102 protein-coding genes and 4 pseudogenes (1 of these 106 only partly in view) are annotated in these 114426 nt (G+C 71.8%); 67 read left to right on the forward strand and 39 right to left on the reverse strand.

Translation table 11 applies throughout. The features are described 5' to 3' along the window. Together ABZX30_RS08570 and ABZX30_RS08575 are read right to left on the reverse strand one after the other, a co-directional pair. A pseudogene (locus ABZX30_RS08570) lies at positions 1-262 on the reverse strand (DNA helicase RecD); the annotation flags it as partial. 248 nt (positions 263-510) lie between these two features. Next, positions 511-1494 carry an aldo/keto reductase gene (locus ABZX30_RS08575; RefSeq protein WP_355930516.1) on the reverse strand — a complete coding sequence of 328 codons (984 nt, stop codon included), beginning with the start codon at positions 1492-1494 and terminating at the stop codon, positions 511-513. A gap of 162 nt (positions 1495-1656) precedes the next feature. Between ABZX30_RS08575 and ABZX30_RS08580 the strand changes: the two genes are divergently transcribed. Further along, the gene (locus tag ABZX30_RS08580; protein ID WP_355930519.1) at positions 1657-2712 is read left to right on the forward strand and encodes an LLM class F420-dependent oxidoreductase; all 1056 of its coding nucleotides are present in this window, start codon (positions 1657-1659) and stop codon (positions 2710-2712) included. A gap of 204 nt (positions 2713-2916) precedes the next feature. Next, positions 2917-3705: a ferritin-like domain-containing protein gene (locus tag ABZX30_RS08585; RefSeq protein ID WP_355930522.1), complete on the forward strand. Its 789-nt coding sequence runs from the start codon at positions 2917-2919 to the stop codon at positions 3703-3705. 9 nt (positions 3706-3714) lie between these two features. On the opposite strand, the gene corA is transcribed toward ABZX30_RS08585, so the two are convergent. Beyond that, positions 3715-4713 (reverse strand): magnesium/cobalt transporter CorA, encoded by a 999-nt coding sequence (gene corA / locus ABZX30_RS08590; protein WP_355930525.1) that lies wholly within the window; start codon positions 4711-4713, stop codon positions 3715-3717. A gap of 62 nt (positions 4714-4775) precedes the next feature. Here corA and ABZX30_RS08595 point away from each other — a divergent pair, with 62 nt between their 5' ends. From ABZX30_RS08595 to mshC, 4 genes are all read left to right on the forward strand, one after another. Further along, complete coding sequence (locus ABZX30_RS08595) at positions 4776-5462, forward strand: histidine phosphatase family protein (RefSeq protein WP_355930528.1); 687 nt, start codon at positions 4776-4778, stop codon at positions 5460-5462. Between the two features lie 91 nt (positions 5463-5553). Beyond that, positions 5554-6144 carry a DUF3090 domain-containing protein gene (locus tag ABZX30_RS08600; RefSeq protein ID WP_355930531.1) on the forward strand — a complete coding sequence of 197 codons (591 nt, stop codon included), beginning with the start codon at positions 5554-5556 and terminating at the stop codon, positions 6142-6144. Next, positions 6108-6926 carry an SCO1664 family protein gene (locus ABZX30_RS08605; RefSeq protein ID WP_355930534.1) on the forward strand — a complete coding sequence of 273 codons (819 nt, stop codon included), beginning with the start codon at positions 6108-6110 and terminating at the stop codon, positions 6924-6926. Before ABZX30_RS08600 ends, ABZX30_RS08605 begins: the two co-directional genes overlap by 37 nt. Before the next feature lie 93 nt (positions 6927-7019). Continuing rightward, on the forward strand, positions 7020-8249 hold the full coding sequence (gene mshC / locus ABZX30_RS08610) for a cysteine--1-D-myo-inosityl 2-amino-2-deoxy-alpha-D-glucopyranoside ligase (RefSeq protein WP_355930536.1): 1230 nt from the start codon (positions 7020-7022) through the stop codon (positions 8247-8249). A gap of 81 nt (positions 8250-8330) precedes the next feature. Here mshC and ABZX30_RS08615 read toward each other — a convergent pair whose 3' ends face one another. From ABZX30_RS08615 to ABZX30_RS08640, 6 genes are all read right to left on the reverse strand, one after another. Continuing rightward, positions 8331-9311 (reverse strand): PAC2 family protein, encoded by a 981-nt coding sequence (locus tag ABZX30_RS08615; RefSeq protein WP_355930539.1) that lies wholly within the window; start codon positions 9309-9311, stop codon positions 8331-8333. A 135-nt stretch (positions 9312-9446) separates the two neighbouring features. Continuing rightward, positions 9447-10118: a FadR/GntR family transcriptional regulator gene (locus tag ABZX30_RS08620; protein WP_355930541.1), complete on the reverse strand. Its 672-nt coding sequence runs from the start codon at positions 10116-10118 to the stop codon at positions 9447-9449. Between the two features lie 192 nt (positions 10119-10310). Beyond that, positions 10311-11927: a glycerol-3-phosphate dehydrogenase/oxidase gene (locus tag ABZX30_RS08625; RefSeq protein ID WP_355930544.1), complete on the reverse strand. Its 1617-nt coding sequence runs from the start codon at positions 11925-11927 to the stop codon at positions 10311-10313. A 48-nt stretch (positions 11928-11975) separates the two neighbouring features. Then, entirely contained in the window at positions 11976-13514 is a 1539-nt protein-coding gene (gene glpK / locus ABZX30_RS08630) for a glycerol kinase GlpK (RefSeq protein ID WP_355930545.1), read from the reverse strand. 92 nt (positions 13515-13606) lie between these two features. Beyond that, a complete protein-coding gene (locus ABZX30_RS08635; protein WP_355930546.1) occupies positions 13607-14401 on the reverse strand; it encodes an MIP/aquaporin family protein in 795 nt (264 codons plus the stop codon). A 354-nt stretch (positions 14402-14755) separates the two neighbouring features. Continuing rightward, positions 14756-15520, reverse strand: a complete 765-nt coding sequence (locus ABZX30_RS08640) for an IclR family transcriptional regulator (RefSeq protein WP_355930549.1) — start codon at positions 15518-15520, stop codon at positions 14756-14758. A 295-nt stretch (positions 15521-15815) separates the two neighbouring features. Here ABZX30_RS08640 and metH point away from each other — a divergent pair, with 295 nt between their 5' ends. The 3 genes from metH (at position 15816) to ABZX30_RS08655 (ending at position 22218) form a co-directional block, all read left to right on the forward strand. Continuing rightward, positions 15816-19331, forward strand: coding sequence for a methionine synthase (gene metH, locus ABZX30_RS08645; protein ID WP_355930552.1), 3516 nt, complete (start codon positions 15816-15818; stop codon positions 19329-19331). A gap of 150 nt (positions 19332-19481) precedes the next feature. Next, entirely contained in the window at positions 19482-20183 is a 702-nt protein-coding gene (locus ABZX30_RS08650; RefSeq protein WP_355930555.1) for an HAD family phosphatase, read from the forward strand. A gap of 430 nt (positions 20184-20613) precedes the next feature. Next, positions 20614-22218, forward strand: coding sequence for an ABC transporter substrate-binding protein (locus ABZX30_RS08655; protein WP_355930557.1), 1605 nt, complete (start codon positions 20614-20616; stop codon positions 22216-22218). A gap of 90 nt (positions 22219-22308) precedes the next feature. Here the strand turns inward: ABZX30_RS08655 and ABZX30_RS08660 are convergent, their stop codons facing one another. Next, positions 22309-22980 carry a response regulator transcription factor gene (locus ABZX30_RS08660; RefSeq protein ID WP_355930560.1) on the reverse strand — a complete coding sequence of 224 codons (672 nt, stop codon included), beginning with the start codon at positions 22978-22980 and terminating at the stop codon, positions 22309-22311. 14 nt (positions 22981-22994) lie between these two features. Further along, entirely contained in the window at positions 22995-23990 is a 996-nt protein-coding gene (locus ABZX30_RS08665) for a RecB family exonuclease (RefSeq protein WP_355930561.1), read from the reverse strand. Positions 23991-24175: 185 nt separating this feature from the next. Here ABZX30_RS08665 and ABZX30_RS08670 point away from each other — a divergent pair, with 185 nt between their 5' ends. The 3 genes from ABZX30_RS08670 to ABZX30_RS08680 all read left to right on the forward strand — a co-directional run bounded on the left by ABZX30_RS08670 (position 24176) and on the right by ABZX30_RS08680 (position 27608). Then, on the forward strand, positions 24176-25831 hold the full coding sequence (locus ABZX30_RS08670) for a site-2 protease family protein (RefSeq protein WP_355930563.1): 1656 nt from the start codon (positions 24176-24178) through the stop codon (positions 25829-25831). A gap of 43 nt (positions 25832-25874) precedes the next feature. Next, positions 25875-26777: a tRNA (adenine-N1)-methyltransferase gene (locus ABZX30_RS08675; protein ID WP_355930565.1), complete on the forward strand. Its 903-nt coding sequence runs from the start codon at positions 25875-25877 to the stop codon at positions 26775-26777. Between the two features lie 249 nt (positions 26778-27026). Next, complete coding sequence (locus tag ABZX30_RS08680; protein WP_355930566.1) at positions 27027-27608, forward strand: hypothetical protein; 582 nt, start codon at positions 27027-27029, stop codon at positions 27606-27608. 64 nt (positions 27609-27672) lie between these two features. Here the strand turns inward: ABZX30_RS08680 and ABZX30_RS08685 are convergent, their stop codons facing one another. Beyond that, entirely contained in the window at positions 27673-27978 is a 306-nt protein-coding gene (locus ABZX30_RS08685; protein WP_355930569.1) for a ferredoxin, read from the reverse strand. Positions 27979-28221: 243 nt separating this feature from the next. Here ABZX30_RS08685 and arc point away from each other — a divergent pair, with 243 nt between their 5' ends. From arc to prcA, 6 genes are all read left to right on the forward strand, one after another. After that, positions 28222-29988, forward strand: a complete 1767-nt coding sequence (gene arc / locus ABZX30_RS08690) for a proteasome ATPase (protein ID WP_355930570.1) — start codon at positions 28222-28224, stop codon at positions 29986-29988. Positions 29989-30221: 233 nt separating this feature from the next. Beyond that, the gene (gene dop / locus ABZX30_RS08695) at positions 30222-31733 is read left to right on the forward strand and encodes a depupylase/deamidase Dop (protein WP_355930572.1); all 1512 of its coding nucleotides are present in this window, start codon (positions 30222-30224) and stop codon (positions 31731-31733) included. A gap of 199 nt (positions 31734-31932) precedes the next feature. Then, on the forward strand, positions 31933-32151 hold the full coding sequence (locus ABZX30_RS08700; RefSeq protein ID WP_355930574.1) for a ubiquitin-like protein Pup: 219 nt from the start codon (positions 31933-31935) through the stop codon (positions 32149-32151). 76 nt (positions 32152-32227) lie between these two features. Beyond that, positions 32228-32791: an endonuclease VII domain-containing protein gene (locus ABZX30_RS08705; protein ID WP_355930784.1), complete on the forward strand. Its 564-nt coding sequence runs from the start codon at positions 32228-32230 to the stop codon at positions 32789-32791. Next, on the forward strand, positions 32743-33588 hold the full coding sequence (gene prcB, locus ABZX30_RS08710; protein ID WP_355930576.1) for a proteasome subunit beta: 846 nt from the start codon (positions 32743-32745) through the stop codon (positions 33586-33588). The genes ABZX30_RS08705 and prcB overlap by 49 nt, the downstream gene beginning before the upstream one ends. Before the next feature lie 59 nt (positions 33589-33647). Further along, complete coding sequence (gene prcA, locus ABZX30_RS08715; RefSeq protein WP_355930578.1) at positions 33648-34394, forward strand: proteasome subunit alpha; 747 nt, start codon at positions 33648-33650, stop codon at positions 34392-34394. A 54-nt stretch (positions 34395-34448) separates the two neighbouring features. Here prcA and ABZX30_RS08720 read toward each other — a convergent pair whose 3' ends face one another. Then, positions 34449-35516, reverse strand: a complete 1068-nt coding sequence (locus tag ABZX30_RS08720; RefSeq protein WP_355930581.1) for a LacI family DNA-binding transcriptional regulator — start codon at positions 35514-35516, stop codon at positions 34449-34451. A gap of 161 nt (positions 35517-35677) precedes the next feature. On the opposite strand from ABZX30_RS08720, the gene ABZX30_RS08725 reads away from it, so the two are divergent. The 11 genes from ABZX30_RS08725 (at position 35678) to ABZX30_RS08775 (ending at position 47115) form a co-directional block, all read left to right on the forward strand. Beyond that, positions 35678-36937 (forward strand): MFS transporter, encoded by a 1260-nt coding sequence (locus tag ABZX30_RS08725; RefSeq protein ID WP_355930584.1) that lies wholly within the window; start codon positions 35678-35680, stop codon positions 36935-36937. A gap of 9 nt (positions 36938-36946) precedes the next feature. Next, complete coding sequence (gene pafA, locus ABZX30_RS08730) at positions 36947-38308, forward strand: Pup--protein ligase (RefSeq protein ID WP_059125684.1); 1362 nt, start codon at positions 36947-36949, stop codon at positions 38306-38308. Positions 38309-38466: 158 nt separating this feature from the next. Then, the gene (locus ABZX30_RS08735; protein WP_355930585.1) at positions 38467-39471 is read left to right on the forward strand and encodes an FKBP-type peptidyl-prolyl cis-trans isomerase; all 1005 of its coding nucleotides are present in this window, start codon (positions 38467-38469) and stop codon (positions 39469-39471) included. A 92-nt stretch (positions 39472-39563) separates the two neighbouring features. Continuing rightward, positions 39564-39944, forward strand: a complete 381-nt coding sequence (locus tag ABZX30_RS08740; protein WP_355930588.1) for an FKBP-type peptidyl-prolyl cis-trans isomerase — start codon at positions 39564-39566, stop codon at positions 39942-39944. Positions 39945-40072: 128 nt separating this feature from the next. Further along, positions 40073-41074 carry a WYL domain-containing protein gene (locus ABZX30_RS08745; protein WP_355930590.1) on the forward strand — a complete coding sequence of 334 codons (1002 nt, stop codon included), beginning with the start codon at positions 40073-40075 and terminating at the stop codon, positions 41072-41074. 19 nt (positions 41075-41093) lie between these two features. After that, positions 41094-42083, forward strand: a complete 990-nt coding sequence (locus tag ABZX30_RS08750) for a WYL domain-containing protein (protein WP_355930592.1) — start codon at positions 41094-41096, stop codon at positions 42081-42083. A 102-nt stretch (positions 42084-42185) separates the two neighbouring features. Next, a complete protein-coding gene (locus ABZX30_RS08755) occupies positions 42186-42479 on the forward strand; it encodes a hypothetical protein (RefSeq protein ID WP_355930594.1) in 294 nt (97 codons plus the stop codon). A 10-nt stretch (positions 42480-42489) separates the two neighbouring features. Then, positions 42490-42684, forward strand: coding sequence for a hypothetical protein (locus ABZX30_RS08760; RefSeq protein ID WP_355930597.1), 195 nt, complete (start codon positions 42490-42492; stop codon positions 42682-42684). A gap of 260 nt (positions 42685-42944) precedes the next feature. Next, complete coding sequence (gene tatA, locus ABZX30_RS08765; RefSeq protein ID WP_355930599.1) at positions 42945-43223, forward strand: Sec-independent protein translocase subunit TatA; 279 nt, start codon at positions 42945-42947, stop codon at positions 43221-43223. Positions 43224-43270: 47 nt separating this feature from the next. After that, positions 43271-44218 carry a twin-arginine translocase subunit TatC gene (gene tatC / locus ABZX30_RS08770; protein ID WP_355930602.1) on the forward strand — a complete coding sequence of 316 codons (948 nt, stop codon included), beginning with the start codon at positions 43271-43273 and terminating at the stop codon, positions 44216-44218. Between the two features lie 44 nt (positions 44219-44262). After that, positions 44263-47115: a DEAD/DEAH box helicase gene (locus ABZX30_RS08775; protein ID WP_355930605.1), complete on the forward strand. Its 2853-nt coding sequence runs from the start codon at positions 44263-44265 to the stop codon at positions 47113-47115. A gap of 59 nt (positions 47116-47174) precedes the next feature. Here ABZX30_RS08775 and atzF read toward each other — a convergent pair whose 3' ends face one another. The 4 genes from atzF to ABZX30_RS08795 are packed head-to-tail and all read right to left on the reverse strand — an operon-like array spanning position 47175 to position 53865. Continuing rightward, positions 47175-48899, reverse strand: coding sequence for an allophanate hydrolase (gene atzF / locus ABZX30_RS08780; protein WP_355930608.1), 1725 nt, complete (start codon positions 48897-48899; stop codon positions 47175-47177). Between the two features lie 15 nt (positions 48900-48914). Further along, positions 48915-52430 carry a 5-oxoprolinase/urea amidolyase family protein gene (locus ABZX30_RS08785; RefSeq protein WP_355930610.1) on the reverse strand — a complete coding sequence of 1172 codons (3516 nt, stop codon included), beginning with the start codon at positions 52428-52430 and terminating at the stop codon, positions 48915-48917. Next, positions 52427-53044, reverse strand: a complete 618-nt coding sequence (locus ABZX30_RS08790) for an urea amidolyase associated protein UAAP2 (protein ID WP_355930612.1) — start codon at positions 53042-53044, stop codon at positions 52427-52429. The genes ABZX30_RS08785 and ABZX30_RS08790 overlap by 4 nt, the downstream gene beginning before the upstream one ends. Continuing rightward, a complete protein-coding gene (locus ABZX30_RS08795; protein ID WP_355930613.1) occupies positions 53041-53865 on the reverse strand; it encodes an urea amidolyase associated protein UAAP1 in 825 nt (274 codons plus the stop codon). The genes ABZX30_RS08790 and ABZX30_RS08795 overlap by 4 nt, the downstream gene beginning before the upstream one ends. A 173-nt stretch (positions 53866-54038) precedes the next feature. On the opposite strand from ABZX30_RS08795, the gene ABZX30_RS08800 reads away from it, so the two are divergent. From ABZX30_RS08800 to ABZX30_RS08825, 6 genes are all read left to right on the forward strand, one after another. Beyond that, positions 54039-54665: a helix-turn-helix domain-containing protein gene (locus ABZX30_RS08800; RefSeq protein WP_355930615.1), complete on the forward strand. Its 627-nt coding sequence runs from the start codon at positions 54039-54041 to the stop codon at positions 54663-54665. A 321-nt stretch (positions 54666-54986) separates the two neighbouring features. Beyond that, a complete protein-coding gene (locus ABZX30_RS08805) occupies positions 54987-56612 on the forward strand; it encodes an ATP-binding protein (protein WP_355930617.1) in 1626 nt (541 codons plus the stop codon). Beyond that, on the forward strand, positions 56609-57016 hold the full coding sequence (locus ABZX30_RS08810) for a roadblock/LC7 domain-containing protein (RefSeq protein ID WP_355930619.1): 408 nt from the start codon (positions 56609-56611) through the stop codon (positions 57014-57016). The genes ABZX30_RS08805 and ABZX30_RS08810 overlap by 4 nt, the downstream gene beginning before the upstream one ends. Next, on the forward strand, positions 57013-57423 hold the full coding sequence (locus ABZX30_RS08815; protein WP_355930622.1) for a DUF742 domain-containing protein: 411 nt from the start codon (positions 57013-57015) through the stop codon (positions 57421-57423). Before ABZX30_RS08810 ends, ABZX30_RS08815 begins: the two co-directional genes overlap by 4 nt. Further along, positions 57404-58024 carry an ATP/GTP-binding protein gene (locus ABZX30_RS08820; protein ID WP_355930625.1) on the forward strand — a complete coding sequence of 207 codons (621 nt, stop codon included), beginning with the start codon at positions 57404-57406 and terminating at the stop codon, positions 58022-58024. The genes ABZX30_RS08815 and ABZX30_RS08820 overlap by 20 nt, the downstream gene beginning before the upstream one ends. Positions 58025-58109: 85 nt before the next feature. After that, on the forward strand, positions 58110-59597 hold the full coding sequence (locus ABZX30_RS08825; RefSeq protein ID WP_355930627.1) for a cytochrome P450: 1488 nt from the start codon (positions 58110-58112) through the stop codon (positions 59595-59597). Between the two features lie 39 nt (positions 59598-59636). Here ABZX30_RS08825 and ABZX30_RS08830 read toward each other — a convergent pair whose 3' ends face one another. The 4 genes from ABZX30_RS08830 to ABZX30_RS08845 all read right to left on the reverse strand — a co-directional run bounded on the left by ABZX30_RS08830 (position 59637) and on the right by ABZX30_RS08845 (position 64265). Further along, positions 59637-60590, reverse strand: a complete 954-nt coding sequence (locus ABZX30_RS08830; protein ID WP_355930629.1) for an RluA family pseudouridine synthase — start codon at positions 60588-60590, stop codon at positions 59637-59639. 17 nt (positions 60591-60607) lie between these two features. Further along, entirely contained in the window at positions 60608-62173 is a 1566-nt protein-coding gene (locus ABZX30_RS08835) for an amino acid permease (protein WP_355930631.1), read from the reverse strand. A 190-nt stretch (positions 62174-62363) separates the two neighbouring features. Beyond that, positions 62364-63209 (reverse strand): siderophore-interacting protein, encoded by an 846-nt coding sequence (locus ABZX30_RS08840; protein ID WP_355930634.1) that lies wholly within the window; start codon positions 63207-63209, stop codon positions 62364-62366. Between the two features lie 126 nt (positions 63210-63335). Then, entirely contained in the window at positions 63336-64265 is a 930-nt protein-coding gene (locus ABZX30_RS08845) for a 5'-3' exonuclease (RefSeq protein ID WP_355930786.1), read from the reverse strand. Positions 64266-64708: 443 nt separating this feature from the next. Between ABZX30_RS08845 and ABZX30_RS08850 the strand changes: the two genes are divergently transcribed. The 4 genes and pseudogenes from ABZX30_RS08850 to ABZX30_RS08865 all read left to right on the forward strand — a co-directional run. Then, the gene (locus ABZX30_RS08850) at positions 64709-65278 is read left to right on the forward strand and encodes an XRE family transcriptional regulator (protein WP_355930636.1); all 570 of its coding nucleotides are present in this window, start codon (positions 64709-64711) and stop codon (positions 65276-65278) included. Positions 65279-65288: 10 nt separating this feature from the next. After that, a pseudogene (locus tag ABZX30_RS08855) lies at positions 65289-65621 on the forward strand (helical backbone metal receptor); the annotation flags it as partial. Positions 65622-65700: 79 nt separating this feature from the next. Further along, positions 65701-66651 (forward strand): LysR family transcriptional regulator, encoded by a 951-nt coding sequence (locus ABZX30_RS08860; RefSeq protein WP_355930638.1) that lies wholly within the window; start codon positions 65701-65703, stop codon positions 66649-66651. Positions 66652-66882: 231 nt separating this feature from the next. Beyond that, positions 66883-67236 (forward strand): annotated as a pseudogene (locus ABZX30_RS08865) (aminoglycoside phosphotransferase family protein); the annotation flags it as partial. Between the two features lie 90 nt (positions 67237-67326). Here the strand turns inward: ABZX30_RS08865 and ABZX30_RS08870 are convergent. Together ABZX30_RS08870 and ABZX30_RS08875 are read right to left on the reverse strand one after the other, a co-directional pair. Next, the gene (locus ABZX30_RS08870) at positions 67327-68034 is read right to left on the reverse strand and encodes a gamma-glutamyl-gamma-aminobutyrate hydrolase family protein (RefSeq protein WP_355930639.1); all 708 of its coding nucleotides are present in this window, start codon (positions 68032-68034) and stop codon (positions 67327-67329) included. A gap of 57 nt (positions 68035-68091) precedes the next feature. Next, a complete protein-coding gene (locus ABZX30_RS08875; RefSeq protein ID WP_355930640.1) occupies positions 68092-68826 on the reverse strand; it encodes an FCD domain-containing protein in 735 nt (244 codons plus the stop codon). 107 nt (positions 68827-68933) lie between these two features. Here ABZX30_RS08875 and ABZX30_RS08880 point away from each other — a divergent pair, with 107 nt between their 5' ends. Genes ABZX30_RS08880 through ABZX30_RS08890 form a run of 3 tightly spaced genes read left to right on the forward strand, consistent with a single transcriptional unit; the run spans position 68934 to position 72458 of the window. Then, entirely contained in the window at positions 68934-70292 is a 1359-nt protein-coding gene (locus ABZX30_RS08880; protein ID WP_355930643.1) for a glutamine synthetase family protein, read from the forward strand. 11 nt (positions 70293-70303) lie between these two features. Further along, complete coding sequence (locus ABZX30_RS08885) at positions 70304-71668, forward strand: aldehyde dehydrogenase family protein (protein ID WP_355930646.1); 1365 nt, start codon at positions 70304-70306, stop codon at positions 71666-71668. Between the two features lie 7 nt (positions 71669-71675). After that, positions 71676-72458, forward strand: a complete 783-nt coding sequence (locus ABZX30_RS08890) for a 3-oxoacyl-ACP reductase (protein ID WP_355930647.1) — start codon at positions 71676-71678, stop codon at positions 72456-72458. Positions 72459-72496: 38 nt separating this feature from the next. Here ABZX30_RS08890 and ABZX30_RS08895 read toward each other — a convergent pair whose 3' ends face one another. Then, on the reverse strand, positions 72497-73699 hold the full coding sequence (locus ABZX30_RS08895) for an amino acid deaminase/aldolase (protein ID WP_355930650.1): 1203 nt from the start codon (positions 73697-73699) through the stop codon (positions 72497-72499). Between the two features lie 759 nt (positions 73700-74458). Here ABZX30_RS08895 and ABZX30_RS08900 point away from each other — a divergent pair. Together ABZX30_RS08900 and mycP are read left to right on the forward strand one after the other, a co-directional pair. Continuing rightward, positions 74459-75754 carry a hypothetical protein gene (locus ABZX30_RS08900; protein WP_355930652.1) on the forward strand — a complete coding sequence of 432 codons (1296 nt, stop codon included), beginning with the start codon at positions 74459-74461 and terminating at the stop codon, positions 75752-75754. After that, complete coding sequence (gene mycP / locus ABZX30_RS08905) at positions 75751-76926, forward strand: type VII secretion-associated serine protease mycosin (RefSeq protein ID WP_355930654.1); 1176 nt, start codon at positions 75751-75753, stop codon at positions 76924-76926. Before ABZX30_RS08900 ends, mycP begins: the two co-directional genes overlap by 4 nt. Positions 76927-76940: 14 nt before the next feature. Here mycP and ABZX30_RS08910 read toward each other — a convergent pair whose 3' ends face one another. After that, positions 76941-77936: a serine hydrolase gene (locus ABZX30_RS08910; protein ID WP_355930656.1), complete on the reverse strand. Its 996-nt coding sequence runs from the start codon at positions 77934-77936 to the stop codon at positions 76941-76943. A gap of 149 nt (positions 77937-78085) precedes the next feature. Here ABZX30_RS08910 and ABZX30_RS08915 point away from each other — a divergent pair, with 149 nt between their 5' ends. Further along, a complete protein-coding gene (locus tag ABZX30_RS08915; protein WP_355930658.1) occupies positions 78086-78814 on the forward strand; it encodes an SseB family protein in 729 nt (242 codons plus the stop codon). Positions 78815-78818: 4 nt separating this feature from the next. Here ABZX30_RS08915 and ABZX30_RS08920 read toward each other — a convergent pair whose 3' ends face one another. Then, positions 78819-79187, reverse strand: a complete 369-nt coding sequence (locus ABZX30_RS08920) for a DUF1844 domain-containing protein (RefSeq protein WP_355930659.1) — start codon at positions 79185-79187, stop codon at positions 78819-78821. Between the two features lie 369 nt (positions 79188-79556). Here ABZX30_RS08920 and infC point away from each other — a divergent pair, with 369 nt between their 5' ends. From infC to ABZX30_RS08970, 10 genes are all read left to right on the forward strand, one after another. Continuing rightward, a complete protein-coding gene (gene infC, locus ABZX30_RS08925; protein WP_355930788.1) occupies positions 79557-80219 on the forward strand; it encodes a translation initiation factor IF-3 in 663 nt (220 codons plus the stop codon). Positions 80220-80331: 112 nt separating this feature from the next. Then, positions 80332-80526, forward strand: a complete 195-nt coding sequence (gene rpmI, locus ABZX30_RS08930) for a 50S ribosomal protein L35 (protein WP_004933563.1) — start codon at positions 80332-80334, stop codon at positions 80524-80526. Positions 80527-80624: 98 nt separating this feature from the next. Next, positions 80625-81008 carry a 50S ribosomal protein L20 gene (rplT, locus tag ABZX30_RS08935; RefSeq protein ID WP_003989074.1) on the forward strand — a complete coding sequence of 128 codons (384 nt, stop codon included), beginning with the start codon at positions 80625-80627 and terminating at the stop codon, positions 81006-81008. Between the two features lie 120 nt (positions 81009-81128). Then, the gene (locus ABZX30_RS08940) at positions 81129-81983 is read left to right on the forward strand and encodes an RNA methyltransferase (RefSeq protein WP_355930663.1); all 855 of its coding nucleotides are present in this window, start codon (positions 81129-81131) and stop codon (positions 81981-81983) included. Positions 81984-82033: 50 nt separating this feature from the next. Further along, positions 82034-83203 carry an ATP-binding protein gene (locus tag ABZX30_RS08945; RefSeq protein WP_355930665.1) on the forward strand — a complete coding sequence of 390 codons (1170 nt, stop codon included), beginning with the start codon at positions 82034-82036 and terminating at the stop codon, positions 83201-83203. 175 nt (positions 83204-83378) lie between these two features. After that, the gene (gene pheS / locus ABZX30_RS08950; RefSeq protein WP_355930668.1) at positions 83379-84500 is read left to right on the forward strand and encodes a phenylalanine--tRNA ligase subunit alpha; all 1122 of its coding nucleotides are present in this window, start codon (positions 83379-83381) and stop codon (positions 84498-84500) included. After that, positions 84500-87022 (forward strand): phenylalanine--tRNA ligase subunit beta, encoded by a 2523-nt coding sequence (gene pheT, locus ABZX30_RS08955; protein ID WP_355930671.1) that lies wholly within the window; start codon positions 84500-84502, stop codon positions 87020-87022. Before pheS ends, pheT begins: the two co-directional genes overlap by 1 nt. A gap of 196 nt (positions 87023-87218) precedes the next feature. Next, the gene (locus ABZX30_RS08960; protein WP_355930674.1) at positions 87219-88343 is read left to right on the forward strand and encodes a PP2C family protein-serine/threonine phosphatase; all 1125 of its coding nucleotides are present in this window, start codon (positions 87219-87221) and stop codon (positions 88341-88343) included. A gap of 123 nt (positions 88344-88466) precedes the next feature. Continuing rightward, entirely contained in the window at positions 88467-89807 is a 1341-nt protein-coding gene (locus ABZX30_RS08965) for a transcriptional regulator (RefSeq protein WP_355930677.1), read from the forward strand. Positions 89808-89864: 57 nt separating this feature from the next. Then, complete coding sequence (locus tag ABZX30_RS08970) at positions 89865-90434, forward strand: NUDIX hydrolase (RefSeq protein ID WP_355930680.1); 570 nt, start codon at positions 89865-89867, stop codon at positions 90432-90434. 52 nt (positions 90435-90486) lie between these two features. Here ABZX30_RS08970 and ABZX30_RS08975 read toward each other — a convergent pair whose 3' ends face one another. Next, positions 90487-90744 (reverse strand): hypothetical protein, encoded by a 258-nt coding sequence (locus ABZX30_RS08975; RefSeq protein WP_355930682.1) that lies wholly within the window; start codon positions 90742-90744, stop codon positions 90487-90489. Between the two features lie 193 nt (positions 90745-90937). Then, on the reverse strand, positions 90938-91810 hold the full coding sequence (locus ABZX30_RS08980; RefSeq protein WP_355930685.1) for a 3-hydroxybutyryl-CoA dehydrogenase: 873 nt from the start codon (positions 91808-91810) through the stop codon (positions 90938-90940). Positions 91811-91986: 176 nt separating this feature from the next. Here ABZX30_RS08980 and ABZX30_RS08985 point away from each other — a divergent pair, with 176 nt between their 5' ends. Further along, entirely contained in the window at positions 91987-93210 is a 1224-nt protein-coding gene (locus ABZX30_RS08985) for a family 10 glycosylhydrolase (RefSeq protein ID WP_355930688.1), read from the forward strand. A gap of 4 nt (positions 93211-93214) precedes the next feature. Here the strand turns inward: ABZX30_RS08985 and ABZX30_RS08990 are convergent, their stop codons facing one another. Then, complete coding sequence (locus ABZX30_RS08990; RefSeq protein WP_355930691.1) at positions 93215-93421, reverse strand: DUF1918 domain-containing protein; 207 nt, start codon at positions 93419-93421, stop codon at positions 93215-93217. A gap of 13 nt (positions 93422-93434) precedes the next feature. Continuing rightward, positions 93435-94355 (reverse strand): DMT family transporter, encoded by a 921-nt coding sequence (locus ABZX30_RS08995; protein WP_355930693.1) that lies wholly within the window; start codon positions 94353-94355, stop codon positions 93435-93437. Here ABZX30_RS08995 and ABZX30_RS09000 point away from each other — a divergent pair. The 3 genes from ABZX30_RS09000 (at position 94354) to ABZX30_RS09010 (ending at position 96997) form a co-directional block, all read left to right on the forward strand. Then, complete coding sequence (locus ABZX30_RS09000; protein WP_355930696.1) at positions 94354-95817, forward strand: PLP-dependent aminotransferase family protein; 1464 nt, start codon at positions 94354-94356, stop codon at positions 95815-95817. The genes ABZX30_RS08995 and ABZX30_RS09000 overlap by 2 nt on opposite strands. Before the next feature lie 75 nt (positions 95818-95892). After that, a complete protein-coding gene (locus ABZX30_RS09005; RefSeq protein WP_355930699.1) occupies positions 95893-96351 on the forward strand; it encodes a GNAT family N-acetyltransferase in 459 nt (152 codons plus the stop codon). 52 nt (positions 96352-96403) lie between these two features. After that, positions 96404-96997, forward strand: a complete 594-nt coding sequence (locus ABZX30_RS09010) for a histidine phosphatase family protein (protein ID WP_355930701.1) — start codon at positions 96404-96406, stop codon at positions 96995-96997. Between the two features lie 21 nt (positions 96998-97018). Here the strand turns inward: ABZX30_RS09010 and ABZX30_RS09015 are convergent, their stop codons facing one another. Then, a complete protein-coding gene (locus tag ABZX30_RS09015; RefSeq protein WP_355930704.1) occupies positions 97019-97465 on the reverse strand; it encodes a DUF6314 family protein in 447 nt (148 codons plus the stop codon). Between the two features lie 137 nt (positions 97466-97602). Here ABZX30_RS09015 and ABZX30_RS09020 point away from each other — a divergent pair, with 137 nt between their 5' ends. The 6 genes from ABZX30_RS09020 to ABZX30_RS09045 all read left to right on the forward strand — a co-directional run bounded on the left by ABZX30_RS09020 (position 97603) and on the right by ABZX30_RS09045 (position 105030). Next, positions 97603-100086 (forward strand): alpha-L-arabinofuranosidase C-terminal domain-containing protein, encoded by a 2484-nt coding sequence (locus ABZX30_RS09020; protein ID WP_355930706.1) that lies wholly within the window; start codon positions 97603-97605, stop codon positions 100084-100086. A 119-nt stretch (positions 100087-100205) separates the two neighbouring features. Further along, positions 100206-101234: an N-acetyl-gamma-glutamyl-phosphate reductase gene (gene argC, locus ABZX30_RS09025; RefSeq protein ID WP_355930709.1), complete on the forward strand. Its 1029-nt coding sequence runs from the start codon at positions 100206-100208 to the stop codon at positions 101232-101234. Beyond that, entirely contained in the window at positions 101231-102382 is a 1152-nt protein-coding gene (gene argJ / locus ABZX30_RS09030; protein WP_355930712.1) for a bifunctional glutamate N-acetyltransferase/amino-acid acetyltransferase ArgJ, read from the forward strand. The genes argC and argJ overlap by 4 nt, the downstream gene beginning before the upstream one ends. After that, positions 102379-103290 (forward strand): acetylglutamate kinase, encoded by a 912-nt coding sequence (gene argB, locus ABZX30_RS09035; RefSeq protein WP_355930714.1) that lies wholly within the window; start codon positions 102379-102381, stop codon positions 103288-103290. Before argJ ends, argB begins: the two co-directional genes overlap by 4 nt. Continuing rightward, the gene (locus tag ABZX30_RS09040; protein WP_355930717.1) at positions 103287-104483 is read left to right on the forward strand and encodes an acetylornithine transaminase; all 1197 of its coding nucleotides are present in this window, start codon (positions 103287-103289) and stop codon (positions 104481-104483) included. The genes argB and ABZX30_RS09040 overlap by 4 nt, the downstream gene beginning before the upstream one ends. 7 nt (positions 104484-104490) lie before the next feature. Further along, on the forward strand, positions 104491-105030 hold the full coding sequence (locus tag ABZX30_RS09045; protein WP_355930720.1) for an arginine repressor: 540 nt from the start codon (positions 104491-104493) through the stop codon (positions 105028-105030). 213 nt (positions 105031-105243) lie between these two features. On the opposite strand, the gene ABZX30_RS09050 is transcribed toward ABZX30_RS09045, so the two are convergent. The 5 genes from ABZX30_RS09050 to ABZX30_RS09070 form a co-directional block, all read right to left on the reverse strand. Continuing rightward, positions 105244-106035, reverse strand: a complete 792-nt coding sequence (locus tag ABZX30_RS09050; protein ID WP_355930791.1) for an FAD:protein FMN transferase — start codon at positions 106033-106035, stop codon at positions 105244-105246. Positions 106036-106039: 4 nt separating this feature from the next. Further along, a complete protein-coding gene (locus ABZX30_RS09055; RefSeq protein WP_355930723.1) occupies positions 106040-107143 on the reverse strand; it encodes an FMN-binding protein in 1104 nt (367 codons plus the stop codon). A gap of 50 nt (positions 107144-107193) precedes the next feature. Further along, positions 107194-108576 carry a ferredoxin reductase family protein gene (locus ABZX30_RS09060; RefSeq protein ID WP_355930725.1) on the reverse strand — a complete coding sequence of 461 codons (1383 nt, stop codon included), beginning with the start codon at positions 108574-108576 and terminating at the stop codon, positions 107194-107196. A 61-nt stretch (positions 108577-108637) separates the two neighbouring features. Continuing rightward, positions 108638-109180, reverse strand: a complete 543-nt coding sequence (locus ABZX30_RS09065; protein ID WP_355930727.1) for an FMN-binding protein — start codon at positions 109178-109180, stop codon at positions 108638-108640. Positions 109181-109193: 13 nt separating this feature from the next. Further along, the gene (locus tag ABZX30_RS09070; protein ID WP_355930728.1) at positions 109194-110546 is read right to left on the reverse strand and encodes a ferric reductase-like transmembrane domain-containing protein; all 1353 of its coding nucleotides are present in this window, start codon (positions 110544-110546) and stop codon (positions 109194-109196) included. A gap of 150 nt (positions 110547-110696) precedes the next feature. Between ABZX30_RS09070 and ABZX30_RS09075 the strand changes: the two genes are divergently transcribed. Both ABZX30_RS09075 and ABZX30_RS09080 read left to right on the forward strand, forming a co-directional pair. After that, positions 110697-111437, forward strand: a complete 741-nt coding sequence (locus ABZX30_RS09075) for a response regulator transcription factor (protein WP_355930731.1) — start codon at positions 110697-110699, stop codon at positions 111435-111437. After that, positions 111434-112909: a HAMP domain-containing sensor histidine kinase gene (locus ABZX30_RS09080; RefSeq protein ID WP_355930733.1), complete on the forward strand. Its 1476-nt coding sequence runs from the start codon at positions 111434-111436 to the stop codon at positions 112907-112909. The genes ABZX30_RS09075 and ABZX30_RS09080 overlap by 4 nt, the downstream gene beginning before the upstream one ends. Here ABZX30_RS09080 and ABZX30_RS09085 read toward each other — a convergent pair. From ABZX30_RS09085 to ABZX30_RS09095, 3 genes and pseudogenes are all read right to left on the reverse strand, one after another. After that, positions 112896-113368, reverse strand: a pseudogene (locus tag ABZX30_RS09085) (hypothetical protein). The gene ABZX30_RS09080 and the pseudogene ABZX30_RS09085 overlap by 14 nt on opposite strands. A 3-nt stretch (positions 113369-113371) precedes the next feature. Further along, positions 113372-113959 (reverse strand): pyridoxamine 5'-phosphate oxidase family protein, encoded by a 588-nt coding sequence (locus ABZX30_RS09090; RefSeq protein ID WP_355930736.1) that lies wholly within the window; start codon positions 113957-113959, stop codon positions 113372-113374. Between the two features lie 107 nt (positions 113960-114066). Further along, positions 114067-114426 carry the final stretch of a hypothetical protein gene (locus tag ABZX30_RS09095; RefSeq protein WP_355930738.1) on the reverse strand. 519 nt of this gene lie beyond the right edge of the window, so 360 of the gene's 879 nt are visible here — the last part of the coding sequence; the start codon falls outside the window, past its right edge; the stop codon is at positions 114067-114069.

Consider the following 114426-nt stretch of genomic DNA (forward strand, 5'->3'; position numbering starts at 1 on the left):
GCTCCGCGGCCGGCCGCCGTCGCGCCGGCGCCGGCTCGCCGAACACGGTGGCCGCGGGCCTGTCTCCGCCCTCCACCGCCCGTACGGCCGCCAGCAGCTCGGCGGCCTTCCCGCTGAGCTTGGCCCCGCCGGCGACCGGTCCCGCCTTCTCGGCCTTCCGCCGCTCGATCCGCTCCCGCTCGACCCGTTGCGCCGCCAGTTCGGCCTCCGCCTCGGAGACCTGGGACGCGGCCTCCTCGGCGCCCCCGGCATCCCCAGCCACTTCGCCTTCCCCGGCGCCCCCCGCGCCCCCGGTATCCCCAGCCACTTCGCCTTCCCCGGCGCCCCCGGCGTCCTCGGCCGGCTCACCCGCGTCCCGTGCGCCGGTATCGGAGGCGTGGGCCTCCTGGGCCGGGCCGCCTGTCTCTTCGGCTCCTTGGCCGGCCCCGGTCCCGCCCGACGTGCTGTCCGGGTCGCTTCCGGTGTCTCCTGCCGATCCGTCGGAGACCCCCGTGGTCTCCGGGTCCGTGCTCACAGCGTGCTCCAGTCGTGATCGGGATAGCGGTGCACGGGCGCCGACACGTCGTCGAGCGCCCGGCAGATCTCGTCAGGAAGAGTAAGGGCCTCCACTGACAACGCCGCGGTGAGCTGCTGCGCGGTGCGCGCGCCGACGATCGGGGCGGCCACGCCGGGCCGGTCGCGGACCCAGGCGAGGGCGACCTGGAGCGGGGTCACCGCCAGCCCGTCCGCCGCCGTCGTCACCGCCTCCACGATGCGGGTCGCCGTGTCGTCGAGGTACGGCGCGACGAACGGCCCCAGGTGCTCCGAGGCACCCCGCGAGTCCGCCGGGGTGGAGTTCCGGTACTTCCCCGTCAACACGCCGCGCCCGAGCGGGGAGGACGGCAGCAGCCCCACACCGAGGTCGAGCGCGGCCGGCAGCAGTTCGCGCTCGACCCCGCGCTGGAGCAGTGAGTACTCCATCTGGGTGGCCGCCAGCCGGGTCCGCGTCCCCGGTGCCGCGAGCTGCCAGGTCGCCGCCTTCGCCAGCTGCCAGCCGCAGAAGTTGGAGACGCCCGCATAACGGGCACGCCCACTGCTCACCGCCAGGTCCAGAGCCTGGAGCGTCTCCTCCAGCGGGGTGTCCGGGTCGTAGGCGTGGACGTGCCACAGGTCGACGTGGTCCGTGCCGAGGCGGGCCAGGGAGGCGTCGAGGGCGGCGAGCAGGTGACCGCGCGAGCCGTCGAAACGGCGGTCCGGGTCGGGTACGCTCCCCGCCTTCGTCGAGATGATCAGGTCCCGGCGCGGCACCAGCCCTTCCATGAGCTGCCCGAGCAGATACTCGGCCTCCCCGGCGCCGTAGACGTCCGCGGTGTCGACGAGGGTCCCGCCCGCCTCCCAGAACGCCTTCAGCATGTCCGCGGCGTCGTGCTCGTCGGTGTCCCGGCCCCAGGTGAGGGTGCCCAGCCCGATCCGGGACACGCGCAGGCCGGTACGGCCCAGATGCCTCTGCTCCATGCTGGCCGAGATTACTGGCCAGAACTGGTGCCGTGGGGGCCTGTGGATAACCGATTTCCCCTCGGTCGGGGCCCGCGGGCACCCCGTGCCGCCCCATCGTCCGCCCACCCGCGCTAGGGTCGCCCCCACAGGAACGTTACTCATGGGTAAGGGGAGTCGGCCATGCAGCTCGGGATCAACCTCGGCTACTGGGGCGCGGGAATGGACGCGGACAATCTGGCCGTGGCGCAGGAGGCCGACCGGCTCGGCTATGCCGTCTGCTGGGCAGCCGAGGCCTACGGCTCCGACGCGGCCACCGTGCTCTCCTGGGTCGCCGCGCAGACCGAACGCATCGACGTGGGGTCCGCCATCTTCCAGATCCCGGCCCGCCAGCCCGCGATGACCGCGATGACCGCCGCGACGCTCGACTCGCTCTCCGGCGGCCGCTTCCGGCTCGGCCTCGGCGTCTCCGGGCCGCAGGTCTCCGAAGGCTGGTACGGCGTCAAGTTCGACAAGCCGCTGGCGCGGACCCGCGAGTACGTGGAGATCGTACGGAAGGCGATGACCCGCGAGCGGCTGACGTACGAGGGCGAGCACTGGACCCTGCCGCTGCCCGGCGGACCGGGCAAGCCGATCAAGCTGACCGTGCACCCGCAGCGCGAGCACATCCCGCTGTACATCGCCGCCATCGGGCCGAAGAACCTCGAGCAGACCGGAGAGATCGCCGACGGGGCGCTGCTGATCTTCCCGTCCGCCGATCACCTCGAGGAGACCACGATCACGTACCTGCGTGCGGGCCGGGAGAAGGCGGGCAGGACCCTCGACGGCTTCGACGTCTGCCCGACCCTGCCGCTCGCCGTCGGCGAGGACAAGGACGTGCCCCGGCTCGCGGACGTCTTCCGCCCCTACACCGCCCTGTACGTCGGCGGGATGGGCAGCGCGCAGCAGAACTTCTACAACCAGCTCGCGCAGCGCATGGGATACGAGAAGGAGGCCGCCGAGATCCAGGAGAAGTACCTGTCCGGGGACAAGCAGGGCGCCGCGGCGGCGATCCCGCACGACCTCATCGACAGGACCACCCTGCTGGGCTCCGTCGACCGCATCGCCGAACGGATGCAGGCCTACGCCGCCGCCGGCGTGACCACGCTCAGCCTCGCCCCGGCGGGATTCACCCTGGAGGAACGACTCGCCTCCCTGCGCGCCGGCAGCGAGGCCCTGGAACGCGCCGGACTCGCGTAGCGATTTCCCGCGGCCGTGGTGGGGGCTCGGGGTCGTCCCCGCCACGGCCGTCACGAGGAACAACGCGCCCGGGCCCGCGCGGTTACGCTCCCGCCGCGACCCCGATGCTCCTCCTACCGGCCCAGCCGGCCGCCGCAGCTGTTGCGGCACCCGCGATGCCGCAATTGACTCGTTCTCTGCGGAGACCTGCGGAAAGGTGCCCTCATGCTTTCGGCGAAGCGTGTGTTCCAGGAGATCCTCGACGACGACCGCTCCTTCCGGCTCTTCTGCTCCATCGCCGCCGGCGGTGAGGCGCAGGGCGGCTGGGAGAACGGACGGATCGCCGCGCTCGTCCCCGAGGGGGAACAGGCGCTCGCTCCCAAGATCGCACGGCACGGCGCGGACGAGGACAAGCACGGGCGGATCTTCGACGCCCTCCTGCGCAAGCGCGGCCTGCGACCGGTCCCCGTCCCGCCCGAGACCGACTACACCATGCTCCTGGAACGGCGCGGCATCGGCCTCGCCCACGACACGCTCCGGGGAGACGAACCGCTGAGCGTGCCGGACATCATCGTCTACCTGGCGCACAGCCGGGTCACCGAACAGCGCGCCGCCGAGCAGATGCACCTGCTCCGCAGGTACTTCGCCGACCACCCGGAGATCGGCAAGGCCGTCAGCATGATCTCCCGCGACGAGGACGACCACCTCGCCTACACCCACGAGGAGCTGCTGCGCTTCGCGGCCTCCGGATACGGCCGGCTGATCCAGCGCACCCTGCGCGCGTGCGCGCTCGCCGAGATCCGCGTCCACCGGGACGTCAGCCTCGCCGTCATGGCCCACATGGGCCGCATCCTCGGCTGGTCCAGGGCCAGGCGGGCGGTGCTCGCCGCGGGCGTCCGCGTCGCGTACCTCTACGAGCGCGCCGCGGGCTGGCGGCGCATGGTGTCCCTGCGCATGCCCGAGCGCCGCAACCCCCTCGGCGGTCCCGCGACCACCGCCCCGGAGTTCGCCTGAGGCCCCCGGTCACAGCCAGCCGCGCCGCTTGAACAGGCCGTACAGCAGGACTTCCAGAACGGCCATCACCAGGATCACCACCGGGTACGACCACAGCCAGTGCAGCTCGGGCATGTGGTCGAAGTTCATGCCGTAGACCCCCGCGATCATCGTGGGGACCGCCGCCATCGCCGCCCACGCCGAGATCTTCCGCATGTCGTCGTTCTGCCGGACGCCGGTCTGCGCCAGATGGGCCGACAGGATGTCCGAGACCAGCCGGTCCAGGCCCTCCACCGACTCGTTCACCCGCGTGAGGTGGTCCTGCACGTCCCGGAAGAAGGGCCGGGCCCTGTCGTCCACGAAGGGCACCCCGGCCGCGCCCGCCGGGCCGCCGCCGGCCAGCCGCGTCATCGGCAGGGCCAGCGGGCCGGTCGCCCGGCGGAACTCCAGCACCTGACGCTTGAAGGTGTAGATCCGGGAGGCGGTGTTGCGCGAGCCGCCCCGTTCCGGCGAGAACACCTCGGCCTCCAGCTCCTCCAGGTCGGTCTGCAGCTCGGTCGCCACCTCCAGGTAGTGGTCCACGGTGGCGTCGGAGATGGCGTACAGCACCGAGGTCGGCCCCTTCTCCAGCAGCTCCGGCTCCTTCTCCAGCCGGCGCCGCACGGCCGCCAGCGGCGAACCCTCGCCGTGCCGGACGGTCACCACGAAACCGTCCCCGACGAAGATCATCACTTCGCCGCTGGAGACGGCGTCGCTCTCCGGCTCGTAGACGACCGGCTTGAGCACCATGAAGAGCGAGTCGTCGTACACCTCCAGCTTGGGCCGCTGATGGGCGTTCAGGGCGTCCTCGACGGCCAGCGGATGCAGGCCGAACTCCTCGGTCACCCGGTCGAACTCCTTCTCCGACGGCTCGTGCAGCCCGATCCAGACGAACCCGTGAGCCGCCCGCGCCACCGCCAGCGCGTCGGACAGGTCCTCCGGTCCTTCACTGCGGTGCCCGTCCCGGTAGATGGCACAGTCGACGATCAAGAACCCCAACCTCCTGTCACCCGCACCCCGCGCAGCAGCCGCGTGCGCCTACGCTGGTCCGCATGCCCACGCTGATCCTCGTAAGGCACGGACGTTCCACCGCCAACACCGCCGGACTCCTCGCCGGCTGGACGCCCGGCGTCGCCCTGGACGAGCGCGGCGCCGCGCAGGCCGCCGCGCTGCCCGGACGACTCGACGGGCTTCCCCTCTGCGAGATCGTCACCAGCCCGCTGCAGCGCTGCCAGGAGACCGTACAGCCCCTGCTGGACGCCCGGCCCGGGCTGCGCCCGCACACCGACGAGCGGATCGGGGAGTGCCACTACGGCGACTGGTCCGGCCGCAAGCTCGCCGAGCTCAAGGACGAGCCGCTGATGGAGGTGGTGCAGGCGCATCCGTCGGCGGCCGCGTTCCCCGGCGGCGAGTCCATGCGCGCGATGCAGACCCGCGCGGCCGAGGCCGTACGGGAGTGGAACGCGCGCGTGGAGCGCGACCACGGCGCCGACGCCGTGTACCTCATGTGCTCGCACGGCGACGTCATCAAGTCTCTCGTCGCGGACGCGCTCGGCCTGCATCTCGACCTCTTCCAGCGGATCTCCGTGGAACCGTGTTCCATCACCGCGATCCGTTACACCCGCCTCAGGCCGTTTCTCGTCCGGCTCGGAGACACCGGGGACTTCGCCTCCCTCGCGCCGCGCGAGGAACCTCCGGGGGATGACGCACCGGTGGGGGGCGGTGCGGGCGCACCGTGATCGTCGGGCGCAGTAGGGTGAAGCGTCGCGTTCGCACACACCCCCCTGCGCACCCTCCCGATTCGCACTCTCGATCCAATGGAGACAGGACGTGTCCCGTCAGGTGTTCCTCTACGACCCACCGGACCGCTTCGTGGCCGGCACGGTGGGGCTGCCCGGGCGCCGTACGTTCTTCCTCCAGGCCTCCGCCGGCCCCCGGGTGACCAGCGTGGCCCTGGAGAAGACCCAGGTCGCCGCGCTCGCCGAGCGCATGGACGAACTCCTCGACGAGGTCGTGCGCCGCAGCGGCGGCCAGGCCCCGGTCCCCGCGGTGGCCCCCTCCGAGGTCGCCGACACCGCCCCGCTGGAGACCCCCATCGAGGAGGAGTTCCGCGTCGGCACCATGGCGCTGGCCTGGGACGGCGAGGAACAGCGGATGATCGTCGAGGCCCAGGCCCTGGTGGAACTGGACGCCGACTCCGAGGAGGACCTCGCGGAGGCCGAGGAGCGGCTGCTCCAGGACGAGGAGAACGGCCCCCCGATGCTGCGGGTCCGGCTCACCGGCGCGCAGGCCAGGGCCTTCGCCAAGCGCGCCCTCGACGTCGTGAACGCCGGGCGGCCGCCGTGCCCGCTGTGCAGCCTCCCGCTCGACCCGGAAGGACACGTATGTCCGCGCCAGAACGGATACCGCCGCGGAGCGTGACCGGCACCGCCCTCCTGGCCGAGGGCGAGCTGACCGTACGCGGACGCATCCGCGACGCCTCCAACGCGGCCCTGTACTGCACGGTGGCCCTCGACGGCCAGGAGACCGCCTGCGTGTACAAGCCGGTCGCCGGGGAACGCCCGCTGTGGGACTTCCCCGACGGCACCCTCGCCGAGCGTGAGGTGGCGGCGTACGAGGTCTCCGAGGCGACCGGCTGGGGCCTCGTCCCGCCCACCGTGCTGCGCGAGGGACCCTACGGCGAAGGGATGGTCCAGCTGTGGGTGGACGCCGCCCCCGACGCCGAACTCCTCGCCCTGGTGGACGGCGAGGAGCCCGAACCGGGCTGGAAGGCCATCGGTTTCGCCGAGGTCGGCGAGGGACGGACCGCGCTGCTCGTGCACGCCGACGACGAGCGGCTGCGGCGCCTCGCCGTGCTGGACGCCGTGATCAACAACGCCGACCGCAAGGGCGGCCACCTGCTGCCCGCCCCCGACGGACGGCTGTTCGGGATCGACCACGGGGTCACCTTCAACGTGGAGAACAAGCTGCGGACGCTGCTGTGGGGCTGGGCGGGCGAGCCCCTCACCGCCGAAGCCGTCGGCGTCCTCAAGGGCCTCAAGGACGCCATGGCCGACGGCGGGACCCTGGGAGCCCGCCTGGCCGGGCTCGTCACGGCCGCCGAACTGGACGCCACGCGCGCGCGGGTCGACGCGTTGCTCACCTCCGGCAGGCACCCGGAGCCGAGCGGCGACTGGCCGGCGATTCCCTGGCCGCCGGTGTGAGCACACCGGGGACCGGAACGCAAGATCGCCTTTCCGGCCGTCCGGCCTGGTCCGGTTCGTTCAGGTCACTCGCGGGCGGTTAGGCTCATGTACATGCATGCCTGGCCCGCTTCCGAGGTCCCCGCCCTGCCCGGTCAGGGTCGCGACCTGAGGATCCACGACACCGCGACCGGTGGTCTCGTCACCCTTGACCCCGGTCCCGTCGCCCGTCTCTACGTCTGCGGCATCACCCCGTACGACGCCACGCACATGGGGCACGCGGCGACCTACAACGCGTTCGACCTGGTGCAACGCGTGTGGCTCGACACCAAGCGGCAGGTTCACTACGTCCAGAACGTCACCGACGTCGACGACCCGCTGCTGGAGCGGGCCGAGCGGGACGGCGTCGACTGGACCGCCCTCGCCGAGCAGGAGACGGCCCTCTTCCGCGAGGACATGACCGCGCTCAGGATGCTCCCGCCGCGGCACTACATAGGCGCCGTCGAGGCGATACCCGGCATCGTTCCGCTCGTGGAGCGGCTGCGCGACCTGGGCGCGGCCTACGACCTCGAGGGCGACATCTACTTCTCCGTCGAGGCCGACCCGCACTTCGGTGAGGTCTCGAACCTCGACGCCGAGGCCATGCGGCTGCTGTCCGCCGAGCGCGGCGGCGACCCCGACCGGCCCGGCAAGAAGAACCCGCTCGACCCGGTGCTGTGGCTGGCCGCCCGCGAGGGCGAGCCCAGCTGGGACGGCGGCTCGCTGGGCCGCGGCCGGCCCGGCTGGCACATCGAGTGCGTCGCCATCGCCCTGGACCACCTCGGCATGGGCTTCGACGTCCAGGGTGGCGGCTCCGACCTGGCCTTCCCGCACCACGAGATGGGCGCCTCGCACGCCCAGGTGCTCACCGGCGAGTTCCCCATGGCGAAGGCGTACGTCCACGCGGGCATGGTCGCCCTGGACGGCGAGAAGATGTCGAAGTCCAAGGGCAACCTGGTCTTCGTCTCCCAGCTGCGGCGCGACGGAGTCGACCCCGCCGCCATCCGGCTCGCCCTCCTCGCCCACCACTACCGTTCCGACTGGGAGTGGACCGGCCAGGTACTGGCGGACGCCCAGGCCCGGCTCGGCCGGTGGCGCGCCGCCGTGTCCCGGCCCGACGGACCGCCCGCCGAGACGCTCGTCGAGGAGATCCGGGAGGCCCTCGCCGGCGACCTCGACTCGCCGGCCGCCCTGGCCGCCGTCGACCGGTGGGCCGCGCTCCAGCAGGAGCGGGGCGGCACCGACACCGGCGCCCCCGGCGTCGTGACCCGGGCGGTGGACGCGCTGCTGGGCGTGGCCCTGTAGCCGGCCGGGCCGCCGGGCCGTCGCACGGCGAAGGGGCGGTACGCACCGTGCGTACCGCCCCTTGTGCGCTCTTTCCGCGCGTCAGTCCTCCGACGAGTCGTCGTCCTCGGTGTTCGGCTTGGGCGGCTTCGGCGGCCGGGTGCGGCCGCCGGGGTTGTCCCTCAGGTACGAGGAAGGCGACCCGTCCCCGCCGTCGGCCGTCGCGTGCCCGCCGGGCGGACTGACGTCCCGGCGCCGCAGATACCGCTCGAACTCACGGGCGATCGCCTCGCCCGACGCCTCCGGCAGCTCGGCGGTGTCCCGGGCCTCCTCCAGCGTCTGCACGTATTCGGCCACCTCGCTGTCCTCGGCGGCCAGCTGGTCCACGCCCACCTGCCAGGCACGCGCGTCCTCCGGCAGCTCACCCAGCGGGATGCGCAGGTCGAGCAGGTCCTCCAGACGGTTCAGCAGGGCCAGCGTCGCCTTAGGGTTGGGCGGCTGCGACACATAGTGCGGGACGGCCGCCCACAGCGACACCGCCGGGACACCGGCGTGCGTGCAGGCCTCCTGGAGAACACCGACGATCCCCGTCGGCCCCTCGTACTTGGTCTCCTCCAGGTCCATCCGGCGGGCCAGGTCCGCGTCGGAGGTGACCCCGCTGACCGGGACCGGACGCGTGTGCGGGGTGTCACCGAGCAGCGCGCCCAGGACGACCACCAGCTCCACACCCAGCTCGTGCGCGAAGCCCAGCAGCTCATTGCAGAACGAGCGCCAGCGCATGGAGGGTTCGATGCCGCGGACCAGCACCAGGTCGCGTGGCTTGTCCCCGCCGACCCGCACCACCGACAATCTTGTCGTCGGCCAGGTGATCTTGCGCACTCCGCCGTCCATGAACACCGTGGGCCGGTTCACCTGGAAGTCGTAGTAGTCCTCGGCGTCCAGCGCCGCGAACACCTCACCCTTCCACTCCCTCTCCAGATGCGCGACCGCGGTCGAGGCGGCGTCGCCGGCATCGTTCCAGCCCTCGAACGCGGCCACCATGACCGGGTCGATCAGCTCGGGAACCCCCTCGAGCTCGATCACCCAGCGCCTCCTTCCGACGTGCCCTCGCGTACGTCCCAACCTTACGGCGTCCGACGGGGGCGCCCGCAGCCCCCTTGCGCGGGGTGATGAACGGATCACTGCCCCGATCGGCGCCTTTGAACACCCCGGCCGGACTCACAGCGTGGACCGCAACCACTGCTCCACGCTCGCGATGTGCACCGTCGCCCAGGAGCGGGCCGCGTCCGCGTCCCGGTCCCGCAGGGCCGACAGGATCGCCCGGTGTTCGCGCAGCGTGTGGCCGACCGCGTCCTCCTGGGTCAGTCCACGCCAGATCCGGGCCCGGGTGGTCGGCCCCGACAGGCTGTCCAGGAGCGAGCACAGCACCGAGTTGCCCGAGCCGCGCACGATGCCCCGGTGGAACTCCAGGTCGCAGGCGACGAGTTCCTCCACCGAGGGCTCGGTGCCCAGGTCGTCCAACTGCGCGCTGAGCGCGTCCAGTTGCTGCTCGCTGATCCGCGAGGCGGCCATCGCCGTGGCGGCCGGCTCCAGGATCCGGCGCACCGCCAGGAACTCCAGGACCGTGTCGTCGCGGTGGAAGTCGACGACGAAACTCAGCGCCTCCAGCAGCAGTTGGGGATCCAGGCTGGTGACGTAGGTCCCGTCGCCCTGCCGCACGTCCAGGATCCGGATCAGCGACAGCGCCCGCACGGCCTCCCGCAGGGAGTTGCGCGACAGCCCCAGCTCGGCGGCGAGCTCGCTCTCCTTCGGCAACCGGTCGCCGGGCCGCAGCGCACCGGAGACGATCATTTCCTTGATCTTCTCGATCGCCTCGTCGGTGACCGCCATGGCGGGCCTCCCTGTCGCTCAGACCTCCGATGTGTCAGCACATTATGCGGGCGGACCCATCCGCTCCGGGGGCGCGGCGGACACCCGCGCGCGGGGCGGCTCCACCGGCGTGGAGCCGCCCCTGACGGTCCCGGCCCCGGTCGGGGAGGTAGCCGGGCTGCATCGAACACCGCGCACCGCTTCTGCCGCGGCCTACTTCTTGTCGAGCAGGTCCTGCACCTTCAGGCGCACCTCGTCCGTGGCCAGACCGCGGATCGTCAGCGTCGTACGGCGGCGCAGCACGTCGTCCGGCGTCTCGGCCCACTCGTGGTCGCGGGCGTAGACGACCTGCGCCCAGATCTCCGGGGCGTCCGGGTGGACGCGCTCGGCCAGCTCCGGATCGTCGTTGGCCAGCCGGGCGATGTCGAAGGCCAGCGAGCCGTAGTGGGTGGCCAGGTGCCTGGCGGTGTCGGCGGCCATGCGCGGGCCCGGCGCCGGGTGGTCCACCAGCAGGCGGTGGGCCACCGCGCGCGGGTTCGCCACACCCGGCAGCGGCAGCTTCTTCGGCAGGGAGGAGATCGGCTCGAAGTCGTCGCCCAGCGGCTGCCCCGGCAGCGCCTCCAGCTTGCGCATCACCGTACGGCCGATGTGCCGGAAGGTCGTCCACTTGCCGCCCGCGACGGACAGCATGCCACCCCTGCCCTCGGTGACGACGGTCTCGCGCTTCGCCTTCGCGGTGTCGCCCGGCCCGCCCGGCAGCACCCGCAGTCCGGCGAAGGCATAGGTGATCAGGTCACGGCTGAGCTGCTGGTCCCGGACGGAGAACGCAGCCTCGTCCAGGATCTGGGCTATGTCCTTGTCGTTGACCGCGACGTCCGCCGGGTCGCCCTCGTACTCCTCGTCGGTGGTGCCGAGCAGCAGCATGTCCTCCCAGGGGAGGGCGAAGGTGATGCGGTACTTGTCGATCGGCGTGGCGAGCGCGGCCTTCCAGGGGGAGGTGCGCTTGAGGACCAGGTGCGCGCCCTTCGACAGGCGGATGGACGGCGCCGCGTTCGGGTCCTCCATCCTGCGCAGGTGGTCGACCCACGGGCCGGTCGCGTTCAGCACGAGGCGGGCGTTGACGCCGAACTCGTCACCGGAGACGCGGTCGCGCAGCTCGGCGCCCGTCACCCGGCCCCTGGTGAAACGCAGGCCGGTGACCTCGGCGTGGTTGAGGACGGCCGCGCCCGCGTCGACGGCCGCGCGGACCGTCATCAGCGCCATGCGGGAGTCGTTCATCTGGTCGTCGCCGTACACGGCCACGGCCTTGAGGTTCTCGGTGCGCAGCTCGGGCACGTCCTGCGCGGCCTTCGACGGGCTCAGCAGGTGGCCGACGCCGTCACCGAAGGCGGAGAGCGCGGAGTAGGCGAACACGCCCGCGCCGAGCTTCGCCGCGCCGTGCGGCCCGCCCTTGTACACGGGGAGGTAGAAGGTGAGCGGGTTCGCCAGGTGGGGGGCCACCTGGCGGGAGACCGCACGGCGCTCGAAGTGGTTCTCCGCCACCAGCTTCACCGCACCGGTCTGCAGGTAGCGCAGACCGCCGTGGAGCAGCTTGGAGGAGGCGGAGGAGGTGGCGCCGGCGAAGTCGCCGGCGTCGACCAGTGCCACCCTGAGGCCGGACTGCGCGGCGTGCCAGGCGGTGGAGATGCCCAGGATGCCGCCGCCGATCACGAGAAGGTCGTACGACGCCTTGGAGAGCTGCTCCCTGGTCTCGGCGCGGCTCGGGAGGGAGCCGGAGGCCGGGTGCGTCCCCAGGGCAGGTACGGACTGCAGGGTGGACTGACTGGTCATTTCGGGTACTTACTCCTCGTCAGAACTGTCCGAGCTGTCGTGAACCGCTCAGCTCTCGTCCTCGATCCAGCCCATGGTCCGGTCGACGGCCTTGAGCCAGTTCTTGTACTCACGGTCGCGGGTGTCCGCGTCCATCTGGGGGGTCCACTCGGCGGCCCGACGCCAGTTGGCGCGCAGTTCGTCCGTGCTGGACCAGAAGCCGACGGCCAGGCCGGCGGCGTAGGCGGCGCCGAGGCAGGTGGTCTCGGCCACCATCGGGCGCACCACCGGTGCGTCCAGGACGTCGGCGAGGGTCTGCATCAGCAGGTTGTTGGAGGTCATGCCGCCGTCGACCTTCAGGGCCACCAGCTCGTCGCCGGAGTCCTTGACCATGGCGTCGGCGATCTCGCGGGTCTGCCAGGCGGTCGCCTCCAGGACCGCGCGGGCGAGGTGCGCCTTGGTGACGTACCGGGTCAGGCCGGCGATCACACCGCGGGCGTCGGAGCGCCAGTGCGGGGCGAACAGGCCGGAGAAGGCCGGTACGAAGTAGGCGCCGCCGTTGTCCTCGACCGAGAGCGCGAGCGTCTCGATCTCGGCCGCGGTGGAGATCAGGCCCATCTGGTCGCGCATCCACTGCACCAGCGAGCCGGTGACGGCGATCGAGCCCTCCAGCGCGTACACGGTCGGCTGGTCGCCGATCTTGTAGCCGACCGTGGTCAGCAGGCCCGCATAGGAGTTGATGATCTTGTCACCGGTGTTCATCACCATGAAGGTGCCGGTGCCGTAGGTGGACTTGGTCTCGCCCTCGGAGAAGCAGGTCTGGCCGAACAGGGCCGCCTGCTGGTCGCCGAGCGCGGAGGCGACCGGGATGCCGCCGAGGAGGTCGCCGAGTCTGCCGCCGGTCACCTCGCCGTAGACCTCGGCGGAGGAGCGGATCTCCGGCAGGATCTGCAGCGGCACGCCGATGGACTCGGCGATCCTCGGGTCCCACTGCATCGTGTGCAGGTTCATGAGAAGCGTGCGGGAGGCGTTGGTGACGTCGGTGACGTGCTTTCCTCCGTCGACACCGCCGGTCAGGTTCCAGATGACCCAGGAGTCCATGGTGCCGAAGAGGATGTCGCCCGCCTCGGCGCGCTCCTTGAGGCCCTCGACGTTGTCGAGCAGCCAGCGGGCCTTGGGACCGGCGAAGTACGAGGCCAGCGGCAGGCCGGTCTCGCGGCGGAAGCGGTCCTGGCCGACGTTGCGGCCGAGTTCCCGGCACAGGGCGTCGGTGCGGGTGTCCTGCCAGACGATCGCGTTGTGTACGGGCTCACCGGTGTTCTTGTCCCACAGCACGGTGGTCTCGCGCTGGTTGGTGATCCCGATGGCCTTGATGTCGTCCCGGGTGATGCCGGCCTTCTGGACGGCTCCGGCGACGACCTCCTGGACGTTGGTCCAGATCTCGTTCGCGTCGTGCTCGACCCAGCCCGGCTTCGGGAAGATCTGCTCGTGCTCCTTCTGGTCGACGGAGACGATGCGGCCGTCCCGGTCGAAGACGATGCAGCGCGAGGAGGTCGTGCCCTGGTCGATGGCGGCGATGAACGGGCCTGCGGTGTGAGCGTCGGTCACTGTGTGCTCCTGAGGAATCCGTGGTTGAGGGGCGTTACGTACGGCGCGTGCTCGTCGGCCGTGCCGGGTCGCCGGTGAGCGGCCCGTACTCGTCAGGCGAAGGCGACGTTGTAGATGCCTGCGGCGATCGCGCCGCCGATCAGCGGACCGACCACCGGGATCCAGGCGTAGCCCCAGTCGGAACCGCCCTTGTTGGGCAGGGGCAGGAGGGCGTGCACGATGCGCGGACCGAGGTCACGGGCGGGGTTGATCGCGTAGCCCGTGGGTCCGCCGAGGGACAGGCCGATGGAGACGACCACCAGCGCGGTGATCAGCGCGCCCAGGGTGCCCAGGCCGTTGCCCTTGTCGTTCAGGCCCTGCGTGAGGACGGCGAGTACCAGCACGACGGTGCCGATGATCTCCGTGGCGAGGTTCTGCACCGCGTTCCGGATCTCCGGACCGGTGGAGAAGACGCCCAGGACCGGGCCGGCGCCCTGCTCCTGAGCTTCGACGGCCTTGGCCGCCGTGGCCTGCGCGCCCGGACCGCCGACGATCTCCTTGTCGGTGAGGTGCGCGCGGAACTGCCCGTAGTAGGCCACCCAGACCAGCGTCGCGCCGATCATGGCGCCGAGCAGCTGACCGCCCCAGTAGGTGGGGAGGTTGCTGAAGTCCTTGTCCTTGATCGCGAGTGCGAGGGTCACGGCCGGGTTCAGGTGGGCGCCGGAAAGCGGCGCCGAGGTGTAGACGGCCGTCAGAACGGCGAAACCCCACCCGAAGGTGATGGCGAGCCAACCGGCGTTACGGGCCTTCGAGGCCTTCAGCGTCACAGCGGCGCACACGCCACCGCCGAGCAGGATGAGTATGGCGGTACCGATGGTCTCGCCGATGAAGATGTCGGAGCTGGACAACCGCGACTCCTTTGTCCTTCGTCCAGGGAAGCCGAACCCCGGGTCCCTCCGGGGGTTCAGCGCCCTCAGGGGTGAGAGCGATGCCGGCCCTTGGCGTTGTCACACTCTAGCGCGTATTGCCGGTAGGTGTTCGACAATGCCGACCGATGGACGGGAGTCTTGCTTCAGCCTCAGGCGCGCGTCAAGAGTTCTGTTATCGAAAATGCGATCGTTATTGATCGCTGTGGGTTATCTGTCTACGGGCGCGGGAAGCGCGGGTACGCCTGTTATGTCCCCTTCAGGGTAGGGCGACGGCCGGAACGCCGCCCGGCGTTCCGGTTCGTATCTCCTCGTCCGTCCCTCGCCCGGATGCCCTCAGAACCGCCCGGCGCCCAGGTCCCGTGACACCGCGCGGGCACAGTCCCGCACCGCGGCGATCAGCTCGGGCCGCAGCTCCCCGTCGCGGCACAGCCGCTCCACGGCGCCGGTGATCCCCACCGCGCCCACCGGCATCCGCCGCCGGTCGTGGATGGGCGCGGCCACCGAGGCCACGCCCTCCCAGGTCTCCTCCACGTCGGCGGCGTAGCCCCGCGCGCGCGTGAGGTCGAGGATGTGCTCGAAGTCGGCCCACTCGCACGTCGTGCGGTCCGTGAAGGCCTTCCGGTCGGCCTCCAGCGCCTCGCTGTGCGCGACCGGGTCGTACGCCGACAGCACCTTGCCCAGGGCCGTGGAGTGCAGCGGCTGCATGGCCCCGATCTCCAGGACCTGACGGCTGTCGTCGGGCCGGAAGACGTGGTGCACGATCAGGACGCCCTGCTGATGGAGCACCCCGAGGTAGACGCTCTCCCCGCTGGAACGGGCCAGGTCGTCGGTCCACACCAGGGCGCGCGCCCGCAGTTCGTGCACGTCCAGGTACGTGGTGCCCAGACGGAGCAGCTCCGCGCCCAGCTGGTAGCGCCCGGAGGCGTCGTCCTGCTCCACGAAACCCTCCTGCTGGAGGGTGCGCAGGATGCCGTGGGCGGTGCCCTTGGCGAGGCCCAGCGAGGAGGCGATGTCCGACAGGCCGAGCCGTCGCTCGCCGCCCGCGAGCAGCCGCAGCATCGCGGCCGCCCGTTCGAGCGACTGGATGTTCCGTGCCATCGCCGTACTGCCTCCGTCCCCTTCGTCTGTCGCCGCGTCCATCGCCGTGCACGCGTCGCTGACGCCGTTCGGCAATGCCGAACACTACCGGTCCATGACGACCGACCGCTAATGGTCGGTCCGTACTTGTTACGTCACATGTGGCCCGGACGTGGCGCGCAGGCCGTACTCGTCCGCCTCGTGGACGCCATGCCCATCCAAGCCCACTCCCGGTTACGCTGGCGCCGTGCGTCTTCCCCGGGCCCGCCCGGAAAGCCGCATAGCCGACAGCCGTCGCATCTCAGGGAGCCCCTACATGGCCTCGTCGCCGCTGACCCCTTCCACCGACAGCCGGGCCCGCGTGTCCGCGCTCCGAGAGGCACTCGCCACCCGCGTGGTGGTCGCCGACGGAGCCATGGGCACGATGCTCCAGGCGCAGGATCCGACACTCGAGGACTTCGAGAACCTCGAGGGCTGCAACGAGATCCTCAACCTCACCCGCCCGGACATCGTCCGTTCGGTCCACGAGGCGTACTTCGCCGTGGGCGTGGACTGCGTGGAGACCAACACCTTCGGCGCGAACCTCACCGCCCTGGGCGAGTACGACATCCCCGAGCGCGTCGCCGAACTGTCGGAGGCCGGCGCCCGCATCGCGCGCGAGGTCGCCGACGACTTCGGCGCGCGCGACGGCCGGCAGCGGTGGGTGCTGGGGTCAATGGGCCCCGGCACGAAGCTGCCCACCCTCGGTCACACCACCTTCGATGTCATCCGTGACGCCTACCAGCAGAACGCCGAGGGCCTGCTCGCGGGCGGCGCCGACGCCCTGCTCGTGGAGACCACGCAGGACCTGCTGCAGACCAAGGCCTCCGTCATCGCCGCCCGCCGTGCCATGCGCACCGCCGGCTACGAAGTGCCGCTGATCGTGTCGGTGACCGTGGAGACGACCGGCACCATGCTGCTGGGCTCGGAGATCGGCGCGGCCCTTACGGCGCTGGAGCCGCTGGGCATCGACATGATCGGCCTGAACTGTGCCACCGGCCCGGCCGAAATGAGCGAGCACCTGCGCTACCTGGCCCGCCACTCACGCATCCCGCTGTCCTGCATGCCGAACGCGGGCCTGCCCGAGCTGACCAAGGACGGCGCTCACTACCCGTTGACGGCTCCGGAACTCGCGGACGCCCACGGCACCTTCGTACGGGAGTACAGCCTCTCGCTGGTCGGCGGCTGCTGCGGCACCACCCCCGAGCACCTGCGCCAGGTCGTCGAACGGGTCCGCGACGTCACTCCGCACGAACGCGCACCGCAGCCCGAGCCGGGCGCCGCCTCGCTCTACCAGTCCGTCCCGTTCCGGCAGGACACCTCCTACCTGGCGATCGGTGAGCGGACCAACGCCAACGGGTCGAAGAAGTTCCGCGAGGCCATGCTCGAGGGCCGCTGGGACGACTGCGTGGAGATGGTGCGGGAGCAGATCCGCGAGGGCGCGCACATGCTCGACCTGTGCGTGGACTACGTCGGCCGGGACGGTGTCGCCGACATGGAGGAACTGGCGGGCCGCTTCGCCACCGCCTCCACCCTGCCGATCGTGCTGGACTCCACCGAGGTCGACGTCATCCAGGCGGGCCTGGAGAAGCTGGGCGGACGCGCGGTCATCAACTCCGTCAACTACGAGGACGGCGACGGTCCCGAGTCACGCTTCGCCAGGGTCACCCGGCTGGCCGCGGAACACGGCGCCGCGCTCATCGCGCTGACCATCGACGAGGAGGGCCAGGCCCGTACCCCGGAGAAGAAGGTCGAGATCGCCGAGCGGCTGATCGCGGACCTGACAGGGAACTGGGGCATCCGCGAGGAGGACATCCTGATCGACACCCTGACCTTCACCATCTGTACCGGTCAGGAGGAGTCCCGCAAGGACGGTCTCGCCACGATCGAGGCGATCCGTGAGCTGAAGCGACGCCACCCGGCCGTACAGACCACCCTCGGCCTGTCGAACATCTCCTTCGGGCTCAACCCGGCCGCCCGGATCCTGCTGAACTCCGTCTTCCTCGACGAATGCGTCAAGGCGGGTCTGGACTCGGCGATCGTGCACGCGTCGAAGATCCTGCCGATCGCCCGGTTCGACGAGGAGCAGGTCAACACGGCCCTCGACCTCATCCACGACCGCCGCGCCGAAGGCTACGACCCGCTCCAGAAGCTGATGCAGCTCTTCGAGGGCGCCACCGCCAAGTCCCTGAAGGCGGGCAAGGCGGAGGAGCTGGCCGCCCTCCCGCTGGAGGAGCGCCTCAAGCGCCGCATCATCGACGGCGAGCGCAACGGCCTGGAGGCCGACCTCGACGAAGCCCTCCTGACCCGGCCCGCCCTGGACATCGTCAACGAGACCCTGCTGGACGGCATGAAGGTGGTCGGTGAGCTGTTCGGCTCCGGCCAGATGCAGCTGCCGTTCGTGCTGCAGTCCGCCGAGGTGATGAAGGCCGCCGTCGCCCACCTCGAGCCGCACATGGAGAAGTCGGACGCCGAGGGCAAGGGCACCATCGTCCTGGCCACGGTGCGCGGTGACGTCCACGACATCGGCAAGAACCTGGTGGACATCATCCTGTCCAACAACGGCTACAACGTGGTCAACCTGGGCATCAAGCAGCCCGTCTCGGCGATCCTGGAGGCGGCCGAGGAACACCGCGCCGACGTGATCGGCATGTCCGGGCTGCTGGTGAAGTCCACGGTGATCATGAAGGAGAACCTGGAGGAGCTCAACCAGCGCGGCCTGGCCGCCAGCTACCCCGTCATCCTCGGCGGTGCGGCCCTCACCCGGGCCTATGTGGAGCAGGATCTCCACGAGATCTACCAGGGCGAGGTCCGCTACGCCCGGGACGCCTTCGAGGGCCTGCACCTGATGGACGCGCTCATCGGGGTGAAGCGGGGGGTGCCGGGGGCGAAGCTGCCGGAGCTCAGGCAGCGCCGGGTACGGGCGGCGGCCGGCGTCGAGGTCGAGGAGCGGCCCGAGGAAGGGCACGTCCGCTCCGACGTCGCCACCGACAACCCCGTGCCCGTCCCGCCGTTCTGGGACACCCGGGTGATCAAGGGGATCCAGCTCAAGGAGTACGCGAGCTGGCTGGACGAGGGCGCGTTGTTCAAGGGCCAGTGGGGCCTGAAGCAGGCCCGCACCGGTGACGGCCCGACGTACGAGGAGCTCGCCGAGACCGAGGGCCGCCCGCGCCTGCGCGGCCTGCTGGACCGGCTCCAGACGGAGAACCTGCTGGAAGCCGCGGTCGTCTACGGCTACTTCCCGTGCGTCTCCAAGGACGACGACCTCATCATCCTCGACGAACAGGGCAACGAGCGCACCCGGTTCACCTTCCCGCGCCAGCGGCGCGGCCGGCGGCTGTGCCTGGCCGACTTCTTCCGCCCGGAGGAGTCGGGCCAGACGGACGTGGTGGGCCTGCAGGTGGTCACCGTCGGTTCCCGGATCGGAACGGAGACCGCCAAACTGTTCGCATCCAACTCCTACCGTGACTACCTCGAACTCCACGGGCTCTCCGTCCAGTTGGCCGAAGCCCTCGCCGAGTACTGGCACGCCCGCGTCCGTGCGGAACTGGGCTTCGCCGGGGAGGACCCGAGCGGCATCGAGGAGATGTTCGCGCTCAAGTACCGCGGCGCCCGCTTCTCCCTCGGCTACGGCGCCTGCCCCAACCTGGAGGACCGCGCCAAGATCGCCGAGCTCCTCAAGCCGGAGCGCATCGGGGTGCACCTGTCCGAGGAGTTCCAGCTGCACCCCGAACAGTCCACGGACGCGATCGTGATCCACCACCCCGAAGCCAAGTACTTCAACGCCCGCTGAGCCGTCCGAGGGGCCCGGCCCGCCCGGGACGACGGGCCCCGAGCGGTGAACGAGGCGTTTCATCAGCGAGAGTCGTAGACTGGTCGATCCACCGCAGGCCGGTTCCCGTACGGGAACCGGCCTGATCGCCCCTTCAGGAGGTGTGCCTCGATGACCAGCACGGTCCCCGCGCTCGGAACCCGTACGGCGGAAGGCTCAGCCCTCCAGGCGGTGCTGCTCGACATGGACGGCACCCTGGTGGACACCGAGGGCTTCTGGTGGGACGTCGAAGTGGAGGTCTTCGCCCGGCTGGGCCACACCCTCGACGACTCCTGGCGCCACGTCGTCGTCGGCGGGCCCATGACCCGCAGCGCGGGCTTCCTCATCGAGGCCACCGGCGCCGACATCACCCTCGCCGAGCTCAGCGTGCTGCTGAACGACGGATTCGAGGACCGCATCGGGCGTACCCTGCCGCTGATGCCGGGCGCGGCCAGACTCCTCGCGGAGCTGTACGAGCAGCGGATCCCGACGGCCCTGGTCTCCGCCTCGCACCGCCGTATCATCGACCGGGTGCTCGCCTCGCTCGGGCCCCACCACTTCTCCCTGTCCATCGCCGGCGACGAGGTGCCGCGCACCAAGCCGCACCCCGACCCCTACCTGCTCGCGGCCGCCCGACTGGACGCGGACCCGGTCAGATGCGCGGTCGTCGAGGACACCGCGACCGGCGTCGCGGCGGCCGAGGCCGCGGGCTGCCAGGTGGTCGCGGTGCCGTCGGTCGCCTCCATCTCCCCGGCCGCCCGGCGGACCGTCGTGACCTCCCTGGAGGAGGTCGACCTGGCATTTCTGCGCGGTTTGATGACGGAAATGCGCTAGCCGTTCACCCAGCGTGGGCCCTCCATTGGGCACAATCCCACGGTGCTACATCCGAGCGCGGACGGTGATATTCGAGCGGGCCGCGCGACCGGATTTCACCACTGAACAACCCGGACGGAACTATGACGTTCGTCACCCCCCTGAGGCTCGACAATCGTGTTGACCTGTGCGGGTCACCCCCGTTCGGGGGCGGTCCGCGCGTCCTTGTGTCCCGATTCATGGAACGCTGCACTAATCCTGCCACTGTCGGGTTTTCGGTGTGTCCGCGCCCGGTTTCACTGCGTGATGGGAACTCAACTCCGGCGGCTGTGAACCCTCCTGCGGACGCGGACTAATCTCGTCGCGAGAACATCGCCCTTATCCCGTGATCCGCCGCAACACCCATGCATGCCGGGTACACGGATTCAAACAGCCCTGGAGAAACCCGAGCATGAACCGCAAGACTTTGGTGCTTCCGGCCGTGGCCGGCCTGCTCGCGCCGGTCCTCGCCGCGTGCGGCGGAGACAACAGCGGGAGCAAGAGCGGCGACGCGATCGTTGTCGGCACCACGGACCGGTTCACGGCCACCAAGGACGCGCCGGCCCCGCTCGACCCGGCCTACGCCTACGACGTCGGCACCTGGAACATCCTGCGCCAGACCGTGCAGACCCTGATGATCCAGCCCAAGGGCGAAGGCGACCCCGTACCCGAGGCCGCCGAGAGCTGTGGTTTCACCGACACCGGCAACGAGCGCTACGCCTGCAAGCTGCGCGAGGGCCTGAAGTTCGCCAACGGCGACGCCATCACCGCCGCGGACGTGAAGTACTCGATCGAGCGTGCGATGCGCATCAAGGCCGACAGCGGTGTGTTCGCCCTGCTGTCGACCATCGACACCGTCGAGACGCAGGGCGACCGCGAGGTGATCTTCCACCTCAAGACCGCGGACGCCACCTTCCCGTACAAGCTGTCCACCCCGGTCGCGGGCATCGTGAACCCCGACGACTACGCCAAGGACAAGCTGCGCGACGGCTTCGAGCTGGACGGCTCCGGCCCCTACACCTTCTCGGCGGACGTCAAGGACAACGCCATCGACAGCATGACCTTCAGCAAGAACCCCAACTACAAGGGCAGTCTGAAGGTAAGCAACGACAAGGTGCAGATGCGCTCCTTCGACGACGCCGACGCCATGGGCGCCGCGATCGACAAGGGTGACATCGACGTCATGACCCGCACCATGTCCCCGGCCCAGATCAACAAGCTCGACGCCGGCGCCGACGAGAACGCCGACCTCGTCGAGATGCCGGGTCTGGAGATCCGCTACCTCGCCTTCAACACCGACGCCCCCACGGTGAAGACCAAGGCGGTCCGCCAGGCCATGGCCCAGCTCATCAACCGCGGCGAACTGGTCTCCAAGGTCTATGGCTCCCAGGCCGAGCCGCTGTACTCGCTGGTCCCGGCCACCCTGACCGGACACTCCAACTCGTTCTTCAACAAGTACGGCGACCCCAGTGCCGCCAAGGCCAAGTCGCTGCTGGCCAAGGCCGGCATCACCACCCCGGTGAAGCTGACCCTGCACTACACGACCGACCACTACGGCCCCGCCACCAAGCAGGAGTTCGAGATCCTGCAGAAGCAGCTCAACCACAGCGGCCTGTTCGACGTCAGCATCCAGGGCTCGCCCTGGGACACCTTCCGGGGCGCCGAGCAGAAGGGCAAGTACGACGTCTACGGCATGGGCTGGTTCCCGGACTTCCCGGACGCCGACAACTTCCTCGCGCCGTTCCTCGACAAGGACAACACTCTCGGCTCGCCGTACGCCAACACCTCCATCCGCACCACCCTGATCCCGCAGTCCCGTCGCGAGGCCGACCGGCTCACCGCCTCCAAGAGCCTGACGGCGATCCAGGACATCGTTGCCGATGACGTCCCGATCCTGCCGCTGTGGCAGGGCAAGCAGTACGTCGCCGCGCGGAACGACATCACGGGCACCTCCTACGCCCTGAACTCCTCCTCGTCGCTCCAGCTGTGGGAGCTCGGTCGCGGCGTGGGCAACTGACGCCCTCGGCCGGCGGCCGGCCGCCGGCACACGAAGGGCGCCCCCTCCCTCGGGAGGGGGCGCCCTTCGCCGGTCGTACGGCCCGGCCCGCTACTGCGCGCCGGGGCGCACCAGCCCGCTCTCGTACGCGTACACCGCCGCCTGCACCCGGTCCCGCAGCCCCAGCTTGGTCAGCACATGGCCCACATGCGTCTTCACGGTCGTCTCGCTGACGAACAGGTCGGCGGCGATCTCGGCGTTCGACAGCCCTCGCGCCACCAGCTTCAGTACCTCGACCTCCCGGTCGGTCAGGGTGTGCAGCGTGTCCGGCACCGGCTCGTCCCCCGAAGGCAGATGCGTGGCGTACTTGTCCAGCAGCCGACGCGTGATGCTCGGCGCGAGCATCGCCTCCCCGGCCGCCACCACCCGGATGGCCTGCACCAGCTCGTCGGCGGGCGCGTCCTTGAGCAGGAAGCCGCTCGCCCCGGCCCGCAGCGCCTCCACCACGTACTCGTCCAGGTCGAACGTGGTCAGCACCAGCACCTTCGCCGGACCGTCCCGCCCAGGACCGGTGATCTGCCGGGTCGCCTCCACCCCGTCCATCCGCGGCATACGGATGTCCATCAGCACCACATCCGGCTGGAGGGCGCGCACCTGGTCGAGGGCCTGGAGACCGTCCCCGGCCTCGCCGACGACCGCGATGTCCTGCTCCGCCTCCAGGATCATCCGGAACCCGGTACGCAGCAGCGGCTGGTCGTCGACCAGTAGGACGCGGATGGCCACGTAAATCTCCTTCGCTAGTCCGGCCCTATTCTGCCCTGCGGCACGGCCCGCGACTCCGCCGCCCTCACCGGCAGCGGATACGGCGGGGGAGTGCCACCGAACTCCGGACAGTGCGCCTGGTGGTCGCACCAGCCGCACAGCTTCGTCGGCCGCGGCCGCCACTCACCGCTCTGCGTCGCCTGCCGGATCGCCTCCCACAGCGCGAGCAGCTTGCGCTCCACCCGCTCCAGATCGGCGAGGACGGGATCGTACGTCAGCACGTCACCGCTGCCGAGGTAGACCAGCTGGAGCCGGCGCGGGACCACGTTCTTCAGCCGCCAGACGACCAGGGCGTAGAACTTCATCTGGAACAGCGCACCCTCGGCGTACTCGGGTCTCGGCGCCTTGCCCGTCTTGTAGTCGACGATCCGCACCTCGCCGGTCGCCGCCACGTCCACCCGGTCGATGATTCCGCGCAGCCGCAGCCCCGAATCCAGCTCCGCCTCCACGAACAGCTCGCGCTCGGCCGGCTCCAGACGGGTCGGGTCCTCCAGCGTGAACCAGCGCTCGACCAGCCGCTCGGCCTCGCCCAGCCAGCGGGCCAGCCGCTCGCCCTCCGGATCGTCCGCGAACAGCTCCACGACCTCCGGCCTGGTCTCCCGCAGCCGGTCCCACTGGCCCGGGATCAGCGACTTGGCACGGGGCGCGGTCCGCTCGGCCGCCGGCGCGTCGAAGAGCCGCTCCAGCACCGCGTGCACCAGCGTGCCCCTGGTCGCCGCCTCGCTCGGCTTCTCCGGCAGCCGGTCGATCACCCGGAACCGGTACAGCAAGGGGCACTGCATGAAGTCGCTCGCCCGCGAGGGCGACAGGGAAGCGGGCGGCACGACGACGCGCCCGGCCGCGGTGTCCACCGCGGCGACCGGGACCGCCACGTCCACCGCGGACGTCCCCGCCCCACCCGTGAGCTGCACACCCGCCTCCGCGCCCGCGCCGCCGCCGGCATCCGCCGTGCCCTCGATGCTGCTGTCCATGACCACAGACCATACGGCCCGCCACTGACAGTCACCCAGCCGCGGACCCCACCTGTGGACAACGCCGGGCCGAACACAGGGGGTGCCGGGGCGGAACACGCCACGACGGCCGCATACCATCGACCTCGAGACCCTTCCGCCCGGCACCCGGCAGACGCGGAAGACGCATCGAACGAGGGGACACCGTGGACGTGAGCGGCGCGAACGGGCAGCCGCGGTCCGGCGACGACGAGCCGGCCGAGCACCCCGCGGGTCCTACGGCCCCGGCCACCGGCCCCGGCCCGCACGAGACGCCTGCCGACGGCCGGACCCCCGCTCCCGAAGCGGCGGCGGGCCCCACGTCCGCCGGCGACCGGCCGGACGACCCCGCCGGACCGCACCCGCGGTCCGCCGAGGACACCGCCGACGCCGCGCAGGACGCCCCCGGCGACGAACCCGCCGCCCGCCCGGCAGCGGCCGGGCCGCCCGCCGTCCCCGCCGGCGACCGGCCGGACGACCCCGCCGGACCGCACCCGCGGTCCGCCGAGGACACCGCCGACGCCGCGCCGGCCACGGCGCAGGACACCCCCCGGCCGCACGGCGCACCCACGCCCGCCCGGCCGTACCCGGCCGACACCACCAGCCGCTCCGAAGCCCACAGCGGCACCACACGGGGCCGCCCGCCACGGCGCCGGCGCGAACCCGGCGGCGGCCTGCTCATGGGACGCCCCTTCGGCGTACCGGTGTACGTCGCACCCAGCTGGTTCCTCGTCGCCGCGCTGATCACCTGGGTGTTCGGCGGTCAGCTCGACCGCGTGCTGCCCGAACTCGGCGCCGCCCGCTACCTCGTCTCCCTCTTCTTCGCCGTCGCCTTCTACGCCTCCGTCCTGATCCACGAACTCGCCCACACCGTCGCGGCCCTCCGCTTCAAACTCCCGGTCCGCCGCATCCAGCTCCAGTTCTTCGGCGGAGTCTCCGAGATCGAGAAGGAGGCCGAGACCCCCGGACGCGAGTTCGTACTGGCCTTCGTCGGCCCGCTGCTCTCCCTGGTCCTCGCCGGCCTGTTCTACCTCGCCATGCTCCCCGTCGAACCCGGCACGGTCCCCGGCGTCCTCCTGGCCGGCCTCATGGTCTCCAACCTCATCGTGGCCGCCTTCAACCTCCTGCCCGGCCTCCCCCTCGACGGCGGCCGCATGCTCCGCGCCGTCGTCTGGAAGATCACCGGCAAACCGATGAGCGGCACGATCGCCGCCGCCTGGGTCGGCAGGGCCCTCGCCGTCACCGTCCTCATCGGCCTCCCGCTGCTCACCCAGTCCGGCGCGCTCGGCTCCACCGCCGAGGACAACGTCGGCATGGACACCGTCACCGACGCCCTGCTCGCCGCGATCCTCGCCGCGATCATCTGGACCGGCGCCGGCAACAGCCTGCGCATGGCCCGGCTCCGCGAACACCTCCCCGAACTGCGCGCCCGCAACCTCACCCGGCGCGCCGTCCCCGTCGAGACCGACACCCCGTTGTCCGAGGCCCTGCGCCGCGCCAACGCCGCCGGCGCCCGCGCCCTGGTCGTCGTCGACGCCGACGGCAACCCTCTCTCCCTCGTCCGCGAGGCCGCCATCGTCGGCGTACCCGAACACCGCCGGCCCTGGGTCACCGTCGGCGGCCTCGCCCAGGACCTCACCGACGGCATGCGCGTCTCCGCGGAACTGGCCGGCGAGGACCTCCTCGACGCCCTGCGCGCCGCGCCCGCCACCGAGTACCTCGTTGTCGAGGACACCGGCGAGATCTACGGCGTCCTCTCCGCCGCCGACGTGGAACGCGCCTTCGTCAAAGCGATGGCCCGGCCCACCCCGCAGTCCTCCTAGACAGGTGGTCGGCGCCCCCCGCAAACGCCGGTAGGCTGGTCACATGTCCGAACCGACCGGTGCCGCCCGCAGGCGCGGGCCCTTCAAGGTCGGGGACCAGGTACAGCTGACCGACCCCAAGGGCCGCCACTACACGTTCACGCTCGAGGCCGGGAAGAACTTCCACACCCACAAGGGTTCCTTCCCGCACGACGAACTGATCGGCGCTCCCGAGGGCAGCGTTGTCCGCACCACCGGAAACGTCGCCTACCTCGCGCTGCGCCCCCTGCTCCCCGACTACGTCCTGTCCATGCCCCGCGGGGCAGCCGTCGTCTACCCCAAGGACGCGGGGCAGATCCTCGCCTTCGCCGACATCTTCCCCGGCGCACGCGTCGTCGAGGCCGGCGTCGGCTCCGGCTCGCTCAGCAGCTTCCTGCTGCGCGCCATCGGCGACCAGGGCATGCTGCACTCCTACGAGCGCCGCGAGGACTTCGCCGAGATCGCCAGGCAGAACGTCGAACGCTACTTCGGCGGCCCCCACCCGGCCTGGCAGCTCACCGTCGGCGACCTCCAGGACAACCTGTCCGACACCGACGTCGACCGCGTCATCCTCGACATGCTCGCCCCCTGGGAGTGCCTGGAGGCCGTCTCCAAGGCGCTGGTGCCCGGTGGCATCCTGTGCTGCTACGTCGCCACCACCACCCAGCTCGCCCGGACCGTGGAGTCCATCCGGGAGATCGGCTGCTTCAACGAGCCGACCTCCTGGGAGACCATGATCCGCAACTGGCACATCGAGGGCCTCGCCGTCCGCCCCGACCACCGGATGATCGGCCACACCGGCTTCCTCCTCACCGCCCGCCGCCTCGCCGACGGCGTCGAGCCGCCCATGCGCCGCCGCCGCCCTGCCAAGGGCGCCTACGGCGAGGACTACGCCGGCCCCAACGCCGACGGAGGCACCGGCCGCTGAGCCGGCCCCTTGCGGCATCGCCACCCCGGTGACGCAGGTGCCGCTCCAGCCGCACCAACGCGCGGGCGCCACGGCGAAGTTCCCGGAACCCTCCCGGAACCCAGCCGGGGCACCCGCGCGTTGACGGAGCACCAGGGACCGGACTCCCGCGGTCCGGGAAACCCCTGACCCCGCCGTTCCCCCGAACTGTGACGTGTGGCACCATGCTGGCCACTCCCACCGGCACAGCCCTCACAGGAGACGCTCCTAGTGCAGCAATCCGCCGTCCCGGAACTCGCTCACGCCCACCCCCGCCCGATCCACTGGCTCGCCACCGCCACGGCCGTCGCCGGTGTAGTGGCCCTCTCCTCGGTCCTCCAGCCCGGCTCCGCCACCGCCGCCCAGCCGAGCACCGGCACCGGAGCGAAGTCCGCCCCCCCGGCCGCCGCACCACCCACCACCGCGGGCGTCGCCTTCCCCCTCGCCTGCGGACGCGTCAAGCCCGTGGTGGCCAAGAAGGCGTCCGGGGACCTCGACGGCGACGGCAGCCCGGAGACGGTCGCCGTGGTCCACTGCGACTCCGCCATGGGCACCCCGCCCGACGGCGTGTACGTCCTCACCCACGCCGCCGGCACCGGGAAGCCACGCGTCGTGGCCACCCTCGTCGCCCCCAAGGACCGGCTCAACGTCACCGACTTCACCGTCCGCGCCGGAGCCGTCACCGCCACCCTGCTCGGCTACTCCTCTTCCGACGTACCGAGTTGCTGCCCCGACCTCAAGACCGCGACCAAGTGGCAGTGGAAGGGGAACGCGTTCGTCCGCTCCACGCCCGACCAGGCCCACAGCGTCTGAAACGAGTTCCCGCGCGCGGACCATGTGAGAAATCAGACAATGTTCACGGTGGGTGTCCGAAAGGTCACTCCGCGTCCGGACCGTAAACCTCCACCTTGTCCAAAACCCGACGCACATGGATGCACTCGCCCGGACACTCCTTCGCCGAATCCACGACATCCGTGAGAAGCGGCAGCGGCACGGGCGTTGCGGCCCCCCTGGCCTGCAACAGCTCCTCGTCCGGGCCCTTCACGTAAGCCAGGCCGTCGATGTCCAGCTCGAACACCTCCGGTGCGTACTGGGCGCAGATGCCGTCGCCCGTACACAGATCCTGGTCGATCCAGACCTCCAGCGTCTCGCCGCCGCTTCGGGCCTCCTGCTGCACGGTCATCTCTCCTGCCGTTTGAGCGCCGAGCCGACGGGAATCCGGCCAGCTCTGACGGGTGTTGAACGTCTTGACCCTACCTGCGGCGGCTTCCCCATCATGTTCGGTGGGTATTCCCCTGGTGCGAGGGAGAGCGCAAGGGTGAAGATCGGACACTCCTTGACAGTCTTTGTGATCTAGGGGTTTCAATCGACACCCACCCAGGTAGGGTCTGGAAGCGTCCAGCTCCCCTTGGAGGAGGTGAGGACCGTGGCAGCCCACGACGACGACATGAACCGCGGCATCCGCCCGGGACGAGGGTCCGACGACCCGGCCGGGCAGATCGCTTACCTTGAGCAGGAGATCGCCGTCCTGCGACGCAAGCTCGCCGACTCTCCGCGACACACGAGGATTCTCGAAGAGCGGATCGTCGAGCTGCAGACGAACCTGGCCGGCGTGTCCGCCCAGAACGAGCGACTCGCCAACACTCTCCGCGAGGCCCGCGACCAGATCGTGGCCCTCAAGGAAGAGGTCGACCGGCTCGCCCAGCCGCCGGCCGGCTTCGGCGTCTTCCTGCAGGCCAACGAGGACGGCACCGCCGACATCTTCACCGGCGGCCGCAAGCTCCGGGTGAACGTCAGCCCGAGCGTCGAACTCGACGACCTCAGGCGCGGCCAGGAAGTGATGCTCAACGAAGCGCTCAACGTGGTCGAAGCCATGGAGTTCGAGCGCGTCGGGGACATCGTCACCCTCAAGGAGATCCTCGAGGACGGCGAGCGCGCCCTGGTGCTCGGGCACACCGACGAGGAACGGGTGGTACGGCTCGCCGAGCCGCTGCTGGACGTCACCATCCGCCCCGGCGACGCCCTGCTGCTCGAACCCCGCTCCGGCTACGTCTACGAGGTGGTACCCAAGAGCGAGGTCGAGGAACTCGTCCTCGAAGAGGTCCCCGACATCGGCTACGAGCAGATCGGCGGCCTCGGCGGCCAGATCGAGGCCATCCGCGACGCGGTCGAGCTGCCGTACCTCTACCCGGACCTGTTCAAGGAGCACGAACTGCGCCCGCCCAAGGGCGTCCTGCTCTACGGACCCCCCGGATGCGGCAAGACGCTCATCGCCAAGGCCGTCGCCAACTCGCTGGCCAAGAAGGTCGCCGAGGTCACCGGCCAGGCCGCCGGCAAGAGCTTCTTCCTCAACATCAAGGGCCCCGAGCTCCTGAACAAGTACGTCGGCGAGACCGAGCGGCAGATCCGCCTCGTCTTCCAGCGGGCCCGGGAGAAGGCCAGCGAGGGCACCCCCGTGATCGTCTTCTTCGACGAGATGGAGTCCCTCTTCCGCACCCGCGGCTCCGGCGTCAGCTCCGACGTGGAGAACACCATCGTCCCGCAGCTGCTCGCCGAGATCGACGGCGTGGAAGGCCTGCAGAACGTGGTCGTCATCGGCGCCTCCAACCGCGAGGACATGATCGACCCCGCCATCCTGCGGCCCGGCCGGCTCGACGTGAAGATCAAGATCGAGCGTCCGGATGCCGAGGCAGCCAAGGACATCTTCGGCAAGTACCTCACCGAACGCCTCCCGCTGCACGCGGACGACCTCGGCGAGCACAGCGGCGACAAGTCCCTCACGGTCCAGAGCATGATCCAGACCGCGGTCGAGCACATGTACGCCGAATCCGAGGAGAACCGCTTCCTGGAGGTCACCTACGCCAACGGTGACAAGGAAGTCCTCTACTTCAAGGACTTCAACTCCGGCGCCATGATCGAAAACATTGTCGGACGCGCCAAGAAGATGGCGATCAAGGAATTCCTCGACAACAACCAGAAGGGTCTCCGCGTCTCCCACCTGCTCCAGGCCTGCGTGGACGAGTTCAAGGAGAACGAGGACCTGCCGAACACCACGAACCCCGACGACTGGGCCCGCATCTCCGGAAAGAAGGGCGAACGGATCGTCTACATCCGCACCCTCATCACCGGAAAGCAGGGCGCGGACACCGGGCGCTCCATCGACACGGTGGCGAACACCGGTCAGTACCTGTAAGAACAGGGCGGCTGCGGGTGCCCTCCACGGGGTACCCGCAGCCGACTGTTTTCCAGGCACGGCTGGAGCACGCAAATGACGCAAATGATCTCCCCACCAGCGCAAAGGCGTTCTAGGCTCTTTCCTACCGCCGAGTCGCGCAGTGCGGGGACGGGCACCGCACACGCACCGGAGCGCCAGCGGTACTTGAGCGGCGTCCACGACCGAGGGCGCCGCCGGGCAAGGAGGGCCGCATGACCGTACGGCGAGTAATGGGCATCGAGACGGAGTACGGCATCTCCGTCCCCGGCCACCCCAACGCCAATGCCATGCTCACCTCATCCCAGATCGTCAACGCCTACGCCGCGGCGATGCACCGGGCCCGCCGGGCCCGCTGGGACTTCGAGGAGGAGAACCCGCTGCGCGACGCGCGAGGCTTCGACCTCGCCCGCGAGTCCGCCGACGCCAGCCAGCTCACCGACGAGGACATCGGCCTCGCCAACGTGATCCTCACCAACGGTGCCCGCCTCTACGTGGACCACGCGCACCCCGAATACAGCGCGCCGGAGGTCACCAACCCCCGCGACGCCGTCCTCTGGGACAAGGCCGGCGAGCGGATCATGGCCGAGGCCGCCGAACGGGCGGCCCAGCTGCCCGGCGCCCAGCCGATCCACCTCTACAAGAACAACACCGACAACAAGGGCGCCTCCTACGGCACGCACGAGAACTACCTGATGAAGCGGGAAACCCCGTTCTCGGACATCGTGCGCCACCTGACGCCCTTCTTCGTCTCCCGCCAGGTCTTCGCCGGCGCCGGCCGCGTCGGCATCGGCCAGGACGGCCACGAACACGGCTTCCAGCTCAGCCAGCGCGCGGACTACTTCGAAGTCGAGGTGGGCCTCGAGACGACCCTCAAGCGTCCGATCATCAACACCCGGGACGAACCCCACGCCGACGCGGAGAAATACCGCCGCCTGCACGTGATCATCGGCGACGCCAACCTCTCCGAGATCTCCACCTACCTCAAGCTGGGCACGACCGCCCTGGTCCTGTCCATGATCGAGGACGGCTTCATCGCCGTCGACCTGGCCGTCGACCAGCCCGTCCGCACCCTCCACCAGGTCTCCCACGACCCGACGCTCCAGCGCCTGATCACACTGCGCAGCGGCCGGACACTCACCGCCGTCCAACTGCAGATGGAGTACTTCGAGCTCGCCCGCAAGTACGTCGAGGAACGCTTCGGCGCTGACGCCGACGAGCAGACGAAGGACGTCCTGGCCCGTTGGGAGGACACCCTCAACCGGCTCGAGAACGACCCCATGAGCCTCGCCGGCGAGCTCGACTGGGTGGCCAAGCGCGAACTCATGGAGGGATACCGCCGCCGCGACGGCCTCGACTGGGACGCCGCCCGGCTCCACCTGGTGGACCTCCAGTACGCCGACGTACGCCCCGAGAAGGGCCTGTACAACCGTCTGGCGGCCCGCGGACGCATCAAGCGCCTCCTGGACGAGACCGAGGTCGACCGGGCCCGTACGAAGCCGCCTGAGGACACGCGCGCCTACTTCCGCGGGCGCTGCCTGGAGCAGTACGCGGACGACGTCGCGGCCGCCTCCTGGGACTCGGTGATCTTCGACCTCCCGGGTCGGGACTCGCTCCAGCGGGTCCCAACCCTGGAACCGCTTCGCGGAACGCGAAATCACGTGAAGGAGCTCCTGGACCGCTGCCGCACGGCGGAAGACCTGGTCAGGGTCCTGTCAGGCGGCTGAGCGTGCCCTACGGGGTACTCGGACCGCCCCGGGCGGACAGGGTGGAAATCCCACCGCCCGGGAATCATCGAGATGGCTCCCGTACGTTCGAGAAACTGCGGGGCCGATGTCGGACCCGGCTTGTAGGGTCTGATCATCACCGATCGGCAGGAATGCCGACCTGCCGACCATGTCGGGCGAACTGAGCGGGGTGAGGGTTATGGCGACCAAGGACACCGGCGGCGGCCAGCAGAAGGCGACGCGCTCCACCGAGGAGGCCGAGGAGCAGGCGCAGGAAGCGCAGGGCTCGGAGGACCTCAAGGAGCGGCACGAGAAGCTGAGCGACGACGTGGACTCGGTTCTGGACGAAATCGATGACGTCCTGGAAGAGAACGCCGAGGATTTCGTGAGGTCCTTCGTGCAAAAGGGCGGACAGTAAAGGTATGGATCCTGTTTCCCCTTTGAATCGAAAATAGCGGGGTGGGGTGTCCGGGACTGAGCAGTCGAAGCGCTGCGTGCGGTGCGCTGAGTGCAAGCCGCACGCGGCCTTCGCTCGCAAGCGGTCGAGTCTTGATGGCCTTCAGCGGCACTGCCGCGACTGTGCATCGGACTGTCACCGGTCGCGCCAGCAGAGCCTGGGTAAGAAGGTCCGCCCCAGAGCGGAGGTTCCTGTCGGGCATGAGCTCTGCTTGAAGTGCGGTCAGGTCAAGCCGCCGGGCGAAGGGCACCGCAATGCGTGGGCATCAGACGGCTTGCCGACGCGCTGCAAGGCGTGCCGGGCCTCCGAAGGGCGCGCAGACCATCTGAGACGGCAGTACGGCCTCACCGAAGCCGAGCGCGTCGAGTTGATCGCCGCCCAAGGGGGCGTCTGCTGCACATGTCTTGCGGCTCCGCCCGTGCATGTGGATCACTGCCATGAGACGGGTAGGGTCCGTGGCGTACTGTGCTTCAGCTGCAACGCCGCACTGGGGCAGTTCAAGGATCAGCCCGATGCCATAAGGCGGGCTGCTGCATATGTGGAAGGAAACGCGTGGAAGCCAACACTCGTAGCACCGGGCGTCTACCAGCTGCCTTCCTGACGCCAGGATCCTCCTCCTTCATGGACTTCCTGTCCGGGCACCAGCCCGAGCTGCTGCCCGGCAAGCGCCAGCTGCCCCCCACCCAGGGCGTGATCGAGGCGCCCCACGGCACCACGATCGTCGCCGTGACCTTCCCCGGCGGCGTGGTGCTCGCCGGTGACCGCCGGGCCACCATGGGGAACGTGATCGCCCAGCGGGACATCGAGAAGGTGTTCCCGGCGGACGAGTACTCGGCCGTCGGCATCGCCGGCACCGCCGGTCTCGCCGTGGAGATGGTCAAGCTCTTCCAGCTCGAGCTGGAGCACTTCGAGAAGGTCGAGGGCGCCCAGCTGTCGCTGGAGGGCAAGGCGAACCGGCTGTCGACCATGATCCGTTCCAACCTCGGCATGGCCATGCAGGGCCTGGCCGTGGTGCCGCTCTTCGCCGGTTACGACGTGGACCGCGAGAAGGGCCGCATCTTCTCCTACGACGTCACGGGCGGCCGCTCCGAGGAGCACGGCTACGCGGCGACGGGCTCCGGCTCGATCTTCGCGCGCGGCGCGATGAAGAAGCTGTTCCGCGACGACCTGACCGAGGACCAGGCCACGACCCTCGTGGTGCAGGCCCTGTACGACGCGGCTGACGACGACTCGGCGACCGGTGGTCCCGATGTCGCCCGCCGGATCTACCCCATCGTCACCGTGATCACCGAGGACGGCTTCCGCCGGCTCACCGAGGACGAGTCGTCACAGATCGCCCGTGCGATTCTCGAGCGGCGGCTGGAGCAGCCCGACGGTCCGCGGGCCGCGCTGCTGTAGCCACAGCCCTCCTTGCCCAGGTGATCGCAGTGACTTCCACAGAAAGGGACGGATAACCGGTGTCGACGCCGTTCTATGTCTCACCCCAGCAGGCCATGGCCGACCGGGCGGAGTACGCCCGCAAGGGCATCGCCCGTGGCCGCAGCCTTGTGGTGCTCCAGTACGCCGACGGCATCGTCTTCGTCGGTGAGAACCCGTCCCGCGCGCTGCACAAGTTCAGCGAGATCTACGACCGGATCGGCTTCGCGGCCGCCGGCAAGTACAACGAGTACGAGAACCTGCGGATCGGTGGCGTGCGCTATGCCGACCTGCGTGGTTACACCTACGACCGGGACGACGTGACGGCCAGGGGCCTGGCCAACGTCTACGCCCAGACGCTGGGCACGATCTTCTCCAGCGCGGCCGAGAAGCCGTACGAGGTGGAGCTGGTGGTCGCCGAGGTGGGGGAGACCCCGGAGGGTGACCAGATCTACCGCCTGCCGCACGACGGTTCGATCGTGGACGAGCACGGTTCGGTCGCGGTCGGTGGCAACGCCGAGCAGATCAGCGGTTTCCTCGATCAGCGTCACCAGGACGGCATGTCGCTGGCCGAGGCGCTCAAGCTGGCGGTGCAGGCCCTGTCCCGCGACACGAACGGCAGTGAGCGGGAGATCCCCGCCGAGCGCCTGGAGGTCGCGGTGCTGGACCGTACGCGCCCGCAGAAGCGCAAGTTCAAGCGCATCGTGGGCCGTCAGCTGGGCCGTCTGCTGGAGGCGAACGGGGCGAGCACGGAGGCGGAGAGCGCGGAGGAGCCCGAGGAGAAGTAGGCTGCCCCGCCCCTGGTGTGCCCCGGCCGACCGCACGGCCGGGGCACAGGCGTGTCAGGAGGCGCTGGGGGGTGCCGTGGAGCCCCGTACCACCAGTTCCACCGGTATGTCCCCGCTCTCCGGCCGGCGGCCCTCCAGGACCGCCAGGAGGGCGCGCATGCCGCGTTCACCGAAGCGTTCGGCGTCCAGGCGGACGGTGGTCAGTTCGGGGTCGATGGCGGTGGCGAGGGCGAGGTCGTCGAGGCCGGTGACGGACAGGTCGTCCGGGATGCGCAGGCCGAGGCGGCGCAGGGCCTTGTAGGCGCCGGCGGCGAGTTTGTCGTCGTCGCAGACGAGGGCGGTGGGGCGGGGGCCCGGGCCGGCCAGGGCGGCGGCGGTGGCGGTGAGGGCGTCCTCGATGGAGATGGGGGCGTGGACGGTGCGGAGCTCGGTGCCGGGGACGGCGTGGACCCGTGCGGCCAGCTCGCGCGCGCGTACCTCGAAGGTCCAGGAGGCGATGTCCGCGGCGAGGTGCAGGAAGCGCCGGTGGCCGAGGCCGAGCAGGTGGTCGGCGACCTGTCGTACGCCGTCCGCGATGTCCAGGTTGACCGTGGCGGCGCCGAGGCTGCCGTCGGGGTCGCTGTCGAGCATGACGAGGGGGAGCTGGTCGCCGCGGATGGCGGTGAGGGCGTCGGCGGCCATGGAGGAGGCGATGACGCCGTCGAGGGCGGCCTGGGCGGAGGCGAAGGGGTCGGGGATGGCGGCGGCTCGCGAGGGCCTTCCTTCGATGGTGGTGGGGGACGGGCGGGCCGGGCCGATGCCCTCGGGGGAGGGGTAGAGGACGACGCCGAAGCCGTGCTGGGCGGCGACGCGGGCCGCGCCGGTGTAGACGCCGGCGAAGAATTCGGTGGTCAGGGCGGGTACGACGAGGAGGACGGTGCGGGTTCGGCCGAGGCGCAGGTTGCGGGCGGCGAGGTTGGGCCGGTAGCCGAGGTGGCGTGCGGCTTCCCGGACGCGTTCGGCGGTGGCCGCCGAGACCCGGCCGCGCCATTTGTCGCCGAGGACGAGCGAGACGGCCGCTTGTGAGACCCCGGCGGCCTGGGCGACGTCACGGCTCGTCGGGCGCGTGTTGCTGGGTGCCACCGTGGGTGCGCTCCTTCGGCTGGTCCGTTGCCCCGGTCTTCGGACCGGATTCCCACCGGTCGCTGCCCCGGTCCTTGTCCCGCTCCTTCGTGTGGACGCGTGAACAGCGCACATGGTACGTATGGCAGGTTGACGTTATACGTAAAACCAGGAGGCAGTCGATGGCCGCGGGATACCTGGAGATCCTCAGGGCGAGGCACGCGGTCCGGCTGTTGACGGGCACGCTGGTGGGCCGGCTGCCGAACGCCACGGCGGCCATCGCGCTGGTGCTCTTCGTCCGTGCCCAGGGGGGCACGTACAGCCTCGCCGGGGCCCTGGCGGCGGTCTACGGCGTCGCGAACGCCGTGGGGCAGCCGGTGCTGGGCCGCCTGGTGGACCTGTACGGGCAGCCGCGTGTGCAGTTGCCCGCCGCGGTGGCCTCGGCCCTGGCGATGGCGGTGTTCGCCTTCTCCGGCACCGACCCGCTGCCGCTCGCCTGCGCCGCGGTCGCGGCGGCCGGGCTGTTCACCCCGCCTCTCGAGGGCGGTCTGCGGGCCCTGTGGCCGTCGGTGCTGCGGCGGGAGGAGCAGGTGCACACGGCGTACGCGATGGACGCGGTGGCGCAGGAGGTCATGTTCACGGCCGGCCCGCTGCTGGTGACGCTGTGCGTGTCGCTGTGGGACGAGCGGGCCGCGCTGCTGGCCCTGAACGCCGTCGGGGTGCTGGGCGCGCTCTCGGTGGTCGTCTCCCCGCCTTCGCGCGCGTGGCGGTCGGCTCCCCGTGAGGCGCACTGGCTGGGCGCGCTGCGTTCGCCCGGGCTGCTGGCGTTGCTGGGTGCCTTCCTGTTCGTGGGCATCGCGCTCGGCTCCATCACGGTGGCCTCGGTGCCGTACGCGGACGAGCACGGCGGCGACGCGGTGTACGGCTGGCTGATGGCGGCGCTGGGGCTGGGCGCGCTGGTGGGCGGCACGGTGTACGGGGCGCGGCGGTGGAGTGGTGTGCCCGAGCGGCGACTGAGGGTGCTGGTGGCTCTTCTGGCGGTGTGTTACCTGCCGCTGACGCTGATGCCGGGGGCGGTGGCCATGGTGCTGCTGACGGCGGTCTCCGGGGTGTTTCTCGCGCCGTGCATCGCCTGTGCCTTCATCATCGTCGACCGGCACGCGCCGAGCGGTACGGTCACCGAGGCGTTCTCCTGGCTCGTGACGACGTTCACGGTGGGTGCGTCGGCCGGAACGGGCCTGGCGGGCCCGGTGGTCGAGGCGGGTGGCGCGCTGTGGGGATTCGCCGTGCCGGGTGCGGCGGGGGCGGTGTCGTTGCTGGTCCTGGTGGCCACCGGGCGGGTCCTCGCAGCTCCCGCCGGGGGTGCGGTCGTTGCGGCTTCATCGGAAAATGATCCAAATCGTGCTGCCGAACCCCGTTTCAGCTCGGGGGATCGGGCGTAATGTTCAGTCATGGACCGCCGCATTTTCGGGCTGGAGAACGAGTACGGCGTCACGTGCACGTTCAGGGGACAGCGCCGCCTGTCGCCTGACGAGGTGGCGCGGTACCTCTTCCGCCGTGTCGTGTCATGGGGCCGCAGCAGTAATGTCTTTCTGCGAAACGGCGCCCGGCTCTATCTCGACGTGGGGTCACATCCGGAATATGCGACACCCGAATGTGACAATGTGATCGAACTGGTCACCCACGACAAGGCCGGCGAGCGCATTCTCGAAGGACTCCTGGTGGACGCGGAACGACGCCTGCACGAGGAGGGAATCGCGGGCGACGTCTACCTCTTCAAGAACAACACCGACTCGGCGGGCAACTCCTATGGTTGCCACGAGAACTATCTGGTGGCCCGGCACGGGGAGTTCTCCCGGCTCGCGGACATCCTGATCCCGTTCCTGGTCACCCGGCAGCTGCTGTGCGGTGCCGGCAAGGTGCTGCAGACCCCGCGTGGCGCGGTCTACTGCGTGAGCCAGCGGGCGGAGCACATCTGGGAGGGCGTCTCCTCGGCGACGACCCGCTCCCGGCCCATCATCAACACGCGCGACGAGCCGCACGCGGACGCCGAGCGCTACCGCCGACTGCATGTCATCGTGGGCGACTCGAACATGTCCGAGACGACGATGCTGCTCAAGGTCGGTGCCACCGACCTGGTGCTGCGCATGATCGAGGCGGGCACGGTGATGCGTGACCTGACCCTGGAGAACCCGATCCGGGCGATCCGCGAGGTCAGCCATGACATCACGGGCCGGCGCAAGGTGCGTCTGGCCAGCGGCCGGGAGGCCTCCGCGCTGGAGGTGCAGCGGGAGTACTACGAGAAGGCCGTGGACTTCTGCGAGCGCCGCGGGATCCGTACGGGCACGGTCGAGCAGGTGCTGGAGCTGTGGGGCCGCACGCTGGACGCGATCGAGAGCGAGGATCTCGACCGGATCGGCACCGAGATCGACTGGGTGATGAAGTACAAGCTCATCGAGCGGTACCGGGCCAAGCACAACATGACGATGTCGCATCCGCGGGTCGCCCAGATAGACCTCGCCTACCACGACATCCACCGTCGTCGTGGCCTGTACTACCTGCTGGAGAAGAAGGGGCAGGCCACTCGGATCTGCAACGACTTGAAGATCTTCGAGGGGAAGTCGGTTCCGCCGCAGACCACTCGGGCGCGGCTGCGTGGTGACTTCATCCGGCGTGCGCAGGAGCAGCGCCGGGACTTCACGGTCGACTGGGTGCACCTGAAGCTGAATGACCAGGCGCAGCGGACCGTGTTGTGCAAGGACCCGTTCCGTTCGGTGGACGACCGGGTGGAGAAGCTGATCGCCGGAATGTGAGCCGGGCGTTCCCGCCGGGTGTTTGTGGGGCAGACGTTTGTGCACACCCATGCCGGAACGTGACACGGGCGCCGTACGTTTTCCGTACGGCGCCCGTGTCACGCCGTAGAGTTGCGCGCACGCCATCCGCAAGATCGACCGATTACGAGGCTCTTCCCGTGCGCCGACGCTCACTCCTCCTTGCCGCCGTTCCCGCAGGACTGGTCACGATCGCCGGCTGCGGCGACGGTTCGTCCGCATCGAGCAAGGCGTCCGCGTCGCCGTCGGCCTCCGCGTCCTCGGTTCCGCCGCCGAAGATCGTGGACGGTCCGCTGCCCGCCATCACGGCGGGTACGAAGTTCGGGGAGAAACCGACGGTGGCCAAGGGCACGGGGGAGCCGTCGAAGAACCTGGCGGTCCGAACGGTGATCGCGGGCAACGGCCGCACGGTCGCGGAGAACGACTTCGTCGTGGCGAACTACCTGGGGCAGATCTGGGCCACGGCGAAGGTCTTCGACAATTCCTACGACCGCAAGGCTCCTCTGGTGATGCAGCTCGCCCAGGGGAGCCTCATCGACGGCTGGCGGTACGCCCTGGCGGGCAGGAAGGCCGGCAGCCGGGTCGTGATGGCCGTTCCGCCGGCCTTGGGATACGGCACGTCGGGCAATCCGGATGCGGGCATCAAGGGCACCGACACGCTGGTCTTCGTCGTCGACCTGGTGGACTCCTTCAACTCGAAGAGTTCCAGCAAGGGCAAGCCGGTCGCGCAGACCGACGCCGGCCTGCCGAAGGTCGGCACCGCGACCGACGGCAGCGCCCCTTCGGTGGAGATCCCCAAGTCGGATCCGCCGAAGAAGCTCGTGTCGAACTACGTCCTGGAGGGTGATGGCGCCGAGGTCAAGGCGAGCCAGGCCATCCTGTGCCAGTTCCAGGGCCTGGTCTGGGAGAGCGGAAAGACGTTCCAGGAGACGTACGGCACGGGGCGGCTGAGTCAGATCTCCCTGGAGCAGATGCAGCAGGTCGTGAAGGGCCTGGCCGATGGCGTCGCGGGCAAGAAGGTGGGCAGCCGGATCCTGGTCGTGGTGCCCCCGGAGCTGGGCTACGGCGACACCCCGCCCAGCGGCGGCCCCGTCAAGAAGGGCTCCACGCTGGTGTTCACCGTGGACATCCTGGCGGCGCTGTAGTGCGGGTGGCGGGCCGCCGGTCGCGGGCGCGGGCGGCTCGGAGATGACAGACTGTCCGCGTTCCGAGTCGTACACAAGCAGGAGCTTTAGACGTGAACATCGAGAAGCCCGAGATCGACTTCCCGGGCGGCGAGCCCCCGGCGGACCTCGAGATCAAGGACATCTGGGAGGGGGACGGCGAGGTCGCCGCCGCCGGTGACTTCGTGAAGGTTCACTACGTGGGCGTCGCGTTCTCCACGGGCGAGGAGTTCGACGCCTCCTGGAACCGTGGCACCCCGCTGGACTTCCAGCTCGGCGTCGGCCAGGTCATCCAGGGCTGGGACAAGGGCGTGCAGGGCATGAAGGTCGGCGGTCGCCGCCAGCTGGTCATCCCCGCGCACCTCGCGTACGGCGACCGGGGTGCCGGTGGCCGGATCGCCCCGGGCGAGACGCTGATCTTCGTCTGCGACCTGGTGGGCGTCGCCAAGCGCTGACCGATTCCGGCCTGCCGAGGGTCCGTGCTGTCCGCATGGGCCCTCGGTTCTGTATCGGCTTTGGCCGCGACGCTCCGGAGCGGTACGGTCATCGGTCGGAACCACCATAGGGAAGGCGAAGGGCGTCGATGGCCATTGCCAAGGCCGAGCGGCTGATGAACCTGGCGTTGTGCTTGCTGGGGACGCGGAGGCCGCTCAGCAAGCGCGAGCTGCGTGATTCCATCGAGGCATACGTCGAGGCCACGAGGCCGGACAGGGGCGCGGCCACCAGGCCGGACAGGGGTGCGGCGGGCAGTGACGACTCGTTCAGCCGGATGTTCGAGCGTGACAAGGACGACCTGCGCGAGCTGGGCCTGGTCATCGAGACCGTCGAGAACATCGACGGTGAGGTCGGCTACCTCGCTCGCCGGGACAGCAACCGCCTGCCCCCCATCACCCTGGACGCCGAGGAGGCCGCCGCCCTGGGCCTGGCCGCCAAGGTCTGGCAGCAGGCCAGGCTGGCCGGCGCGGCCAGTGGGGCCTTGCAGAAGCTGCGCGCGGCCGGGCTGCCGGAGGACGTGGACCCGTACGAGGCGCACGGCGCCCTGGAGCCGCGTATCCCGGTGCACGAGGCCGCCTTCGAGCCGTTGATGCTGGCCTGCCGTGACCGCCGTCCGGTCGTGTTCGACTACCGCAAGGCCTCCGCCGCCCATCCGGAGCCCCGGCATGTGGAGCCGTGGGCGCTGGAATGCTGGCGCGGTCACTGGTATCTGGCGGGCTGGGACCGCGACCGGGGCGCCGAACGGGTGTTCCGGCTGTCGCGGATCACCGGGAAGGTGCGTACCCGGGGCAACGGTTTCACCGCTCCGGTCCCCGACGTGGTCACCGTTCGCGAGACCGTGGCGAGCTGGGCGGGTGAGATCGCCGATCGTACGGCCTTGATCCGGCTGCGTTCGGGTGCCGGTTACCCCCTTCGGGCGAAGGCGACGTCGGTGCGGGAACTCGGAGACGGCTGGGACGAGTTGGAGATTCCGTACGGGCATGGTCTGGACGCCTGGCTGGTGGAGTTCGGTCCGGACGTGGTGGTCCGCGAGCCGGCCGAGCTGCGGGCCGAAGTGGTGGACCGGCTGCGTGCCGTGGCCAAGGGCTGAGGGGGAGGGGAGCAGGACAGTGGCAGGCAAACCGGTCAGGTCCGTGAACGCCATCGACCAGACCCGGCGGATGCTCTCCCTGGTGACGTATCTGCGGGAGCGTCCCGGTGCGCGGGTCGCGGACGTGGCGCGCGCTTTCGGGATCACCGAGGACGAGCTGGTCTCCGACCTCGACGTGCTGCCCATGTGCGGCACCAGTTTCCGTGGCGGTGACCTGCTCGACATCGACACCGACGGTGAGCGCATCTGGTGGCACAATCCCGCCGCGCTCGGCGCGGAGGCCGCGGAGCCGCTCAGGCTCGCCGCGGACGAGGCCACCGCCCTGCTGGTGGCTGCCCGTGCCGTCGCCACTCTGCCCGGTCTGCGGGAGGGGGACCGGCAGGCGCTGCTGCGGGCGACGGCCAAGGTGGAGGCCGCGGCGGGCGAGGCGGCCGGCGCCAGCTCCCGGCTGTCGGTGACCTTCGAGTCCGAGGGCGGGGTCTTCGCCGACGTCGACCGGGCGATCTCCGAGCGTCGCCGGCTGTGGATCCGTTACTACTCACCGGCCCGGGACGAGGTCACCGAGCGCGAGATCGACCCCATCCGCCTGGTCAGTGTCGGCCATACCTATGTAGAGGCCTGGTGCCGCCGCTCCGAGGCCCGGCGTACCTTCCGGCTCGACCGGGTCGCGGAGATCAGGATCCTCGACGAGCCGTCGGCGCCGCCGGAGATAGAGCTGCGGGACCTGTCCGAGGCCCTGGTGCAGCCCGCCGCCGAGGACCCGGAGGTGGTGGTCGAGGTGGGTCCCGGTGGCCGCTGGGTGGCCGAGTACTACCCGCACGACAGCGCGGATGAGCTTCCCGACGGCGGACTGCGTATTACGTTGCGCACCCCTGATCCGGCATCGCTCAGACGCCTGGCGCTGCGGCTGGGCCGCGACGGCCGGATCGTCTCGCCGCCCGAGCTGGCCGCCAGTGCCCGCCAGGCGGCGACCGAGGCGCTCGCGGCGTACGACGTGCCGCAGGAGTGACGGTGCTGTGCACGGCGTTGATGACCGGTGGGAGTGGGCCGTGGGGGCGTACCGGCTGAGGTGCCCCGCGGGCGGACGACCAGGAAAAGAGGAGCTGGGGCTGTGAGCGAGTCTGCGGGGTCCGGGGTGAGGGACATGTCGGTCGCGGCGGCGTTCGCCGGGATGAGGAGCGTGGTCCCCGTGGTGTTCAGGGCGGGCTGCCCGGACTGCCGGGGCCGCTTCGAGCTCTCCGCGAGCGCGCTGCGCCTGGCGATCGGCGCCACCAGCCGTACGACGTTCTACTCCTTCGTCTGCCCTGACTGCGGGGCGTCCGTCCGCAAGCCCGCGGGGGAGCGCATCGTCGAGCTGCTGACCGGGGGCGGGGTCAGGACCCTGCGGCTGCACTCGACCGTCTAGGCTCGACGTCATGTTCTGGCCGATGTTCGCGGTAGCCGTGGGTTTCCTGGGACTTGCCGTCCTCGGTGTGCTGGCCGTCCGGGTCTTCCTGGAGGCGCGGCGCCTCGGCGAGCAGGTCGCGGACTCCGCACGCCGTATCAACAGGGCGGCCGAGGACCTGGAGCGGGCGTCCCTGAGTGCCGCCCGTGCCGCCGACTCGCTGTGAGGGCCGCTGTGGCGGCCCTGTGAGTCCTGTGACCCCAGCGTTTTGGGTCGCTTCGCCCTGTCACGCGAGCCGGTGCGGCAGGTACGCTGCTGGTCGCGGTGCGGAGAACGAGGCGCGTACCGCTGACCGGGAGTAAGCGCGGGGATTGCCTCACGTTTACCCCCGAGCGTTACGATCGCTGGCAGCACGATTGATCGGACGTGTGTCCGACTGGTCGGACAGCACCCCACCCAGCCGCCTCGGTGAGAAGGTAAAGACTTATGTTCGGAAGGCTCGGAGCTCCCGAGATCATTCTCATCCTTGTCGTCGTCATCCTGCTGTTCGGCGCGAAGAAGCTTCCGGACATGGCCCGCTCGCTCGGCAAGTCCGCGCGCATCCTCAAGAGCGAGGCGAAGGCGATGAAGGAAGAGGGCAACTCCTCCGCCCAGGCGTCCGGCACCGGCGAGCAGCCCCCGGCGCAGCGCACGATCCAGGCCGCCCCCGGTGACGTGACCAGCTCGCGCCCGGTCAACGAGCCGACGGACACCACCCAGCGCTGACGCACGGCCGGACCCGTCCGGCCTGCCGCACGAGATGAGGACGTGGGTTGCTCAAGCCTGCCCGCAAGAAGGAGAAGGATCCCGAGGGGCGGATGCCTCTCGCGGATCACCTTCGTGAGCTGCGCAACCGGCTCGCGAAGGCGATGCTGGCCGTCATCGTCGTGACGGTCGTCGCCGCCTTCTTCTACAACGACATCATCAACTTCCTGACGAAGCCGATCCTGGACTCCGTCGGCTGCAAGCAGTCCTTCGAGCAGTTGGTGAACTCCACCAGCGACACCCAGTGTGCGCGGATCACGATCAACGGCCTCCTCGCCCCCTTCACGCTGGCCCTTCAGGTCTCCCTGATGGCCGGTGTCGTGTTCGCCTCGCCGGTCTGGCTCTACCAGCTGTGGGCGTTCGTCGCCCCGGGGCTGCACCGGCACGAGAAGAAGTACGCCTACGGCTTCGTCTTCACCGGTGCTCCGCTGTTCATGGGTGGTGGGTTCTTCGCCTACAAGGTGATGCCCACGACGGCGAAGGTGCTGATCGGCTTCACGCCGCAGGGCGTCGACAACCTGCTGCCGCTCGACGACCTGCTGCAACTCGTCACGCGCATGGTGATCGTCTTCGGTCTTTCCTTCGAGCTGCCGCTGCTGCTGGTCATGCTCAACCTCACCGGGGTACTGACCGGCAGGCGCATGCTCGGCTGGTGGCGCGGGATGATCCTGGGCATCACGGTCTTCGCGGCCGTCGCCACGCCGAGCACCGACCCGCTGTCCATGCTGGCGCTCGCCGGGCCGATCTGGGTGCTGTACTTCGCCGCGGTCGCCTTCTCGCTGCTCAACGACAAGCGCAAGCGCCGCCGGGCGGCCGAGGGCCCCGCCGACGACGAGGCCTCCGAGCTGGACCTCACGCCGGAGGCCATCGACGAGGTCGAGCCGGTCTCCGCCGGCCGGGTGGTGCCCGAGCAGCCGGGCCCGGACCGGGTCAACGGCTATGACGACGTGACCTGACCGGCCCCTGCACCGCTCATTGTGGTCGTCCCACGTTCCGGATAATGATCGTCCTGTTGTCAGCGGGGCCCGGTAACCTCGAAAGCACGATGACAGAGGACCTCTCACCGGCCGAGCGGTACGCGGCAGCCCGCAGGCGGGCAGCCGAGCAGGCCACCGCACTCGCGTCCTTCCGCGAGATGTACGACTTCGGCCTCGACCCCTTCCAGATCGAGGCCTGCCAGGCGCTCGAGGCGGGGAAGGGCGTGCTGGTGGCCGCCCCCACCGGCTCGGGCAAGACGATCGTGGGCGAGTTCGCCGTCCACCTCGCCCTCCAGCAGGGCAAGAAGTGCTTCTACACGACACCCATCAAGGCGCTGTCGAACCAGAAGTACTCCGACCTGTGCCGGCGCTACGGCTCCGGGAAGGTCGGCCTGCTGACGGGCGACAACAGCGTGAACCCGGACGCCCCGGTGGTGGTGATGACCACCGAGGTGCTGCGCAACATGCTGTACGCGGGCTCGCAGACCCTCCTCGGCCTCGGGTACGTGGTCATGGACGAGGTGCACTACCTCTCCGACCGCTTCCGCGGCGCGGTGTGGGAGGAGGTGATCATCCACCTGCCCGAGTCGGTGACCCTGGTGTCCTTGTCGGCGACGGTGTCGAACGCCGAGGAGTTCGGCGACTGGCTGGACACCGTCCGAGGTGACACCGAGGTGATCGTCTCCGAGCACCGGCCCGTGCCGCTGTTCCAGCACGTACTCGCCGGGCGGCGGATGTACGACCTGTTCGAGGAGGGCGAGGGCCACAAGAAGGCCGTCAACCCCGACCTCACGCGGCTGGCTCGTATGGAGGCCAGTCGCCCGTCGTACCAGGACCGCAGGCGGGGCCGCGCCATGCGCGAGGCCGACCGGGAGCGGGAGCGCAGGCAGCGTTCACGGGTGTGGACGCCGAGCCGGCCCGAGGTCATCGAGCGGCTCGACTCCGAGGGCCTGCTGCCCGCCATCACCTTCATCTTCAGCCGTGCCGCCTGTGAGGCCGCCGTCCAGCAGTGCCTGTACGCGGGTCTGCGGCTCAACGACGAGGAGGCGCGGGAGCAGGTGCGTGCCCTGGTCGAGGAGCGCACGGCGTCGATCCCCACCGAGGACCTGCACGTCCTCGGTTACTACGAGTGGCTGGAGGGCCTCGAGCGCGGCATCGCCGCGCATCACGCGGGCATGCTGCCGACCTTCAAGGAGGTCGTGGAGGAGCTGTTCGTCCGCGGCCTGGTCAAGGCGGTCTTCGCCACCGAGACCCTCGCGCTGGGCATCAACATGCCCGCCCGTTCCGTGGTGCTGGAGAAGCTCGTCAAGTGGAACGGCGAGCAGCACGCCGACATCACCCCGGGCGAGTACACCCAGCTCACCGGCCGCGCCGGCCGCCGTGGCATCGACGTCGAGGGCCACGCGGTCGTGCTGTGGCAGCGGGGCATGAGCCCGGAGCACCTGGCGGGCCTGGCGGGCACCCGCACGTACCCGCTGCGCTCCAGCTTCAAGCCGTCGTACAACATGGCGGTGAACCTGGTCGAACAGTTCGGCCGGCACCGGTCCCGTGAACTGCTGGAGACCTCCTTCGCGCAGTTCCAGGCCGACAAGTCGGTCGTCGGGATCTCCCGGCAGGTGCAGCGCAACGAAGAGGGGCTGGAGGGCTACAAGGCCTCCATGACCTGCCACCTCGGCGACTTCGAGGAGTACGCGCGGCTGCGCCGCGAACTGAAGGACCGGGAGACCGAGCTGGCCCGGCAGGGCGCCTCGCAGCGGCGTGCCGAGGCCGCGGTGGCCCTGGAGAAGCTCAAGCCGGGTGACGTGATCCACGTGCCGACGGGCAAGTACGCGGGACTGGCACTGGTTCTGGACCCGGGTCTGCCCGCCGGCCGGTCCAACGGGCACCGCGGCTTCGACCACCACGACGGCCCGCGTCCGCTGGTGCTGACCGCCGAGCGGCAGGTCAAGCGGCTGGCGTCGATCGACTTCCCGGTCCCCGTCGAGCCCCTGGAGCGGATGCGGATCCCGAAGTCCTTCAATCCGCGCTCGCCGCAGTCCCGCCGGGACCTGGCCTCCGCGCTGCGCACCAAGGCCGGGCACATCCCGGCGGAGCGTGCCCGCAAGAAGCGCTCGCAGGCCGCCGACGACCGCGAGATCGCGCGGCTGCGCACGGCACTTCGGGCGCATCCGTGCCATGGGTGCAACGACCGTGAGGACCATGCCCGTTGGGCGGAGCGGTACCACCGGCTGCTGCGGGACACCTCGCAGCTGGAGCGGCGGATCGAGGGCCGTACGAACACCATCGCGCGGACCTTCGACCGGATCGTCGCCCTGCTGACCGAGCTGGACTACCTGCGCGGTGACGAGGTCACCGAGCACGGCAGGCGGCTCGCCCGGCTGTACGGCGAACTCGACCTGCTGGCCAGCGAATGCCTGCGCGAGGGTGTCTGGGAGGACCTGGCCCCGGCCGAACTCGCCGCCTGCGTGTCGGCGTTGGTGTACGAGGCCCGGGTCGGCGACGACGCGATGGCGCCCAAGGTGCCGTCGGGCAGGGCCAAGGCGGTGCTGGGGGAGATGGTCCGGATCTGGGGCCGGCTGGACGCTCTGGAGGAGGAGTTCCGGATCACCCAGACCGAGGGCGTCGGCCAGCGCGAGCCCGACCTCGGCTTCGCCTGGGCCGCGTACATGTGGGCCAGCGGCAAGGGGCTCGACGAGGTGCTGCGCGAGGCGGAGATGCCGGCGGGCGACTTCGTGCGGTGGTGCAAGCAGGTGATCGACGTGCTCGGCCAGATCGCGGCCGCCTCTCCCGCGGAGGGCTCGACGGTGGCGAAGGCCGCGCGCAAGGCGGTCGATCAGTTGCTGCGGGGTGTGGTGGCCTATTCGTCGGTGGGGTGATGCCGCGGTGCTGATGCCCGCCCCGACCGTCCCCGTCGGGGCGCTCTACGGCCGGTTCATCAACTCGGCGGGTGCGGGGTGTCGGTGGCCGGTGGCGCGGTGCGCCGCCCCCCTTCAGGCCGGCTGTTCTCAGGCCGGTCGAGATAGGACCGCCAACCGCCGTACCCGGTGATGTCCTCGGCGTCCGTCAGTGCGCTCGGCTCGCACAGGAAGCCGGGGACCCGGGTGCCGTCGGCCAGCTCCACCGAGCCCAGCGCCATCGGGCGGGGGAGTGCGGTCAGCAGGCGGCCCAGGCCCTCCGCGGGCAGCCGCCACACCTCCGTCTCGATGGCCGCGCCGCCCTCGCCCACGTGGGTGAGGCCCGGCTTCGCGGGCGCGGTGCGCAGGGCGTGCAGGCGGTAGACGGGTGCGGTGGTGGTCGTGCGGTCCAGGCGGGCGCCCAGGGCGAGCAGCTGGGGATTGAGGGGCTGGCCGGTGAGGTGGGCGCCGACCACGGCGAGGCTCGTCTCCGGCTCCAGGGTCCGGGCGATGCGGGCCAGGCGTTCGTCGGTGAACGCCGGGCCGATCAGCATCACGCCGAAGGGCAGGCCGTTCACCTCGCCCGCCGGGACGGCGACCGCGGCCAGGTCGAAGAGGTTCGTGGAGTTGGTGAACCGGCCCAGGCGGGCGTTGGCGCCCAGGGGGTCGGCGGCGACGTCGGCGAGGGTGGGGTGGCCCGGCGCGGTGGGGAGCAGCAGGGCGTCGGCGTCGGCCAGTTCGGTCAGGGCGTGGGCGCGCAGGGCGGCCAGGCGGTCCTGGTCGGTGAAGAGCCGGTGGGCCGGGATGTCACGGGCTCGCGTGATGATGCCGGCGACGGTGGGGTCGAGTCCCTCACCTCCCTCTGAGATCAACTTGTCGACAAAGCTCCCCACGGCCGCGTACCGCTCGGCGACGAACGCGCCCTCGTACAGCATCGCGGCGGCCTGGGTGAACGGGGTGAGGTCGACCGGGCGTACCGACGCGCCGGAGGCCTCGAGCCGTGCGGCCGCCGCCTGGTACGCCTCGGCCCAGCCCTCGTCCAGTTCGCCGAGCTGTTCGAGCGGTGGGACGGCGACGCGCCAGGGGCCGGGGGCCCGCTGGGGGAGGGCCGGCAGCTCGCGGCCGGGCGGGGACGCCATGAAGGTGAGGGCCTGTTCGGCCTCGGGCAGGGTGCGGGCGAACACCGTCACGCAGTCGATCGAGGCGCAGGCCGGGACCACGCCCGCCGTCGGCACCAGGCCCCGGGTCGGTTTGAGGCCGACGATACCGTTGAACGCCGCCGGGACCCGGCCCGAGCCCGCCGTGTCCGTACCGAGCGCGAAGTCCACGATGCCCAGGGCCACCGCGACCGCCGAGCCGGAGCTGGAACCGCCGCTGATCCTGGCCGGGTCGTGGGCGGCGCGTACCGGCCCGTGGGGGGAGCGGGTGCCGACCAGGCCGGTGGCGAACTGGTCCAGGTTCGTCGTGCCCAGGACCAGCGCGCCCGCGGCACGCAGACGGGCTACGGCCGGCGCGTCGGCGGCCGGCTCGTACGCGTAGGCCGGGCAGCCCGCCGTCGTGGGCAGGCCGGCCACGTCGATGTTGCCCTTGGCGGCGAACAGGCGGCCGGCCAGGGGGAGGCGGGCCCCGGAGGCCACGCGGTCGTCGATCGCGCGCGCCTCGGCCTCCACCTCGGCCCGCGGGCGCAGGTCGATCCAGATCTCGGGGCGGTCGACGGCGTCGATGCGGGCGTAGGCCGCGCGGACGCGGGTGACAGCGGTGGACATGTCCGCCTCCTCTTCTCAGTTCGGTGCCGGGGCCAGGACGACCAGCGCCGTCCCCGCCTCCACCTGGTCGCCGGGTTTGGCCAGGACCTCCGCCACCACCCCGGTGATCGGCGCGTGCACCCTGGACTCCATCTTCATCGCCTCCAGCGCGAGCAGCGGCTGCCCGGCCGTCACCTCGTCCCCCGGCGCCACGTTCAGCTGCCAGACGGAGGCGGCGAATTCCGCTTCCACCAGGCGTCCGCCCGCCGGGACGGTCACCTCGGCCGGGGCGGACGGCGGTGCGGAGGCGGCCTCCGCCCGCGCGAACTCGCCCGCCGCCTCCCAGGCGTCACGTTCCGCCGCGAACGCGGACTGCTGGCGCCGTCTGAACTCCGCTATGGACGCGGCGTGTTCGGCCAGGAACGCCTGGTGGTCCGCCAGTGAGAAGGTGCCCTCCTCGACGCGTGGCACGAAGCGGCCCGAGATGATGTCGGCGCGGAGGCCGAGGAGTTCGTCCGCGTCGACCGGGTACCAGCGGATCCGGTCGAAGAAGCGCAGCAGCCAGGGTGAGCCCGGCTCGAACGCGCCGCGTTGCTGCCACGGGGACCACACCTGCGTGGTGCGGCCCACGAACTGGTAGCCGCCGGGGCCGTCCATGCCGTAGACGCAGAGGTAGGCCCCGCCGATGCCGACCGAGTTCTCCGCGGTCCAGGTGCGCGCCGGGTTGTACTTCGTCGTCACGAGGCGGTGGCGGGGGTCGAGCGGAGTGGCCACCGGGGCGCCCAGGTAGACGTCGCCGAGGCCGAGGACCAGGTACTCCGCGGCGAACACCGTGTCGTAGACGTCCGCGACCGTGTCCAGGCCGTTGACGCGGCGGATGAACTCGATGTTCCACGGGCACCAGGGCGCGTCGTCGCGGACCCCGGCCATGTAGCGGGTGATCGCCTCGCGGGTGGCCGGATCGTCCCAGGACAGGGGGAGGTGCACGGTTCGGGAGGGGACGGTCAGTTCGTCCGTGGGCGGCAGGGAACGCGCCAACCGCCGCACGGCCGCGAGGAGATCACGCTGGGCGAGGCGTGCGGGGTCCGTCCGGATCTGCAGGGAGCGGATGCCGGGGGTGAGGTCGGTGACGCCCGGCAGGCCGGCCCGGGACACCGCTTCCATCAGGGCGTGCACCCGCATCCGCAGGGCCAGGTCCAGCTGCATCGGGCCGAACTCGACCAGCAGGTTGTCGTCGCCGCTGCGACGGAACGTCACGTCGGCGTCGCGGGCGAGCACGCCCCCGTCGACGATCTCGGGGCGCGGTACGCCGTCCACGTCCACCGGCCGGAAGCGGACGGTGTCGCCCGGGCGCAGCTGGCCCAGCTTCCAGCGTTCGCGGCTCAGGACCGTGGCCGGGCACACGAAGCCGCCCAGCGAGGGGCCGTCGGGGCCGAGCACCACCGGCATGTCGCCGGTGTAGTCGACCGCGCCCACCGAGTACGGGGTGTCGTGGATGTTGGACGGGTGCAGTCCGGCCTCGCCGCCGTCCGAGCGCGCCCAGCGCGGCTTGGGGCCGACCAGGCGGACACCGGTGCGTGCCGAGTTGAAGTGGACCTTCCAGTCGGCCGCGTAGAAGTCACGGATGTCCTCCTCGGTGAAGAACTCCGGTGCCGCGTGCGGACCTTCGACGGCCCCGATGTCCCACTCGGTGGTGAAGCCGGGGCGGTCGGCCACCGGGGTGCCCTCGGTGACGGTGGCGGTGCCGCCGTGCAGCACGTCACCGGTGCGCAGCGCCCGGCCGCCGTGTCCGCCAAACCGGCCCAGCGTGAAGGTGCTGGCGCTGCCCAGGAACGCCGGCACGTCCAGGCCGCCGCCCGCGAGGAGCACGTACGTCCTGAGGCCCCGGGCCCGGGGGGCGCCGACCTCGAGGACCGCGCCCGCGGGGACGGTGACCGGTTCCCACTGGGGAACGGGCGTGCCGTCGACGGTCACCGGGGCCGGGGCGCCGGTCACGCACACGGTCGTGGCGTGGCTGAAGCGGAGCGAAGGCCCCTGGAGGGTGCATTCGAGGCCGGGGGCGCCCTCAAGGTTGCCGAGGGCGAGATTGCCGAGACGGAAGGAACGGTCGTCCATCGGGCCGCTCGGCGGCACCCCGACCTGCCAGTGGCCGATGCGTCCGGGCCAGTCCTGGACGGTGGTGAGCGTTCCGCCGGCGACCACCTCGATGCGGGGCGTCGGGTCGGTCACGGTCGCCAGGGTCGCCGTCGAATGGGCCGCCGCGCGGAAGCCGGGGTGGGCGAGCGCCTGCCGGACCAGGCCGAGGTTCGTCTCGACACCGTCGACGCGGGTGCGGGCGAGCGCCTCGTCCAGCCGCCACAGGGCGTGCGCCCGGTCGGGGCCGTACGCGATCACCTTCGCGAGCATCGGGTCGTACGACGTGGTCACCTCGGTGCCCGTCTCCACCCAGCCGTCGACGCGCACCCCGGCCGGGAACGCCACCCGGGTCAGCAGTCCCGCGCTGGGCCGGTGGCCGCGGGAGGGGTCCTCGGCGTACAGGCGGGCCTCGACGGCGTGGCCGCGGGGCGGGCCCGGGTCGCGGACGACGTCCGACTCGCCGCGTGCCAGGCGCAGCATCCAGGCGACCAGGTCGACGCCGTAGACCTCCTCGGTGACCGGGTGTTCCACCTGGAGGCGGGTGTTGACCTCGAGGAAGTAGGCCTCCTCGCGGGCCGCGTCGTACACGAACTCGACGGTGCCGGCGGAGCGGTAGCCGACGGAGCCGCACAGCCGCCGGGCGGAGTCCGCCAGCCGGGTGCGGACGTGGCCGGGCAGGCCCGGCGCCGGGGCCTCCTCGACCACCTTCTGGTTGCGGCGCTGAAGGGAGCAGTCGCGGTCGCCGAACGTGACCACCCGGCCCGCGCCGTCGCCGAAGACCTGCACCTCGATGTGACGGGCCTGCTCGACGAGCCGTTCGAGGAACACCCCCGTAGAGGAGAAGGAGGCGGCCGCGACCCGCTGCACCCGCTCCCAGGCCTCGGCCAGTTCGCCGGCGGAGCGGCATGCCGACATGCCGATGCCGCCGCCCCCGCCGGTCGCCTTGAGCATGACCGGGTAGCCGATCCGCCCGGCCGCATCGAGGGCCTCGGTCACCGAAGCCAGCAGTCCGGTCCCGGGCGCCAGGGGCACCCCGGCGGCCTGAGCCGCCGCCCGCGCCGTGTGCTTCGCGCCGAACAGCTCCAGCTGCTCCGGCGTGGGCCCCACGAACACGATCCCGGCGTCCTCGCAGCGCCGCGCGAAGGCCGCGTCCTCGGACAGGAAGCCGTAGCCGGGGTGGACCGCGCCCGCACCGGTGTCCTTGGCCGCCTTCAGCACCAGGTCCGCGTCGAGGTACGACTCCTTCGCCGGTGCAGGGCCCAGGCGTACGGCCTCGTCGGCGAGGCGTACGTGGGGGGCCGCGCGGTCGGCGTCGGAGTACACCGCGACCGTGCGCAGACCGAGGTCGCGGGCGGTGCGGATGATCCGTACGGCTATCTCGCCCCGGTTGGCGACCAGCAGGGTGTCGAAGCTCATGCGCCGTCCCCGTCCCCCGGGACCGCGGCCTCGATCGACATCTCCACCGCCGTCGGCGCGAAGCCGTTGCACGGGTTGTTGATCTGCGGGCAGTTGGAGACGAGGACCAGGACGTCGCGCTCGGCGCGCAGGGTCAGGGAGAGCCCCGGTGCCGAGATCCCGTCGACGATGCCGAGGGTGCCGTCCTTCTCCACGGGCACGTTCATGTACCAGTTGATGTTGGAGACGAGGTCGCGCTTGCCGAGGCCGTGCTTGGCGCCCTCGGCGAGGAAGTTGTCCACGCACGCGTGCTGCGACCAGGTGTGGTGGCCGTAGCGCAGGGTGTTGGACTCCTTGGAGCAGGCGCCGCCGACCGTGTCGTGGCGGCCCACGTCGTCGGCGGTCACGGTCATCAGCGGGGTGTGCTCGTTGGACAGCAGCACACTGCCGGTGGTGAGGAAGAGGGTGCCCTGCGCGTGGATCGTGTCGGGGGCGCTGTACCGGACCGACGTGTCGTGGGCGTCGTACACCAGGCAGTCGACGGCCTGGTTGCCGTGCAGGTCGGTGATGGTGAGCGTCTCGCCGGCGCGGACGACGGACGACCACGCGGCGCGGGCCGGGACGACGGTCTTCATGCGAGCCCCCTCGCGGTGCGGAGTTCGGCGGTGTTGAGGAAGGCGCGGCGGCCTTCGGGGGTGGCCTCCCACAGCGGGTCGCCCGGCGCGGTGGGCGCGGCGCGCCAGGCGAGGACCTCCAGCGGGGTGCTGACGTAGTCGGGGCGTGGGTCGGCCGGGTGCGGGACGTTGGCGATCAGTACGGTCACGTCCTGCTCGGTGCGCAGGGTGACGCTGCCGCCGGGGCCGGCCGAGCCGGTGAAGTCGAGCGTGCCGTCGGCGCCTACCTCGACGCCCTGGAAGAAGGAGAGCGACGGCGGCAGGTCGCGCGGCTCGAGTCCGTTCTTGGCGGCGGCCAGCTTGAACAGCTCGCGGCCCGCGGGGGAGGGGGACTGCGGGGTGCCGTCGCCGTAGCGTCCGGTGTTGCGTACGAGGGTGGAGGTGCCGCACAGCGCGTCGTGCCGCCCCGAGGTGTCCGCGACGACGGAGGCCAGGACGCGGCCCTGGTCGGACAGCAGCAGCCGCCCCTCGCCCAGATAGGCGTTCCACTGCACCTTGACGGTGTCGGCGACGTTCAGCCGCTCCCAGGGCCGGTCGGCGACGTACAGCAGCAGGTGCGCGCAGGCGTCGCCGGCGAGGTCCGTCAGCCGCAGTTCGGTGCCGCGGGCCAGGACCCGGTGCGTGTAGTTGCCGCCCGCGACCGTCTCCGCCCAGACCAGGTGGCCCGCCTCGCGGGGCGGCGCGGGCCATTCCCGGGCCGGCACGACGGGCATGGCCTCGGCGCGGGTGCCCTCTTGCGCCCGGGCGTGGGCCCGGGCTCCGTACGTGGTCGCTGTCGCCATCGGGGACCTCCGGGTTCCCGCGGTCGGTGTCGTGCCCGCCGCTCGACGTCATTTCTGTCGCCCGACAGAAATTAGGCGGCGGACGGGTCGCCGGGATTGCGCGGGGGTTGCCGCGCCGTTACCGAGCCCTCACGGAGATCGTCCAGGTTCGGCCGTGTGCGAGGATCGGGCGCATGGGAACGAGCGGCGGTCGCCGGGTCGGCCGGCCCCGGGCCGCGCAGCGGCCGGACAGCGGGCTGGAGCCGCGCGCCGAACTGCTCCGTGCCGCCGCGGAGTTGTTCACCACGCGTGGGTACGCGGCCACCACGACCCGTGCGGTGGCCGAGCGGGCGGGGATGCGGCAGGCGTCCATGTACCACTACGTCTCCGGCAAGGAGGAACTGCTCTCCGAGCTCCTGGAGTCCACCGTCACGCCCTCGTTGACCCGCGCCCGCCGGCTGCTCGCCGATGACGCGACCCCGGCCGAGGACAGGCTCCGGGAGCTGTGCCGCGCGGACGTGGAGCTGCTGTGCGGGGGGCCGCACAACCTGGGCGGGCTGTACCTGCTGCCCGAGGTGCGCGCCGAGCGTTTCGCCGGCTTCCACGCCGTACGGGCCGAGCTGAAGGACGCCTACCGGCAGCTGATCGCCGCGACGGCCGCGGGCGCGGTGTTCGACAAGGGCGAGCTGGACCTGCGGACGGACCTGGTCTTCGGTCTGATCGAGGGTGTCATCCTGGTGCGCCGCTCCGGACCGGACCTGCCTGTCACGCGGTTCGCCGGCGCCACCGCCGACGCGGCGTTGCGCATCGCCGGTAACTGAGTCGGTATCCGTCCCGCTCGGGAGACTGTTCACTCGTTACGGTGAGTTACTCTCGCACGCCTGTCCATGGCTACGCAGGGTGTGCGAATGTTGGCGGTACGTGCAAATGGGGCTGAGCGTACTCCTGCGCCATGGGTGATTTCAGGCGGTCGCTGAACATGACACGGCGATGATCCGGTCGGACTAGGCTCGCCCGCGGCGCACCGAGTTGAGGTGAATTCGTGCGCCTGTTCCTAAAAATTCCGAAGATCCACACTGCTTCCTGAATCTTCCCTCCGAAAGCTCCTCCGACACCCTGCCGATTCGTCACAGAGGGCAAACATGGTGAGTGTCCAATCCCCTCCCGGTGGCCGCGAACTGTCCTACGTACGCGTGCTGTTGTTGCCGGCCATGCTGATGGCCGCGGCGACCGGAGCCGCCGTCGCCGTGGTCGCGGCGCCGGCCCGGACCGCGGTCGGCCTGTGCGGCACCGGCGCCACACTGCTGGTGAGCGCGGCGGTGGCGGAAGCGGTGCGCCGCGGCCGCAAGCTCCACGAGACGCGGGCCGAACACGCCCGTCACACCGCGTACCTGGAGCGGCGCCTCGCCGCCCAGGAAGCAGATCTCCTCCGCTTCCGCACGGAGATCGTGCCGACCGCGCTGCACCGACTGCGCGCCGGAGAACCTCCCAGAGAGGTGGTGCACAAGGTCCTCGACGCCGACCCGGAACGGCGTCACCTCCCCGCCGCGCTGCGTGACCTGCTCAAGACCCTGCTGAGAGTCGTGGACGAGGAGGAGACGGCGCGCGACGCGGCGCAGCAGGCGTTCGTGAACATCGCCCGCCGCGTCCAGGCCATCGTCCACCAGCAGGCCGACGAACTGCGCGAGATGGAGGAGGACCACGGGCGCAATCCCGAGGTCTTCGACGACCTGCTGCGCATCGACCACGGCACCGCGCTGATCGGCCGGCTCGCCGACTCCATCTCCGTCCTCGGCGGCGGCCGCCCCGGCCGTCAGTGGCCCAACCCCGTGGCGCTGTACAGCGTGCTGCGCGGCGCCATGTCCCGCATCCTCGAGTACCGCCGGATCGACCTGGTCTCCATCGCCCACGTGAACATCAAGGGCACCTGCGTCGAGCCGGTCATCCACGCCGCGGCCGAACTGCTCGACAACGCCACCCGCTACTCGCCGCCCCAGACCAAGGTGCACGTCACCGCCACCGAGGTGCAGACCGGCGTCGCCATCGAGATCGAGGACGCCGGAGTCAGCCTCAACGAGGAGTCCCGTGCCCGTGTCGAGAACATGCTGGAGGCGGCCAAGGCGGGCGTCGACCTGCAGACCCTCGGCACCACCCCGCGCCTCGGCCTGGCCGTCGTCGGCCGGCTGTGCTCCACGTACCACATGCAGGTCTCGCTGCGTTCCTCCGCGTACGGCGGCGTCCGCGCCGTCCTCATCGTGCCCAGCGACATGATGACCACCGAGCCCGCCCCCGGCCTCGCCCACGGCATCGGCGCCACCGCCGTGCCCAAGGCGGAACTGGGCGCCCTCGAGGGCCCCAAGCGCGCTCCCAAGAAGCGGCGCCCCACCAGCCCCCGCATCCCCGCCGGGATCTCCATGGAGGACGACGTCCCCGAGGTCACCGAATGGACCGCGGGCGGCCTGCCGCAGCGCCGCAGCAGGATGAAGATCCCGCTCAGCCGGCGCCTCGCCGAACAGGCTGCCATCGAGCGGGCCGAACGCGAGGGCAAGCCCACCGTCTGGTCGCAGCACAAGCCCGAACCCGAGCCGGAGAAGAAGAAGGACGACCGCGAACCCGGACTGTGGGTCGAGGCCTTCTGGGAGGGGCTCAAGAAGGACAACCCCGGCCACCCGACCGACTTCACGCGGAACCCGACCGCATACCTGCACCTGATCGACGATGCGGCCACCCACCACACCGAGACCGACGACGAGGGGGACCTCAAGTGATCCAGCAGCGAGCGAACTTCGACTGGATGCTCAAGGAGCTCGCCGACGGCGTACCGGGCATCGAGATGATCGTGGTGCTCTCCGCCGACGGCCTGCGCATCGCCCGCCACGGCGGCGACCCCGACGCCGCCGACCGCGTCGCCGCGGCCTGCGCCGGCGTACAGAGCCTGGCCGGCGCCGTCGCCCAGGAACTCCCCGGCAGCGACGGCGACATGAAGCTGGTCGTCATCGAGATCGACGGCGGCTACTTCTACCTGATGGCCGCCGGCGCCAACGCCTACCTCGCGGTCCTCGCCGATGTCGTCTGCGAACCGGGCCGGATGAGCGGCATGATGCGCGACCTCGTCGTCCGCATCGGCGCCCACCTCACCACCTCGCCCCGGCGCAACGGGCAGACCGTATGACTCCTCCGCGACGCAAACGGCGACATCCGCGACCGGAACCGCTGCCGGAACCCCGCGCCGCGGCCGAGCGGACCGAGACCAAGAAGAACCCCGAGAGGCTGTACGTCATCACCGGCACCGCGGACGGGGGGCGCGCCGAGCTGGACCTGGTGACATTGATCGTGGCGCGCGCCGATCCACCGCCCTCCGTCCCGCCCGAGCAGGCGGCGCTGCTCCGGCTCTGCACCGCCCCCCTGTCGGTGGCCGAGCTCTCGGCCTACCTCAACCTGCCCTTCAGCGCGATGACCGTACTGATCACCGAGATGATCTCGGCCGAACTGGTGCAGGCGCGCGTTCCGATCGTCCGCCAGGCGCTGCCCGACCGTTCACTCCTCGAAGCGGTGATGCATGGACTTCAAAAACTCTGACACCGTCCCGGGCCCACGCACCGAGGATCATCTGCCCCATACGGCCCAGGCCGCCGTGAAGATCGTGATCGTGGGCGGCTTCGGAGTCGGCAAGACCACCCTGGTCGGCTCGGTCAGCGAGATCAGACCGCTGACCACCGAAGAGACCATGACCCAGGCCGGCATCGGTGTCGACGACGACTACGGCTCCGAGTCGAAGACGGCCACCACCGTGGCCATGGACTTCGGCCGCATCAGCATCACCGACAAGCTGGTGCTCTACCTCTTCGGCACGCCCGGCCAGGAGCGCTTCTGGTTCCTGTGGAACGGTCTCTTCGAAGGCGCCCTCGGCGCCGTCGTGCTCGTCGACACCCGCCGTCTGGAAGTCAGCTTCGACGTCATAGGGCGTCTGGAGGAGCGCGGGGTGCCCTTCGTCGTCGCCGTCAACTCCTTCCCGGACGCGCCCCGTCACCCCCTCGAAGAGCTGTGCACCGCGCTGGACCTGCCGCCCGAGATCCCCATCGTCGAGTGCGACGCGCGCCGCCGGGCCTCCAGCCGCGACACCCTGATGACCCTCATGCGCTTCCTGCACTCCCTCGCCATGACCGGCGCCCTCACCTGATCCCTCCCCACTCACCCGCTTTCCGCTCACTCCCTCCTCTCCCCGCTCTGCCCACACCCCGGATCCATCCCTCGGAGCGACCACTGTGACGCCTGAATCCCACTCCCCGACCGGCACGGACGATCCCACGCTCGGCCCGCCGCCCGGCTGTCCCGCGCACGGCCTCGGGCCCGGGGGACTGTGCCGGCTGTACGGCCCGGAAGCGGACGACCTGGGCGAGCTCTACGACAAGCTGCGGGCGGACCACGGCCCCGTGGCGCCGGCGCTGCTGCACGACGACGTGCCGATCTGGGTGGTCCTCGGCCACGCCGAGAACCTGCACATGGTGCGCAGCCCCTCGCAGTTCACCCGGGACAGCCGTATCTGGACCCCGCTGGTGGAGGGCATGGTCAAGCCCGACCACCCGCTGATGCCGCACATCGCCTGGCAGCCCATCTGCGCGCACGCCGAGGGCGAGGAGCACCAGCGGCTGCGGGCGGCCGTCACCGGCGCCATGTCCACCATCGACCACCGCGGCATCCGCCGCCACATCGGCCGTTACACCCAGGTGCTCGTCAACGAGTTCTGCGCAGAGGGCCGCGCCGACCTCGTCGGCCAGTTCGCCGAGCACCTGCCGATGGCGGTCATGTGCGAGATCCTCGGCATGCCCGAGGAGTACAACGACCGCATGGTGCAGGCCGCCCGCGACGCGCTGAAGGGCACCGAGACCGCCATCGCCAGCCACGCCTACGTCATGGACGCGCTGAGCCGGCTCACCAGCCGCCGCCGTGCCCAGCCGGACGAGGACTTCACCAGCCACCTCATCACCCACCCGGCGGGGCTGACCGACGACGAGGTCCGCGAGCACCTGCGCCTGGTGCTCTTCGCCGCCTACGAGGCCACCACCAACCTCCTCGCCAACGCGCTGCGCATGGTCCTCACCGCGCCGGGCTTCCGTGCCCAGCTCAACGGCGGGCAGATGACGGTACCGGAAGCGGTCGAGCAGTCCTTGTGGGACGAACCGCCGTTCAGCGCCGTCCTCGGCTACTTCGCCAAGCAGGACACGGAGCTGGGCGGCCGGCGCATCCGCCGGGGCGACGGGCTGCTGTTCGCCCCGAGACCGGGCAACGTCGACCCGCGGGTACGGCCCGACCTGTCCGCCAACATGCAGGGCAACCGTTCCCACCTCGCCTTCGGCGGCGGCCCGCACGAGTGTCCCGGCCAGGACATCGGCCGTGCCATCGCCGACGTCGGTGTCGACGCGCTGCTCACCCGCCTGCCGGACGTCCAGCTCGACTGTGAAGAGGAGGAGTTGCGCTGGCGGTCGTCGATCGCCTCGCGGCACCTGGTGGAGCTGCCGGTGCGTTTTGAACCGAAGCTCCAGCAGGACGTGACGCTCAAGCCCAGCCCCGCGCCGATCCCACCGCAGCGTGCCACGTGGCAGATCGGCGCCGCCGGTACGGAGCCCGCGCCGGCCGCCTCCTTCGCACCCGCACCGGAGGCGGTGGCGCCGCGGCCGGCTCCCGCGCCCGCCGAGCCGGCCCGCCGACGTGGCGTGTGGCAGCGCGTCACGAGGTGGTGGCGCGGCGACTGACCGGCCCGCCGCCCAGGCCGCCCCGCCCCGGGAGACCGCCTACCCGGCAGCCCACTTGGCGGGCGACGACCAGGCCCGCAACACCCGTCCGCTGACGAAGCGGTGCTCCGCCCCCGTGACCGGGTCGGTGAACTCCAGCCTCCGCGCCAGCAGTTGCAGCGGACGCCGGAAGTCGCCGGCCGGCACGGGCCCGGTGACCACCGGGTACAACGGATCGCCGAGGAGGGGAACGCCCAGAGCGCTCATGTGCACCCGCAGCTGGTGCGTCTGGCCGGTGGCGGGCGTGAGCCGGTACCGGCCCAGCCCGTCCCGCTCCCGGTGCTCGACCAGTTCGACCAGGGTCACCGCGTTCGGCTCGCCCGGTGTCTCCCGTGCGGCCGGGATCCCGCGCTCCTTGACGATCCGGCTGCGCACGGTCCGGGGCAGGGCCAGACCGGGGACGTACGGGGCGACCGCCTCGTACTCCTTGCGCACCTGCCGGTCGCTGAAGAGCGACTGGTAGGGGCCCCGGTCCCCGGGGCGTACCGTGAACAGCACCAGCCCGGCGGTCAGCCGGTCCAGGCGGTGCGCCGCCGTCAGGGCCGGCAGTCCGAGTTCGCACCGCAGGCGGGCCAGGGCCGTCTCGGCGACATGGCTGCCGCGCGGGGTCGTGGCGAGGAAGTGCGGCTTGTCCACGACGACGATCCGCTCGTCGCGGTACACGACCTCCAGCGGGAACGGCACCGGCACCTCGTCGGGCAGTTCGCGGTGGAACCACACGTACATGCCCGGTACGTAGGGGGTGTCGGCGGCCACCGGCCGGCCGTCCGCCCCGACGACCAGCCCCGCGTCGAGCATCCCCTCGACCGTTCCGGGCCCCGCGCCGCTGAGCCGCTCCACCAGATGCTCGCCGACCGTGGCCCACGCCCCGCCGGGCGGCAGCCGCACCCGCACCGGATCCACCCCGCGGCGCTGCGGCAGGGGAGAGGGCGGGGTGCGGGTCTTGCGTCTCATCGGCACCAGCGTAGGCGCTATGCGGGTACGGGCTCCGCCGTCTCCGGCTCGATCGCCGTCGTGCGCGCCCGGTACGCGCGGTGGGCCGCGCCCAGCGCGACCGTCACGCCGAGGAACAGCACCGTGAACCAGCGGAAGTACCAGTGCCCGCCCGCCGGGTCGTACACCGCCGCGCGCGGCCAGGCCAGGTTGACCGTCATGACCAGGCCGTACAGCAGGGCGAGGGCGTTGACCGGAATGCCCCAGCGGCCCAGGGAGAACAGGGGCGCGCCGGTCTCGTCGGTGCCCGTGGCCGTGAACTCGCCGCGCAGGCGCCGCAGCAGCAGGGGGCCGGTGACCATGGCATAGGCGAGGTAGAGCATCACGATGCAGGTGGTGCCGATGGCCAGGAAGGCGTCCGGAGAGGCGAAGTTCAGCAGCAGCAGGGCTGCCGCCAGGACGCCGACCACTACGGCCGGGGCACCGGGCATGCCGGTTCGGGGGTTGACGCGGGCGAGCTTCCTCGCGAACGGCAGCTGCCCGTCGCGCGCCATGGAGAACAGCATCCGGCAGGCCGCCGTCTGGATGGCCAGCGTGGCCACCGCGATCGCCACCACCACGTCGGCGAGCAGCACCCGGCCCACTCCGTCGCCCAGGCTGCTCGTCAGGACGTAACTGAGGCCGTCGACGGCGAGGTGCCCGTCGGTGAGGCTGGGCGCGGCGAGCAGCCCGCCGAGGACCACCAGACCGCCGAGCAGCCCGGCGGCGCCCAGGGCCGTGATCATGGTGCGCGGGGCGGTGCGGCGCGGGCGGTGGGTCTCCTCGCTCATCTCGCCCGCGCTGTCGAAGCCGATCATCACGTAGGCGGCGGTGAACGAGCCGACCAGCAGCGCGCCGAACAGCCCGCTCTGGGTGGCGGGACCGGTGTGGAAGGTGATGCCCGGGGAGCGTTTCGCGTGGGTCAGCAGCAGGACCACGATCAGCGCGGCGCCGATGATCTCGGCGGTCACGCCGATGCGGTTGACGGCGGACATCAGACGGTTGTCCACGAGGTTGACCAGCGTCGTCAGCGCCAGCAGGACCATGCCGAGCACCGCCGCGTTGGCGGCGCCGTCGGCGGAGACGGGCGAGGGGTCGTGGCCGATCAGCTGGAAGCCGGACCAGAGCGCCGGGAGCACCATCTGCAGGGCCAGCGCCGCCGCCGCGACCACCACGACCTGTCCGATCACCATGATCCAGCCGGCGAACCAGCCGAAGGCCGGAGTCGACAGCCGAGAGGACCACTGGTAGATCGCGCCGGAGATCGGGTAGCGCGCGGCGAGTTCCGCGAAGCACGCGGCGACCATGAGCTGGCCGGTCAGCACGGCCGGCCAGGCCCAGAAGAAGACCGGCCCGCCGAAGGAGTACCCGAAGGCGAAGAACTGGAAGACGGTCGTCAGTACCGAGATGAAGGAGAACCCGGCGGCGAAGGAGGCGTACCGGCCGAGACTGCGGTGCAGTTCCTGGCGGTAGCCGAACTCCTGGAGGGAATGGTCGTCGAGGGGACGGTCGTCGAGGGGACGGTCGTCGAGGGGACGGTGGTCACGGTGGTCGGTGGTCGTCACGGCGGCACCTGCCTTGGGCGCGGCGGAGGAAGCGAGTTCCTGTCGGGCGACAGAAATTAGGCAGGGGCTGTTTCGGCCGCGTCACGTCGGCATGTCCGGCACGGGCCCAAGTCCTCACGCCCGTGTGGGGCCCCGGACACGCCGGTGGCGGCACCCTCATGAGTGCCGCCACCTCCGGGAAGTGCCTGGCTCAGGCGGCCGCCGTGCCGCCCTCCTGCTCCGCCTCGACCCGGGCGTTCCAGTCCCGCTTGGTGGCCTGCCAGCCGTCCTCGTTGTGGCCCAGACGCCAGTAGCCGGAGATCGACAGGTCCTCGCGGGGCACGGCGAGTTCGACGCGCAGCAGCCGGCGCAGCTCCTTCACGAAGCCCGCCTCGCCGTGCACGAAGGCGTGCACCCGGCCCTCGGGGAAGTCCAGCGCCCGTACCGCCTCGACCAGGGCCGCGCCGACCGGCCGGTCACCGCGGTGCAGCCAGACGACCTGCACGTCGGAGTCGATCTTCTGCTCCTCCTCGGGGCCGGAGACCTCAACGAAGGCGTGTGCCCTGGTGCCCGCGGGCAGCGCCTCCAGGGAGCGGGCGATCGCGGGCAGCGCGCTCTCGTCACCGGCGAGCAGATGCCAGTCGGCGCTCACGTCCGGCGCGTAGGCCCCGCCGGGTCCCATGAAACGCACGGTCTCGCCCGGCTGGACGCGCGCCGCCCACGGCCCGGCCAGCCCCTCGTCGCCGTGGATCACGAAGTCGAGGGTCAGCTCGCGCTGTTCGGGACGGAAGCTGCGCACCGTGTAGGTCCGGGTCACCGGCCACTGCTCGCGCGGGAACTCCGCACGGATCCGCTCCACGTCGAAGGGCTCGGGGTAGGTCACGCCCGCGGCGGGGAACAGGAGCTTCACGTAGTGGTCGGTGCAGGTGTCCGCGGCGAAGTCCGCCAGTCCCTCACCGCCGAGCACCACCCGCTGCATGTGCGGGGTCAGCCGCTCGGTGCGCACCACCTGGGCGGAATGGGGCTTGCGCGGCTTGCGTCCCGGACGTTCTGCCATGACGGCCTCCCAGTTCCATGGATCGGGCGCCCTATTGGTTAGGTTCGCCTAAGTCAGCATTCGGGGCAAGTAAACACCCTTTCCCTCGGAACCGGATGAGAGCGTGCTCCCGGCAGGCAGCGCGCGTCAGGCTCCGAGCGTCGTCAGCAGCCGCTGCAGGGAACCGCCCAGTCCCCAGCGCTCCGCCAGTTCCTGGAGCCTCGCCGCGTCGCGCGGCGCGTGCGGCACCGCCGTGTCGACGTCGGGCAGCGGGACATCGGCGGCGACCCGGACGACCGTCGGCGCCACGGCGACGTAGGAACGGGCCTCCGCCAGCCGCTTGCGCTGGGACGGCGTGAGCCTGGCCGTGGGATCGTCGACCGCCGCCATGATTCCGGCCAGGTCGCCGAAGTCGGCGAGCAGCTTGGCGGCCGTCTTCTCGCCGATGCCGGGCACGCCCGGCAGCCCGTCGCTCGGGTCGCCGCGCAGCAGCGCCAGGTCCGCGTACCCGCTGCCGTCCACCCCGTACTTCTCGCGCAGCCACGCCTCGTCGGTCAGCTGCAGCGTGCCGACGCCCTTGAGCGGGTACAGCACCCGCACGCCGCGGTCGTCGTCCACCAACTGGTACAGGTCGCGGTCGCCGGTGACGATGTCGACCGGGCCCTTGGCGTGCGCGGTGAACGTGCCGATGACGTCGTCCGCCTCGTACCCCTCCACACCGACCCGCGCGATGCCCAGTGCGTCCAGGACGGCCTCGATGACCGGCACCTGCGGGGAGAGCGTGTCGGGGACCTCCTCCTCGTCCGGCCCCGCCTCGTGCGCCTCGGCGACCCGGTGCGCCTTGTAGGAGGGGATGAGCTCGACCCGCCAGCGGGGCCGCCAGTCCGCGTCCATGCACGCCACCAGGTGGTCCGGCCGGTGGTCCTTCACCAGCCGGTCGATGAAGTCCAGCAGCCCGCGCACGGCGTTCACCGGCGTGCCGTCCGGCGCCTTCACCGAGTCCGGGACGCCGAAGTAGGCACGGAAGTAGAGAGAGGCGGTGTCAAGGAGCATCAGTCGTCCGGTCACGCCTCGCATCATGCCGTACCGGGCGGGTCCGTGACCTTGGCCACCGTTGTCCGCCTCGCCGCCCGCCCCCTCGTGACGTACGGTGCCGCACGCGACGGACGGGATGGGCTCGGCCTCACCCACGGTAAGAATCCGGCCAACCACAGAGCGCTATGGCCCTGCCCAGACCTCGCCGTCCTCCCCGTCCGCGCCCCGTGCGCCTGACCGCGGGCCGACTTCGCATCGCCTTCACTGTCTTCACCCCGCGCGAACGGCCCCGATCGAAGGCCGGACGGGGGCTCCTGCGCTGGCGCGATCCTGGGGGTGACGCCGAGGCTGCGTGACATGGATGTGACGGCCGCATGAAACGGTTTGCCGAACATGCGTAGGGTGCAGAGAAGCCATCAGAAGTGGTGCGCCCGATGCGGGGCACCCGGCCGGACGCACGGCGAGCGAAGGAGGGAGCCGGAGCGATGGGCGACCACAAAGAACAGCAGCCCCTCCGGGTGGGCGCTGCCGTCCGGCGGCGCCGCCGCGCGCTGGAGCTCACCCTCGCCGTCGTGGCCGAGCGCAGCGGCCTGTCGGTGCCTTTCCTGAGCCAGGTCGAGAACGACCGGGCGCGCCCCAGCACGAGCTCCCTCGAGAAGGTCGCCGACGCCCTGCGCACCACCGCGGTCGAACTGCTCGCCGCCGCCGACCCGGCGTGCAGCGTGGACGTCGTCCGGGCCGAGGACACCGAGCCCGGCTTCGATCCGCGGGTGCGGGCCCTGGTGCGCGGCCACCACCAACTGCACGCCTCCGAGTTCACCGGCGACCACGATGCCGGCCGTGAATTCCAGCATCGCAACGACGAGTTGATGTACGTCGCCGACGGCGCCGTGGAGATCGAGGCGGAGGGCCGCGCCTACCGCCTCGGTCGTGGAGACACCCTCTACCTCACCGGCGGCGTCCGCCACCGCTGGCGGGCCACGGTCCCCGACACCCGGGTGATCGTCGTCGCGGTGGCGGAACACATCGAGGCGGTCAAGGACCGGTCCCGGTAGGGTCCGCCGCGTGCGGGTCGTCTCCCTCGTGCCGTCCCTCACCGAAGCGGTGGCCGTCACCCTGCCCGGCGTCCTTGTCGGCGCCACGGACTGGTGCAGCCATCCGGCGGACCTCGAGGTCACCCGTGTCGGCGGTACCAAGAATCCCCGGCTCGACCGCATCGCGGCCCTCGCCCCCGACCTGGTGGTCGCCAACGAGGAGGAGAACCGGCCGCCCGACCTCGACGCCCTGCGCGCGGCGGGAACGAAGGTCCTGGTCACCGAGGTACGGGACGTGCCGCAGGCCTTCCGCGAGCTGGCGCGGGTGCTGACGGCGTGCGGTGCCGCGAGGCGCTGGCCGCGCAGAGCGCATGAGCCCACGCTCGCGCGAGCGGACGCCGACGACCAGCCGGTTCGCTCCTATGGGGACATAAGCTGGTCTTATGACTGAGGCGAGCGGTGCGGCGGAGGAGCGACGGGGGCCCGGATCCCTGGCGTACCGGGTGCCTGATCTGGGCGCGCTGGAACTGCTGCTGGCGGTCGCGCGGCTGGGCAGCCTCGGGGCGGCGGCCCGGGAGACCGGCATCACGCAGCCCGCGGCCAGCAGCCGGATCCGGTCCATGGAACGCCAGCTGGGCGTGGCCCTCGTGGACCGCTCGCCGCGCGGCTCCCGGCTCACGGACGCGGGCGCCCTCGTCACCGACTGGGCGCGGCGGGTGGTGGAGGCGGCGGAGGCGTTCGACGCCGGCGCGCAGGCGCTCCGGGACCGGCGGGACTCACGGCTGCGGGTGGCCGCCAGCATGACCATCGCGGAGTACCTGCTGCCGGGCTGGCTGATCGCGCTGCGCGCCCGGCGGCCCGACACCGCGGTGTCGCTGCTCGCCGGGAACTCGGCCGCGGTGGCCGAGCGGCTCCTCGCGGACGAGGCCGACGTCGGGTTCGTGGAGGGGGTGTCGGTGCCGTCCGGCCTGGACTCCGCGGTGATCGCCCACGACCGGCTGGTCGTGGTGACGCCACCCGCCCATCCCTGGGCCCGCCGCCGGCGCCCCCTCTCGGCACAGGAGCTGGCGTCCACCCCGCTGATCCTCCGGGAGAAGGGCTCCGGCACCCGCCAGGTCCTGGACGCGGCCCTGGGCGGCCTGGCCCGCCCGCTGATCGAACTGTCCTCCACCACCGCGGTCAAGGCCTCCGTGGTCAGCGGCGCGGGCCCCGCGGTACTGAGCGAACTCGCGGTGGGCGAGGAACTCTCCCTGCGCCGGCTCGTCAGCATCCCGGTGGACGGCGTCGCCCTCCAGCGGGCCCTGCGCGCGGTCTGGCCGACGGGCCACCGCCCCGTGGGCCCGGCCCGTGACCTGCTCTCCCTGACCCGCTCCCGGCCGGACCGGGTGGCTTGAGGCCCTGGCTCGGGGCGTGGTGCCGGCGGCGGGCCGTCGGTGTGACTGGGCTGGGCTGGGCTGGGCTGGGGTGGTGCGGTCCGGGTGCCGGGGCCCTGTCCGGTGGGGGCGGCCGGGGTTCTGCCCGCCCTGGCCCGCTCCCGGCCGGACCGGGCGGCCCGAGGCGTGCGGGCGGCGCGGGCCGGCGGAAAACCGTTGGCGCAGCCGCCTTCGTGCTCGCCACCATGGCGCATGACCTCCACCGCCCCGCCCGCCGTGGGCGTCCGCACTCCCTGGGAGGATCTCCCCGGTGCCGTCACGGGCGCCGTCGCCGACCTGCTCGGGGCGCCCGTCGTGCACGCCGTGACCCAGCCGGGGGGCTTCTCGCCCGGCGCGGCCGCGCGGGTCCGTACCGCCGCCGGCCGGCGTGCCTTCGTGAAGGCGGTCAGCGCGGACGCCAACCCGCACAGCCCGTCCCTGCACCGCGCCGAGGCCCGCCACGCCGCGGCCCTCCCGGAGACCGTGCCCGCACCCCGGCTGCTCGGCACGTACGACGACGGCACCTGGGTCGCCCTCGTCTTCGAGGACGTCGCCGGGCACCAGCCCCCGCCCCCGGGCATCCCCACGGTCCGCGCCTTCCAGCGTGCGCAGGGAGCGGCGGCCCCGGCATGGCTCAGGAAACGGCTCGCCGCCGGCTCAGGAGCGGTGCGGGGCTGACGAGCCGGACGCCGCCCGGACCAGTGCCCGCACGACACGGACGTCCTCGCCCATCTCCGGGTGCCACTGCACGCCCAGCACCCAGCCGGGGGACGGCAGCTCGACGGCCTCCACCGTGCCGTCGGCCGCGTACGCCGAGGGGACCAGGCCCTCGCCGAGGCGGTCCACGGCCTGGTGGTGGTAGGTCGGCACGGTCGTCTCCTCCGGCACCACCTCGCCGTACAGGGTGCCCGGAACCGGCTTGACCGGGTGGCCGCCGAACACGCCGACCACCTCCGCGTGCCCGTCGAGGTGCTGCACGAGCGTCCCGCCGAGGGCCACGTTCAGCAGCTGCATGCCCCGGCAGATGCCGAGCAGCGGGATCCGCGCGGCCAGCGCCGCGTCGATCAGCGCGAGTTCCCAGGCGTCCCGCTCGGGCGCGGGCGGGCCCGTGCGCGGGGAGCGTTCGGCGCCGTAGCGGGCGGGGTCGACGTCCGGGCCGCCCGCGACGACCAGGCCGTCCAGCCGGGCCACCGTGGCCGCCGCGTGCTCCGGGTCGTCCGGCGGGAGCATCACGGCCAGCCCGCCGGCCCGCTGCACCAGACGCGGATAGCCGACGGGCAGCAGGGCCGCCTCCAGCTCCCAGACGCCCCAGCGCGCCCCCGTCTCCAGGTACGTGCTCACACCGATCAGCGGTCGTCCGGTCACACGGGCCTCCCAGCGGTCCAATGGTTCAGTGTCACACCTTTGCAGACCAGAGCCTGCTCATGCCAGGAAGCCCCGCAGCAGCGCCGCCGTCCCCGCGCAGTGCTCCCGCATCATCTCGCGTGCCCCCTGCGCGTCCCCGTCCAGCACCGCCTCGACCAGCGCGGTGTGCTGCCGCTGCGAGTGCTCCAGGTTGCGGACCAGCAGCGGAATGCAGTCCAGCAGGTCGTTCACCGTCGCCCGGACCGCCGCGTACTGCGCGGCCAGCGTCGGCGAGCCGCACAGCTCGGACAGCGTCAGATGGAGCAGGGTGTCCAGGCGGCGGTAGTCGGCGAGCGGCGCGTCGTGCGTGCGGGCCAGCGCCTCGCGCAGCCGGTCCGCCCGCTCACCGGTCAGCCCGTGCGCCGCGCACAGGCCGGCCGCGCCCACCTCCAGCACCTCACGGAAGCGGAGCACGTCCTCGATGTCGACCTCGGCGATCCGGCGCCGCAACTCGTCCTCACCGCCCGCGTCCGCGCGCGGCAGCACGAACGTGCCGCCGTACCGTCCGCGCCGGGACTCCACCAGCCCCTGGTCCTGGAGGACCTTCAGCACCTCGCGCAGCGTCACCCGGCTGATGCCCAGCCGCTCCGCCAGTTCCCGCTCGGCGGGCAGCCGCCCCCCGCCCGGCACCAGGCCGAGCCGGACCACCTGGAGGATCTGCTCCAGCGCCTCCTCGAAGCCGTTGCCCGCCCGCACCGGCCGCAGCACCTGCGTGAGCCGGTCGTCGAGACCGCCGTCGGCATCCACTGGCATCTGGCCGCGCCCCCTTCCCAAGCAATGGTTCTCCGCAATACCTTATGGCTCCCGGTCCGGCCGAAGAAGCGTGAAGAAGCGCGCAGAAAGCCGAAGGAGGCTCTCCCGTGGCAGACCGCACACCCCCGCTCGGCGTCGAGGAACTGCACGCCCTCGTCGCAGGCGGTGAGATCGACACTGTCGTCCTGGCCTTCCCCGACATGCAAGGGCGGCTCCAGGGCAAGCGGTTCGCCGCCCGCTTCTTCCTCGACGAGGTCCTGCGGCACGGCACCGAGGGCTGCAACTACCTCCTCGCCGTCGACGCCGAGATGAACACCGTCGACGGCTACGCCATGTCCTCCTGGGACCGCGGGTACGGCGACTTCGCCATGCACCCCGACCCGTCCACCCTCCGCCGCGTCCCCTGGAACGAGGGCACGGCCCTGCTGATCGCCGACCTCGTCTGGAACGACGGCTCCCCGGTCGTGGCCGCGCCCCGCCAGATCCTGCGCCGCCAGCTGGAGCGGCTCGCCGAACTCGGCTACACCGCCCAGGTCGGCACCGAGCTGGAGTTCATCGTCTTCAAGGACACCTACGAACAGGCCTGGGACGCCGCCTACCGGGGCCTCACCCCGGCCAACCAGTACAACATCGACTACTCGGTCCTCGGCACCGGCCGCATCGAGCCCCTGCTCCGCCGCATCCGCAACGAGATGGCCGCGGCCGGCCTGACCGTCGAGTCCGCCAAGGGCGAGTGCAACCCCGGCCAGCACGAGATCGCCTTCCGCTACGACGAGGCCCTCGTCACCTGCGACCAGCACGCCGTCTACAAGACCGGCGCCAAGGAGATCGCCGCCCAGGAAGGCATGTCCCTCACCTTCATGGCCAAGTACAACGAGCGCGAGGGCAACTCCTGCCACATCCACCTCTCGCTCGCCGACGCCGACGGCACCAACGCCATGGCCGGTCCCGAGGGGATGTCCCAGGTCATGCGCCACTTCCTCGCCGGACAGCTCGCCGCGCTCCGCGACTTCTCGCTGCTCTACGCACCGAACATCAACTCCTACAAGCGCTTCCAGCCCGGGTCTTTCGCCCCCACCGCGGTCGCCTGGGGCCACGACAACCGCACCTGCGCCCTCAGGGTCGTCGGGCACGGCCGCTCCCTGCGCTTCGAGAACCGCCTGCCCGGCGGCGACGTCAACCCGCATTTGGCGGTGGCGGGACTGGTCGCGGCGGGACTGCACGGCATCGAGCAGAAGCTGGAACTGCCCGACCCCTGTTCGGGCAACGCCTACACCGCCGACTTCGCGCACGTGCCCACCACCCTGCGGGAGGCGGCCGAGCTCTGGGAGAACAGCGCGATCGCCCGGGCCGCCTTCGGCGACGAGGTCGTCGCGCACTACCGCAACATGGCGCGCGTCGAACTCGACGCCTTCGACGCCGCGGTCACCGACTGGGAGCTGCGCCGCTCCTTCGAACGCATGTGAAAGGTCACCACGTGTCCGACCAGCACGAGCTGAAGGTCCTCAACCCCGCCACCGAGGAGGTCGTCGCCACCGTCCCCGCCGCCACCGCGGAGGACGTGGACGCAGCCGTCGTACGCGCCGGGCGGGCCCAGGCGACGTGGGCGGCCCTCGCACCGGCCGACCGGGCCCGGCTGCTGCGCCGCTTCGCCGACGTGGTCGACGCCCACGTCGAGGAACTGGCCCGGCTGGAGGTCCGCGAGGCCGGCCACACCGTCGGCAACGCCCGCTGGGAGGCCGGCAACGCCCGCGACCTGCTGCTGTACGCGGCGGGCGGCGCCGAACGCCTGCTCGGCCGGCAGATCCCGGCCCCCGGCGGCTGGGACGTCACCTTCCACGACCCCCTCGGCGTCGTCGGCGTGATCGCCCCCTGGAACTTCCCCATGCCCATCGCCGCCTGGGGCTCCTTCCCGGCCCTCGCCGCGGGCAACGCCGTCGTCCTCAAGCCCGCCGAGACCACCCCGCTCACCGCCCTGCGCCTGGCCGAACTGGCCCTGGAGGCAGGCCTGCCCGAGCACCTCTTCCAGGTGCTCCCCGGATACGGCCGCACCGCGGGACGCGCCCTGGCCGACCACCCCGACATCGCCAAGATCGTGTTCACCGGGTCGACCCGCACCGGCCGTGAGGTCATGGAACGCTGTGCCCGGCTGGTCAAGCCGGTCACCCTGGAACTCGGCGGCAAGAGCCCGAACGTCGTCTTCGCCGACGCCGACCTCGAATCCGCCCTCGACCCCTTCTCCTTCCTGGACAACGCCGGCCAGGACTGCTGCGCCCGCACCCGCATCCTCGTCCAGGAACCGGTGTACGACGCGGCCCGCGACTTCCTCGCCGACGCGCTGGCCGCCGTGGTCGTGGGCGACCCGGCCGACGAGAAGACCCGGATGGGCCCGCTGATCTCCCGCTCGCAGCTCGACCGCGTACGGTCCTACGTCCCCGACACCGCCCCGGCGCTGCGCGGCAGCGCACCGGACGGACCAGGGTTCTGGTTCCCGCCGACCGTGCTCACCGGCGAACGGCCCGACTCCGCCGCGGCCCGCGAGGAGATCTTCGGCCCGGTCGCCGTCCTGCTGCCCTTCACCGACGAGGAGGACGCGATCCGCCTCGCCAACGACACCCCCTACGGCCTCTCCGGCTCCGTCTGGACCCGTGACGCCGGCCGCGCGCTGCGCGTCGCCCAGGCCGTCCGCGCCGGCAACCTGTCCGTCAACTCCCACTCCAGCGTCCGCTACTGGACCCCCTTCGGCGGGTTCAAGCAGTCCGGGCTCGGCCGCGAACTCGGCCCCGACGCCCTGACCGCCTTCACCGAGACCAAGAACGTCTTCATCAGCACGGAGGCCTGAGCCGCACATGACCGAGGAAAACATCTGCCGCCGCCTGGCCGGCCGCACCGCCGTCGTCACCGGAGCCGGCAGCGGCATCGGCCTCGCCACCGCGCGCCGGCTCGCCTCCGAGGGGGCGCGCGTCGTCTGCGGCGACGTGGACGAGACCCGTGGCAAGGCCGCCGCCGAGGAGGTCGGCGGGCTCTTCGTGAAGGTCGACGTCACCGACCCCGAGCAGGTCGAGGCCCTCTTCAAGGCCGCCCACGACACCTACGGCAGCGTCGACATCGCCTTCAACAACGCCGGCATCTCCCCGCCCGACGACGACTCCATCCTGGAGACCGGTCTGGAGGCCTGGAAGCGCGTCCAGGAGGTCAACCTCACCTCCGTCTACCTGTGCTGCAAGGCGGCCATCCCCTACATGCGCCGCCAGGGCAGGGGCTCCATCATCAACACCGCGTCCTTCGTCGCCCGCATGGGCGCGGCCACCTCGCAGATCTCCTACACCGCCTCCAAGGGCGGCGTCCTCGCCATGTCCCGCGAACTCGGGGTGCAGTTCGCCCGGGAGGGCATCCGCGTCAACGCCCTCTGCCCCGGCCCGGTCAACACGCCCCTCCTGCAGGAGCTGTTCGCCAAGGACCCCGAGCGGGCCGCCCGCCGCCTGGTGCACATCCCGGTCGGCCGGTTCGCCGAGGCCGAGGAGATCGCCGCCGCCGTCGCCTTCCTGGCCAGCGACGACTCCTCCTTCGTCAACGCCACCGACTTCCTGGTGGACGGCGGGATCTCCGGCGCGTACGTCACGCCGCTCTAGAGGCGTCCCCGGGCCGTCGCGGGTCACCGGGGCACGGGTCACAGGAACGTGTGGCCCTCGCCCCGGTACGTCGGCACCGTCGCCGTCACCGCGTCCCCCTCGACGAGGTGCAGCGCGTCGAACCGCTCGCACAGCTCACCGGCCTTCGCGTGCCGGAACCACACCTTGTCGCCGATCAGCAGGTCGTCGGCGGGCGGGCCGAGCAGCGGGGTCTGTACCTCGCCGGGCCCCTCCTGCGGGTCGTACCGCAGCCCCTCGGGCAGGTACGGCACCGGCAGCCGGTCGGGGCCGGGAGCACCGGAGGCGGGATAGCCGCCGCCGAGCACGGTGACGACGCCCACGCCCGGCCGCCGCACCACGGGCACGGCGAAGAGGGCGGCGGGACGGCCGGTGAACGACGTGTAGTTGTCGAACAGGCGCGGCACGTACAGCCCCGAACCGGCCCCGATCTCCGTGACGGCGGACTCGGCCGCGGTGTGCTGCACACTGCCCGTGCCGCCGCCGTTGACGAACTCGAGCCCGGGCGCCACCGCCCGGACCGCCCGCACCACCGCGGCCCGCCGCTCGGCCAGCTCCCGCCGGGCGGTCGCCTGCATCAGCCGGACGGCGCGGGAACGGAAGGGACGGCCGGCGACCGAGTCCCCGACCCCGGCGATGTGCCCCTCGTACGCCATGATCCCCACCAGCCGGAAACCCGGCCGCCGGCTCACCGCCCGCGCCAGCTCCGCCACTTGGGCGGGGGAGTGCAGCGGCGAACGGCGCGCCCCCACCCGCACCCGCCCGCCGAGCAGCTTCAGCGAGGTGTCCAACTCCAGGCAGACCCGCACCACTTCGCGGCCACCGTCCCGGGCGGCGTCGATCAGGTCCAGCTGGGCGAGGTCGTCGACCATCACCGTCACGGCGGCGGCGAGCTTCGGGTCGCCGGCCAGCTCCGCGTAACCGGCCCGGTCGGCGGACGGGTAGGCGAGCAGGACGTCGTCGAAGCCGGAGCGGGCGAGCCACAGGGACTCCGCCAGCGTGAACGACATGATGCCGGCGAACCCGTCCTTCGCCAGCACCCGCTCCAGCAGGGCACGGCAGCGTACGGACTTGCTGGCCACCCGGATCGGCTTGCCGCCGGCCCGTCGGACGAGGTCGTCCGCGTTGGCGTCGAAGGCGTCCAGGTCCACGATCGCGAGGGGGGCGTCGAGATGGGCGGTGGCCCTGTCGTAACGGGCCCGGTCGGAGGCGCGCGCAGTCATGCACGCAGCCTGCCAGACTGGATTACCGCAGGGTAGGGGGACGTTCCGGGCAGATGCCCCGGGCTCGCCGGACTGGTTCCCGTTCGACCGGGAGCAAGCCGTAGAGTGACGCGCACGTACGTGGGACCGCCCCGGCCGCCTGCCCTGCGCCGGGATGCCGGTCCCCACGTGCGGGTATGCGTACTGGCACGAGGGATCGGGGGGTGCATGAGCACGGAAGCGCGGCACGCCCCCATCCCGCCCCGGCCCTCCCACGATCCCACCCCGCCGGGCCCCGGCACCCCGGACGGCGGGTCGCGGCCGGAGGAGGCCGGGGACAGCGGTCCCGCCCCGGATCCCGGCGCGAACGCGCCGCGCCGGCGCCCGGCGACCGGCGCGGCGCCCGAGCGTGCCGACCGTCCCGGCCGCGTCGACCGTACCGGCCGGGCAGACGCCCCGCCGCCCGCGCCCAGGGCGGCCGGCGGCGCTCCGCCCGGTTCCCGTGGAACGGGCGGCGGCGATCGGTCCGGTTCCCGTCCGGCGGCCGACGGTGTCCCGTCCGGATCGCGTGCGCCGGCAGGCGGTGCTTCCTCCGGTTCGCGTGCGGTGGGCGGTGGCGCTGTTGCGGCGGGGCGTTCGGCGGCCGGTGACGGGCCCCCTTCGCGCACGGCGACCGGCAGCGCCGCGTCCGGCTCGCGGGAGGCCGGGGCCGGCCGTGCGCCTTCGGGCCCGCGTGCGGCGGGCGGCGGCACGGCCAGTGCTTCCGCGGCGTCGCGTGCGGTGACCGGAGACAGCCCCTCCGGTACGCGCACGGTGACCGGCGGGACGCCCGCCGGTGCGCGCCGGCCCAACTCCGGTGTGCCGGGGGCTCGGAGCACCAGCGGCCCGGACTCGCGGTCGGACTTCCCCTACGTCCGCCCCGCCTTCGCCGCACGGAATCCCAGCCCGACGGCCCCGCCGCCGCCCGCCTCGGCCCGCTTCCCCGACGCACCGCCGGCCGTCGGGCGTGAGCCGCGCGAGACCGGCGTCCCCGGAGCGGACCGGATCCGGCCCCGGCCCGCCCGCCCCCCGGCCGAAACCCCCGCGCAGGCGAACGCCCGGCTGCGCCGGCTCCTGTCGGCCACGAGGACCGACGCGGGCGGCGGTGACGCACCCCACGTGGCCGCCCCCGCCCGGAGCACCTACACCCCGCCGGTCACCGCGCCCGCCCCCGCCCCGGACCCCGCCCTGTCCTGGAGCGCGGCGGTGCCCCCCGTCGTGACGTTCGGGCAGGCCGAGGGGTACGACGAGCGCGGGCGGCCCCGGCCACTGGGCGTGCGGGTACGGCCCCGCGCCGCCGCTGCCGCCGCCTGCGTCGTCCTCGGACTCGGGCTCATCGGCGGTGCGGTGACCGGGAGTTGGCTCACCGGCGACGACGGTGGCACCGGAGCCGTGAACAGCTACGCCGCGGCCGCCGACCTGTGGCACAGCGTGCCGGTCGACCAGCTCTTCCCGCCCACCGTGGCGGGCACCGGCGCCGGCCCCGGCGGCGCCGACCGCACCTGGACACGGATAGCCGTCGCCCCGGACAGCGGCTGCGCGAACGCCTTCGACCCGCTGCTCAGGAAGGCACTGGCCCCCGTCGGCTGCCGCCGGCTGCTGCGCGCCACCTACACCGACGCCACCCAGAGCTACGTCACCACCGTGGGTCTGCTCTTCACCAAGGCCGACGCCGCCGCCATGAGCTCCCTGGCCCGCCGCTTCCAGAACGAGGGCCTCGGCGGCCGGACCGACCTGATGCCCCGCCCGTACGCCGCGAAAGACACCGCCGCCGCTGCCTTCGGCGACAAGCAGCGCGCCTCCTGGACCATCTCCGTCCTCACCGACGCCCCCGTGGTCGCCTACGCCGTCTCCGGCTGGGCCGACGGCCGCACCGTCGACGACCCGCAGCCCGCGGCCCAGGCCACCCGCTCCGGCGCCACCTCGGCCCCCGCCCAGGCGGGGCTCGGCAACGAGGCGCAGGGCCTGGCCGACCGCATCGAACGGCGGCTGCGCAAGACCGTCAGCCCGGCCACGGCCACGGAGAGCCCTTCATGAACCGTACGACCGGCGCGGCCCTGAGCCTCCTCCTCGCCGGCTCCGTCGCCCTCCTGCCGTCCACGGCGGCGTACGCCGACGGCATCCGCGCCCAGCAGTGGGCCCTGTCCGCCATGCACACCGAGGAGGCCTGGCGCACCACCAAGGGCAAGGGCATCACCGTCGCCGTCCTGGACACCGGCGTCGAGGACGACCACCCGGACCTGGTGGGCAACGTCCTGCCCGGCAAGGACATGATCGAGTTCGGCGCCCGGCGCGGTGACCGCACCTGGGCCCGGCACGGCACCGCGATGGCCGGCATCATCGCCGGCCACGGACACGGCCCCGGCAACGGCGACGGAATCCTGGGCATCGCCCCCGAGGCGAAGATCCTTCCCGTCCGGGTGATCCTGGAGGACGGCGACTCCGCCCGCGGCAAGGCCCGCGCCACCCGTGGCAACGCCCTCGCCGAGGGCATCCGCTGGGCCGCCGACCAGGGCGCCGACGTCATCAACCTCTCCCTCGGCGACGACTCCGCCTCCGCCCACCCCGAACCCGGCGAGGACGAGGCCGTCCAGTACGCCCTGAAGAAGGGCGCCGTGGTCGTCGCCTCGGCCGGCAACGGCGGTGAGAAGGGCGACCACATCTCCTACCCGGCCGCCTACCCGGGCGTCATCGCCGCGACCGCCGTCGACCGCTACGGCACCCGCGCCTCCTTCTCCACCCGCCGCTGGTACGCCACGGTCAGTGCCCCCGGCGTCGACGTCGTCATCGCCGACCCCGACCACAAGTACTACGAGGGATGGGGGACGAGCGCGGCCTCCGCCTTCGTCTCCGGCGCCGTCGCGCTGATCAAGGCCGCCCGTCCCGGCCTGGCCCCGGCCCAGATCAAGAAGCTCCTGGAGGACACCGCCCGGGACGCGCCGAGCGGCGGCCGCGACGACTCCCGCGGCTTCGGCATGGTCGACCCCGCCGCCGCCATCAAGGCCGCCGCCCGCCTCGAGCCGGAGGGCATACGGGCCGTGTCCCACGACGAGAAGTACTTCGGCTCCGGACCGGACACCGACGACGGCACCGGCGGTCCGTCGGGCTGGGCGGGGCCGCTGGCCGGCAGCGCCGGCGGAGTGCTCCTGGTCGCGGCGGTCGTGCTGTGGCGGCGCCGCCGCGAGGAGCGGGGGCAGGACGGCCTCTGAGGCCGTCCTGCCCCTCACCCCTGCCCGGACGCGGTGGCGGAGGCCGACGACGTCGCGGCGTCCCCGGTGAACGCCGACACGGCCGCCTTCGCCGCCGCCTCGACCAGCGAGACGCCGTCGGCCATGCTCGCGTTGCCGTCGGACAGCACGGCGACCAGGTAGTCGTCGCCGCCGACCGTGACCCGCCCGATGCTGTTGACGTCCCACAGGCCGGTGGTGCTGCGGGCCAGCCAGCCGTTCTTCAGCGCCCACGCGGAGCCGTCGGCCGCCGCCGAGACACCCCAGTCCTGGTCCCGCTCGATGGTCTTCATCAGCCCCTGGACGTACGCCTGCGAGGCCTCGCTCAGCTTCGAGTCGTCCCCGAACACCTGCTGGAGCAGCACGAGCTGGTCCGCCGCCGTGGTCCGGGTCAGCCCCCACAGCTCACCGTCGCCGCCCGTGGTGTGCGTGAGCCCGAACCGCTCGTTGGCCGCGTCGAGCCCGTCCGCCGTCCCGATGGCGTGCCACAGGGCCGTCGCAGAGACGTTGTCGCTGTTCTCGATCATCTTCACGGCGTATGCCTTCTCCGTCGCCGTGAGATGCCGGCCCGCGTCCTGCGCCTGCAGCAGCAGCGTCGCCAGGATGTCGACCTTGACGATGCTCGCCGTGTCGAAGAGGGCGTCGCCGTACGCCGCGCTCTCGCCGGAGCCGAGGTCCAGCACGGCCGCCGACACCTTCGCGGCCGACGGCACGCCGACCGCCCGTACGGCCTTCGTCAGCAGCGTCTTGCGGTCGGCCGACGGCCGCGCCACGGATTCCACCGATGCCTCCCCGGTCGCCGTCGGGGCCGGGGAGGAGGCCGACGGTGACGCCGCCGAGGATACGGGTCCGGGGTGCGCCCGCGCCTTCACGTACACGGACCCGGCGGCCGTGGCGCCGGCTATGGCGACGGCGGCGAGTGCGGTGCGCAGGAGCGGGCGGCGCCGGGACGGGCGAGCGCGGCGGCGACGGCGGGCTCTGGAAGACTCCATGCCCGCGATGCTCGGGGCGGTGACTGTGCGCCCCGTTGGACCGGACTGAGATCTGCCTCAGGGAAAACCGGGATTCCTGTGAAAGCCCTGTCACCGGGGTCACAGGGGCCGCGCAGGCCCGGCGGCTTCCCCCTATAGGGTCGGTGACCGTGGCGAACAAGAACATTCCCGACCCCGGCTTCTCCGACGACGACGGCTCCGCCGACCCCCGGCTGAGCGCCGCGCTGGCCGCGTGGGCCGGGGACCGCACCGCCGTCGGACCCGTCCTGGAGGCGCTCAAGGGCGCCAGGCTGCTGGTTCCGGTGGTGGCCGTACTGGGTGAGGCCGAGGAGGACGAGAAGGGGCTGCGCCGCGAGAAGACCAGTGACATGGCCGTGCCCACCCTGAAGGCCGGTTCCCGCACCGCCCTGCCCGCCTTCACCTCCACCGACTCGCTGGCCCGCTGGGATCCCGGGGCACGGCCCGTCGCCGTACCCCTGCACCAGGCCCTTCAGGCGGCCGCGCACGAGAAGGCGGACACGGTGGTCCTGGACATGGCCGGTCCGGTGCCCTTCGAGCTGACCGGATCCGCACTGCTCGCCCTCGCCGAGGGGCGTACGACGGCCGACCCGCTCGCCGACCCGGCCGTACGGGAAGCGATCCGGGCCGCGGTGGCCGCCGAGTCCGCCGTGCTGCGCGCGCACCTCGGGCCCGGCGCGGCCGACGGCACGCTCGCCCTCGTGCTCGACGGCTCCGCCGCACCCGCCGAGGCCGCCCGGTCCGTCGCGCAGCGGCTCGCCTCCGACGAGACACTGAGGGCCCGCCTGGTGCGTGGCCTCGACCTGGCACTGCTGCCGTCCGGGGCGACGCCACCGGGCGAGCCCCTGTACGTCCGGTGACCGGCTAGCCGTAGACCGGGCCCGTGTACTTCTCGCCCGGTCCCTGGCCGGGCTCGTCCGGGACGATCGACGCCTCGCGGAACGCCAGCTGCAGCGACTTCAGGCCGTCGCGCAGCGGGGCCGCGTGGAAGGAGCTGATCTCGGTGGTGCTCGCGTCCAGCAGACCGGCGAGGGCGGTCACCAGTTTGCGGGCCTCGTCGAGGTCCTTGTACTTGTCGCCCTCCTCGGTCAGGCCCAGCTTCACGGCGGCGGCGCTCATCAGGTTGACGGCGACCGTCACGATCACCTCGACCGCGGGGACCTCGGCTATGTCGCGGGTCATCTCGTCGAAGTCGGGCTGCTCGGCGGGGCCGGAGGGGGAGGTCTCACTCATGCCCACACGATAAGCGGTCGCGTGCGGCGCCCTCCCGATTAGCCCTTCCCCACCGTTGCTGCTAACCTTGTGTAACGACCGGCTGGACATCACCATGTCCGGCCCACAAGTGGAGGCTCCGATCTCCCACCCGATCGTCCCCCGGGACGGCGGGTCACCCCGGTCAGGCGGCCACCATCGTTCCGTACGGACGATGGAGTCGCCCGAAAGTGCGCCCCGCGTTCACCGCGACGGTGCTCCGGTAGTCATTGGAGCCCCGCCTGTGATCGTCCGGGGCATTTTTTGTGCTTCGGTGCGGTTAGGTCTTATGCATACAGACGTTACGCGGCTGTCCGCCAGACCGTCGCGTGGTGCTACCGAGGAGGATCCATCAGCGCCGAGCCCCGCATCAACGACCGGATTCGCGTTCCCGAGGTGCGACTTGTCGGTCCCAGTGGCGAGCAGGTGGGCATCGTCCCGCTGGCCAAGGCACTGGAGCTTGCGCAGGAGTACGACCTGGACCTGGTCGAGGTCGCGGCGAACGCCCGTCCGCCCGTGTGCAAGCTCATGGACTACGGGAAGTTCAAGTACGAGTCGGCCATGAAGGCCCGTGAGGCGCGCAAGAACCAGGCGCACACGGTCATCAAGGAGATGAAGCTCCGGCCGAAGATCGACCCGCACGACTATGACACCAAGAAGGGTCACGTCGTCCGGTTCCTCAAGCAGGGCGACAAGGTCAAGATCACGATCATGTTCCGTGGCCGTGAGCAGTCCCGCCCCGAGCTGGGCTACCGACTGCTGCAACGTCTCGCGGAGGACGTCCAGGACCTCGGGTTCGTCGAGTCGAACCCGAAGCAGGACGGCCGCAACATGATCATGGTCCTCGGTCCGCACAAGAAGAAGACCGAGGCGATGGCCGAGGCCAGGCAGGCGCAGGAAGCCCGCAAGGCGGAAGCGAAGGCCAACCCCGGTAAGTCGCAGAACCCCGCCGAGGCCGAGGCCGAGGTCGAGGCCGAGGCCGAGGCGCCGTCCGAGGAACCTGCCGAGGCGTGATCCCGGGGGACACGTGTCCCCGAGGACGTAACCGATACAAGTCCGACGCTCCACCGTGCCCGGTTTTCGCGACCGGGCACCGGAGCGCCACCGACGAGGAGAGAACGGCGCTATGCCGAAGAACAAGTCGCACAGCGGTGCCAGCAAGCGCTTCAAGGTCACCGGCTCCGGCAAGGTGCTCCGTGAGCGCGCCGGCAAGCGCCACCTGCTCGAGCACAAGTCGTCCCGCGTGACGCGTCGCCTCACCGGCAACGCCGAGATGGCCCCGGGCGACGCCGCGAAGATCAAGAAGCTTCTCGGCAAGTGACGCGGCGGCGCCGACCGGGCGCCGTACGTCTGGACCGGGACCCAATCGTTTCCGGGTCGTGTGAGTACGCCCACGACCCCGCTACAAGGAGTTAACAAGTGGCACGCGTCAAGCGGGCAGTCAACGCCCACAAGAAGCGCCGGGCGATCCTCGAGCAGGCCTCCGGCTACCGCGGTCAGCGTTCGCGCCTGTACCGCAAGGCCAAGGAGCAGGTCACCCACTCGCTGGTCTACAACTACAACGACCGCAAGAAGCGCAAGGGTGACTTCCGTCAGCTGTGGATCCAGCGCATCAACGCCGCTGCCCGCGCCAACGGCATGACCTACAACCGCTTCATCCAGGGTCTGAAGGCCGCGAACGTCGAGGTCGACCGCAAGATCCTGGCCGAGCTGGCCGTCAACGACGCGGGTGCGTTCGCCGCGCTCGTCGAGGTCGCGCAGAAGGCGCTGCCGTCGGACGTCAACGCGCCGAAGGCCGCGTGACGCCGCGCCGGCCCTAGCCGACGACGTTCACCGCAGGACCCGCAGGCCGTACGGCTTGCGGGTCCTGTCGTTGGTTCCCCGGCCGTCGAAGACAGGACTCATCTGAAGGTGAAGGACAGGATGCCCGCCCCCGAGCTGATCTCCCCCCGTTCTGCCCGTGTGTCCGCCGCCCGGCGGCTTGCCAAGCGGAACTTCCGGGGGAAGGACCGGCTGTTCCTCGCGGAGGGGCCGCAGGCCGTGCGGGAGGCGGCCGGGCACCGGGCCGACGGCCGGGCGACACTCGTCGAACTGTTCGCCACGGTCGACGCCGCGGAGCGCTACGCCGACATCATCGGCGAGGCCCGGAGCGCCGGCGCCCGCGTCCACCTCGCCTCCGAAGAGGTCATCGCCGACATCTCCACCACCGTCACCCCGCAGGGGCTCGTCGGTGTCTGCCGGTTCCTCGACACCCCGTTCGAGGACATCCTCGCCGCCCGCCCCGGGCTGGTCGCCGTCCTCGCGCACGTCCGCGACCCGGGCAACGCCGGGACCGTCCTGCGCTGCGCCGACGCCGCCGGCGCCGAGGCCGTCGTACTCACCGACGCCTCCGTGGACCTGTACAACCCGAAGGCGGTCCGCGCCTCCGTCGGCTCCCTGTTCCATCTGCCCGTGGCCGTCGGCGTGCCCGTCGAGCAGGCCGTGGCCGGGCTGAAGGCCGCCGGCGTCCGCATCCTCGCCGCCGACGGCGCAGGCGACCGCGACCTCGACGACGAGCTCGACAAGGGCACCATGGGCGACCCCACCGCATGGGTGTTCGGAAACGAGGCCTGGGGGCTCCCGGAGGAGACCCGCGCGCTCGCGGACGCCGTCGTACGCGTCCCGATCCACGGAAAGGCCGAAAGTCTGAACCTCGCCACGGCCGCCGCCGTATGTCTCTACGCGTCAGCCCGTGCGCAGCGCGCCTCCGGAGGGTGCCGCTCCGTCACCCACAGCTAGTAGGGTGACCAGCTCGGGGCCCTGCGCCGTCTGAGAGGTGGGGTACGGGGATGAGTGTCGTCGGCACCGGCACGGCGCCGGAGGGGCGGGACGTGCGACGCGCACCCGCACCCCGGCAGGCCGACCTCACCGGGCTGTGCGTCGACCCGGACGACCTGCCCGACGGTCTCGTCGTCGCCGACGAGGACGGCCGGGTCATCTGCTTCAACGCCGCCGCCGAACGCATCACCGCGGTCCGCGCCGCCGACGCCCTCGGCCGGAGCCTGGAGAAGGCCCTGCCTCTGGAGGACCTCGAGGGGCGGCGCTGGTGGCAGCTCACCGACCCCTACGGCGGTCTCGCCATCCGGGTCCGGCAGCCCGAGCGCAACCTCCTGCTCCCCGGCGTCCGCGAAGTCCTCGTCTCCGCCCGCTACGTCCGCGGCGAACCCACCGGACCGGTCCGCCGCGTCGTCGTCACCCTCCGCGACACCGAGGCCCGCCGCCGCACCGAACGCAGCCACGCCGAGCTGATCGCCACCGTCGCCCACGAGCTGCGCTCCCCGCTCACCTCCGTCAAGGGCTTCACCGCCACCCTGCTCGCCAAGTGGGAGAGGTTCACCGACGACCAGAAGCGGCTGATGCTGGAGACCGTCGACGCGGACGCCGACCGCGTCACCCGGCTCATCGCCGAGCTGCTCGACATCTCACGCATCGACTCCGGGCGCCTGGAGGTCCGCCGCCAGCCCGTCGACATAGGCGCCGCCGTCGGACGGCACATCCAGGCCTACGTCGCCGCCGGACAGCCCGCGGACCGCTTCCTGCTGCGCGTCGAGCAGCCGCTGCCCGCCCTGTGGGCCGACCCCGACAAGGTCGACCAGGTGCTCAGCAACCTCCTCGAAAATGCCGTGCGGCACGGCGAGGGGACCGTCACCATCGACATCACGCCCTCGGCGTCCCCGCGCGAGGACGAGGAGGGCGAGCACGCAGCCACGTCGGTCACGGTGAGCGACGAGGGGCCCGGCATCCCGGAGGAGTCCATGAACCGCGTCTTCACCCGCTTCTGGCGGGGCAGCAAGCGCGGCGGCACGGGCCTCGGGCTCTACATCGTCAAGGGCATCGTCGAGGCCCACGGCGGCACCATCACGGTCGGCCGCGCCCCCGGCGGGGGCGCGGAGTTCCGATTTACGTTGCCCGTGGGGGCTCCTGCCTTTGAATTCGAGCTGCCACGTAGTGTCGGGTAGGGCGGTGGTGGGCGACGGGCGGGCCTGAGCCGCCCGCGGGCACATTCGCGTTCCCCGGCCCCGTTAGACTCGGCCATTGGCACCTTTGTGTCCACAACCAGAGACGGACCGTCCAGGTCCGGGTCCGGGTCGAAGACGGGGCACACCAGCCAGCCAACCGGAAGCACGGGAAGAGATGTCGGCACCGAATAAGTCGTACGACCCTGTAGAGGTCGAGGCGTTGAAACCGGAAGAGATCGAGCGCATGCGGGACGAGGCGCTCGCCGCCTTCGCCGCCGCGGACTCCCTCGACGCGCTCCACGAGGCCAAGGTCGCCCACACCGGCCCCGCCTCCCCGCTGGCCCTCGCCAACCGCGAGATCGGCGCCCTGCCCCCGCACGCCAAGGCCGACGCCGGCAAGCGCGTCGGCATGGCCCGCGGCGCCGTCAACAAGGCGCTCGCCGTCCGCCAGGCCGAGCTGGAGGCCGAGCGCGACGCCCGCGTACTGGTGGAGGAGGACGTCGACGTCACCCTGCCGTACGACCGTGTCCCCTCCGGCGCCCGCCACCCGCTGACCACCCTGTCGGAGCGGATCGAGGACATCTTCGTGGCCATGGGCTACGAGGTGGCCGAGGGCCCGCAGGTCGAGGCCGAGTGGTTCAACTTCGACGCCCTCAACATCGGCCCGGACCACCCGGCCCGCGGCGAGGCCGACACCTTCTTCGTCCGCGGCGAGGACGGCGGCACCGAGTCCGGCGTCGTGCTGCGCACCCACACCTCGCCCGTGCAGATCCGCTCCCTGCTGCAGCGCGAACTGCCGGTCTACGTGATCTGCCCCGGCCGCGTCTACCGCACCGACGAGCTGGACGCCACGCACACGCCCGTCTTCCACCAGGTCGAGCTGCTCGCCGTGGACGAGGGCCTGACCATGGCCGACCTCAAGGGCACCCTGGACCACATGGTCCAGTCGCTGTTCGGTGAGGGCATGAAGACCCGGCTGCGGCCGAACTTCTTCCCGTTCACCGAGCCGAGCGCCGAGATGGACATGCTCTGCTACGTCTGCAAGGGCGAGTCCGTCGGCAACCCCGACCGGCCCTGCCGCACCTGCTCCAGCGAGGGCTGGATCGAGCTGGGCGGCTGCGGCATGGTCAACCCGCGGGTGCTCACCGCCTGCGGCGTCGACCCGGCGAGGTACAGCGGCTTCGCCTTCGGGTTCGGCATCGAGCGGATGCTGATGTTCCGCCACAACGTCGAGGACATGCGAGACATGGTCGAGGGTGACGTCCGGTTCACCCGGCCGTTCGGGATGGAGATCTGATGCGGGTCCCGCTTTCTTGGCTGCGGGAGTACGTCGACCTGCCGGCCACCGAGACCGGACGTGACGTCCAGGCCAAGCTCATTTCGGCCGGCCTGGAGGTGGAGACCGTCGAGCAGCTCGGCGCCGACCTCAAGGGCCCGCTGGTCGTCGGCCAGGTGCTGACCATCGAGGAGCTGGAGGGCTTCAAGAAGCCGATCCGCTTCTGCACCGTCGACGTCGGACAGGCCAACGGCACCGGCGAGCCCCAGGAGATCGTCTGCGGCGCCCGCAACTTCGCCGTCGGCGACAAGGTCGTCGTGGTCCTGCCGGGCGCCACGCTGCCCGGCGGCTTCTCCATCGCCGCCCGCAAGACGTACGGCAAGACCTCCCACGGCATGATCTGCTCCAGCGACGAGCTGGGCATGGGCGACGACGGCACCCACGGCATCATCGTGCTGCCGCCGGAGACCGAGGTCGGCAAGGACGCCATCGAGCTGCTGGAGCTGGTCGACGAGGTCCTCGACATCGCCGTCACCGCCAACCGCGGCGACTGCCTGTCCATCCGCGGTGTCGCCCGTGAGACCGCCATCGCCTACGGCCTGCCGCTGCGCGACCCGGCGCTCATCGACGTACCCGGCCCGAACGCCTTCGGCTACCCGGTCCAGGTCTCCGACCCGCACGGCTGCGACCGCTTCACCGCCCGCACCGTCACCGGCCTGAGCCCCGAGGCGCGCTCCCCGATCTGGCTGCAGCGCCGGCTGCAGAAGGTCGGCATGCGCCCGATCTCGCTCGCCGTCGACGTCACCAACTACGTGATGATGGAGCTGGGCCAGCCCCTGCACGCCTACGACCGGCAGCTGGTCCAGGGCGCGATCGGGGTGCGCCGGGCCGAGGAGGGCGAGAAGCTCGTCACCCTCGACGGCGTCGAGCGTGAGCTGCACGCCGAGGACCTGGTCATCACCGACGAACGCGGCCCGATCGGCCTGGCCGGCGTCATGGGCGGCGCCAACACGGAGATCGCGGACCACGGGGCCACCGAGAACGGCACGAACGCCACCACCGACGTGGTGATCGAGGCGGCCCACTTCAACGCCGTCTCGATCGCCCGTACGGCCCGCCGCCACAAGCTGCTGTCGGAGGCGTCCCGGCGCTTCGAGCGCGGCGTCGACCCGCAGGCCGCGGCAGCCGCCGCCCAGCGCACCGTGGACCTGCTGGTCCTGCTCGCGGGCGGCACGGCCGAGGCGGGCGTCACCGAGGTCATCGCGCCGTCCGCGCCGCACACCATCAGCGTCCCGGCCGACCACCCGGACAAGGTCGCGGGCGTCGGCTACGGCCGCGAGACGGTCGTACGCCGTCTCCAGGAGGTCGGCTGCGACGTCTACGGGCAGGACGAGCTGATCGTCACCGTCCCGTCCTGGCGGCCCGACCTCGCCGAGCCCAACGACCTCGCCGAAGAGGTCATCCGCCTGGAGGGCTACGAGAACCTGCCGTCCACGCTGCCCAAGCCGCCCTCGGGCCGCGGCCTGACGCACCGCCAGCGGCTGCACCGCCGGGTCGGCCGGGCGCTGGCCGGCATCGGCTACGTCGAGGCGCCGAACTACCCCTTCGTCGCCGAGCAGGTCTTCGACCAGCTCGGACTTCACGCCGACGACCCGGCCCGCCGCGTCGTCAGGCTGGCCAACCCGCTCAGCGACGAGGAGCCGGCGCTGCGCACGACGCTGCTGCCGGGCTTGCTGGGTGCCCTGCGGCGCAACGACGGCCGGGGCTCGCACGATCTGGCGCTGTTCGAGACGGGCCTGGTCTTCCACCCGCGGGCGCAGCGGCGCCCCGCCACGCACCTGCCCGTCGACCGGCGCCCCACCGACGAGGAGATCGCGGAGCTCGACGCCGCGCTGCCCGAGCAGCCGCGGCACGTGGCCGTCGTCCTCGCCGGGGCCCGCGAGCAGGCCGGCTGGTGGGGCAGGGGGCGGCCCGCCGACTGGGCCGACGCCGTCGAGGCCGCCCGTGCCGTCGCCCGCGAGGCCGGTGTCGAGCTGATCGTCCGCAAGGGCCAATACGGCCCGTGGCACCCGGGGCGCTGCGCCGAGCTCGCGGTCGTGCTGGACGGCACCGAGCGCATCGTGGGCCACGCGGGCGAGCTGCACCCGCGCGTGCTGAAGGCGCTCGGCCTGCCCGAGCGCAGCTCCGCCATGGAACTCGACCTGGACGCCCTGGAGGCGGTCGGCGACGCCACCCCGCAGGCGCCGCGCATCTCGGCCTTCCCGGTCGCGACGCAGGACGTCGCCCTGGTGGTCGACCAGCCGGTCCCGCACGCCGATGTCGAGGCCGCGCTGCGCGAGGGCGCCGGTGAACTCCTGGAGTCGATCCGCCTGTTCGACGTCTACGAGAACGCCGAGCAACTGGGCGAGGGCAAGAAGTCCCTGGCGTACGCGCTGCGGTTCCGTGCGGGTGACCGGACGCTGACCGTGGACGAGGCCTCCGCCGCCCGGGACGCGGCGGTCGCCCTCGCCGGCGAGCGCACGGGAGCGGCGCTGCGGAGCTAGCGGTGCCGAGGCGCTCCGTGGGCCACCGCGGGGCGCCTCACCTGCATAAATGCAGGAGTCTGGTGCTTGCTCACTCATTAGGGTGAGAACTTATGGCGATCCGGCCCTCGCGGGCCGTGCCGTGGACAGAATCGGACCGGCCTCTCGGGGCCGGTCCGATCTGCTCTGTCAGGGCCCGCAATGGGGGGTCATCGGCATGATCCGCATCAAGGCACGCGCACCCACCCGGCAGGGGTGCGTACGCCGGCCCGACCGCCGGCCGTTGCGCCGCGCGCTGGTGCTGCCCACGCTCTGGGGCGCCATGGCGATGGGCTACAAACTGGCCTGCCCGGCGGCCGAGCAGGACGGGATGGGCGCCCGGATCGCCACCAGCGCCGTGTTCTTCGCGATCGGCACCGGCCTGATCGTCCACGTCCGCCGGACGTTCCTGCGCGAGCTCAGGCAGGCCCGCCGGGTCGCGGGCGCCGCGCAGAGCGTGCTGCTGCGGCCGCCGCCGCCCCGCGTGGACGGCCTGAGCGTCGCCGCCGCGCAGCTCTCCGCCGACCGCGGGGCGGCCATAGGCGGCGACCTCTACGCGGCGGTCGCCACCGAACACGGCGTACGCGTGGTCATGGGGGATGTGCGCGGCCACGGTCTGTCCGCCATCGGTACCGTCGCCGCCGTCCTCGGCAGCTTCCGCGAGGCCGCCCACGACGAGCCCGCCCTCGACCAGGTCCTGCGGCGCCTGGACCGCGCCCTGGGCCGCCATCTCGGCGAGCGGGCCCGCACCGAACACCCCTCGAGCGGTCTGGAACCGGACACTCCCGTCGCCGAGGAGTTCGTCACCGTGCTGCTCCTGGAGATCGCCCGCGACGGTGAGGTGCACGCGCTCAACTGCGGGCACCCCTGGCCGTACCTGATCAGCGGTGACCGGATCGAGCCCCTCACCCGGGCGGACCCCCTCCCGCCGCTCGGCCCCTTCCCGCTCCCGTCCGACCTGCCCGCCCTGCCCTGCGGCCGTCTGCGGCCCGGCGAGACCCTGGTCCTCTACACCGACGGCGCGGAGGACGCCCGTGACGCACGGGGCCGCTTCTTCTCCCTGCCGACGGTGCTGGCGCAGGCCGCGGGCGGTCACCGCGTGACCCCGCAGACCGTTCTGCACCAGGTCTTCACCGCCCTGCTCCGCCACACGAACGGCACCCCGGCGGACGATGTCGCCGTGCTCGTGGTGCACAACGACCGCCGGCCCCGTGCCCGGGCCGCGAGGGCCGACGCCGACGACCGGGCCGCCGCTTTACGAGGGGGAGCCGACGGCCCGGCCGGCCTCTTGCGAGGCAGTTGAGTCAACCGGCCGGACACGGTGTGCGACACCGCGCACACAGCACGGATTCGCGCACTCCGTTCACACCCCGTGTGAAGGCGAACCCACTACGCTGACGCTCACCGAGCCACCCGGGGGGCCTTGATGCAGCCCAACACTCTGCTCGACGCGATCCTCGACGAGGCCGGCATCTCGCACGCCGGTCTCGCCGCCCACGTCAACCAGGCGGGCCGCGCGCGCGGCCTCGCGCTGCGGTACGAACACACCGCCGTCGCACGGTGGTTGAAGGGGCAGCGCCCTCGGGGACAGGTACCCGACCTGATCTGCGAGGTGCTCGCCGTACGGCTGCGACGGCCCGTCACCCTCGACGACATCGGCCTCGGCGTACCCGGTGAACCGAGCCTCCCGCACGGCGCCTCGCTCTCCGGGTTCGTCGAACGCGCCACCGCCCTGTGGCGCTGCGACGAACAGCAGCGCCCGCACGTCCTCGGCGCCCCCGCGGTCACCGGCACGCCCGCCGTGATGCCGGTGTGGGAGTGGGAGAACCCGCCGGAGGACGTGGACGTCTCCCGCGGCGGCCGGCACCGGGTCACTTCGGCCGACATCGAGATGCTGCGCGCGGCCCGTGCCCACTACGAGCAGATGTACCGCAAGGCCGGCGGCATAGCGACCCGCACCCGCATCGTCGGCTTCCTGAACTCCGAGGCGGCCCCGTTGCTGCGGGGCAGCTACACCGACGCCACCGGCCGCCAACTGCACCGGGCCACCGGCGGGTTGGTGGCGATCGCCGGCATCTGCGCGTACGACTCCGACGCGCACGGTCTCGCCCAGCGCTACTTCCACCAGGCGCTCAGACTGGCGAAGGCCAGCGGGGACCGGGGACTCGGCGCGTACGTCATCGCCCTGCTGGTCAACCAGGCGCTGTTCATGCGGGAGTACCGGCAGGCCGTCGCCTTCGCCGAGGCCGCGCTGCGTGCCGCCGGCCGGCACATCACCCCCGCCCTCGCCTCCGACCTGTACGCGATGCAGGCGAAGGCGTACGCCCACCTCGGCGACGGCACGAGCGCCCTGTCCTGCATCCGGCGGGCGGAGACGGCCGCCGAACGCATCCGGCGCGGGTACGAGCCCGACGAGACCGGCTATGTCCAGCCGGGCCTGGTCAACGTGCAGGTGGCCGAGGCGCTGCTCAGCCTCGGCGAACTCGCCGCCGCCCGGGAGCACGCGGCGGCGGCCGTGGACAACCCGGCCCACGACCGGGGGCGGGTGCACCGGCTCGCCATGCTCAGCACCATCGAACTCCGCCAGGGCAACGCGGACAAGGCGGTGGCCACGGCCGTGCAGATGGCCGAGCAGGCCCGGGGCATGGAGTCCCAGCGGCTGCGGGACAGACTCCGCGCGGTACGCGAGCACCTCGTGCGCAGCGGCTGCGCGGGCACTGGCGAGGCCGCCGAACTCATCGACGGGGCACTGCGCGTACCGCTGTAGGTCCGGGACACACGCTGCTGCGATATTGCCACTTACTCGGCGGAAGGTGGCAGAACCGTGCAGTGGACGAAACAGAACGAACAAACTGTGTACGCAAACCGCTGGTTCAGCGTCAATCTCGCAGATGTCGAGCTGCCGGACGGCCGGCACCTCGACCACTTCCTCATTCGGCTGCGGCCCGTGGCCGTGGCCACGGTGGTCAACGAGGCCAACGAGGTGCTCCTGCTGTGGCGCCACCGTTTCATCACGGACAGCTGGGGGTGGGAACTGGCCGCGGGGGTGGTCGAGGACGGCGAGGACATCGCGTGCGCGGCCGCCAGGGAACTTGAGGAGGAGACGGGCTGGCGGCCGGGGCCCCTGCACCACCTGATGAGCGTGGAGCCGTCCAACGGCCTCACGGACGCCCGGCACCACATCTACTGGGCCGACGAGGGCGAGTACGTCGGACACCCCGTGGACGACTTCGAGTCGGACCGGCGGGAATGGGTCCCCCTCAAGCTCGTCCCCGACATGGTCGCCCGTGGGGAGGTCCCGGCCGCCACCATGGCGGCCGCGTTACTGCTGCTGCACCACCTCAGGCTCGCCGATGACCCGGGCCCGTCCGGCGGGCCGGGCGCAGCGGGGTGACGGTGCCCCACCGGCACGGGCGAGCGGAAGCCGGCGCGTCCGGGTGCAGCCCCTAGTGGGCCAGTGCCTGCCAGATCGCCACGACCAGCGCTCCCAGCGCCGTGAGTGCCGCGACCGAGGGAAGTGGCCAGCGTGCGTGTTCCAGCGAGATCATGCGGGTGTTCAGCTCGTCCAGTTCCTTGGCGGTCTCCTCGGTGCGGTGGCTGAGCAGGGCCAGCCCGCCCTCCACGCGGGCGTAGGCCACGTCCAGGCGGCGACGTAACTCTGCGAGTTCTCCATGGACCACGGGATGCTCCGGATCGGCGGTCACGGATCCACTCCTTTCGTAGTCGAACGTGGTGTTTCCGCATCCCTTGCATGCGCATGATGAGTGAACTCGCCTGGTGGGCGCATGGGGAGCGTGTGCGACAGGCATATGCGTGCCCGGCGCGCACACGGGGAGTGAAATGGATGGGCCCGGCACCGAACGCGGTGCCGGGCCCACGGAGCATCGCTCCCCGTAATCAGCCGTACGTGTAGAACCCGGACCCCGTCTTGCGGCCCAGCCGGCCCGCCTCGACCATGCGCTGGAGCAGCGGGGGAGCGGCGTACAGCGGCTCCTTGTACTCGGTGTACATGGAATGGGCGATGGAGACGATGGTGTCCAGGCCGATCAGGTCGGACAGCTTCAGCGGGCCCATCGGGTGGGCGCAGCCCATCTCCATGCCGTTGTCGATGTCCTCGCGGCTGGCGATGCCCGACTCGAACATGCGGATCGCGGACAGCAGGTAGGGCACCAGCAGAGCGTTGACGACGAACCCGGAGCGGTCCTGGGCGCGGATGGCGTGCTTGCCGAGCACCTTCTCGGCGAAGAGCTGGGCCCGGCCGAGCGTCTCCTCGGAGGTGGTGAGCGCGGGGATCACCTCGACGAGCCGCTGCACGGGGGCCGGGTTGAAGAAGTGGATGCCGATGACGTGGTCGGGGCGCGAGGTGGCGACCGCGAGCTTCACCAGGGGGATGGACGAGGTGTTGGAGGCGAGGATCGCGTCCGGCCGGGTCACCACCTGGTCGAGCACCTGGAAGATCTCGGTCTTCACCTGCTCGTTCTCCACGACGGCCTCGATCACCAGGTCGCGGTCGGCGAACTCGCCGAGGTCGGTGGTGAAGCTCAGCCGCGCCTGCGTGGCGTCCAGCTCCGCCTCGCTGATCTTGCCGCGTCCGGCGGCCTTGGCCAGGGAGTTGAACAGCCGGGTGCGGCCGATCTCCAGGGCCTCGCCGGTCGTCTCGGCGACCTTCACGTCCAGTCCGGCGCGGGCGCACACCTCGGCGATGCCCGCTCCCATCTGGCCGCAGCCCACCACTCCGACCCGCGCGATGTCTCCGGCGATGTCCGTCACGTCGTCCCCTTCGCTGCTCAACGGCTCGGGCAGGTGCTCCGGGTTCCGCTCCTGCTCCGATCGTGCACGTTACTCCCAAGTATCGATGATCGATCGCCCGGGTAGGGGCATCCTTGGGCCCGAGACGATCCGTGACGGAGCGGATCCGCACTGTATGGGGGTACCCCATGGGGTCCATGAGACAGGTGTCACGGCGCGCGTTCGCGCTCGCGGCGCTGTCCACGCTGACCATGGCGCAGGGCGCCTCGGCCGCACCGGGCCGCCGTCGCGCCGTCACCGAGATGCGGGGGGTGTGGCTGGCGACGGTCGGCAACCGCGACTGGCCCTCGCGCCCCGGACTGACGGCGGGGGAGCAGCGCACGGAACTGATCGCCCACCTCGACCGGGCCGTGCGGGACCGCCTCAACACCGTCGTCCTCCAGGTGCGGCCCACCGCGGACGCCCTGTGGCCCTCGCCCTACGAGCCCTGGTCGCAGTACCTGACCGGCACGCAGGGCGAGGCACCCGGCTGGGACCCGCTGGGCACCGCCGTCGCCGAGGCGCACGCGCGGGGGCTCCAGCTGCACGCCTGGTTCAACCCGTACCGGATCGCCAACCACACCGACCCGGGCAGGCTCGCCGCCTCGCACCCCGCCCGCCGGCACCCCGACTGGGCCGTGCCGTACGGCGGCAGGCTCTACTACAACCCGGGCCTGCCCCAGGTGCGGGCCTTCGTCGAGGACGCGATGCTCGACGCGGTCGCGAGGTACCCGGTCGACGCCGTCCACTTCGACGACTACTTCTATCCGTATCCGGTCGCCGGGCAGACCTTCGACGACGACGCCGCCTGGGACGCGTACGGCGGGGGCTTCGACAGCCGTGCCGCCTGGCGCCGCGACAACATCGACCGGCTGGTGCGGGAGACCGCGGCCCGGATCAGGAGGGTGCGGCCCGGTACCCGGTTCGGGATCAGCCCGTTCGGGGTGTGGCGCAACGCCACGACGGACGAGCGGGGCTCGGACACCCGGGCGGGCGTGCAGACGTACGACGACCTGTACGCGGACACGCGCAAGTGGGTCCGGGAGCACTGGATCGACTACGTCGTGCCGCAGCTGTACTGGCACATCGGCTTCGACGCCGCCGACTACGCCAAGCTCGTCGCCTGGTGGGCCGACGTGGCCGAGGACACCGGGACACACCTCTACCTGGGCGAGGCGCTGTACAAGGCGGGGGCCGCCGGGCAGCCCCCGGCCTGGCAGGACCCGGTCGAGCTGTCCCGGCACCTGACCCTCGCCGCCGGGTACGCGCAGGTGCGCGGTCACGTCTTCTTCGCCGCGCAGGACGTCGCGAAGGACCCGGTCGGGGCGATGGCGCGGGTGGTCGCCGACCACTACGGGCAGCCGGCGGAGCCACCGCGCTGAATCCCTACCGCTGTGCCTGGTGTTCCTGTTCCCGGTGCCGGACCTGGCAGTCCGGGCCGGGCGACATGACTGCCTCGTGGCCGTCCGGGAAGCGGACGCGGTACGGCGGGGTGCCCTGCGCCCCCATCACCTCGACGACCTCCGAGACCTGATCGTGCTGGCCGACCACCCTGCCGTGCTGGACGAGCTGGTCGCCCACGGATGCGCGCATCTGCAGGTCCTCCTCACGATCGCGACCGTTGAGTGACGGCGATGCACACGAGCACGGCGGCGGCCGTCAGCGGAGCGGCCGCCGTGAGGTGCTCGCCCAGCAGCAGCACCGACCACACCAGTGTGAGCAGCGGCTGCGCCAACTGCAACTGGCTGGCCCGCGGGATCCCGACGGCCGCCATGCCCCGGTACCAGACGACCAGCCCGAGGAACTGCGAGCCCGCCGCCACCCACAGCAGCCCGGCCACGCCGTGCCCGGTCAGGTGCACGGGTTCGGCCGAGAGCGCCAGCACGGCGGCCGGGACGGTGAGCGGAACGCACAGCACCAGCGCCCAGCCGATCACCTGCCAGCCCGGCATCACCCGGGCCAGCCGGCCGCCCTCGGTGTAGCCGGCCGCGCACACCACCAGCGCGGCGGCCAGACAGCCGTCGGCGGCCGTCAGCGCGCCGCCGCTCTGCCGCACGGTGAAGGCGAGGACCGCTGCGGCGCCCGCGAGGGCCGCCGCCCAGAAGGTACGGGAGGGGCGGGTGCCCATGCGCAGGGCGGAGAACAGCGCGGTGGTCAGCGGGAGCAGGCCGACGACCACGGCGGCGTGCGCGGTGGTGGAGGTCCGCAGGGCGAGGGTGGTGAGCAGGGGGAAGCCGAGCACCACCCCGGCGGCGACGACGGCGAGCCCCGGCCAGTGCCGGCGGGCGGGTGGCGGTACCCGCAGGGCCAGCAGGCAGCAGCCCGCGAGGGCCGCCGCGAGAACGCTGCGCACGGCCACCAGCGTCCAGGGCCCGAACCCCTCCAGGCCCCAGGCGGTGGCCGGGAAGGTCAGGGAGAAGGCGACCACCCCGAGGCCGGCCTGGAAGGTGCCACCGAGGCCGGGACGCTGCCGACGCGTGGTGACCGCTATCGGGGGTGCGGTAGTAGCGCTACTCTGTACTCTCATGCAAGAGCGTAGCAGCGTCGCTGAACTGGTGCACCAACTGCGACGAGAGGTCGACCGCTACTCACCGGGAGGAAAGCTCCCGTCGAGTCGGGCCCTGGTCGAGCGGTTCCGGGTGAGCCCGGTGACCGTCTCGCGGGCACTGGCGCAGCTGGTCGCCGAGGGCCTGGTCGTGACCCGGCCCGGCGCCGGAGCCTTCCGCGCGCCCTCGCGCGGTGCGCCCCCGGCCACCGGGGACACCTCCTGGCAGGAGGTCGCGCTCAGCGCCGACAGCGCCACGGAACTCGTCCCGCGCACCGTCGACGCGTCGGGGGTCACGGTCTCCCTGGCCGCCCCGCCGCCGGGCGTGCTGGAGTTCAGCGGCGGCTATCTGCACCCGTCGCTCCAGCCTGAGCGGGCGATGGCCGCGGCCCTGGCCCGCGCCGGGCGGCGCCCGGGCGCCTGGGGACGGCCGCCGCTGGAAGGGCTGCCGGAACTGCGGGAGTGGTTCGCGCGGGGCATCGGCGGGGCCGTCTCCGCCGCCGAGGTGCTGATCGCGGCGGGCGGCCAGGCCGCGCTGGCCACCGCGCTGCGGGCGCTCGCCCCGCCCGGCGCGCCGGTGCTCGTCGAGTCGCCCACCTACCCGGGCATGCTGGCCATCGCCCGCGCCGCCGGACTGCGCCCGGTGCCGGTGCCGGTGGACCCCGACGGGGTGCGGCCGGAGCTGCTCGCCGACGCGTTCCGGGCGAGCGGCGCCCGGGTGTTCGTCTGCCAGCCCCTGTTCCAGAACCCCACCGGAGCCGTGCTCGCCCCCGGACGGCGCGCCGAGGTGCTCCGCATCGCCCGGGAGGCGGGCGCCTTCGTGGTCGAGGACGACTTCGTACGGCGCCTGGTGCACGCCGACGCCGGCCCGCTGCCGCGCCCGCTGGCCGCCGACGACCCCGACGGCGTCGTCGTGCACGTCGGCTCGCTGACCAAGGCGACCTCGCCCAGCTTCCGGGTCAGCGCCCTGGCCGCCCGGGGGCCGGTGCTGGAGCGGCTGCGCGCGATCCAGGTCGTCGACTCCTTCTTCGTGCCCCGCCCCTTGCAGGAGGCGGCCCTGGAACTCGTCGGCTCGCCCGCCTGGCCCCGCCATCTGCGCACCGTCGCGACCGAGTTGCGGGCCCGCAGGGACGCGATGACCACCGCCCTCCGGCGCGACCTGCCCGAGCTCGCCCTGCCGCACATCCCCTCCGGCGGCTACCACCTCTGGCTCCGCCTCCCCGACGGCACCGGCGGCACCACCCGGGCCTTCGGCTCCGCGGGAGAGGCCGCCCTCACGTCCGCCGCCCTCCGGGCAGGCGTGGCGATCACTCCCGGCCGCCCGTACTTCAGCGCCGAACCCCCGGCCGCCCACCTGCGGCTCAGCTTCGCCGCGGTCGCCGGGACGGGAGAGATCGCGGAGGGGGTGCGGCGGCTGCGGACGGCGTGCGACGAGGTGCTGTAGAGCCGGGCCGTACTCCGGGTGCGGCGCGGGACACATCGTTCGACACCGGCGCCGTCGGCCTGGGAGTCTCCGGCCATGACCGACACACCGGCCCTCCCCGAGGGCTACGAGTTCTCCGCCGACTCCGCGCGCGTCGACGTCGACCGCGTCCACGGCTGGCTGTCCGGCGACGCGTACTGGGCGATCGGCCGCCCCCGCGAGACCCACGAGCGGGCGATGGCCGGCTCGCTGAACTTCGGGGTGTACGACACGGCCTCGGGCGAGCAGGTGGCGTACGCGCGCGCGGTGACCGACGGGGCGACGTTCGGCTGGCTCGCGGACGTGTACGTCGATCCGTCGGTACGCGGCAAGGGCGTCGGGACGGCGCTGGTCGGGGCCGTCCGCGAGCACCTGCGGCCCTACGGGCTACGCCGCCTCCTGCTCGCCACCCACGACGCCCACGGCGTCTACGACAAGCTGGGGTTCCGGCCGCTGGAGCGTCCGGACCGGTGGATGGTGCACGGCTTCGGGCAAGGTCCCGCAGACCCTCGGTAACTGGCGGGTAACGACCCTTGACCCGGATACCGGCGAGGCTCACCATCACCGCATGCAACTTCGGGTCACGTTCGTCGCCGCGGCGCGCAGCGGCCCGCCGCTCGCCGAGCGCTTCGAGGACGACCGGCCGCTGGACCAGGCGGGCTGGGACGAGGTGCTGCGGGCGGCGGGGGAACTGCTGCCGCTGGCGGCGGCCGAGCTGCGCTACTGCTCGCCGACGCCGCGCAGCCGCGCCACCGGAGACGCCCTGGGATACGCCCCGCTGGTGCAGCTCGCCCTGCGGGACTGCGACATGGGCCGCTGGCGCGGGCTCACCCTCGGCGAGGCGATGGCGCGGGAGCCCGAGGCGGTGGACGCCTGGCTCGCCGACCCGCGCTCCACCCCGCACGGCGGCGAGTCACTGCTGGCCTTCATCTCCCGCGTCGGCGGCTGGCTGGACACCCGCCCCGCCGACGGCGGCGGCAGCATCGTCGCCGTCGCCGAGCCCGCCGTGATCCGGGCCGCCCTGGTCTACGTCCTGAAGGCGCCGCCCTCGACCTACTGGAACATCGACGTCCGTTCCCTGTCGGCCACCGCCGTCACGGGCCGCGCCGGCCGCTGGAACCTCCGCTTCGACGGCGTACCGGCGCAGCACACCCGCGCGTGAGCGGCGCGACGACGTACCGGCTCAGCCCGCGCGCGTGCAGTCGGTGGTGAGGACGAGGTCCTTCGCCGGGCCGCCCACCCGCCACACCGTCCGCCAGTGGTCCGCGTCCAGGACGGTGAACTCGCCCCGGTAGAGGTCCGCCGCGCAACGGTGCTCGGCGACGTGGCGTCCGGACGTCAGGTCCAGGTCGTGGAAGGGCCGCCCGTCGGCGAACCGCACGTCCGCCGTGCCCGGCACCGCGCCCGGCAGGAACCGCAGCGTGCGCTCGGCCGGCCGCGGGACGCCCCGCCAGGTGAAGGTGCCGGACTCCTCGTGCAGCAGTCCGCCGCCGGCCAGCGGGCCGAAGACGGTGGTCCCGCGGAACGCTCCCTCGTCGCCGCTCGCCGGATCCCGCACGCTGCGCTCCACGTGCCACCGCCCGGCCAGGTGCGCCAGCACGTCCGCCACGGGCCAGAACAGCACATCCATGCCGCCGACGATACGTCCCGCCCCATTGACGCGCTCATGTCCCCTGCCTAAGTTGCCGTTCGAAGTGTTGACATGTGTCTGACATTTCGAACGACCGCACCGCCTGCAACGCCCGGAACCAGAGCCGCGGAGTATCCATGTCTCGCACCACCCGCAACCGTCTGAGACTCGGCCTCGGAGCAAGCGCTTTCCTCCTGGCCGTCGGTCTCCTCCCCGCCCCCGCGCACGCCGGGGACGTCACCGACTACGCGATCACCGTCGACCCGGCTGCCAAGGGCCCCGAGATCGACGACACGATGTACGGCGTCTTCTTCGAGGACATCAACCGCGCCGCCGACGGCGGCCTGTACGCCGAGCTCGTCCAGAACCGGTCCTTCGAGTACTCCGCCGACGACAACACGTCGTACACCCCGCTGACCGCCTGGACGGTCTCCGGTGGCGCGCGGGTCGTGAACGACTCCGGCCGGCTGGGCGACCGCAACCGCGACTACCTGTCCCTGGACGCGGACGCGTCGGTCACCAACTCCGGATACAACACCGGCATCGCCGTCGGACGGGGCCAGAAGTACGACTTCTCGGTGTGGGCCCGCGCCGCGAGCGGCACCACCCTCACCGTCACCCTCCAGGACGCGGACGGCCCGCTGGCGACGGCCCGCAGGGTGGCCGTGCGGGGCGGCTGGGCCCAGTACAGGGCCACCTTCACCGCGACCCGTACCAGCACCACCGGCCGCCTGACCGTCGCCGCCTCCGGCGCGGCGGCCCTCGACATGGTGTCCCTGTTCCCGCGCGACACCTACAAGCACGAGCCGAACGGCCTGCGCAAGGACCTCGCCGAGAAGGTCGCCGCCCTGCACCCCGGCTTCGTGCGCTTCCCCGGCGGCTGCCTGGTCAACACCGGCTCCATGCAGGACTACAGCGAGGCCTCCGGCTGGCAGCGCAAGCGCTCCTACCAGTGGAAGGACACCATCGGCCCGGTGGAGCAGCGGGCGACCAACGCCAACTTCTGGGGCTACAACCAGTCCTACGGCCTCGGCTACTACGAGTACTTCCGCTTCGCCGAGGACATCGGAGCCATGCCCCTGCCCGTCGTCCCCGCCCTGGTGACCGGCTGCGGCCAGAACAAGGCCGTGGACGACGACGCGCTGCTCGAACGGCACATCCAGGACACCCTCGACCTCATCGAGTTCGCCAACGGCCCGGTGACCTCGGCCTGGGGCAAGAAGCGCGCGCGGATGGGCCACCCCAGGCCCTTCCACCTCACCCACATCGAGGTCGGCAACGAGGAGAACCTCCCCGACGAGTTCTTCGCCCGCTTCCAGCGGTTCCGCGCCGCCATCCAGGCGAAGTACCCGTACATGAAGGTGATCTCCAACGCCGGCCCGGACGACTCCGGCTCCACCTTCGACACGGCCTGGCGGCTCAACAGGGACGCCCGGGTCGACATGGTCGACGAGCACTACTACAACAGCCCGCGGTGGTTCCTGCAGAACAACGACCGCTACGACTCCTACGACCGGGGCGGCCCGAAGGTCTTCCTGGGCGAGTACGCCTCCGGCGGCAACGCCTTCAAGAACGGCCTCGCCGAAGCCGCGTACATGACCGGCCTGGAGCGCAACGCGGACGTCGTCCGACTCGCCTCCTACGCCCCGCTGTTCGCCAACGAGGACTACGTCCAGTGGAGCCCGGACATGGTGTGGTTCAACAACCACGCCTCCTGGGGCTCGGCCGACTACGAGGTCCAGAAGCTCTTCATGAACAACGTCGGCGACCGGGTGGTGCCCTCGACGGCGACCGGCACACCGTCACTGCTCGCCCCCATCACCGGCGCCGTGGGCCTGTCCACGTGGAACACCAGCGCCGCCTACGACGACGTCGAGGTGACCGCCGCCGACGGGACCACGCTGTTCACCGACGACTTCTCCGGCGACGCCGCGAAGTGGACGCACACGGGAACAGGCGGCTGGAGCGTCCAGGACGGGCAGTACGTCCAGACGGACACCGCCGCCGAGAACACCATGGTCTCCGCCGGCGACACCGCCTGGCACGACTACGACCTGCACGTCAAGGCCACCAAGAAGGCCGGCAAGGAGGGCTTCCTCGTCGCCTTCGGCGTCCAGGACACCGGCACCTACTACTGGTGGAACCTGGGCGGCTGGAACAACACCCAGACCGCCGTCGAACAGGCCGTGGACGGCGGCAAGTCCACGCTGATCGCCAAGCCGGGAACCATCGAGACGGGCCGTGCCTACGACGTCGACATCAAGGTGCGCGGCCGGCAGGTCACCCTCTACCTCGACGGCCAGGAGTGGGGGAGCTTCACCGACGACAAGCCGGCCGAGCCCTTCCGGCAGGTCGTGACCCGGGACGCCAGGACCGGTGATCTGATCGTCAAGGTCGTCAACGCCCAGTCCTCGGCGGCGCGTACGGCCATCGACCTGGGCGGTGCCGAGGTGTCCTCCAAGGCCCGGGTGACCACCCTGGCCGCCGCGCCCGACGCGGTGAACACGGAGACGGCCACCCCGGTCGTGCCGGTCACGTCCACCTACTCGGGGGTCGCCGACCGGTTCACGTACACCTTCCCGGCGAACTCCGTCACCTTCCTGCGGATCAAGCAGAGGTAGCCGCGCTCCCCGCCCGCGGGGGCCGCCTGCGCCCCCGCGTGGCTGTGCGGGCCGGCCGGATACGGCATTGCATAAACGTGCAGCGAAACGTATAGTCATGCCATCCAGAGGAGGGTGACATGACGGTACGTGCGGCGGTGGCCGGAGCGAGCGGATACGCGGGCGGAGAGGTCCTGCGGCTGCTCCTCGCGCACCCCGAGGTCGAGATCGGTGCCCTGACCGGCAACTCCAACGCCGGGCAGCGGCTCGGCGCGCTGCAGCCGCACCTGCTGCCGCTGGCCGGCCGGGAGCTGACCGAGACCACACCCGAGGCCCTCGCCGGGCACGACGTCGTCTTCCTGGCCCTCCCGCACGGGCAGTCCGCCGCGGTCGCCGAACAGCTCGGACCCGAGGTGCTCGTGATCGACATGGGCGCCGACTTCCGGCTGAAGGACCCGGCCGACTGGGAGCGGTTCTACGGCTCCCCGCACGCCGGCACCTGGCCCTACGGCCTCCCCGAACTGCCGGGTGCCCGCGCCGCGCTGGAGGGGTCCAAGCGCATCGCGGTACCCGGCTGCTACCCGACGGCCGTCTCCCTCGCGCTCTTCCCGGCCTACGCCGCCCACCTCGCCGAGGCCGAGGCCGTGATCGTCGCCGCCTCCGGCACCTCGGGCGCGGGCAAGGCACCCAAGCCGCACCTGCTGGGCAGCGAGGTGATGGGCTCCATGTCGCCGTACGGTGTCGGCGGCGGCCACCGGCACACCCCCGAGATGATCCAGAACCTCAGCGCGGCGGCGGGGGAGCGGGTCACCGTCTCCTTCACGCCCACCCTCGCGCCGATGTCCCGCGGGATCCTCGCCACCTGCAGTGCGAAGGCGGTCCCCGGCGTGACCGCCGAGTCCGTGCGGGCCGCGTACCAGAAGGCCTTCGCCGACGAGCCGTACCTCCACCTCCTGCCCGAGGGGCAGTGGCCCGCGACCGCGTCCGTCCAGGGTTCCAACGCCGTTCAGGTGCAGGTCGCGTACGACGAGGCGGCGGGGCGCATCATCGCGATCAGCGCCATCGACAACCTGACCAAGGGCACCGCGGGCGGTGCCGTGCAGAGCATGAACCTCGCCCTGGGTCTCGACGAGACCACCGGGCTTTCCACGATCGGAGTCGCACCGTGAGTGTCACGGCAGCCAAGGGATTCACGGCGGCGGGCATCGCCGCCGGGATCAAGGAGAACGGCAACCCGGACCTGGCCCTCGTGGTCAACACCGGGCCGCGCCGCGCCGCCGCGGGCGTCTTCACCTCCAACCGCGTCAAGGCGGCACCGGTGCTCTGGTCCGAGCAGGTGCTGAGGGCCGGGCAGGTGTCGGCGGTCGTCCTCAACTCCGGCGGTGCCAACGCCTGTACGGGGCCGAAGGGCTTCCAGGACACCCACGCCACCGCCGAGAAGGCCGCCGAGGTCCTCGACCGGGGCGCCATCGAGGTGGCCGTCTGCTCCACCGGCCTCATCGGTGTGCTCCTGCCCATGGACAAGCTGCTGCCGGGGGTGGAGAAGGCCGCCGCCCAGCTCTCCGAGCACGGCGGTGAGAAGGCCGCCATCGCCATCAAGACCACCGACACCGTCCACAAGACGTCGGTCGTGACCAGGGACGGCTGGACGGTCGGCGGCATGGCCAAGGGCGCGGGCATGCTCGCACCCGGCCTCGCCACCATGCTGGTCGTCCTCACCACCGACGCCGACGTGGACGACGCCACCCTGGACACGGCCCTGCGGGCCGCCACCAAGGTCACCTTCGACCGGGTCGACTCCGACGGCTGCATGTCCACCAACGACACCGTGCTGCTGCTCGCCTCCGGCGCCTCCGGGGTCACCCCCGAGTACGCGGAGTTCGCCGCCGCCGTGACCGACGTCTGCGCCGACCTGGGCCGGCAGCTCATCGGCGACGCCGAGGGTGCCAGCAAGGACATCAAGGTCGAGGTGGTCAATGCCGCCAGCGAGGACGACGCGGTGGAAGTGGGCCGCTCCATCGCCCGCAACAACCTCCTGAAGTGCGCGATCCACGGTGAGGACCCCAACTGGGGCCGCGTGCTCTCCGCGATCGGCACCACGGGCGCCGCCTTCGAACCCGACCGGCTCAACGTCGCCATCAACGGCGTCTGGGTCTGCAAGAACGGCGGAGTCGGCGAGGACCGTGAGAAAGTCGACATGCGCTACCGCGAGGTGCACATCGTCGCCGACCTCGCCGCCGGCTCCGAGACCGCCACCATCTGGACCAACGACCTCACCGCCGAGTACGTCCACGAGAACAGCGCCTATTCGTCATGAGCAATGTGACCAGGAAACACACCGCCCTGCCCAAGGCCCAGATCCTGATCGAGGCGCTGCCCTGGCTGGTCCGGCACAACGGCAAGACCGTCGTCATCAAGTTCGGCGGCAACGCCATGGTCGACGAGGAGCTGAAGGCCGCGTTCGCCCAGGACGTCGTCTTCCTGCACCACGCCGGACTCAAGCCCGTCGTCGTGCACGGCGGCGGCCCGCAGATCAGCGCCGCCCTCGACAAGCACGGCATCGTCAGCGAGTTCAAGGCCGGCCTGCGCGTCACCACCGAGGACGCCATGGACGTCGTTCGCATGGTGCTCGCCGGGCAGGTGCAGCGCGAACTGGTCGGGCTGCTCAACCAGCACGGGCCGCTCGCCGTCGGCCTCACCGGCGAGGACGCCCACACCATCACCGCCACCCGGCACCAGCCCCGGATCGACGGCGAGCTGGTCGACATCGGGCGGGTGGGCGAGATCACCGAGATCGACACGGGTGCCATCGAGGCCCTGCTCGCCGACGGCCGCATCCCGGTCGTCTCGTCGATCGCCCGCTCCCAGGACGACGGACATGTCTACAACGTCAATGCTGATACGGCGGCTGCGGCACTCGCTGCGGCGCTGGGCGCCGAAACCCTCATGGTCCTCACCGACGTCGAGGGCCTCTACGAGGACTGGCCGAACAGCGACGAGGTGATCAGCCGCCTCACCGCCTCGCAACTGGAGAAGCTGCTGCCGGAGCTGTCCTCCGGCATGGTGCCGAAGATGGAGGGCTGCCTGCACGCCGTGCGGGGCGGCGTGAACACGGCGCGCGTCATCGACGGCCGGGTCCAGCACTCGATCCTGCTGGAGATCTTCACCGACGAGGGCATCGGCACGATGGTCGTGCCCGACGAGCACCAGGGGGAGCCGTCATGAGCAACGAGGAACTGACCGCGCGCTGGCAGGGCGCGCTCATGAACAACTACGGCACTCCGCGGCTGCCCCTCGTGCGCGGCGCGGGCGCGAAGCTGTGGGACGCCGACGGCAACGAGTACCTCGACTTCGTCGGCGGCATCGCGGTCAACGCGCTCGGCCACGCCCACCCCGCCGTCGTCGAGGCCGTGAGCAGGCAGATCGCCTCCCTCGGCCACGTCTCCAACCTGTTCGTCGCCGAGCCGCCCGTCGCCTTCGCCGAGCGGCTGCTGCAGCTCTTCGGCCGGGACGGCAAGGTCTTCTTCTGCAACTCCGGCGCCGAGGCCAACGAGGGCGCCTTCAAGATCGGCCGGCTGACCGGGCGGACCCACATGGTCGCCACCCAGGGCGGTTTCCACGGCCGCACGATGGGCGCCCTCGCGCTCACCGGCCAGCCCGGCAAGCAGGAGCCCTTCCTGCCGCTGCCCGGCGACGTCACCCACGTGCCGTACGGCGACCCGCAGGCGCTGGCCGCCGCGGTCACCGAGGAGACCGCGCTCGTCGTCATCGAGCCGATCCAGGGCGAGAACGGGGTCGTGGTCCCGCCCGCCGGATACCTGAAAGCGGCCCGCGCGATCACCGCCGCCACCGGATCGCTGCTCGTGCTCGACGAGGTGCAGACCGGGGTCGGGCGCACCGGCAACTGGTTCGAGTACCAGGCCCACGAGGGCGTCCTGCCGGACGTCGTGACCCTCGCCAAGGGGCTCGGCGGCGGACTGCCGCTCGGCGCCACCGTCGCCTTCGGCCGCGCCGCCGAACTGCTCCGGCCGGGCCAGCACGGGACGACCTTCGGGGGCAACCCGGTCGCCTGCGCCGCCGGACTCGCCGTGCTCGACACCATCGCGAACGACGGGCTGCTGGAGAACGTCAAGCGGCAGAGCGAGAAGTTGCGCAGCGGGATCGAGGCACTGGGCCACGCGTTGACCGACCATGTCCGGGGCGCGGGCCTGCTCCTGGGTATCGTGCTCACCGAGCCACTCGCGCCCCAGGTGCAGCAGGCGGCTCAGGAGGCCGGTTTCCTGGTGAACGCGCCCGCCCCCGACGTCGTCCGGCTGATGCCACCGCTGAACCTCGGCGACGACGAGGCGGACGCCCTTCTCCGGGCGCTGCCCGGCATCCTCGACGCGGCGCACGGGGACGGACGATCCGGAGAATGAGACGACGATGAGTCAGGCGCAGGACCACGAGCAGCCCGGGGGGCCCGCCGTTCCGCAGACCCGCACCGCCCGCCACCGCCGGATCGTGGACATCCTCAACCGGCAGCCGGTGCGTTCGCAGAGCCAGCTGGCGAAGCTGCTCGCCGACGACGGGCTGAGCGTCACCCAGGCGACGCTCTCCCGGGACCTCGACGAACTGAACGCGGTGAAGATCCGCAACAACGAGGGCGACCTCATCTACGCGGTGCCGAGCGAGGGCGGTTTCCGTACGCCGCGCGCTCCGCTGGGGGAGTCGGCGAAGGAGGAGCGGATGCGGCGCCTGTCGCAGGAGCTGCTCATCTCCGCGGAGGCCTCGGCGAATCTGGTGGTCCTGCGGACCCCTCCGGGGGCCGCGCAGTTCCTCGCCTCGGCGATCGACCAGGCGGAACTGCAGGACATCCTGGGGACGATCGCCGGTGACGACACGTTGCTGCTGATCAGCCGGGAGCCGACGGGCGGGCAGGCCCTGGCGGATCACTTGCTGAGACTGGCTCAGAACGGCCACTGAGCGGGGGGCCGGCCGAGGTGCGCCGACATTGCGGGCGGGCGGGGGCTGATCGCGCGGTTCCCCACGTTCCTCGGGCCGGTGCGGCCGGTCTCCGCCCGGGCGTTCGGCCGACGCAGTGCGGGCGTACGGTAGTCGACCGCGGGTGGCACTCCGCCGACGTGGGCCGGTGAAACCCCCGCCCGAGTGGATACTTCGGCCGGCTGGGAAGCCCGCTCAGCCGAGCCGCGCCGCCAGGCCCCCCGTACAGCGCACCTCGTCCCCCGCCGTGATCAGCAGGGCCTCCACGCCCGGCAGCGACTCCAGCCAGGCCAGCCCTTCCCGGGAGCCCATCGCGAACGCGGCCGTGGCCCAGCAGTCGGCCCAGGTCAGCCGGGGCCCGACGACGGTCACCGCGACGAGGTCCGTGACCGCCGACTTCCCGGTCCGCGGGTCCACGATGTGCGCGCCCCGCTCCGCCGTACCGGACGTGGCCACGGCCAGCTCCTCCACCCCGGCGGAAGAGACCACCGCCGCCAGACCACCGGGCCGCAGCGGGTCCGACACCCCGACCCGCCAGGGCCGGTGCGGCTCGGGCGCGCCGAGCATCTGGACGTCCCCACCGCCGTTGACGCTCACCCCGGTCACCCCGGCCGCCTCCGCGATCCGGCGCGCGCAGCGCTCCGCGGCCCAGCCCTTGACGATGCCGGTCGGGTCCAGCCGCCCCCCGTACGTCATGCTGAACCAGCCGCCGCTCGCCCGCTCCGCCTCGGCTCCGAGTCCGAGCACCTCGGCGACCTCGGGATCGCAGCCCGCCACGGTCACCTCGCCGCGCGCCAGCCGTGACACCTGGCTGTCCTCGCGGTAGGTGCTGAACACCTCGTCGACCCGGTGCAGTCCGGCGATCGCCTCGTCGAGGGCCGCGCGCACGGCATGCGGTTCCCCGCCGCGGACGTCGAAGGAGAAGACCGTCCCCATGACCTCCTCCGCGTGACGCACCACGGCGGGAGCTCCCGGCGATTCCGCCATCGTGTCAGCCACCGGCCTGGTCCAGTGCGGACTGCAGGGACTGTTTGTAGCCGGTGCTGGTGTAGGTCGCGCCCGAGACGGAGTCGATGTCGGCGCTCCCGGCCGCCACGGCTTCCTGGTTGAGCTGGGGCACGGACAGTGCGGTCTTCTGGTCGCTGAGGCCGCCCTTGGGGGCCTGGACCGCCTCGGCCTTGGTGATCTTGCCGTTGGTGACCGTGATCCGGACCTGGACGGGCCCGTACTGGGTCTGGGCGGCCTTGCCGGTGAAGGTGCCGGCGGCCTGCGCGGCACCACCGGAGGACGACGAACCCCCGCCGCTGTGCGCCGACGACGTCTTCACCTGGTCCAGTGCGGACTGGAGGGACTGCTTGTAGCCGGTGCTGGTGTAGGTCGCGCCCGAGACGGAGTCGATGTCGGCGCTCCCGGCCGCCACGGCTTCCTGGTTGAGCTGGGGCACGGACAGTGCGGTCTTCTGGTCGCTGAGGCCGCCCTTGGGGGCCTGGACCGCCTCGGCCTTGGTGATCTTGCCGTTGGTGACCGTGATCCGGACCTGGACGGGCCCGTACTGGGTCTGGGCGGCCTTGCCGGTGAAGGCGCCGGCGGCCTGCGCGGCACCACCGGAGGACGACGAACCGCCGCCGCTCTGCGCGGCCGAGGCCTTCACCTTGTCCAGCGCCGACTGCAGCGACTTCTTGTACCCGGTGCTGGTGTACGTCGCCCCGGAGACCGAGTCGATGTCGGCGTTCTGCGCCGCCACGGCTTCCTGGTTGAGCTTGGGCACGGACAGCGCGGTCTTCTGGTCGCTGGTACCGCCCTTGGGGGCCTGGACCGCCTCGGCCTTGGTGATCTTGCCGTTCGCGACCGTGAGGCGGACCTGGACCGGGCCGTACTGGGTCTGCGCCACGTCACCGGTGACGGTGCTGGTCCCGGCGGCGGCCGCGCCGCCCTGCGGGGACTCCTGCCCCGCCGCCGTCTGCTGCGGGGCCGCGCCGGCCGCCGACGCGGAGGCCGGGTCCGAGGCCGGCTTCAGCGACAGCAGCAGCACGACACCGGACACGGTGGCGGCGGTGGCGAGCACGACGCGCCGAATGGGGTGGCTCTTCCTCATCGTTCCTGGGCTCCTGGTCTTGGCGTGGTGTTCCCGACGGTTCCCGTCGCTCACATCTCGAACGACTCGTGATGGATGCGGCGGGCGGGAACCCCCGCGCCGCGCAGTGCTTCGTACACTCCCTGCGCGAACCCGGGCGGGCCGCACATGAAGACGTCGTGGTTCTCGATGTCCGGGATCTTCCGCTGGAGGTTCTCCGCGGAGATGTCCGGCCGCTCCCCCTCGGGGCTGTTGACCGCGTACATCAGCCGGGCGCCCCGTTCCCTGGCGATGGCGGCCAGCTCGTCCCACAGGGCGAGGTCCTGGGTGGTGTTGGCGCGGTAGAGGAGCGTGATGTCCCCGGCACCGCCGGGCAGCGTCTCGAACAGCGTGCGCATCGGGGTGATGCCCACCCCGCCCGCGACCAGCAGCACCTTGCCACGGCTGCGGCGCTGGGCGGTCATCGCGCCGTACGGGCCCTCGGCCCACACCCGGGTGCCGGGCGTCAGCTCGCGCAGCCGGGCGGTGTGGTCACCGATCGCCTTGACCGTGATCCGCAGCATGTCCGGGCGGGGCGGCGCGGACAGCGAGTACGGGTGGGAGCTGAACCGCATGCCCGGCGCCAGGAACCGCCACCGGAAGAACTGCCCGGCCTCCGCGCCCATCCGGTGCAGCTTCCGCCCGCCGATCAGCACGGACACGATGCCCGGTGTCTCCTCGATGACCGCCTCCACCCGCATGCGGTGACGGAGGTTCAGCCGGATCGGGGTCAGGATCCGGTACCAGACCACCAGCGCCGTGACCGTGCCGTACAGGCCGTACCAGAAGGTCTTCGCGGTCGGCTCCAGGGCGAAGTCGTTGCCGGTGGTGATCTGGTGCCAGAACGTCAGGAACACCGCCCCGTACGTGAGCAGGTGCACGTGGTACCAGGAGTCGTAGGGCATCCTGCGGCGGACCACGCCGATCGAGGTCAGTCCGATGACCACGAACAGGCCCGTGCCGATGGCGGCCTTGCCCATGTCCGGGAGCTGGTTGATGGAGTCGATGGTCTGCTGGACGATGTCGCCGAGCGACTTGCCCGCCTGGAGCGCGTAGCCCCACATGGTGAGGAAGACGTGCGCGAAGACCAGGCAGAGCGTGTAGCGGCCGCTCATCGCGTGCCAGCGGGCCACCCGGTCGGAGCCCACCCGGCGCTCCAGCGCGGGCACCCGGGCCATCTGGAGCACCACCAGGGCCATCAGGTACCCGGCGAGCAGACCGGTGATCCGGCCGGCGTTGAGGATCTTGCCGTTGTCATCGGCGATGGACGGCGTGTTGTGCCACCACAGCCACAGCACGCCCGCCGCGCCCGCCCAGACGGCGATCAGCAGCGGGACGGCCGGGGAGCGGCGCGGACGGATGCGGCGCATCGTCTGACGGCGGGCGGCACGTCCGCCTGCGATCGTGGTGGTCACGGTTCCTCCGTGGGGACTTGACCCTTGGCGCCCACAGGTACGTGCCGTGACGCGGGAGTGTTCAGAAACCCGCCGAATCCAGCGCGGACTGGAGCGACTGGCGGTAACCGTCGCTGGTGTAGGTGGCTCCCGAGACGGTGTCGATGTCCGCGCTCTGCGCGGCCAGCGCCTCGCGGCGCAGCTCGGGTATGGCGTAGCTGTTGATCTCCTGGTCGCGGGGGTTCTCCGTCGGGTAGGTGACCGCGGTCACATCGGTGAGCTTGCCGTTCTTCACGGTGACCCGCACCTGGACGGGACCCCAACGGGTCTGGATCGTGTCACCGGTGGCGGTCTTGGTGCCGGTCGTGCCGGACCCGCTCGACGAAGACCCGCTCGACGAGGACCCGCTCGACGAGGACCCGCTCGACGAGGACCCGCTCGACGACGAGCCCGACCCGCCGGGAGAGGCGCTCGCACTGCTCGACGGCGCCGGGGACGACGCGCTCACGCTGAGGCCGGGACTGTCGTGCGGCTTCAGCGACAGCAGCAGCACCATCCCGGAGACGGTCGCGGCGCCGGCCAGCACGATGCGGCGCAGGGGGCGGTTCTTCTTCAAGGCGTGCACGTGTGTCTCCTGCTCACAGTTCGAACGACTCGTGGTGGATGCGCCGGTCCGGCACCCCCGCGGCACGGAGCTCCCGGTACAGCTCCTGGGCGAAGGCGTGCGGGCCGCAGATGAACACGTCGTGCCGGGCCAGGCCCGGGACCGACGCGGCCAGAGCCTCCGCCGTGAAGTGCGGGCGCTCGCCGTGCGGTCCGTTGAGCGCGTACAGCACCCGCGCCCCGCGCCAGTTCGCGATCGCCTCCAGCTCGCCGCCCAGGGCGAGGTCCTCGGCCGTACGGGCCCGGTACAGGAGGGTGACCTCGCCGGGGAGCGTCTCGAACAGCGCCCGCAGCGGGGTGATGCCGACGCCGGCCGCGATCAGCAGCGACCGCTGGGCGGTGGCCCGGTCGGCGGTCATCGAGCCGTACGGGCCCTCCGCCCACACCCGGGTGCCCGGGCGCAGCAGCGAGACGGCCGCGCTGTGGTCGCCGAGCGCCTTGACCGTGATCCGCAGCAGGTCCTGGCGGGGCGGCGCGGACAGCGAGTACGGCGTCGACGCCCAGCCCATGCCGTCGCCGAGGAACCGCCACCGGAAGAACTGACCCGCCCGCGCGTCCAGCTCGTCCAGCCGCCGCCCGCGCACCACCACCGAGTACACGCCCGGCGCCTCCTTGTGCACGGACTCCACCCGCAGCCGGTGGCGCAGGTTCAGCCGCACCGGAGTGAGGATCCGGTACCAGAGCACCAGCGCCGCCACGCCCAGGTACAGGGCGTACCAGGCGGCCGTGGACAGCGGCTTGCCGTTGAAGTCGTTGCCGAGCGACAGCTGGTGGAAGAAGGCCAGGAAGACGGCGGCGTAGGTGAGCAGGTGCACGTAGTACCAGAACTCGTAGCTGGTGCGGCGGCGCGCGGCCCGCGCGGAGGTGATGCCCACCGCGAACAGGATCACCGTGCCGGCCGTCGCCTTCAGCATGTCCGGGTAGTCCATGACCACGGTGACTGTCTCGTGCACGAGCGAGGCGCGGTCCTGGGCGGCGTACCCGGCCAGGATCAGCACGACGTGCGCGAGGAGCAGGCAGATCGTGTACCGGCCCGCCATCGCGTGCCAGCGGGCCACCCGGTCGGAGCCGATCCGGCGCTCCAGCAGCGGCACCCGGGCCATCAGCCCGACCAGCACCGCGCAGGAGTACCCGCACAGCAGCCCGGCGATCCGCCCGGCTCCGGTCAGCCAGCCCGCGGTGCCGACCACCGAGCCGGTGTCCGTCCACCACAGGGCCAGTACGGCCGCCGCCCCCGCCCAGAGCAGGGCGAGCAACGGGCCCGCCGGGGAACTGCGGCGAGCGGGCACCGCGGGCGGCGCCGTCCGCTGCGCGTACACGGTCGTCATGAGTCGGGTCCTTTCTGCCGTTCGGTACGCAACTGTGCGCGGCGGACCTCTGAGACAGCTCTGAGCAAGCCCTGGATCAGCTCATTCAGAGGAAACTCAGAGCTTCCCCGGACATCGGCCACCCCGGGCAGGGGCGATCCTGGAAGGGCGATGAACATGACCCGCTCCGGCCGCCCGGCCCTCACCCGCCCCGACGGCACCGCGCTGCGCGTCCTCGTCGTCGACGACGACCCCGACCTCGCCGAGGTGCTCACCGGCGCCCTGCGCTACGAGGGCTGGGAGGTGCGCGCGGCCGGGGACGGCGCGTCGGCCGTCTCCGCCGCCCGCGAGCTGCTGCCCGACGCCGTCGTCCTCGACGTGATGCTCCCGGACACCGACGGCTTCGCCGTGCTGCGCACCCTGCACCAGGTGAAGCCCGACGTCTGTGTGCTCTTCCTCACCGCCCGGGACGCCGTGGAGGACCGCATCGCGGGCATCACGGCGGGCGGTGACGACTACGTCACCAAGCCGTTCAGCCTGGAGGAGGTCGTCGCCCGGGTGCGCGGACTGCTGCGCCGCGCCGGCATGGCCCGGCAGCTGGACGAGGGACCGCGGCTGATCGTGGGCGACCTGGTCATGGACGAGGAGTCCCGCGAGGTGACCCGGGGCGGAGAGCTGATCGAGCTGTCCCCGACCGAGTTCGAGCTGCTGCGGTTCCTGATGCGCAACCCGCGCCGGGTGCTCAGCAAGGCGCAGATCCTCGACCGGGTGTGGTCCTACGACTTCGGCGGCCGCGCCCACGTCGTCGAGCTGTACATCTCCTACCTGCGCAAGAAGGTGGACGCGGGCCGCGAGCCCATGATCCACACGGTGCGCGGGGCGGGCTACGTGCTCAAGCCGGTGGTCAAGTGAGGTTCCTCCGCCTGCCGCGTCCCCGCACCCTGCGGGCCCGGCTCACCGTCGGACTGGTGGTGCTGCTGGCCGTCAGCTGCGCCGCGGTCGGGCTGGCCGCGGTGTTCGAGCTCAACGGCTTCCTCACCCAGCGCCTCGACCAGCAGCTCGAACAGGTCGGCACCCGGTTCCCGGCGAGCCTCGAGCACGGCGGCCGGCTGCTGGACGACCACGACGGCGACGAGCACGGCGACGACCGCAGGCAGGCGACGGGCACGTTCGGCGCACGGCTGGTGAACGGCCAGGTCACCAACGCGGCGGTCGTCCGCCCCGGCGGCATCCAGTACGTCACCGACAAGCTGACCGAGAGGGACGGCGCGGAGCTCGCGTCGGTCGGCACCGACGGCAAGGGGCGCAGTCTCCACCTCACCGTGCTGCACGGCTACCGGGTCGTCGCGATCCAGGGCATCGACGGTGACGTCCTGATCACCGGGCTGCCCCTGGAGCCCGTGGAGGCCGCCGTCCACCGCCTGGAACTGGTCGCCGGGATCGTCTTCGGACTCGCCCTCGCGGCCACCGGCGTGGCCGGCGCGCTCTGGGTGCGCTGGTCGCTCAGACCGCTGAGCCGGGTCGCGGCGACCGCCGCCCGCGTCAGCGAGCTGCCGCTCGCCAGCGGCGAGGTCGCCCTGCCGCCGCGCGCCCCCGAGGCCGACCCGCACAGCGAGGTGGGCCAGGTGGCGGCGGCCTTCAACCGTATGCTGCGCCACGTCGAGGACGCCCTGACCAAACGGCACGCCAGCGAGGAGCGGCTGCGCAGCTTCGCGGCCGACGCCAGCCACGAGCTGCGCACCCCGGTCGCCTCGGTGCGCGGCCACGCGGAACTCGCCCTGCTGCACCCCGGGCCGGTGCCGGCGGAGGTCACCAGGGCCCTGGTGCGCATCGCCGCCGAGTCCTCCCGCATGGGTGAGATGGTCGACGACCTGCTCCTGCTCGCCCGGCTGGACGCCGGCCGCCCGCTGGAGCGCCTTCCCGTCGACCTCACCCACCTCGTACTCGACGCCGTCACCGACGCCCGCGCGGCCGGCCAGGACCACCGCTGGTCCATGGACCTCCCCGAGGACCCGGTGACCGTGACCGGCGACGCCCACCGCCTCCACCAGGTGCTGGCCAACCTGCTGGCCAACGCCCGGCTGCACACCCCCGTCGGCACCAAGGTGTCGGTGTCCCTGGAGGCCGACACAGCGGCTGCCCGCCTGCGGGTCCACGACGACGGTCCCGGCGTCCCCGAGGAGGTCCAGCCCGGCGTCTTCGAACGTTTCACCCGGGCCGAACACCGCCGCCGCACGGACGCCTCCGGCGGTGGGGCGGGGCTGGGCCTGTCGATCGTGGCGGCGGTGGTGGAGGCGCACGGCGGCACGGTGGGGCTGGAGAGCCGGCCGGGGAGCACCACGTTCACGGTGCGGCTGCCGCTGGGCGACGTCAGTACCGGGTGAGGGCCAGCTCCCCGCTCCGCGTGCCCGTGGCGATGTGCGGTCCGCGCGAGGGGTCCACCCACCGCAGGATCCGCCGCATGGCGTCCTCAAGTCGGCGTGGACCGGGCGGTAGGGAATCCTCGTCCCCTCCGGCGCCGCCTCGGTACCGAAGGCGAACGGCAGGTCGTAGAGGCCGGTGGGTGTGGTGTCCGTGCCCTGGGTCCGGGTGGCTCCCTCGACGAGTCCGCGCGCGCCGAAGCGCGCCGGTGCGGAACCCGCGCGCTTCCACCGCCCGTCCCGCAGGTCCCACCAGAGGAGCCTGCCCGTCGTGGAGCCGGCGCCCGGCGCCTCGGCCGTGATCAGCTGGGTGCCGCCGCCGGTGTCCGCCATCCGGGCGGGCAGCGGGCCGGGTCCGCCGCACGGTGCGGCACCGAGCAGGAGGAGGGACGCGGACGCGAGGGCGACGACACCGGGGCGCATGACTCAGACGCTGGACGGCGGCAGCGGCAACGGCAGCCCGGGTAGTCCGTCCAGGCTGGTGGCTATGTGGTCCTTCTTCCGGAAGTACGCGTCCAGCGACGCGTCGTCCTCGCGTGCGAAGCGCTTGCCGTGCAGGTCGCGGTCCGCGTCGTAGGTCATGAAGGGCACCGCGTACCCGCAGGTGTCCCGGATGAGCTCGGCGTGCACGACGATGATCGCGCGCAGGCCGTGCGGGTCCGGGTCGATGTCCGGGAAGCGGGCGAGCAGTTCCCCGAAGCGGGGGTCGTCGCGGAAGACCGGCTCGCCCCGGCCGTGCACCCGCACGATGTTCGGCCGGCCCTGGAAGGCGCACCACATCAGCGTGATCCGCCCGTTCTCCCGCAGGTGGGCGATGGTCTCCGCGTTGGACCCGGCGAAGTCGAGGTATGCCACGGTGTGCTCGTCGAGCAGCGCGAAGGAGCCCTTGAGGCCCTTGGGGGAGAGGTTGACCGTGCCGTCGCCGGCGAGGGGCGCGGTCGCGGTGAAGAAGAGGGGCTGTTCCTCGATGAACGTGCGGAGCCTGCCGTCTATGCGCTCATAGGTCTTTCCCATGGGTGGTCATTGTCCGCGCGTTCCTCTCGCCCGGCCGAGAATTTCGCACTGCGGCCGAGGCCGCCCCGGCCGGCGCTCGTTCGGGGCGGCCTCGGTTGCCTGTCACGTCACTTGTTGAGCGTGCAGGCGGCCAGGGAGTCGAGCCCGGTCGGCTTGGTCGACGTCCGGCCGATGGCGATCGCGATGCGGTCGACCGTGGACTTCCGCTTGTCGGCCAGCGGGCCGAGGATCGCGTTCTGCACGAAGTTCGGGCCGCCCTGGCCGACCGTGTCCACCAGCCGCTTGTTGGCCTCGTCGATCTGCGTCTGGAGCAGGGTGAGGTTGCGGTCGACCTCGGCCTGCGCGGAGGCGGGGATCGCGGGCAGCTTCGACTTCACGTCGGGGCAGGTGATGGTGCCCGCCGCCCCGGCGGCGGTGCTGCCGGTGTTGCCGCCCGCGTTCTGGGAGGCGTTGGCCCCGTTGTTCGC

This window comes from Streptomyces sp. NPDC004542 (assembly GCF_040610035.1).
Taxonomy (GTDB): domain Bacteria; phylum Actinomycetota; class Actinomycetes; order Streptomycetales; family Streptomycetaceae; genus Streptomyces.

Coding starts and splice junctions, on each gene's coding strand:
- ABZX30_RS08575 (WP_355930516.1), bottom strand. CDS start 1,494: ATGGAGCAGAGGCATCTGGGCCGTACCGGCCTGCGCGTGTCCCGGATC.
- ABZX30_RS08580 (WP_355930519.1), top strand. CDS start 1,657: ATGCAGCTCGGGATCAACCTCGGCTACTGGGGCGCGGGAATGGACGCG.
- ABZX30_RS08585 (WP_355930522.1), top strand. CDS start 2,917: ATGCTTTCGGCGAAGCGTGTGTTCCAGGAGATCCTCGACGACGACCGC.
- ABZX30_RS08595 (WP_355930528.1), top strand. CDS start 4,776: ATGCCCACGCTGATCCTCGTAAGGCACGGACGTTCCACCGCCAACACC.
- ABZX30_RS08605 (WP_355930534.1), top strand. CDS start 6,108: ATGTCCGCGCCAGAACGGATACCGCCGCGGAGCGTGACCGGCACCGCC.
- mshC (WP_355930536.1), top strand. CDS start 7,020: ATGCATGCCTGGCCCGCTTCCGAGGTCCCCGCCCTGCCCGGTCAGGGT.
- ABZX30_RS08620 (WP_355930541.1), bottom strand. CDS start 10,118: ATGGCGGTCACCGACGAGGCGATCGAGAAGATCAAGGAAATGATCGTC.
- ABZX30_RS08625 (WP_355930544.1), bottom strand. CDS start 11,927: ATGACCAGTCAGTCCACCCTGCAGTCCGTACCTGCCCTGGGGACGCAC.
- ABZX30_RS08640 (WP_355930549.1), bottom strand. CDS start 15,520: ATGGCACGGAACATCCAGTCGCTCGAACGGGCGGCCGCGATGCTGCGG.
- metH (WP_355930552.1), top strand. CDS start 15,816: ATGGCCTCGTCGCCGCTGACCCCTTCCACCGACAGCCGGGCCCGCGTG.
- ABZX30_RS08650 (WP_355930555.1), top strand. CDS start 19,482: ATGACCAGCACGGTCCCCGCGCTCGGAACCCGTACGGCGGAAGGCTCA.
- ABZX30_RS08655 (WP_355930557.1), top strand. CDS start 20,614: ATGAACCGCAAGACTTTGGTGCTTCCGGCCGTGGCCGGCCTGCTCGCG.
- ABZX30_RS08665 (WP_355930561.1), bottom strand. CDS start 23,990: ATGGACAGCAGCATCGAGGGCACGGCGGATGCCGGCGGCGGCGCGGGC.
- ABZX30_RS08675 (WP_355930565.1), top strand. CDS start 25,875: ATGTCCGAACCGACCGGTGCCGCCCGCAGGCGCGGGCCCTTCAAGGTC.
- ABZX30_RS08685 (WP_355930569.1), bottom strand. CDS start 27,978: ATGACCGTGCAGCAGGAGGCCCGAAGCGGCGGCGAGACGCTGGAGGTC.
- dop (WP_355930572.1), top strand. CDS start 30,222: ATGACCGTACGGCGAGTAATGGGCATCGAGACGGAGTACGGCATCTCC.
- ABZX30_RS08700 (WP_355930574.1), top strand. CDS start 31,933: ATGGCGACCAAGGACACCGGCGGCGGCCAGCAGAAGGCGACGCGCTCC.
- ABZX30_RS08725 (WP_355930584.1), top strand. CDS start 35,678: ATGGCCGCGGGATACCTGGAGATCCTCAGGGCGAGGCACGCGGTCCGG.
- pafA (WP_059125684.1), top strand. CDS start 36,947: ATGGACCGCCGCATTTTCGGGCTGGAGAACGAGTACGGCGTCACGTGC.
- ABZX30_RS08745 (WP_355930590.1), top strand. CDS start 40,073: ATGGCCATTGCCAAGGCCGAGCGGCTGATGAACCTGGCGTTGTGCTTG.
- ABZX30_RS08760 (WP_355930597.1), top strand. CDS start 42,490: ATGTTCTGGCCGATGTTCGCGGTAGCCGTGGGTTTCCTGGGACTTGCC.
- tatA (WP_355930599.1), top strand. CDS start 42,945: ATGTTCGGAAGGCTCGGAGCTCCCGAGATCATTCTCATCCTTGTCGTC.
- ABZX30_RS08775 (WP_355930605.1), top strand. CDS start 44,263: ATGATCGTCCTGTTGTCAGCGGGGCCCGGTAACCTCGAAAGCACGATG.
- atzF (WP_355930608.1), bottom strand. CDS start 48,899: ATGTCCACCGCTGTCACCCGCGTCCGCGCGGCCTACGCCCGCATCGAC.
- ABZX30_RS08785 (WP_355930610.1), bottom strand. CDS start 52,430: ATGAGCTTCGACACCCTGCTGGTCGCCAACCGGGGCGAGATAGCCGTA.
- ABZX30_RS08790 (WP_355930612.1), bottom strand. CDS start 53,044: ATGAAGACCGTCGTCCCGGCCCGCGCCGCGTGGTCGTCCGTCGTCCGC.
- ABZX30_RS08795 (WP_355930613.1), bottom strand. CDS start 53,865: ATGGCGACAGCGACCACGTACGGAGCCCGGGCCCACGCCCGGGCGCAA.
- ABZX30_RS08800 (WP_355930615.1), top strand. CDS start 54,039: ATGGGAACGAGCGGCGGTCGCCGGGTCGGCCGGCCCCGGGCCGCGCAG.
- ABZX30_RS08805 (WP_355930617.1), top strand. CDS start 54,987: ATGGTGAGTGTCCAATCCCCTCCCGGTGGCCGCGAACTGTCCTACGTA.
- ABZX30_RS08815 (WP_355930622.1), top strand. CDS start 57,013: ATGACTCCTCCGCGACGCAAACGGCGACATCCGCGACCGGAACCGCTG.
- ABZX30_RS08820 (WP_355930625.1), top strand. CDS start 57,404: ATGGACTTCAAAAACTCTGACACCGTCCCGGGCCCACGCACCGAGGAT.
- ABZX30_RS08830 (WP_355930629.1), bottom strand. CDS start 60,590: ATGAGACGCAAGACCCGCACCCCGCCCTCTCCCCTGCCGCAGCGCCGC.
- ABZX30_RS08840 (WP_355930634.1), bottom strand. CDS start 63,209: ATGGCAGAACGTCCGGGACGCAAGCCGCGCAAGCCCCATTCCGCCCAG.
- ABZX30_RS08845 (WP_355930786.1), bottom strand. CDS start 64,265: ATGCGAGGCGTGACCGGACGACTGATGCTCCTTGACACCGCCTCTCTC.
- ABZX30_RS08850 (WP_355930636.1), top strand. CDS start 64,709: ATGGGCGACCACAAAGAACAGCAGCCCCTCCGGGTGGGCGCTGCCGTC.
- ABZX30_RS08860 (WP_355930638.1), top strand. CDS start 65,701: ATGACTGAGGCGAGCGGTGCGGCGGAGGAGCGACGGGGGCCCGGATCC.
- ABZX30_RS08875 (WP_355930640.1), bottom strand. CDS start 68,826: ATGCCAGTGGATGCCGACGGCGGTCTCGACGACCGGCTCACGCAGGTG.
- ABZX30_RS08890 (WP_355930647.1), top strand. CDS start 71,676: ATGACCGAGGAAAACATCTGCCGCCGCCTGGCCGGCCGCACCGCCGTC.
- ABZX30_RS08895 (WP_355930650.1), bottom strand. CDS start 73,699: ATGACTGCGCGCGCCTCCGACCGGGCCCGTTACGACAGGGCCACCGCC.
- mycP (WP_355930654.1), top strand. CDS start 75,751: ATGAACCGTACGACCGGCGCGGCCCTGAGCCTCCTCCTCGCCGGCTCC.
- ABZX30_RS08910 (WP_355930656.1), bottom strand. CDS start 77,936: ATGGAGTCTTCCAGAGCCCGCCGTCGCCGCCGCGCTCGCCCGTCCCGG.
- ABZX30_RS08920 (WP_355930659.1), bottom strand. CDS start 79,187: ATGAGTGAGACCTCCCCCTCCGGCCCCGCCGAGCAGCCCGACTTCGAC.
- rpmI (WP_004933563.1), top strand. CDS start 80,332: ATGCCGAAGAACAAGTCGCACAGCGGTGCCAGCAAGCGCTTCAAGGTC.
- ABZX30_RS08940 (WP_355930663.1), top strand. CDS start 81,129: ATGCCCGCCCCCGAGCTGATCTCCCCCCGTTCTGCCCGTGTGTCCGCC.
- ABZX30_RS08945 (WP_355930665.1), top strand. CDS start 82,034: ATGAGTGTCGTCGGCACCGGCACGGCGCCGGAGGGGCGGGACGTGCGA.
- pheS (WP_355930668.1), top strand. CDS start 83,379: ATGTCGGCACCGAATAAGTCGTACGACCCTGTAGAGGTCGAGGCGTTG.
- pheT (WP_355930671.1), top strand. CDS start 84,500: ATGCGGGTCCCGCTTTCTTGGCTGCGGGAGTACGTCGACCTGCCGGCC.
- ABZX30_RS08960 (WP_355930674.1), top strand. CDS start 87,219: ATGATCCGCATCAAGGCACGCGCACCCACCCGGCAGGGGTGCGTACGC.
- ABZX30_RS08965 (WP_355930677.1), top strand. CDS start 88,467: ATGCAGCCCAACACTCTGCTCGACGCGATCCTCGACGAGGCCGGCATC.
- ABZX30_RS08985 (WP_355930688.1), top strand. CDS start 91,987: ATGAGACAGGTGTCACGGCGCGCGTTCGCGCTCGCGGCGCTGTCCACG.
- ABZX30_RS08990 (WP_355930691.1), bottom strand. CDS start 93,421: ATGCGCGCATCCGTGGGCGACCAGCTCGTCCAGCACGGCAGGGTGGTC.
- ABZX30_RS09000 (WP_355930696.1), top strand. CDS start 94,354: ATGCAAGAGCGTAGCAGCGTCGCTGAACTGGTGCACCAACTGCGACGA.
- ABZX30_RS08995 (WP_355930693.1), bottom strand. CDS start 94,355: ATGAGAGTACAGAGTAGCGCTACTACCGCACCCCCGATAGCGGTCACC.
- ABZX30_RS09005 (WP_355930699.1), top strand. CDS start 95,893: ATGACCGACACACCGGCCCTCCCCGAGGGCTACGAGTTCTCCGCCGAC.
- ABZX30_RS09010 (WP_355930701.1), top strand. CDS start 96,404: ATGCAACTTCGGGTCACGTTCGTCGCCGCGGCGCGCAGCGGCCCGCCG.
- ABZX30_RS09015 (WP_355930704.1), bottom strand. CDS start 97,465: ATGGATGTGCTGTTCTGGCCCGTGGCGGACGTGCTGGCGCACCTGGCC.
- ABZX30_RS09020 (WP_355930706.1), top strand. CDS start 97,603: ATGTCTCGCACCACCCGCAACCGTCTGAGACTCGGCCTCGGAGCAAGC.
- argC (WP_355930709.1), top strand. CDS start 100,206: ATGACGGTACGTGCGGCGGTGGCCGGAGCGAGCGGATACGCGGGCGGA.
- argB (WP_355930714.1), top strand. CDS start 102,379: ATGAGCAATGTGACCAGGAAACACACCGCCCTGCCCAAGGCCCAGATC.
- ABZX30_RS09040 (WP_355930717.1), top strand. CDS start 103,287: ATGAGCAACGAGGAACTGACCGCGCGCTGGCAGGGCGCGCTCATGAAC.
- ABZX30_RS09045 (WP_355930720.1), top strand. CDS start 104,491: ATGAGTCAGGCGCAGGACCACGAGCAGCCCGGGGGGCCCGCCGTTCCG.
- ABZX30_RS09050 (WP_355930791.1), bottom strand. CDS start 106,035: ATGGCGGAATCGCCGGGAGCTCCCGCCGTGGTGCGTCACGCGGAGGAG.
- ABZX30_RS09055 (WP_355930723.1), bottom strand. CDS start 107,143: ATGAGGAAGAGCCACCCCATTCGGCGCGTCGTGCTCGCCACCGCCGCC.
- ABZX30_RS09070 (WP_355930728.1), bottom strand. CDS start 110,546: ATGACGACCGTGTACGCGCAGCGGACGGCGCCGCCCGCGGTGCCCGCT.
- ABZX30_RS09075 (WP_355930731.1), top strand. CDS start 110,697: ATGAACATGACCCGCTCCGGCCGCCCGGCCCTCACCCGCCCCGACGGC.
- ABZX30_RS09090 (WP_355930736.1), bottom strand. CDS start 113,959: ATGGGAAAGACCTATGAGCGCATAGACGGCAGGCTCCGCACGTTCATC.